The sequence below is a fragment of the Sphingobacterium sp. UBA2480 genome (assembly GCF_002341965.1).
Lineage (GTDB): Bacteria > Bacteroidota > Bacteroidia > Sphingobacteriales > Sphingobacteriaceae > Sphingobacterium > Sphingobacterium multivorum.
Genome location: NZ_DDPA01000001.1, coordinates 634,385 through 749,727, shown reverse-complemented (window position 1 = coordinate 749,727; position 115,343 = coordinate 634,385). Strand labels below are relative to the sequence as shown.

Genomic DNA, 115,343 nt, shown 5'->3' with positions numbered 1-115,343 from the left:
GCACAAAACGGCATATAATAGAGATTCGGTATCTTGATTTTAATGGCCCAGGATAGGACGCCGAGCATACCTATAATGACAATCATGATAATGACCAGCAATCTGTTGTTGAAATAGATGTCCTTACGGAAAAGAAAAAGGAAAACCATTAGAATTGAAAGGGCGAGCGAGATGATTAGAAATTGCCCTAATGTCACATAATTTTGATTACCACTGATCTTGCCTTCATCTTCGTATACCTTCCGGAGCGATTCGAGTTTCTGGTAAGTTTCATTGGAAATTATTTTTTCTTTTTCGGCGATCAGTTCGCCTTTTTGGACTACACCTCGTGTCGCTGAAATATTAGCAATGGCATTCTGTTCCAAGGCCTCCGTCTGCTGGTCGTTATAAATATAGTTAATGGTAATATAGTTTTTTAAAGTCTCCTCGAGCCAGCTCTTTTGTTTTATTTTGGTCAATTTGGGCATGATCTCATCCATGTAACCATAGGAGCTTTCGATGGTGTAACAGTCGGCCGTGTTTTTTTGACTGGCAACTTTATCCTGGATCAGTGTGAAATTATAATGCTTGGAAGCTGGAGATTTGTCATTGCTGCGGTTCTGAAACCGATTGTTCAATGAAAGGATGCCTTTACCATAGAGATGGCTTAAGATGGCATTGCCGGCATTTCTATAATCCGCAATATTCTCATGTGTTGTATCCAGCTTGCTGCTTTGCCATTTTTCGGCCAAATCGGTATTGAACTGATCAATTTGCTCTTTGCTTGTCGTCGTATTGGCATTATAAATCGGTTGAATCGTGTTCAAGATACTTTTCTTGTCCGCATTCAATTCTTCCTGCGTTTTTAATATGGCAAAATTATAAGGTGATATCAGATTCTCATGATTCCATACTTTTCCCTTTTGGAATTCATAGCGAAAACGAGGCTGTTTGGGAAGGAATATACAGATCAGAATAATAGTGATAAGTATTAATCCAATTTTTCGGACGAGGTTCTCCGTTGTATTTAATTCTCTTTTGTACTTTATTTTTAGTCTTCCCACTGTGAGCTATATTTTTAATATAATGTTAATATACAAATGTAGTTATAATTTATTTTCTGCAGCTTCTGCCAATTGTCGTTTGTAGGTATTAAATCGGGTAAATGCTGTGATGAACAAAAAATACTTGTTATCTTTGCAAAAAAAATACAACATGTCAACAAAATCACATCTAATTGCACCATCCGTTCTTGCTGCAGACTTTGCAAAATTATACGATGATATTATCATGGTAAACAACAGTGAGGCAGATTGGTTTCATATTGATATTATGGACGGGGTTTTCGTTCCAAATATCTCTTTTGGATTTCCAGTTATGCAGGCTATTGCAAAACATGCTGCTAAACCTTTGGATGTACATTTGATGATTGTTGACCCCGATCGTTATCTGCAAGTATGTAAAGATTCGGGTGCTGAGATCATTACAGTGCACTACGAAGCATGTACACATTTGCATCGTACAATAGCTGCTATAAAAGAATTGGGATGTAAAGCTGGTGTCGCATTGAATCCACATACACCGGTTGCTCTATTAAAAGATGTTCTTGCAGATTTAGACCTGGTGTGTATCATGTCTGTTAATCCAGGGTTCGGTGGTCAGAAATTTATTCCGAATACCTACGCCAAGGTGCAGGAACTAAGGGCGATGGCACAGGGCGTGAATGATGGACTGCTGATTGAAATCGATGGGGGAGTAACGACTGCGAATGCAGCACAGTTATTGAAAGCGGGAGCAGATGTGCTGGTGGCAGGTTCATTTGTCTTCAACGCGACAGATCCTTTGGAAACTGTGAAAGCATTAAAAGACATTGATATAACTGTAGAAAGTATATAAAAGGAAAAGGTGATTTGATAATATAAATCACCTTTTTTTTTGAAAGAAATAAATGCAAACTAGTGGATTGCAAAGAAAGATGGCGGGATTGCATAAGTTCTGTTTAGAACAATTCCAAATTGATTTAAATAAATGGAATGCATGCGTTTAAAGTTGGATTTTCACTATTTTTGTAATTAGTCATACAAGTTGATTTACGACAAATGAATCAACTTCAAAACATGAAGTGGAAGGGTTAATTTGTGATTTGTTAGGGGGACCCGATAGATGGCGTATTAGCTTAATTATATAACAGACATGGTGGCGTAGAAAGATAATGTGTTTTTATGCTGCCCATAAAATAGAAAGATAGATATCTATGAGTATTTACAACGATTACGTACAAGAGGTTGTAGAACGAGAAGGCCAAGGATTACATCCTAAGCCTATTGATGGAGCAGAATTACTAAGTGAGGTAATTGCTCAGATTAAAGATTTAAACAATGAAAATAGAGCTGAATCTTTAAGATTGTTTATTTACAACACGTTGCCGGGTACTACGCCTGCAGCGGGTGTTAAAGCACAATTTCTGAAGGAAATTATTTTGGGTCAATCAGTTGTTGCTGAAATTACACCTGATTTTGCTTTTGAATTGTTGTCACATATGAAGGGTGGTCCTTCGATCAGGGTCTTATTGGACCTGGCTTTGGGCACAGACCTAGCTATTGCAAAACAGGCGGCTGAGGTTCTTAAAACACAAGTTTTCTTATACGACGCAGATACTGCTCGTTTGAAAGAAGCTTTTGAGCAAGGCAATGAAGTTGCGAAAGATATTTTAGAAAGCTATGCAAAAGCAGAGTTTTTTACGAAACTGCCTGAGGTTGCTGAGGAAATTCAAGTGGTTACTTTTATCGCTGGTGAAGGTGATATCTCGACAGATTTATTGTCGCCAGGTAACCAGGCACACTCGCGTTCAGATCGTGAATTACATGGAAAATGTATGATCACACCTGAAGCACAGCAACAGATCGTTGAATTACAGGCACAACACCCTGGTAAAAGCGTTATGTTAATTGCTGAGAAAGGAACAATGGGAGTGGGGTCATCTCGTATGTCGGGTGTAAACAACGTTGCACTATGGACCGGTAAACAAGCGAGCCCTTACGTTCCTTTTGTCAACATTGCACCAATTGTTGGTGGTACGAATGGTATCTCACCAATTTTCTTGACAACAGTGGACGTAACCGGAGGTATCGGTATAGACCTTAAAAACTGGGTGAAGAAAGTGGATGAAAATGGTAACGTAATCCGTAATGAGAAAAACGAGCCAATTCTTGAAGAAGCTTATTCTGTTGCTACAGGTACTGTCTTAACAATTAATACCAAGACTAAAAAATTATATAACGGCGAGCAGGAGCTAATCGATATTTCGAAAGCTTTGACTCCTCAAAAAATGGAATTTATTAAAGCAGGTGGTTCTTATGCTATTGTCTTTGGTAAAAAGATCCAAACTTTTGCAGCGGAAACTTTAGGTATTCAAGCGCCAGCAGTATTTGCCCCTTCAAAAGAAATTACAATTGAAGGCCAGGGTCTAACGGCAGTGGAGAAAATCTTCAATAAAAATGCGGTAGGTGTAACGCCAGGTAAGGTATTACATGCTGGTTCTGACGTGCGTGTGAAGGTGAATATCGTTGGCTCGCAAGATACGACAGGTTTGATGACTGCGCAGGAATTAGAAGCGATGGCTGCTACAGTAATTTCGCCTACGGTAGATGGGGCTTATCAATCAGGTTGTCATACTGCATCGGTATGGGATAAAAAAGCACAAGCTAATATTCCTAAATTGATGAAATTTATGAATGATTTTGGATTGATCACTGCACGCGACCCTCAAGGGGTGTACCATTCGATGACGGACGTTATTCATAAGGTATTAAATGATATTACCATCGATGAGTGGGCAATCATTATCGGAGGTGATTCACATACCCGTATGTCTAAAGGTGTTGCTTTTGGTGCTGACTCCGGTACGGTGGCGCTAGCTTTAGCGACAGGTGAAGCTTCTATGCCAATCCCTGAATCGGTCAAAGTTACGTTTAAAGGCAGTATGAAAGAACACATGGATTTCCGTGATGTGGTTCATGCGACACAAGCGCAGATGTTGCAACAGTTTGCCGGTGAAAATGTGTTCCAAGGTCGAATTATTGAGGTTCATATCGGTACGCTTTTAGCGGATCAGGCATTTACTTTTACAGACTGGACTGCAGAAATGAAAGCGAAAGCTTCTATTTGTATTTCACAGGATAATACGCTGATCGAATCATTGGAAATCGCTAAAAACCGTATCCAGATTATGATCGATAAAGGCATGGAAAACAAAAACAATGTTTTGCAGGGCTTAATTGACAAAGCGAACAAACGTATTGAGGAAATTAAATCTGGTACTAAGCCTGCTTTAACTCCAGACACCAATGCGAAGTATTACGCTGAAGTTGTTATTGATCTGGATATTATCGAAGAACCGATGATCGCCGACCCGGATGTGAATAATGCAGATGTTTCGAAACGTTATACACACGATACAATTCGCGATCTTTCTTACTACGGTGGAAACAAAAAGGTGGACTTAGGTTTCGTCGGTTCTTGTATGGTTCACAAAGACGATTTGAAGATCGTATCGAAGATGTTGAAAAATATTGAACAGCAAAAAGGTGTTGTTACGTTTGAAGCGCCTTTGGTCGTTGCAGCGCCAACATACAATATCATTGATGAGCTAAAAGCGGAAGGCGATTGGGAATTCTTACAAAAGTACTCTGGATTTGAATTTAGCGATGCTTTACCAAAAAGTACTGCGCGTACTGAATACGAGAATATTATGTATTTGGAGCGTCCTGGTTGTAACCTTTGTATGGGTAACCAGGAGAAAGCAGCTAAAGGTGACACGGTAATGGCTACGTCAACCCGTTTATTCCAAGGACGTGTCGTTGAAGACAGAGATGGTAAAAAAGGGGAGTCTTTATTAGCATCAACTCCGGTTGTTGTTCTTTCAGCGATTTTGGGCCGGATTCCGAATATTGAAGAATATAAAGCTGCTGTGGAAGGCATTAACTTAACGAAGTTTGCGCCTATTCCAACAAAATAATTAGTGATAGGGTTTAGTAACTTAATTAAACAACATAAATTAGAGAGATATGGCTTTTGATATAGATATGATTAAAAAGGTTTATAGCCAATATGATGAGCGCATTTCTGCTGCTCGTCAGGTGGTTAACAAACCTTTGACTTTATCTGAGAAAATTTTGTATGCCCACCTTTGGGATGGCAATGCTACTGAGGATTACAAACGTGGCGTTTCTTACGTTGACTTTGCTCCAGATCGCGTTGCTATGCAGGATGCAACTGCACAGATGGCATTATTGCAATTTATGCAAGCTGGGCGTCCAAAGGTAGCGGTTCCTTCTACTGTACACTGTGATCACCTGATTCAGGCGAAAGAGGGTGCGGATAAAGATTTGGCTCGTGCTAAAAGCGAAAGTTCTGAAGTATTCAACTTTTTGAGTTCTGTATCCAATAAATATGGTATCGGTTTTTGGAAACCCGGAGCTGGTATTATTCACCAAGTCGTTTTGGAAAACTATGCGTTTCCAGGCGGTATGATGATCGGTACAGACTCGCATACGGTGAATGCCGGTGGTTTAGGTATGGTTGCGATCGGTGTGGGTGGTGCTGATGCGTGTGATGTGATGGCAGGTTTACCTTGGGAACTTAAATTCCCGAAACTGATCGGTGTAAAATTAACGGGTAAGTTGAGTGGATGGGCGGCAGCAAAAGATGTGATCCTCAAAGTCGCGGGTATTTTGACTGTAAAGGGTGGAACTGGTGCCATTGTCGAGTATTTTGGCGAAGGTGCGGAGTCGCTATCGTGTACAGGTAAGGGAACCATCTGTAACATGGGTGCTGAAATTGGTGCAACAACCTCAACTTTCGGTTATGACGAATCGATGGAACGTTATCTGCGCGCTACGGGTCGTGCCGAAGTAGCTGATGCGGCCAATGCTATAAAACAGCATTTGACTGCGGATGCTGAGGTCTATGCTGACCCAGAACAATATTTTGATCAGTTAATTGAAATCAATCTGTCTGAATTAGAGCCTTCTCTAAACGGTCCTTTTACGCCAGATTTGTATACTCCGGTTTCACGCATGCGTGAAGAAGCAACGAAAAATGGCTGGCCTCTGCAAGTTGAATGGGGATTGATCGGTTCATGTACAAACTCTTCCTATGAAGACTTGTCACGTGCGGCTTCTATTGCAAGACAGGCTGTTGATAAAGGGCTTATCACAAAAGCTGAATTCGGTATTAATCCAGGGTCAGAGCAAGTGCGTTTTACGGCTGATCGCGATGGTTTGCTGAAAACTTTTGAAGATCTCAATGCGACAATTTTTACAAATGCATGTGGTCCATGTATCGGTATGTGGGATCGTGTAGGGGCCGATAAACAAGAGAAAAATACAATCGTTCACTCTTTCAATCGTAACTTTGCAAAACGTGCAGATGGTAATCCAAATACCTATGCCTTTGTTGCATCGCCAGAATTGGTAGCTGCGATTGCGATTTCTGGTGATTTGGGTTTCAATCCCGTAACTGACACCTTGACAAACAACAAGGGTGAACAAGTGAAGCTGGATCCACCTGTGGGGGATGAGTTGCCAACAAAGGGATTTGCGGTAGATGACCCAGGGTACCAAGCGCCAGCTGCTGATGGTAGTTCGGTGGTGGTTGATGTAGCGCCTACTTCTGATCGTCTTCAATTGTTGGAGCCTTTTGCTCCATGGGAAGGTACAGATTTGAAAGGGTTGAAACTATTGATTAAGGCGAAAGGTAAATGTACTACTGACCATATTTCTATGGCTGGTCCTTGGTTGAAATACCGTGGTCACTTGGATAATATCTCAAATAACATGTTGATTGGCGCCTTGAATTTCTTCAATGAGAAGACTGATAGCGTTAAAAATCAACTTACAGGCGAATATGGTCCTGTTCCTGCAACACAGCGGGACTATAAAGCACACGGTATTGGTTCAATTGTAGTCGGTGATGAAAACTACGGTGAAGGTTCTTCCCGCGAGCATGCTGCGATGGAACCTCGTCATTTAGGTGTTCGTGCTGTTTTAGTTAAGTCTTTTGCCCGTATTCACGAAACAAACCTGAAAAAACAAGGGATGTTGGGATTAACGTTTGCAAACAAAGACGATTATAACAAGATTCAGGAGAATGATACCATTGATATTATCGGTCTGACAGAATTTGCTCCAGGTAAACCATTAACGCTTGTGTTACATCATGCTGATGGTACTTCGGAAGAGATTTTGGCGAATCATACCTACAATGCGCAACAAATCGAGTGGTTTAAAGCCGGTGGAGCTTTGAATATCATCCGCAAAAATCAAGGATAATAATTCTTTAGAAATAAAATGAAAAGCTGCTTTCCCGGAAAGCAGCTTTTTTTTGAAAGTGTCTGATGTTACTCGACAGAAAGAACTTGCTAGTTTGCTTTAACTGCTCTCGGTGCTTGAGAAGTCAAGAAGGTTTGTTTTTTAAATCGAATGACATTTCTGTGATCTTCGTCATATTTTACCAATTTCCACTGTTTTTATTTGCTTATAAAATAGAATGCCGGTACTTTTGCCCAACGTTTTTAGCACCGATATGAGAAAAATATTTTTAACGATTGGAGCACTTGCACTAAGTGTTTCTGCCTTATTTGCCCAAGAAAATCCTGAGATAGGAAAAAGCATTTTCAAACCGAAAAATTTGAGAACAGAGAGTAACAAGGGCAAATTCTTCTTCTTTTGGGGGTACAACTTCTCTTCTTACGCGAAATCAGATATTCATTTTACGGGTCCTAATTATGATTTTATTCTGCATGATGTAAAAGCGGGTGACAGGCCAACTAAATTTGGTTCAACGTATTTTGATCCTAGCAGACTGACTATTCCGCAATTTAATCTGCACTTTGGTTATTATATCAAGGATAATTATTCCATTTCATTGGGATGGGACCATATGAAATATGTGGTCGATATTCCGCAACAGGTGAAAATTTCGGGTTTTATCGGTGAAGAGATTTCTAGCCCTGGTATTCCGACAGGAAATCGCGCTGGTCAATATAACGGTGAATTGATTACTGTAGACTCCGCCATGCTGACATTTGAACACACCGATGGCTATAACTTTGCCTCAGTAGGGCTAGAGCGTTATGACGACATCATCAATAACCGCAAGGGTCAACAGGTATTGACGATGGAATCGGGTGTGGATGTAGGCTTATTGATTCCTCGTTCCGACGTACATCTTTTTGGTGAAGGAGCTAACCATTTTTGGAACATTGCAGGGTATGGCGCTTCGGCAAAAGTTGGTTTGCACTACCGTTTTTATAAAGGACTCTACCTTCAGGGGAATTTCAAAACGGGCTGGACTGATTTAACAAACATTCGTACAACTGGAAGAAGAGGCGTAGATAAAGCCTCTCAACAAATATGGTTTTTTGAAAATTACTGGGCTTTGGGCTTTAGGTTTTAAAATATATTCGATACAAAAAAGGCTACTTTAAAGTAGCCTTTTTTGTATATTCTTTTTATATCCTATTTCATCTTCTATAAACGTCTCAGCTAAATGTCGCTCAGTTTGAAAATATCCTTTACCCGAATACCTTTTTCAGTACGCTGAAGTGTACAGCATTCATGTATCGGATCGTGTTCGAAAAATAAGATGTATTCATTATCGACGATCTCATTCCAATAGCTGTTGCGTTCCTCCATGGTCACGAGAGGTCTAACATCATAGCTCATAACATAAGGAATGGGGATATGTCCCACCGATGGCAATAGATCCGCCATATAGAGGATCGTTTTGCCTTTATACAGTATCTGAGGCAGCATCATCGCTTCTGTATGACCGTGTGCATAACGGATAGCAATATTGCTTCCGAAAGGATTTTGGTGATCTTCGACAAATTTTAATTGCCCACTCTCTTGTATTGGTAAAATGTTCTCTTTTAAGAAAGAAGCTTTTTCGCGTGGATTAGGATCGGTAGCCCAAGACCAATGATCGCTATTGCTCCAAAAATGAGCATTTTTAAAAGCCGGAACGAGTTGTTCACCTTGGCGGGCGATAGCGCCACCACAATGATCGAAATGCAGGTGTGTAAGGATGACATCGGTGATATCACTTCTGTCAAACCCACTATTTTTTAATGATTTATCCAGCGTTGCATCGCCATGAAGATAATAATAGCTGAAGAATTTTTCATTTTGTTTGTCTCCCAATCCTGTATCGACCAGCATTAAACGATTACTGTCCTCGATGAGGAGCAGGCGGTTTCCCCAGGTACACATATTGTTTGAGTCGGCCGGGTTTGTTTTGTTCCAGATACTCTTGGGGACAACGCCAAACATTGCACCGCCATCAAGTTTGAAAAATCCCGTTTCTATGGCATGTAATTTCATTCGCAGATGATATGTCTTTTAATGATCTGTTTTTACCTTATTAATATTTGTAAAGCTTGGAACAATTTACGAAAAATATGTGATATTTTTTGATGGTGATAAATTGATGTGCTAAAAAAATATGCTAAAAAGTTTAATTTTTTTTACCTCTATAAGTTGCTGTTAATGAGTGTTTTGTTTTTGTGTTTTTTGTACAATAAGCTTGATTTTTAGGTAATTAAGTTTTGTTTTTAGCGAAAAATGCCTTTAAATTTGGGCACATTTTAAAACAAACAAAAAATATGAAAAAGGGTAACATTGGAAACGCGCCTGATTTGAAATATTTAAAAATTGATAGTACAAAAAATGTATTTTATCAATTGCCTGTTTCTGAATTGGTCGAACATGCCTTAGCAAATCACGAAGGTCGACTTTCTGATACGGGAGCGCTAGCTGCTGATACAGGGAAATTTACTGGAAGATCGCCAAAAGATCGGTTTCTGGTCGAAGATTCTTTAACTAAAGATAGCGTTTGGTGGGGAGAGATCAATCAACGAATGTCTCCGGCTAATTTCGAAGCACTACTCTCGAAAGTAGCGGCTCACTTAAGTGATCAAATCATCTATGTAAGAGATTGTGCTGCAGGGGCTGATCCAGCTTATCAAATAGATTTACGTGTTATTACGGAAACAGCTTATCAAAGTATATTTGCCAATAACCTGTTTCTACGGCCGGAGCCAAATCCAGATGCCCAGCCAGCCTGGTCGATTTTAGCCGCCCCGACGCTGCTTATCGATGAGCCGCATCAATATGGCATTATCAACGAAAATTTTGTCGCGATTGACTTTACAAAAAAGATAGTACTGATTGCAGGGACCGGTTACACGGGGGAGATTAAAAAGAGCATTTTTTCAATATTGAACTTTATTTTGCCATTCCAGCATAATGTGCTTTCTATGCACTGCTCGGCGAACACTTCGAAGGAAGGGGAGACAGCGTTATTTTTCGGACTTTCAGGTACAGGGAAAACGACCCTGTCGGCTGATAGAAACAGAAAGTTGATTGGTGATGATGAGCATGGATGGAGCGAAAGGGGAATATTCAATTTCGAAGGCGGCTGCTACGCCAAATGTGTAGGGTTGTCAGAAGACAAAGAACCTGAGATCTTTCACGCAATTCGTTTTGGGGCTCTCCTTGAAAATGTTGTGTTGGATGAATTTGATCGACCTGACTATAACGATATTAGCAAGACAGAGAATACGAGGGTATCCTATCCCATCGATTTTATGGAAAATGCCGAAATAAATGGAATTGGCAATGAACCAGAAAATATTTTTTTCCTTACAGCAGATGCTTTTGGAGTACTTCCTCCCATTTCATTGTTGACCACCGATCAGGCGGTATATCATTTTGTCAGTGGTTATACAGCAAAGGTTGCCGGTACAGAGGTCGGGATAAAGGAGCCTACAGCAGCATTTTCAACCTGTTTTGGACAGGCATTTTTACCGCTCCATCCTTCAAAATATGCGGCCTTGCTGCGTTCGAAACTAGAGCAAAATTGTAACATCAAAGTTTGGCTAGTGAATACAGGCTGGATTGCTGGTCCTTACGGAATAGGTAGACGTATTAAGCTGAATTATACACGATCGCTAATTCGCGCGGCCATGGACGGTTCACTACTGGAATCTCAGTTTAATAAGCATGATATTTTTGGATTGGAATATCCAACGAGCTGTGGAGAGCATGTTCCTGCACAAATTTTAGATGCACGCGGTTTATGGAACAATGATGAGGCTTATGACATGCAAGCAAAACGCTTGGCGAAGCTGTTCATTTCGAATTTTGAAAAATTCAATAATGAAATGCCGGACTCCGTGCTGGCCGCAGGACCTAAAATAGAAACTACGATACTTGTATCTTAATTCGTTTTAATATTATAAAAAAACAGGAGGTAATACTTTTCCTCCTGTTTTTTTATAATGATATCTTACCAGACCGACAGTCATTTAGTCGTGTTTTGTAACGAAAGAATCTATTTTTTCCTGCTCACTTCCAACAAGCGCATTGATAATCAGTTTGAAGGACGCTAAGCGGGCCTTTTTCTTGTTATCTTTGGTAATTTCTAACCAAGGCGATTTTTTGGTGCTTGTCTTTTTAAATAAATCTTCAATATAACCCGTATAAACATCCCATTTCTCCTGCGCCTGCTCGTCCAGCACACCGATTTTCCATTGTTTTAGGATATCTTCTTTTCGCTCTTTTAATCTTTCGGCCTGCTCTTCTTTGCTGATATTCAGGAATAATTTGATAAGGATGATGTCATCGTCGATTAACTGCTTCTCAAATTCAGGAACTTGGTTCATAAACAGCTCGTGCTGTTCCTTGGTGCAAAATCCAAATACTGGTTCAACAACAGCTCTGTTATACCAGCTGCGGTCGAAAATCACAATTTCCCCAGCATTGGGGAGCTGTTTGATATATCGTTGAAAATACCATTGTCCAGCTTCCTCCTCGGTTGGTTTAGGCAATGCAACAACGCGCACCTTTTTGGGATTCAGGTATTGGGTTACACGGCCAATTGTACCGCCTTTACCCGCAGCGTCCCTGCCTTCAAAAATAATCAGTACCCGTTTTCCTTTTTCAATGATTTCATATTGAAGTTTTAAGAGCTTGACTTGGAGCTCGTAAAGCTCCTTTTCATAATCGTAAACATCATTGAATTTTTTTATCTCCAGAATGCCATGCTGTTCCAGATAGTTTAAAACATCTTTGTTTTCGTAGATCTTCTGAAGTTCATTTAAATCGTATTCTGCCATATGCTATTGATTTATACGTTCGTTTTCCTAAAGTTACTTATTGAATTGTTAAAAAACGTCAAATTTCATATAATTCCGAATGGGATGTGTAATAATAAGCTCTTCACTTACGTTTAGAATTCTAAACAGCAAAAAAGGCTGTTTGCATAAATAAGACTTTTCATAAATTTAGGTTAATAATTGGTTAGGTTAGCTCGGAGTTCCCCACTTCGAGCTTTTTTGTCGAATGGGGGATCGCTTCAAGAGTACGAAAAAATACGATTCTGTTCCCGCTTAATTGAGCTGATCCTCCGTTTATTCTAAATGTTAAAAAATGTTAAATGGCATCTATTCTTATAATGAATTCAAAAATGCGACGTTTTCATTACAAATACTTTTCATAAAATAGGTTAATATATGGCTAACGAAAGCTCAGAGTTCCCCACTCTGGGCTTTTTATTTTTCAGGTCCCATTTTCGACTTAAAGCCTTTTTTTGACTTGAGTCAATGTTTAGCTTTTTGATCCGTAGCATATTTGTACTCGAAATATAGTTGTGTAGGGGGGGCAGTCATAAAAAAGTTGCATTACAGATGCGTGGTACAGCACTTGGAGCTTGTGTTGCATTGGTGGATTTGCCTCTACGAATGGCAGGGGCATTGGCGGGATTAGTAGCGGGCCCGTTGGTTATCAGTCGGTTTATTTATTGGGGGAATCAGCTGTCTGCTCGCTATCCTTATATTGATCTGCGACATGAAATAAGCTCAGAGCAATTCACTGTTTGTTGCAGTAAAGAGTCTCATTAAAGTCGGGCGGAACTTAAATCGATATATATATAAAATAAGACGGACCAGATGTACATCCGGTCCGCCTTATTTATTGTGTATTTTGCTGCGCTCTAGGCAACTTCTCTTAGATCTACTGCTACTACACGGGATACACCTTGTTCCACCATGGTTACTCCATAGATGATGTCTGTACTTGCAATCGTTTTCTTATTGTGTGAGACTACGATAAATTGTGAATTTTTCGAAAAATCCCGGATAATATTGTTGAACTTATCAATATTCGTATCATCTAAAGGAGCGTCCACCTCATCGAAGATACAAAATGGTGCCGGTTTAGAAAGATAGAGTGAGAATAAGAGAGCTGTTGAAGTCAAGGTCTTTTCACCACCCGAAAGCTGATTGATAGACAGCGGCCTTTTCCCTTTGGGTCTTGCAATAATGTCGATATCTGAATCCAACGGATTGCTCGGGTCTGTGAGTACCAGGTCACAGCTGTCTTCTTCGTTAAATAGCGAACGGAATACTTTAACGAAGTTATTCCTCACGGCATCAAATGTAAACATAAACTGAACCTGAGCGGTATCGTCAATTTCTTTTATTGTTGCCATCAAGGATCCTTTTGCTTCAATTAAATCAGCTTTCTCTTTGTTAATGAAATCATAGCGTTCGTTCATCTCGTCGAAAGCCTCTTTTGCCATCAGATTGATCGTTCCAAATTCATCAAGCTGTTTCTTGAGTTTGCTACATTTGGTTGCCAATGTCGCTTGATCTTCTGTGATCTCAGGCGCATCTTCACGGTCAATTAGATCTTTCAATTCAATGTTGAATTCAACGGAAAGGCGTTCTTTTAAGGCATTGAGGTCGATCTGCAGACCTGTTTTTTTATCTTTGATCTCTGAAATAAGAAAGTCACTCTGCTCTTTTGAACGACGCTGCTGTGTCAGGGCGTCTTCGAGATTATTGATTTTCTGCTTATCTGCATAGTAGTTGTCTTCCAATTCTTTAAGACCATCTTCTAAAGCAATCTTCTGCTCATACATGGCAATAAGATCCTGATCTTCTTCATCTTCAAATGGAATGGTTGTTCTTAACGCTTCTTGCACTTCAACTAATTCTGCACTGTTTCGCTCCAGACGGAGTTCGTGGTCATCCTTCTGCGTCTCTCTAAATTCGAGATCTTTCGTGATATTGGAAACTTTGTTTAACTGTTGATGATAAGCGATATTCTCTTGATTGTATGCGGTCGATTTTTCGTTAAGTATTTCAGCTATTTCATGGAACTGGTCCTGTAAAGTCGATAATTCGGCGATACTTTGTTCTTTTTCCTGGCGCAGCTCCTGAAGCTGTGGCTCGGCAATCCTTAAATCTGATTCTATACTTTCAATTTTCTCCTGAATATCTTTTTTACGGGCCTGGGAGTTATTGATGAAGGCTTGATATTGCTCTTGCTTTGTTTTGACAGTAATTAATTCATTATTCAGTCTATTGAGCTGAAAACGAAGCTCATCGATTAACTCTTTCTGCGAATTGCCGCGTAGTACATCCAAGCGAGCTGTTTCGGCGGTTATTTTATCTTCAAGTTTTGCTATTTCCTGATTTAAGGTTTTGATTTCTTGGGATAGCACTTCGAGGTTTTTCGCTCTTCCGATACGTTTGCCCTCAAATAATCCCACGGAACCACCAGAAAGACCCAAATGATGTTTCGAATAACGTCCATTTTTTTGCAGAATCACCTGTCCCAGAGCAGGTAGCTTTTCATCCAGTTCTTTTTCATTGTCATGTTTAAGAATAAAGACCTGCTGGAGCAGCATCGTACATAAAGCCTTGTACTTTTCGTCTACTGTAATCACATCCAACGCAGACATCAAATTGTCATTTGGTGCAGGGGCAGCGTTTGGCGAGTGTGTTATGGCATCTAAAACAAAGAAATTAGCTCTTCCTTTTGCGGCATCGCTCAATAGCTGAATTGCTTGAACAGCATCTTGTTGTGTTTCGACAACATAGTGATTCATTATAGGCTCTAGATAGTTCTCAATAGCCACGCGATAATCTTCCTGACAGAAAAGGACATCTGATAGGAGCGGAGGTTGCTTTTTCCATCCTGCATTTTTCTTGAGGAACCGAATGGAATCGGGGAAACCTTCTAAATTATCAACAAGAGATTTCGTGAGGTTGTATTCGTTTTGTTTGGCATCTACCAGACGGAGGTCTTTGGCAAGCTGGGCCTTAAGTTCTTCTAGGTTTGCCTGGCACTGACTGATCTGTCCTTGGAGCTCTTCTTCCAGCTGGTTTGCTGAGTCATACTGTAACTGCTGTGCTTCCACACGGCCTTCCAGTTCAGTAACAGCAGAATTAAACTGCTGCAATTCGGCTTCTTTTGCTTCTGTATCTACACTATTGCGAACAGATTCTTGGAGGAGGGCTTCTTTCTGAATGGTAAATACGGCAAGATCTTTTTCTAATTTGTAGATTTTTGCCTGTAATTCAGCATTACTCTTATTAAAAAGATCAAGCTTTCCCTTTGCCGATTGTTGCTGTCCCCTCAGTTCGTCGACTTCGGATTTATCCGATTCAAGATTCGTTTTTAACGAATCGAGTTTATTTTGTTCATCAAACAATTCTTCATTCAGTCGTTTGATGGTGTAGAGTACATGATTAAGCTGTTGTTTATCGCTGTTGATATCGAGGTTCAACCGGTTCTCTTTATCTTGAAGATTTTTGACCTTTTCGTTTTTGATCTTCTTTTCCGATTCATAACCTCGGATTTTATTGACAAATTCCTGCGTTGTTTTTTGCTGTACCGAAAGGTTTTTTTCCTGTTCCAAATTTGTCTGGCGGAGTGATTGGAGTTCCGTTTCCGCATTCAGGATATTTTGATGTGCATTGGCAGCATCTTTCTGAACCTTGGATTCTTGTGTTTGAAGTCTTTCCAATTCAGTCGAGAAATCTGCTATTTTATAATAAGCCAAATCTATACTGCTTTGGCGGTATTCTGCTTTAAGTGAGGTATATTTTTCAGCTTTTTTAGCTTGATTTTCTAATGATTTGAGGTTCTTTGTGATTTCGTAAAGCAAGTCATCTACACGGCTAAGATCGGCCTCAGTATCTCTCAGCTTTGCCAAAGTCTGTTTTTTACGAACTTTATACTTAGAGATTCCAGATGCTTCTTCGAAGAGGTTGCGACGTGAATTATCTTTATTATTGATAATTTCATCAATCATTTTCAATTCGATGATCGAATAGCTGTCCGCACCAACTCCGGTATCCAGGAACAGATCTGTGATATCTTTTAAACGACATTTGACATCATTCAATCGATATTCACTATCGCCGTTGCGAAACAGCTTCCGCGTGACGGTTACTGTCGAGAATTCCGTTGGCAAAATATTATTGTTGTTGTTGAAGGTCAGCGAGACCTCTGCAAGGTTTGCCGGTTTTCTATTTTTCGTTCCATTGAAGATAATATTTTCCATCTTATCGGAGCGAAGCATCTTTGTGCTCTGCTCTCCCAGCACCCAGCGTATGGCGTCGACCACATTGGACTTCCCACATCCATTGGGGCCAACAATCGCTGTGACACCATCATTGAAGTTGATCGTGATCTTGTCTCCGAAACTTTTAAATCCTTTAATTTCTAGTTTGGTTAACTGCATTTATACCAAATTTGTTTGTCGTTATAAGCTTGCGAAAATAGTAAAATTAAACAATAATTTTTCCTTTCTTTATTCACATTTTCCTGTTTCAGGATCACATGAAGGGCCTTCTTTGCCTCTGCGTTCAAGCGGTGTTGGCTGACTGCCTAAGCATTCATTTATGGTGTTGTGAAAGACTTCCATGGGCTGCGCTCCGGGGATAGCATATTTTCTGTCAAATACAAAGAAAGGGACACCTCGGAGTCCTAAGCTGACACCTTCTTGAATATCCTGTGCAACATCATAAGCATATTCATCTGATTCCAATAAGTTTTTTACCTCCTGAGCGGAAAGATGCTCTTGCGTAGCAATCGTGCTGAGCACCTCGTTGTTATTTACATCAAGACCATCCGTAAAATGAGCTTTAAATAAGGCTTTCTTGATCTGAGTGCCTTTTTGTTGCGCTTGGGCAAAATGGATCAGACGATGTGCTTTTTTTGTATTTACAACGATTGCTTTTTCAAAGTTCAGATCAATACCCAGCTCTTTTCCTTGTGCACTGAGCTGTGAGGTCATCGCAACGACATCGTCCATACTCATGCCTTTCGTTTGAACGAGGTAATCGTAGGTTGGCATTGCTGGAGCATCTTGGGGATAATCAGGGTTAAGCTGATATGATTTCCAGATGATTTTAGCGGATGGCTTACTTGTGGACTCCTGAAGAGCTAGTTCAAGCTTTGTCAGACCAATATAACAAAAAGGACAAATGATGTCCGACCAAATTTCTATTTTCATATTTCTTTTTTTACTGCGTATATTGTAATCAAAAATACATATAATAACGATGATTATCTGTTTACATTGTTGCATGGATGTAAACAAGTGTTTCAAGTATTTGTATAACTATGGTGGAGAAAGCTTTTTTAAATCGTAAAGTTACCCTTGTTCTGGGCGGGGGTGGTGCAAGAGGCCTGGTGCATATTGGTATTATTCGACGTCTTGAAGAGCTGGGCTACGAAATCGATGAGGTGGTAGGTTGTTCAATAGGAGCGCTTGTCGGTGGTATCTATGCACAGGGGAAGATGGATGTTCTGGAAGAATGGATGCAGCGCCTGACGAAGAAATCGGTCTTTAATATGATGGATTTTAGCTGGAAGGGACTGGGGATGATGAAGGGGATCAAGGTGTTTAACGCCTTGAAATCTGTGATTCCGGATGCTAATATTGAGACTTTCCCTATTTTGTTTAAAGCCGTTGCGACAGATCTAAACTACGAAAAGGAGGTTGTGCTGGACTTTGGAAGTATGTATGATGCCATTCGGGCGTCGATTGCCATTCCCGCGGTGTTTACAGCTGTAGAAGACGACAATCATGTCTATGTTGATGGCGGGGTACTCAATCCATTGCCTATAAATCATGTCACCAAGAAAGAGAACCTAATCATAGCGGTTAATCTGGAATCTAAACCGGATAAACAATATTCTGTTATCAAAAAACTGGATACAAGGACTTCGAATTCGTTGGATATACTCCAAGCGTCATACTATGTGATGCGCAGGAAAATGAGCCGTATGATTGTTGATTTATACCGGCCCGATGTGGTGGTGGACATTCCCTATAATATCTGTAACCTTTGGGATTATCACCGCTCTGAATTTTTGGTCCAGAAGGGGCGGGAATATATTGACAAAGCATTAAAAAACAAAGCCAAAGCAAAGTAGTTTAGGACGATCAAGGGACTACTTTGCTTTGGCTGTACATGGTTTCTCTGGCATTGAGACACACTGAAACTGATATTTTTATTCTAAGCGAACCATGCGAAGTATTTGTTAAAACAAATTGGGGTAATCGCTAATAATGCCATCAACTTTCACGGCTTTTAGTTGCTCGATTTCTTCTTTCGTATTGACTGTCCAAGGAATGACCTTGATACCAGCTTTGTGACACTGCTTGACATAATCGCTTGTTACTATTTTATGATGCGGACTTATAATAAAAGGCGTGAAACCCAAAGCTGCAATTGTTTGCTCAATACTTTTTGTATGGTTTGCATCAATAAGATAAGAAACTTTGATTTGAGGATATGCTTTGTGCAGATAGTTAATGGCTCTGCTATCAAACGATTGAATAACGGTTCGCGCAGCAATTTTTTTATCGGTGATTACCTGTACCATAAGATCCACAAATTCTTCAACCCTTGGATGGAAAATACCATCTTTATCTTCCTTACTTTTCACTTCGATATTGTAAAACATCGGCGCTTTCCTTTTTAGATTTGCGTAGGCTTCAGTACTATCAATAAGGTCTGCTAGTTTTGCTATACGTGTAACCTGTTTTTTTTGTTCAGGAAACTCTTTGTAAAATTTCGATCCGATATCGTACTTAACCAGATCTTTATAAAGCATATCGTAAATTCTCAACGGTTTGTCCTTGTCAGAAATTTCGGTGCCATTGGGTTTCAATACAAACTTCGGGTTAAGGTAATCGTCGTGAAAGACAACAACCTTACGGTCTTTGGTAATATGACAATCCATTTCCAGTGTTGTCACCTTTGCAAAATCTATTGCATTTTTCATGGCAGCGATAGATTCTTCAGGGTATAGGCCGCGGCCACCACGATGCGCTTCCAAGCTAAGTTTAGGGAAATTGTCTGAAGTTGATTTTGCTGAATCTTTCATAACTGAACAAGATGCAAATGGTAATAACGTGCCCCAAAAGGCAATTCTGAGAAGACTTCTTTTCATTATTAAAATATTTAAACAAAATAGCGGAGTTGTTATATATTGCCCTTTTGAATAAGCGAATATACATATATATTTTGCTTTTACGTATTTTAACTGTTTCGAATACTTGATTTTGCAACTTTATGAAGGTGAATTCGAAACCGAATAAAGTTAAATGAATTTGTTTTGGTTTGAAATTGAGGGGCACAAAGTAGTTCGATGGGCAAATTACCTTGATCTGACAGCGTTTCTATGCCAACCATGAGCCCGTTACCTGCTTCTTGATTGTAGGATAAATTTCTTAATTGTTGACATGAAATCTATTTTTTTTGTCTTTTTTGTAAGAAATTATTGTCATTCCTTTCAGAATTCCCTTTATTTGCACAAATCTCAAATTAGATGGCGAAAAATTTATTGATAGTTGAGTCTCCGGCGAAAGCGAAAACGATAGAAGGGTATTTAGGAAAGGATTTTTTGGTCAAGTCAAGTTATGGACATATTCGCGACTTGGTGAAAACCGATGATGCAATTGATACCGAAAAGAATTTTGAACAAAAGTATGAAGTTCCATCCGACAAAAAGGCGGTTGTAAGTGAACTGAAGAAATTGGCTAAAGCTGCAGAAACCGTTTGGTTAGCGTCCGATGAGGACCGCGAAGGAGAGGCTATTTCATGGCATTTATTTGAGACTTTGGGATTAAAAGATGAAAGCACAAAAAGAATTGTGTTTCATGAGATTACAAAGCCAGCTATTTTGAAGGCTATTGACAACCCGCGTAAAATAGATTATAACCTCGTAAATGCACAACAAGCGCGAAGGGTGTTAGATCGATTAGTCGGATTTGAATTGTCTCCGGTTCTATGGAAAAAGGTGAAACCTTCTTTATCTGCCGGACGCGTGCAGTCAGTTGCGGTTCGTCTGATTGTAGATCGTGAGCGTGAAATCAATAAATTTGAACCCGAAGCGGCTTTTAAGATCGTTGCTTTTTTTCATACGGGAAAAGTTAAGGATAGTTTTAAAGCCGAGCTTCCGCAGCGTTTTGCGACAGAGGCAGAGGCGACCAAATTTTTGGAGGATTGTAAAGCAGCGCTTTTTTCTGTAAAAAATCTCGAAACAAAACCTGCGAAGCGTTCACCGGCAGCGCCATTTACAACATCAACATTACAGCAGGAAGCAAGCCGGAAACTTGGATTTTCGGTTGCCCGCACCATGCAGGTGGCTCAAAGGCTGTATGAATCAGGACGAATTACCTATATGCGTACCGATTCTGTTAATTTGAGTGATACGGCGATTGAGGCTGCTGAAAAGGAAATCAAATCGGCTTATGGTAACCAGTACCATAAAGTCAGAAAATATAAAACAAAGACATCGGGTGCACAAGAGGCGCACGAAGCTATTCGTCCTACTTATTTCTCTGAGCACACCATCGATGGCGATGCATCCGAAAAAAGATTATACGAGCTTATTTGGAAAAGAGCAATTGCTTCTCAAATGAGTGAAGCGGAGTTTGAACGTACATTGGCAAAAATCGACATATCAACTCGTACTGAAGATTTGAATGCTTCAGGAGAGGTGATGAAATTTGATGGATTCTTGAAAGTTTACATGGAATCCTTGGATGACGATCAAGACAACGCGATGGACGAAGATAGTGACAATGCTATTCTTCCACCATTAGCTGTTGGTATGCCATTAACGTTGAAAAACATGTCGGCGACGGAGCGTTTTACACGACCTCCAGCACGTTATACGGAAGCTGCTTTGGTGAAAAAATTAGAGGAATTGGGAATTGGTCGTCCTTCAACCTACGCCCCTACGATTTCAACGATTCAAAACCGCGGGTATGTCATAAAGGAAGAGCGTGAAGGTAAATCGCGCGATTACCGTGTACTGACATTAAAGGATGCCGAATTAACAGCGGTAACAAAAACCGAAATCACTGGTGCCGAAAAAGGAAAAATGTTTCCAACAGATATCGGTGTTGTCGTGAATGACTTTTTGGTTGAACACTTCAACGGTATTGTGGATTTTCATTTTACGGCCAACGTAGAAAAAGAATTTGATGATATTGCGCATGGACTGACCGAATGGACAAAAATGCTGCATGATTTCTATGGGCCTTTTCATTCTGAGGTAGAAGATACTTTAGTCAATGCAGATCGTGCGAATAATGAGCGTGAGCTCGGTGTCGATCCGGTTTCCGGTAAGCCTGTTTCGGTTCGCATTGGTAAGTTCGGCCCATTGGTACAGATTGGTTCTCCTGACGATGAAGAGAAACCTCGTTTTGCTTCCTTGAGAAAGGGACAGATGATCGAAACCATTACTTTTGAGGATGCCATGGAATTGTTCAAATTACCGAAAAAAGTTGGTTTATTTGAAGATAAGGAAATGACGGTTGCTGTTGGGCGATTTGGACCTTATATCCGTCACAATTCGGCGTTTTACTCACTACCAAAAGGTGTTGACCCATTGGACGTAACAGAAGAAGAGGCGATACAGATTATCAAAGACAAACGTCAGAAAGATATCGAAAAAGTGATTCGGGTTTTTGATGAAAATCCGGATGCTCAGATTGAACAGGGACGCTGGGGGCCATTTATTCGTTTTGGCAAGCAGAATCTGAAGATTCCTAAGGGAACGGAAATTGAAAAAATTACCTATGAAGATGTGTTAAAATGGGCTGAGGCGGATGCGCCAAAAGGAAAAGCAACTAAAACAAAAACAACAGAAAAGAAAACTGTAGCAAAAAAGACTACCGCTAAGAAGGCTCCAGCTAAAAAAACTACAAAGTCTAAATAAGGATGAAAGCAGATTTGCCTGAAAATATAGTCAAAGACATTATGATCGCCGTCGTTTTGGAAGGTGAGACGGTGGAGACAAAAAATTGGACTGTCTATGTTATCAACGACAAGAATATTGCTATTCAGAACGTGCTGATTAGCTCAAAAGGTTATGGCGAAAAGGATGGCCGACAAGTAACAACAACGACTTTGCGTCATTTTATTGGTAATATAGAAGCTAAATCTTTCGATCGTGTTGAAGCGATTGATGAACAGGTATTCGGGCTTACAAATGAATATTGGTTGAGTTTTTATATTGATAACATTATTTACGATAAAAAATATATCTTTTTACCTGAAAGCATTGTGGATGGTAACCTGACTAAGGTTCCTTTGGTCAATCGCCCAGGTGTAATCATAGGAGGAAACGAATAATGAGTGGACGTCACAATTTTATTATTGCCATAGATGGTTTTTCCTCCTGCGGTAAGAGTACACTGGCAAAAGCTTTGGCAAAAAAACTGAAGTTTGCCTTTATTGATAGCGGAGCCATGTATAGGGCTGTCACACTCTATTTTATCCGGCATAAAATAGCGCTGGATGATCAAGAAGCGATCGAAAGCGCACTAAAAGATATCCATATTGATTTTATCCCAAATGCAATAAAGACGGAGATCCATCTAAATGATGAGGATATTTCGGAAGAGATCCGTCAGATGTATATTTCTGATAAAGTTAGTGATGTGAGTGCAATTAAAGCTGTCCGGGTTGCCATGGTTGCCCAGCAGCAAAAATTGGGTAGCAGACGAAATATTATTATGGATGGCCGTGATATCGGTACTACTGTTTTTCCAGATGCTGATCTGAAGATTTTTATGACGGCCGATCCTAAAGTACGTGCTGCGCGACGTTATTTGGAGTTGACGGAAAAAGGGGAGGATGTGACGTTGGAAGAAGTCGTGGAAAATCTTGCAACACGTGACCGTATCGACAGTACCCGTGCGGAAAGTCCATTACGACAAGCGGAAGACGCGATTGTTTTGGATAATTCTAATCTGACACCAGAACAACAGCTCCATTTTGTTGAAGAAGAGTATTTGAAAGCTAAGGCTGCAAAAGTCCAATTATAAAACACAAAGAAGACCGATTATTTAATCGACCTTCTTTGTGTTTGGAATATCATTATTTTATACTGTTAATTTGTTGTTGTTCCAATAATTTTCCAACATTGTTCTTTTCTCCAAACTCTGCTGTCTCATCTTGAAAAGATTCCAGAAGAGCTTTAATAGCATCTGAATTATCTGCTGTACGTTGATAGATATCGGGAATTGTTTTTTCGATATTTTTATCGCCGAGTTCAATGTTATCAACTTCGATTTTACCTATTTTTTCCAAAACAGCTTGCTGGCTATTTCTGACATCTTCTAATTCTCTTGCTATCTTTTCCATCAATTGGAATTTCTTCAATTTATCCATATGAAATCGCTTTTGTTACTATTAGAAGAACAAGATGCTTCAAAACTTTGTTTTGTTTTTTTTAAAAAAGAAATAGAATTGGGGTTTATGGGAAGGAACCATGAAAAAAGAAAAAGGCGGAACATGCATGTCCCGCCTTTCTTAAGTGCTATTGACTTATTGTTAATTTGTGCGTCCCGGATACACTTGGAGTGCTTTCTCTAAGCAAACTAAAGCGCTTTTAAGATCATCCTGATTCAGTACATAGGCCAGGCGGACTTCATTTACTCCAGCACCCTCCGTACTATAAAAGCCCGTAGCTGGAGCCATCATAACTGTTTCGTTATTGTAAGAGAACTCTTCCAACATCCATTGACAGAATTTATCTGCATTGTCAATTGGTAATTTGGCTACGACGTAAAATGCGCCACCCGGGTTAGGAGAGTAAACTCCTTCAATGGCATTGAGCCCTTTTACGAGGGTATCTCTTCTTGCTGTATATTCTTTGGATACCGCCTCGAAGTAACTGTCTGGTGTATCAACAGCAGCTTCACCCGCTATTTGTCCTTCTAAGGATGGGCTTAAGCGCGCTTGTGCAAATTTCAGTGCTGTCTGATATAGTTCTTTATTTTTGGTAATGATACATCCAATACGCGCACCACAAGCGGAGTAACGTTTTGATACTGTATCAAAAATAACGACATTATTTTCGAGACCTTCTAAATGCATTGGTGAGATAAACGCTCTGCCATCGTAACAAAATTCACGATAAGCCTCATCTGAAAAAAGGTAAAGATCATATTTTAGACAAAGTTCACGAAGAGCTTCGAGTTCTTCTCTGGAATAAAGGTAACCTGTAGGGTTATTTGGATTACAGATGCAGATTGCTTTGGTTTTAGCGGTAATTACTTTTTCAAATTCGGCGATGGAAGGTAATGCAAATCCACTTTCAATATAGGACATGATTGGTTTGATTACCACATCGGAGGAACAAGCAAAACCATTGTAATTTGCATAAAATGGCTCTGGAATGATGATCTCTTCGCCTTCATTTAAACAGGCTTGCATAGCGATCATAATCGCTTCCGAACCACCATTTGTTACTAATATATCTGTCGGCTCGATATTATAATTTAGCTTATTATAATATTCTGCTAACTTGTTTCGGTAAGAGGCTGTACCTTCAGAAGGTGTGTAGGCCCACACTTTGAACTGTATATTTTTCAAAGCATTAAGCATCACTTCAGGTGTTTGGATATCAGGTTGTCCGATATTGAGGTGATATATCTTTTTACCTTCTTTTTTTGCTTGATCAGCATATGGCGTCAACTTTCTAATAGGCGACGCAGGCATATTCAGCCCTTTTTCTGATATTACTGGCATTATAGTTTTTTTAAAATTAGTAGTGCAAAGCTAACCAAAATAAAACGAAAAAAGCCACATCATCATGTGGCTTTTTTCGTTTTATCTATGGGAATTGTTATTCTACAATACCCTTAATGTATAGCGTTTTTACAGGAGTCTTGGTATTCGACTGCACCGTGAAGCTCTTTGTGAATGGCGCTTTTGCTGCAGCATTGTAAGTCACTTTAATCGTGCCACTTTCTCCTGGTTTGATTGGCGTTTTTGTAAATTCTGCTACAGAACATCCACAGGTAGGCACCACATTGGAAATGATAATTGGCTCGCTACCGGTGTTAGAAAATTTGAAATTATACGAAACGGGCGTGCCGGCCGGAATTTTACCAAAATCATGTGTTTCTTTTTCGAATTTAAATTCTCCTTGTCCTGTTTGCATCGAAGAAAAACCAATAAAGGAAATGATCACTGCTAAGATTGTTATATACTTTTTCATGCTTCTAAAATATTACTTTACGATTAAAATAGTACAACTGATATGCCAAATTTAATATTTATTGCCAATTTATTATACATCTAACAACTTTATTACAGTTATATTATCCCTTCTTTCAATAGATCCTGTATGTGGATAACACCAGCGTAATTTCCTTTGTCGGAAACCAATAGTTGTGTGATATTGTTTTCACGCATAATATGGAGCGCATTGGCGGCCAATTCATCTTTATCGATAATTTTAGGTGATTTTCCCATGATATCGGCGGCAGTAATTGTCGCTAAATCCGTGTGTTTCTCCAGCATACGACGGATATCACCATCTGTGATGATGCCAAGTATGTTTTCATCATCCAACACGGCGACAGCTCCCAGTCTAAACTGTGTTATGGTGATGATGATATCACTTACTGTAGCTTGTTGTGGGACGCTAGGTTTGCCGTTCTGATCGGATAGATCGCCGACTCTCAAGTACAGCTTTTTGCCTAATGCTCCTCCTGGATGGTATTTTGCAAAATCTTTATCCGTGAAATCACGGCACTCTTGTAATACCACGGCAAGCGCATCACCCATTGCCAACTGAGCAGTTGTACTTGAAGTTGGTGCAAGGTTGTTGGGACAAGCTTCTTTCTCAACGGTGGTATTTAAAATATAGTCGGCATTTTTAGCGAGGTAGGAATCTGTATTTCCGACCAAAGCAACCAATACATTCTTTGTCTGTTTTAAAAAGGGAACAAGTACTTTAATCTCAGGTGTATTACCACTTTTAGAGATGGCAATAATCAAATCATTTTGTTGGATGATACCAAGATCTCCATGGATAGCATCAGCAGCATGCATAAAAATCGATGGTGTACCTGTCGAATTGAGCGTTGCAACTATCTTTTGAGCAATAATAGCGCTTTTACCAATTCCAGTTACAATAACTCGGCCGTGCAAATTAAGAATACGATCGACAACGGTAACAAAATCATCATCAATATATTGAGCTAAAGCAGCTACTGCCTTGGCTTCTTCTTGAATAGCTTGAATAGCTATATTTTTTATTTCGTAGTTGTTTTTCACAAAAAATACTCTTACTTTTATGTATTAGAATAGATTGCAAAAATAGATTATTTTTCAAGATTATTTCTTCATTTATCTATCTTATTTTTGCCCAAGGCGCAATGGAAATAGAAAAATCACTTTTCGACAATTTACAAGATTTTTTTGGTTTTGATACTTTTAAGGGGGATCAGGAGGCAATTATAACCAGTATTCTTCAACGGAGAGACACGTTTGTAATTATGCCAACCGGAGGAGGGAAATCAATTTGCTATCAACTTCCAGCACTCATGAGTGAGGGGACTGCAATTGTTATTTCTCCGTTGATTGCTTTAATGAAAAACCAAGTAGATCAGCTTCGTGCATTCGGTGGCGAAGATAGTATCGCTCATTTTTTGAATTCTTCATTGAATAAAAGTGAGATTACAAAGGTTAAGGATGATGTAATCGCTGGGAAGACCAAATTGCTGTATGTCGCTCCGGAATCTCTTGCTAAGCAAGATAATTTGGACTTCTTACACCAAATCACCGTGTCATTTGTAGCGGTTGACGAAGCGCATTGTATTTCCGAATGGGGACACGATTTTAGACCAGAATATCGTAAAATACGCCAAGTCATTAATGAAATAGGGGCCAATATTCCTATTATTGCGCTTACAGCGACAGCAACACCTAAAGTACAGTCTGATATTCGTAAAAATTTGCAGATGACTGATGCTGTTTTATTTAAGTCATCATTTAATCGTAGCAACTTATATTACGAGGTAAGACCTAAAAAAGATGTCGTAAAAGAAATTGTACGTTTTATCAAAACCAAATCGGGTAAGACGGGCATTGTCTATTGTTTGAGCCGTAAAAAGGTAGAAGAAATCAGTGAGGTTTTGAACCTAAATGGCATCAAAGCTTTACCTTACCACGCGGGTTTAGACGCCAAAACAAGAGCAGATACACAGGATAAATTTTTGATGGAGGATGTCGAAGTGATTGTGGCTACCATTGCTTTTGGTATGGGAATAGATAAACCTGATGTTCGTTATGTGATTCACCACGATATTCCTAAATCCATGGAGGGATATTATCAGGAAACTGGACGTGCTGGACGTGATGGGGGTGATGGTTATTGCTTGGCTTTTTATTCGGAAAAAGATGTTGAAAAACTGACCAAGTTTATGAAAGATAAACCTGTGGCTGAACGTGAGATTGGCACACAGATCTTAAAAGAGGTTATTGATTATTCGGAGTCTGCAGTATGTCGCCGTAAACAGATTCTTCATTATTTTGGAGAAAATTTTGACGAGCAGGGCTGTAATAATATGTGTGATAATTGTCGTTCGGAAAAAGAATATTTTGAGGCCGAAGACGCTTTAAAAGATGTATTGGGCTTTATTCAAGAACAGGGTGAAAAATTTGATGATCATCACGTGATTAACGTCATGATCGGCCAAAACAACCAACCCGTATCCGCTTATAAACATGATGAACATCGTCTTTTCGGAAAGGGCAAAGATAAAGGTGTTATTTATTGGAAATCCTTACTTAGGCAGGCAGTGCTTGATAACTTTATCGAAAAAGATATTGATCATTATGGCCTTTTAAAATTGACAGCTATTGGTCGTCATTATCTGGATAATCCTTATCAACTAAAATTTGTTTTGAATCGTCCAATTGAAGGGGGGGATAATACAAGTTCGGAAGATACAGGACAGGGTACAGGAGCCTTAGATACCGTCTTGTTGGGTATGCTTAAAGATTTACGTAAGAAAATTGCAAAGGGCAAGTCCCTGCCGCCGTTTGTTATCTTTCAAGATCCTTCGCTGGAAGAGATGTGTACACATTATCCAATTGCTATCGATGAGTTGAAACAGATTCAGGGAGTAGGGAATGGTAAAGCGATTAAATTTGGTGCTCCATTTATTGCCTTGATCAAAGACTATGTTGAGGAGAATGAAATTGATAGACCTGTGGATCTTGTCATTAAGAGTACAGCTAATAAATCGGCATTAAAGGTATCTATTATTCAAAATATCGATCGTAAAATTGCATTAGATGATATTGCCTCAGCTAAGGGGATAACTTATGAAGAAATATTGAAAGAAATTGAGACGATCGTAAACGCAGGAACGAAAATCAATATCAATTACTTTATTGATGAGGTCATAGATGAGGATCGTCAAGATGAGGTATATGACTATTTTAAGACAGCAGAGACTGATTCAATTAATGATGCGCTTAAAGAATTAGGTGGAGACGATTATAGCTATGAGGATCTCCAATTGATGCGAATCAAATTTTTATCAGAACTCGGCAATTAATTTTTTATAATTATATGATTAACAAATACATTCCCGAAATCAAGAATGGGACATCGCAGAATTTCTTTTTAATGGCGGGGCCATGTGCAATTGAAGGAGAAGAAATCGCTTTGCGTATTGCTGAAAAGATTGTTACAATTACAGATAAACTAAATATTCCGTACATTTTCAAGGGATCTTACCGTAAGGCCAATAGATCGCGGCTAGATTCATTTATGGGGATAGGTGATGAGAAAGCGTTGAAGATTTTAGAGAAAGTTGGGAAAACTTTTGGTGTACCGACGGTGACGGATATCCATGAGAGCCATGAGGCGGAAATGGCAGCCGCATACGTTGACGTTCTTCAAATTCCAGCATTTTTGTGCAGACAGACTGACTTATTAGTTGCAGCAGCAAAAACGAACAAGGTCGTCAATGTAAAGAAAGGTCAGTTTTTGAGTGCTGGATCTATGAAATTTGCAGTGGATAAGATCGTGGAATCTGGAAATGAGAAGGTTTTTTTAACTGATCGCGGTAATACGTTCGGCTATCAGGATCTCATTGTAGATTATCGCGGGATTCCCGAAATGCGTTCTTTTAACGTGCCCACAATAATGGACTGTACACATTCCTTACAACAACCGAATCAAACTTCTGGCGTAACAGGAGGGAAACCAGCATTAATTGAAACAATAGCCAAAGCTGCAATAGCGGTGGGAGCCGACGGCCTGTTTATAGAAACACATCCTGACCCGGCAAATGCGAAGTCTGATGGCGCCAATATGTTACATTTGGATTTACTTGAAGGCTTGATGGAAAAACTGGTCCGAGTTAGACAAGCTATTTTATAGTATAATAAATAAATCGCAATAGAAAGGAGCCAATAGGCTCCTTTTTTATAATCAATTACACCAAACTTAAAGCTAAATTATTGTATGTTCTCAAAAGTTGCATTGACAGCGTTTTTGTTGTTGTCTTTTTCTGCCATCAAAGCGCAGGAGAGTTATAGTTGGTTTTCTCCACTAGAAGATAAGCATGTGGAAGGTAGGCTGGAGAATCAGAAGCTTTCGGCCTTCAATAGACTTCCGGATGAACTGGAAAGCCAGGTACGTAAACCCGTATGGGAACTGGGGAAGAATAGTGCGGGATTCTATATTGACTTTCAAACTACTTCACCTGAGATTACGGTTCAATACCAAGTGGCTGGCGGTTTAAATATGCCCCATATGCCAACAACAGGTGTCAGTGGGCTTGATCTTTATGCTTATGATACTGTAAACAAGGAATGGAAATGGGCTTATGGCAATTATGATTTTTCGGATACCATTTCTTATACATGGAAGAATATAGGGCGCAATGGAAAATTTAATTACCGCTTATATCTTCCGCTATACAATACGGTTAAGTGGTTAAAGATTGGTGTGCCAAATACCGCTAAATTAACGTATACCCATACCACAGCAGCCAAACCTATTGTTGTGTATGGGACCTCGATTGGACAGGGGGCCTGTACCAGTCGCCCAGGCTTAGCTTGGACCAACCAAGTGGGACGTGCGTTTGACCATGAAATGATCAACTTATGCTTTTCTGGTAACGGTCGATTGGAACAACCGATTTTGAATGTGATGAATAGTGTAGATGCTGCCTGTTATGTGTTGGATTGTATTCCTAATCTTGCTATTTCAAAGTCGCTAACAGAAGAGCAATTGGATTCACTGTTGGTCAATGCGGTGACATTTTTAAGAAAAGAACATCCGACGACACCCATTATTTTGACACAGCATAGTTCGGGGAGCATAGCCGAAGTCTTTAATGAAGATAAAAATGCGGAATACCAGCAAAGTAGCCGTGTGCTGAAGGCGACTTTTGAAAAATTACAATCAAAAGGAATCCGTCAGCTTTTCTTATTGTCGAGTCAAGACCTTAATCTGGATCTGAATTCGACCGTTGACTACGCTCATCCAAATGATCAAGGTATGGAAAGAATCGCAAATGCGTATATTAAATTGTTGAAGAAAATTCTCAAGTAAACTACAGTCAACGAGGACTTCACCATAGCAGTATTTCGAATTTACCTCATCGAAGGGAAATTGTGTATGAAAGGGATTTGTTGATAAAATGATAACAGTATGCTGTTATTTAAAAAAGGGAAGTTTAAAACTTCCCTTTTTTATTTCTTTTTCATTTTCATGGTCATTTTTGCCTTTTCGCCACCGCCATAATTAAAAGTCTTGGCATTGCTTTCTTTCTTTTGGTGGAATGCGCCACCTCGGGAAAGATCTTCTTTATCTTCCTCCTTGCTCGACTTTTTCTTTTTGTCGGTGATGGGATTATAGATTACAAGATCCTCAGGCAGTTCCAAAACATCCATTCTTTTACCGACAGCCTGTTCTATTTTTTTAACCATGGGTAATTCCAGATCTGTTGTGAAAGTCAACACGACTGATTCTTCATTTTCGTCATTTTTAACAAGATGATTTAAGAATTCCTCCTTTTCATTTGGTAACTCAAATTGAAAAATGAATGGAACAGCGGAAAGGTCTACATCGTTCGTATTTTCCCGTGCAATTATTAGGACACGAGATTGACTATTTTCCTTGAAATCTTCCATCGTCTCATAGCCAAAATCATCATAGAACAATGGATTGAGGATAGCAATTTCTTCTTTATTGCTACTGAACAAACTGCTGGCCAACTTTTGGGCAGTAAGCTTCGAATTTACAAAGACGACTACTTTTTGAAATACTTCTTTATCCTGCAACAGAAGATTTAATAAATTGATCTTTGTTGTGAAATTAGGAACATGATATAATAATAGATCTAGGGTGTCGACAGTGTCATTCTCAAGTTCATCTATTTCGACCGAGGCACAATTTTCATTCATGAAATTGTCGATCATGTCATAAAGTTTTTGGTGTTCAACAGTACTGAAAACTAAATGTTGTACTTTTCCGCAGCTTTCGGCTAATTCCCTTACCGTATTTTGCATTCCTTGTTTGATAATCTCTTCAGCATCATCGATAATCAGTGTCTGAATACGGTTGAGATTCAAAGCCAATTTAAGATAGATAGCTCTTGCACGATTTGGGGTAGCTACAACAATGTCTTTTCCATCAACCAGTTCTTCGATTTCTTCTTCCATGCTGCCTGAAGCCCGCAATCCAATGATGCGAAGATCTTTATTTTTGCTTAATTGATAGAATCTCTCAACAATTTCGTCGATACGTTCTTCATTAGGCGCCAAGATCAAAAACTTCGGAGCTTCATCTGTTGTGAATTTCAACTTCATCAAGGTAGATAAGACATAAGTTGTGGTTTTGCCTGCACCTTCTGGAGCGATGGCAATCACATCCTGTCCACCAAGAATTCTGGAAATGCATCTACTTTGAATTTCCTTTGGAGCAAGATAACCGAGTTCGGTCATCGTAGCATTCAATCTTTTGCTAAGTTTTAGTTTCTCTAACGACACGTATCCTTTTATTTATGTAAGTTACAAAAATACAAATTTTGATCTTAGATCAACTAATGTGCGCCCATTTTTGAAAACAGATTGATAATAATGACGCCAACAACAATCAAGACCATACCGATAATGGCTGCTGTATCGGGAATCTGTTTAAATAAGAACATACCAATCAGGGTAATGGCTACAATACCAACGCCAGACCAAATTGCGTAGGATATTCCGACGGGCAGGTATTTAAGTGTGATACTTAAAAAATAGAAGGCAATAATATAGCCTACAATACAGAGAATGGTAGGCTTTATAAGGGTAAAACCCGCAGACTTCTTGAGGAAAGTGGTTGCAAATATCTCTGCGGCTATAGCAAGAAAAAGATAGATGTACTTCATTGTTACAAAGGTACAATTTTTTGCTCAGCAAGGTTCGGTTAATTAGGTCAATAACAGGGGGAAGTTAATTTATTTTCGAGACAACGAATTGCGTATAAGAGCAATTTTATCTATGTTTGGCCAATTCACATAGCTAGACGCTAGATTTGATTTTATGGGGCATGTTCGAACTTTTTGGAAATCTGTACTAATATTCTTTGTTTTATTGTGCTTTTGCGATGCTATTGTTGCGCAAGAACAGCTGCAAGATTTGCAGAAGTCGTATTACAGTCTTCCTTTAGGAAGTAAAGAACGGTTTGTGTTAACGGGTAAATATGCACAAGCCCTATATTTTAGTAATGAAAAAGCGCTGGCCAGTCAATTGCTTAATGATAATATTCAGTTGGCCAGAAATTATCCTGACAAGCAATATTATGCCTATTTGAATTGTATTGCTGCCATGAACAGTTTTAATGATCATGCATTTGAAAAATCACGCTATTATTTAGAACATGCTAAATCTGTACTCCCCATAGTTAACGATAATGGAATAAAGGGGTATGTGCATTATTGTGATGGATGGGTTATGACACGACAGAATAAAGAGGATGAGGCTGTTTCCCAATTCCATAAAGCAATTTCATTTTTAGAGAAGGCGCCACCGACTGAGGCAAATATCGCCCGAAAATTGGCAGTTTATAAGGAGCTTACAGCGATCTATGCAAACCAACGCAATTATGATTTTCAAGAAAAGTATACCACGCTTCTGCTGGAAACGGCGAAGGAAGGAAAGAATGTCAATAGCCTATTTGACGCTTACATGCAGGCTGGTTACCTATTTGAAGAGGAGTATAGATCCAATAATGCAGACCAAAATCTATTAAAGAAAGCTGAACAACACTATCTTGAGGCTTATAATTTGGTAGAAAAGAACGAGAAACATCTTGTTAATCCAACAGATTTAGCTTACGTTTCTGTTAATTTAGCGAATCTGTACCATGAGTTTTATCCAGAAAATGGTGGTAAAAAAGCAATATCATATGCGAAACAGGCCTTAGATATTGCTGCTGAAACGGGACAATATGCCATTACAATACCTGCTTACGGTATCCTCGCTGATGAATCTTTCAAAGTCGGCCATCGAGAGGAAGGAAAAAAATATCTGCAGCAGGCACTGCACAATCTTCAAAGAGAGCCCCATTATGATTACCAAGTCGGGTTAAGCCTATTTAGCAGACTAGCTGAAGTAAGTGTTGAAGAAGGTAAATATGAGGAAGCTTTCAATTATCAAAAAAGCTACATAGATGTATTTGAAAAAGCATTTAATTCGGATAAACTGGATAAGACGAAGCAACTTGAGCTAAAGTATGAGCGTGAATTGCAAAACCAAAAGTTAATGCGGCTTCGATTGGAAGGCGAGAAAAAGGAACAGCAGATCAAGCTGATGAAAGTCTTGAACGATAGACAACGTCAACTGGTGGAGAATTTGAAATTAAATGAACTCAATCGAACACAACAGCTCAAGGTACTCCAACTTGAACGGGATAAAAAGGAACAGGATTTGCAATTAAGCCAACTGGAAAATGAACAGCGCTTGCAAGAACTTGACGTGTCAAAAAAGCAAATTGCCTTTAAATCACGAATGAATTCAATTTATATTTGGTTGTTCGTCAGTTGTTTGGTTGTGATTGTTTTGCTGTTTTATGCGTATTGGCAACGTTCAAAGGCCTTGAAGCAGAAGGTTCATTTGCATGAACTGGAGATGGAAAAGAATAATCAACAACATGCTATTAAAAACCTGACTGCAATGTTGGCCGGGGAAGAGAAAGAGCGTACCCGTCTTGCTCGCGACCTGCATGATGGATTAGGAGGTTTGCTGTCAAGTACCAAATTGGGATTATCAGCCATAAATAAAAATGTATTGGAGCAGGAATCCATGAAAGAAGGAATCGATCGAAGTATTGATTTGCTGGACGGGGCTGTAGATGAACTTCGCCGGCTTGCACATAATCTTATGCCAGATTTAATTGTAAAATATGGTTTGAAAGAAACTTTAAGAGACTATGCAAACCGAATGAGTCAATCGACATGTCAAGTAGAATGTGAATTTTTACAATTTGAATCAACCTTAAGCACGGAACAGGAAATTTCTTTGTACAGAATTATTCAAGAATTGGTGAATAACGCGTTGAAACATGCTAATGCGGCCAACATTTTAATACAGCTTTCTTCACATAATAAACGTTTACATATTACTATTGAAGATGATGGCAAGGGTTTTGATATGGAAAGTGTCGATTTGCAGCACTCTGCGGGAATGCATAATGTGCGATCAAGACTTTCGTTTCTACACGGGGAAATGAAGGTTATGTCGGAGAATGGAGCGGGTACAACCATAGAATTGGAATTACCTATGATTTAACTTTTTGGAAAAATGATAAAAATAGCGATTACAGACGATCACCCTTTGCTACTTGAGGGATTGAAAAACATTATAAATGCGCATGAAGATTTTGAAGTTGTGGGCATGTATTCCAGCGCGACTGAACTGTTCCATCGTATTCCTGCTGATATGCCATTGGTATTGCTGCTCGATATCAATCTGCCGGATGCTAACGGTATTGATTTGGTTAAAGGTCTAAAGGAAAGCAATAAGGATTTGAAAATTATTGCGTTTAGTGTACATAATGAATTTGCAGTGATTAACAGCATTTTAAATGAGGGTGCCAATGCCTATCTACAGAAAAATGCAAATGGTGATGAAATAATTGCTGCCATTTCCGCTGTTCTTGTCGGCAAAAGGTATCTCTGTGAGAAAACGCAGGCGATCCTGAACAAGAAGGTGGAAATGGGGCTTAAGCAGGTGCCAAAATTGACACGTCGCGAGAAAGAGGTGCTTACTTTCGTGGCGCAAGGAATGACAACAAATCAAATTGCCGATTCATTGTTCATCAGTTCACATACGGTAGAGAGCCATCGCAAAAATCTAATGGAAAAATTTCAAACCAAAAGTGTTACTGCGGCAGTAAAATCGGCTATAGAATACGGATTAATTCGGGAAGCCTAATTAGACTCCCCAATTCCCTGATTTCAGGGATGAAAAGATCCCCAGGCATTTGATACTTTTGCTATTATTGATTTTAAAATAGAAGGTATCAAGTGCATTGCTGAAACCTAGTTTTTACGCTCTTTTCAGAGAAGGTATTGTTTCAGCCTTTGATTCATTGATCTATTTTAAATCGAATAGGTTTCAGAACAAAATTTCAAATCTAGGATTTTCTTAAGGAGCTCAATACTGCGGAATCTAATTTCTTAGTTGAGGGGTCTGTCAGATAGTTCTTTACGAGATAAACTACCAAAAATTACTGATTCAATTGTTATGATTAAAAAAATAATGCTTTGGACGATAGCTGTCCTCGTACTGTTGGCGATTGTCGCCTGGGGCGGATATATACTACGACAGCAAGAATCCTATAAATCATTGGTCCATAAAAAAAGTAAGGCTTTGTTGACCATATCATTGGATGATATCCTGCTGAATCAGTTTTTTAATAAATGGCAGTCAGCGCCGAAAGAGGGACAGGATTTTGGCAAAAAACTAAGTAAACTCAAAGATAATGGTATTGATATAAAAGCGAATGTATTTCTTTTTGCTTTGGAACCGCATCCAAAAAACTTTTATGCTTTTTTTCAGCTAAAAAATAAACAACAATTTTTGACCTTTCTAAAGGATGTATTACAGGTTGGTGCGGTGGAAAGTAATCTCGCCCCTGATGTGAGCTATGCCTATCATCAACCGAGTAAAATCGCCTTTATGTGGAAAGGGGATGATCTGCTGCTAGGTCTAGGCTTTGATCTTGATACAAAGAAGGAAGAAATGCTTCAGCTAATTCAATCAAAAGAGGACCGGGTTACCATAGAACAATTTATCAACCGTCCAAGCACGTTGACCGGAAAATCACTGCGTTATAGCAATATTTCAACAGATAATTTTATCGAACTTGATTTGAAAGGAGACCATGTCGAAGTATCCGGCGAATTTTTCGCAACAGATTGGAATTTTCCAAAGGAATATCTTGTGAGAGAACTCGCTTCCGCAAAATACATTGGTAAAGCTTGGATCAATATACCCAATAGTCAATTTAAAAATCAGCTAAAACAACTACTTAGTGAACTCCCTTTAGCCGCCGATTCTATTATAACACATTTGGATGGAAATTACGTCGATATTGAAATTTTGAAAAATAAGGTCATTCAAACAGATACCATTATAAATTATGCGGTTGATGAAAATTTTGAAACGATCGAAGAGAAAACACCGTACGAAACGAAAGTTCCGGATGTAAGAATAGCCATGCGTGGAGATAGCGACATGAGTAGATTCCTCCCCAATAAATTATTTTATCACTGGTTTCAAAAACAAGATAAGGGATTTAGTTTGCTGTCCACATCAAAGGATATTGATAAACTTAACGTAGCTTACAATAAGACGGTTGAACTATCCCATGTGGCAGTTCATTTGGCGGATTGGCCAAATGAGGCTAAAATATCACCGATTCTATTATTGAAAACGATCGCGTCAGACATTACGCTGAGCCTTAAAGTTGCAGACCACAATCGCTTGGTTCTCCAGGGAACCATAGGAGACTACTCGCATTAAAACGCGTTAACGACAAACATTCTTAGCTTCTCAATGGTTTGTTTTGGAGTACAAAGTACAAGAACATGGATAAACGAACTAAAAGTAGAAGTAAGGTGAAAACCTATTGGCGAATTTTAAAGAGTACGGTGGCTGGATTTTTGAATGAGGATTCGATGAAATATAGTGCTTCATTATCTTATTATACTGTTTTCTCTATTGGTCCTATATTGGTTTTAATGATTGCCTTAGCTGGAATTTTTTATGGTGAGGATGCGATTGAAGGGAAAGTATTCCTGGAACTCCGCGGTTTGGTGGGAAGCAATGCTGCAAAACAGATTCAAGAAGTTATTCAGAATTTGCAGCTTTCGGGAAAATCAAACCTGGCGTTGCTTATCAGTAGCATTACATTGGTTTTAGGAGCAACGACGGTTTTTGGGGATATACAGAATTCGATTAACAAAATTTGGCACGTAAGGGCAAAGCCGAAAAAAGGCTGGTTAAAATTGATTCAGGATAGATTGTTATCTTCGTCTTTGGTGATTGGATTGGGCTTTTTATTAGTCGTTACACTCATCGTAAATGGTGTAATATTGGCGTTGACAGATCAGTTACAGCATTATTTCCCGGACGTGACCGTAATGTTAATGGATGGGATTAACTTTGCATTGTCTTTTGGAATTATATTCTTGTTATTTAGTGTCATATTTAAAGCACTTCCGGATGTAAATATTCACTGGCGGACCGTACGGGCGGGTGCCTTATTTACGTCAATTTTATTTGTATTGGGACGTTATTTAATTGGAGTCTATCTGGAGCATTCTGCAACCCAAGATACCTATGGTGCGGCAGGTTCATTTGTGTTGATCTTACTTTGGGTCTACTACACAGCAGCTATTTTATATTTTGGTGCGATCTATACAAGGGAGTACGCCACTGTCATGGGCATCCCTATTGAACCCTCGCAATATGCCGTGCATGTTGAAACGCAGGAAATTGAGCGTAATGTAACCGAAATACCTCCGGCCCCGTTAACACAAGAGGAGCAGACGATTACCGAAGAGGATACTACGATCCCCAAGAAAGCATAAACATTAGATTTACAGAATTCTTACCACCAAATTCTGTAAATTTGATGGTAAGATCGATCTATTGTTTATGAACAAATTACAATCATTACGTGAGAAACTCAATTTAACACAAGAGGAACTAGCGCAAAAATCAAATATTTCAGTAAGAACAATTCAGCGGATTGAAGCGGGGCAGTCGCCAAAGGGTTACACCCTTCGCGCACTTGCACAGGCATTGAATGTGGAGGAATCGGAGTTTTCTGCGTATGATATACCTCTTGAGTCAGAAAACTTGAGATGGATCAAGATTATCAACCTGTCTTCCTTACCCTTTTCTATATTGCCACCATTAAATATTTTGGTACCTGTCGCAATTATGCTCTTCAAAAAACAGCATTCATATAAAGTTCGCCAGTTAATCTCAATTCAAATCGTATCGACTTTAATTGCTGTTTTACTGATGCTTATTATTTTTATACTGAACGATTGGGTAGGTATTAAAAGCAATGTGAAATTGCTTATTCCGTTATGTTGGATACTTATGAATATAATCATTATACTGCGAAATGCGATTGGATTAAATAAAGCTGGGCATGCACGTATTTTGCCCGATATAAGTATATTATAGGTGCTTTTATACAATTGTCGGCTAGCTGTCGGGACATTGTCGGGCTGTAAAAGGGTATTCTTCGTCTGGTATTTTTTTTCTTTGATCTTCAAAAAAATGCAAAATTATGAAAACAGACAATCAAAAGAAGAAACGTCATATTGCCTTGGCTACCTTTGCTATTATTCTTTCTTTTTTTACGATGACGAACGTCTTTCCGCAAGCTAAGATTCCTTTGATCAAAGCTTCATCTGAGAAAGCCGGTATTACAGATGGCGCCTATTGCCATGTTGACTGGAAATTAGATCCCAAGGCAGATCCCGACGTCTATTTCGTAAATATTCCAACAAAAGAAAGTACAGTTGTTTTTAAAACAGATCAGGAGGAATTGACTGTGATGACTAAACCCGGGTCGATGTATGATTTCATAGTACTATTGAATGGAACGGATTCTTGTCACGTTCGTATAAGCGCTCAATTACCGCCGGATCTACCCACAATGGATAATAGTAATTTATTTCCGATGCGGATACCGTTTCGTCTTATTGGCTCACGGATTTTCCTGAACGGTACAATTAACAAAAAAGACGTTACGATACAGTTTGATTTAGGAGCTGGAACTGGCGTTGTTAATAGAAATAACGCAAAGCAGCTGGATTTATCATTTTCATCGTTTACGACAGTTGCGAATACCGACGGGCTTAATAACGAGCGGACAAGCCTGGGCAATGAATTGCATATTGGGCCGATTGTTTGGAAAAACGTGTCAGTGACTGAGGTCGGTAATATGAAGCCTTTTGAAGATCTTATTATTGGCAACAGTTTCTTTCGAAATCACATTATTGAAATCGATTATGATAAAATGGAATTGGTAATTCATCGCGATCTCCCCACTAAAGCAAAGAAGTATACAAAGCTTCCAGTATACTATGAGCAAAACCGACCCAAGTTTAAAGCTGCTTTTAGACATAACCAACAAGACTACGATTTTTGGTTCCTTTTTGATACAGGTCGTGATGGTACGATGCTGTTAGGGGAAGATTTTACCGGTATAGATCATAATTGGACCGATCTAACGCCGCTTACCATGATCAGTAACCGTAAGATTATCCGTTTGGATGCTTCAATAGCTGGTGTGGAGTTTAAAGATATTGTGACGAATGCCGCTGATCCGGCCAAGCCCAATGGCAGACCAAGCCTGTTCGGAAATCAGATTCTGAACCATTTTAATGTCATTTTGGATAATCAGGAAGGATTTCTTTATCTGAAACCAAACAGCAGGATCAAGGAACCTTATTCAAACTATGAGGGCTATTTGAAACAGATGTCTCAGTCAATGCAGAAAAATTAAAGTGAGCAGCCAATGCCGTTTGTTCAGGGAGCAAATGACATTGGCTACTTATGGTAAGTATGTATCTAACGAATAAAATCGGTCCATTTCTGTTCGGATTTTCCCGAGGCAATTACAGTTTCTAGAAACTTCATGCCACGCAGACCATCAGCTACAGTTGGAAAATCAGTATCTTCTTCTCGCGGCTCTATACCTTGCATTGATGCCAATAGTGTGGCTGCAAAATTTCTATAAATATTGGCAAATGCTTCGATATATCCTTCGGGGTGACCGGCCGGTAGACGAATGTTATGTTTGGCGATTGGTGAAAGGTACTGCTGACCTGCACGAAATAGCTGGATTGGCGCATCGAGCTGTTTAAAGATGAGTGTATTTGCATCCTGCTGGTTCCATTCCAATCCCCCAAGTTCACCATATACTCTAATTTTTAACGCATTTTCTTCTCCTGCAGCAACTTGGGATGCCGATAGTACGCCGGTGGCTCCATTCTCAAATCCAAGTAATATGTTGCCGTCATCTTCAAGTTTTCTTCCGGTCACAAATGTTTGAAGATCGGCACACATTTTAGTGATTTTTAAACCGGAGATATATTCCGCTAGGTGGGCAGCATGTGTCCCAATATCGCCCATACAACCACTTTTTCCGCTCTTTTCGGGATCTGTCCGCCAGAAGGCCAGAGAAGGACTATTTTCGATCATCTTACTTAGCCATCCCTGCGGATACTCGACCATAATTTTTCTAATCGAACCTAATTGGCCCTCTTTGACAAGATGACGGGCTTGTTTCACCATCGGATAGGCAGAGTAGGTGTATGTGACACAGAGTATTAGTCCAGTTTCCGCTACTTTTTGTTGGAGCAATTCGGCCTGTTCTGTTGTCAGAGTCATCGGCTTTTCAAGCACGACATGGAAGCCATGTTCCAGCGCCATCATTGCTGGTTCGAAATGAGCAAAATTGGGCGTGACGATACTCACAAAGTTCATGCGATCATCCGCCGGACGTTTACTTTCCTCGACAATCATTTCCCGATAACTTCCATAGCTCCTTTCCTCTGGAAGCCCTAAAAGCGCAGCGGATTCTTTTGCGACAAGTGGATCAGCACTCAGTGCTCCGCAACATAATTCAATCTGACCGTCAATTCCAGCAGCCATGCGATGTACAGCCCCTATAAATGCATTTTTTCCACCGCCGATCATGCCCATTTTTAGTTTTGTATTGCGCATAAAGTTGATTTTTTAATGAGGATATCTTTCGTATTTACAAACCCAATAGTTTGCGGTTAAGGCTATCATTGGTTTCGACGGCAGCAAAATTATCGAACGCCTTATCAGTAACACGGATAATATAGTCTTTAATATGTAGCGCGCCTTCCCGTGCACCATCTTCAGCATTTTTGAATGCACATTCCCATTCCAGTACTGCCCAGCCTTGATAATCATATTGTGTGAGTTTGGTAAATATGGATTTGAAATCCACTTGTCCATCACCAATTGATCTAAAACGACCTGCTCTTGACTGCCAGCTTTGGAAGCCACCATAGACGCCCTGACGACCAGAAGGATTGAATTCAGCATCTTTAACATGGAACATTTTAATTCGTTTATGGTAAATGTCGATGAATTGAAGATAGTCAAGACATTGAAGGACAAAATGGGAGGGATCATAGAGAATGTTTGCCCGCTTGTGATAATTTACATTTTCGAGAAATAAGTCAAAAGTAGCACCGTCATGGAGATCTTCTCCAGGGTGTAATTCATAGCATAGGTCGACATCATACAGGTCACATTCATCAAGAATGGGTAACCATAATTTTGCAAGCTCAGCAAAACCTGTTTCGATCAACTTCGCGGGTCTTTGTGGCCAAGGGTATATAAATGGCCATAGAAAGGCTCCACTAAAGGTCGCCAGCGCTTTAAGCCCGAGATTGTGGGAAGCTCGTACGGCATATTTTAATTGCTGGATCGCCCACTGTTGTCGTACTTGAGGATTACCATGTAAATGCTGTGGTGCAAATGCATCAAATAGATCATCGAAACTTGGATTTACAGCCACTAATTGCCCTTGGAGATGGGTTGAGAGTTCGGTAATTTCCAATCCGAAAGACTGTACTTTCGCTTTTAGATCAATTGCATAGCTTTTATCGAGCGCTGCTTTTTCTAGATCGATAAAACGGGCATCCAAGGTGGGCAGTTGTATACCCTTATAGCCAAGTGCTGCAGCCCACTGGCAGATAGAGTCCAAGGAGTTAAATGGCGCTTCATCACCGATAAACTGCGCGAGGAAGATGGCAGGGCCTTTAATTGTTGTCATATGTATTGCGTTTAGAAAAAGACTACGTTATGTACAAAACAGATCCATATTCCAATACGTTTAAAGAAATGGCTGCGTCTGTCGTTTATACTATTATAATTTGGTTATCCAAGCTACCTGCTTGTTTAATACAATATTACAAAAATTTGCAACCGGTTGCAATAAAATCAAAAAAAAACCTTAAACTTGTCTAGACGATCCATTCTTGCGCTTTCCAAATGATATAAGAATGTCTCGTCTAAACAAGTAAAGCTGTCAGGCACCAGTGTGGCGCTTGATTGTGGAGAAGACTTGATTTGAGCGGGAAATTTCCCCTCGAGTAATAACCCAATAAACCAATTATAAATAAATGGCAAATAATGTTTATGATGCAATTGTCATCGGGTCTGGGATCACAGGTGGCTGGGCAGCCAAGGAGCTAACAGAGCGTGGACTTAAAACCATAATGTTAGAAAGAGGACGCAATATTGAGCATATCAAAGATTACCCATCACCCAATAAAGATCCATGGGATTTTCCGCATCGGGGCCGGGTGCCATTGGATCGCGCCCAGCACTACCTACCTTTTGGAATTAAAAATCAATGGATGAATGAAGGGAACATCGACTTTTGGACTAATGAGACAGAGAGTCCGTATAAGGAGATAAAACCCTTTAATTGGTTCCGGGGCTATCACGTTGGCGGGCGTTCGCTTATGTGGGGACGGCAGAGTTATCGTTGGTCGGATGTTGATTTTGAAGCAAATAGCAGAGACGGACATGGCATTGACTGGCCCGTACGTTATAAAGATATAGCACCTTGGTATAGTCACGTTGAAAAATTTGCTGGTATTTCGGGTAATAGAGACGGTATAGCGGTGTTGCCTGATGGCGAATTTATGCCACCCATGGACATGAATATCGTGGAGAAAGACCTTGCTGCACGCTTAAAATCACATTATCAGGGAAAACGACATTTTATAATTGGCCGGGTAGCCAACATAACAGTGCCCCACCATGGCCGTGTTAATTGCCAATACCAAAATAAATGTTGGTTGGGTTGCAATTTCGGCGCTTACTTTAGCACACAATCTGCAACATTGCCCGCAGCAGTGAAGACAGGGAACCTTACCTTACGGCCATTTTCAATTGTAAAGAGTATTATTTACGATCGTGATACCCAGAAAGCTAAAGGAGTAGAAATTGTTGATGCGGAGACGAATCAAACCTATGAGTATTTTGCTAAAATCGTCTTTGTATGTGCTTCAACGTTAAATTCCACCTGGGTATTAATGAATTCCGCTACCAATGTATGGGAGGGTGGGCTTGGAAGCAGTAGTGGTGAACTGGGACATAACCTAATGGATCACATGTTAAATAGTGGGGCTGGGGGAAGAGTAGAGGGATTTGAGGATAAATATATTTTTGGACGACGGGCCAATGGATTATATGTGCCCCGATTTGCCAATATTGCCGGCGATACCAAGAGGAGAGATTACGTCCGTGGTTTTGGCTATCAGGGTGGGGCTTCGAGGGGACAATGGTCGGGTAAGGTCGATAATAAGAGCGTGGGCGGCGCTTGGAAAGATGCTATCGCCGAGCCGGGCAGCTGGGGAATGGGTTTCAGCGCGTTTGGTGAAATACTCCCATATCACGAAAATAAAGTCCTATTGGATTCATCGGTAAAAGATAAATGGGGACTTCCCGTATTGGCAATAGACGCAGAGATTAAGGATAACGAGCGGAAAATAAGGGTTGATGCAAGCAATGAAATGAAGGAAATGTTAGAATCTATCGGTGTCAAAGACGTAACAACCTACGATAACGGGTTTAGTATGGGACAGGGAATTCATGAAATGGGAACAGCACGAATGGGAAATGATCCGAAAACCTCGGTATTAAACAAATTTAACCAAGTATGGGATGCTAAAAATGTTTTTGTGACAGATGGGGCCTTTATGACTTCTTCTTCCTGTGTGAATCCATCGCTTACCTATATGGCATTTACAGCTAGGGCAGTAGATTTTGCTGTAAATGAATTAAAAAAAGGGAATCTTTAATTATTTTATGATGTAATAGTTATGAATAGACGAGAAGCAATACAACGTGTAGCCATGCTCATGGGCGGAACAGTTATTGGTGCTTCATTATTTTTGGAAGGATGCCAAAGGTCTGCTTCGAAAGATATAGAAATGCTCTTTGATTCAAAATCAATCGATTTTTTGGGTGATCTCGCTGAGGCCATTCTTCCTAAAACCACTACACCGGGGGCGAAGGAAGCTGGTGTAGGTTCTGAGATTCCCGTTCTGGTGCGAGACTGCTATAAACCTGAAGAACAGCAGGTCTTTCTGGCTGGAACAGCCGGAATTAACGAACGTGCCAAGAAAGAATTTGGACGCAATTTTCAGCAACTCGAAAAGAAAGACCAAACGGCCTTTGTCGATATTTTGGACAAGGAAGCGCAGGATTATGACGAAAAGAAATCCGCTAACGATCTACCTCATTTTTTCACACTGTTTAAACAGCTTACTCTCCTTACATTTTTTAGCTCAAAATTGGGAGCCACGGAAGTATTCCGTTATGTGAAAATCCCAGGGAAATATGATGGCGATTTCCCTTATCAAAAGGGTGACCATGCCTGGGCAACCTAGCTAAAAATCGTATAAATTTAATATTGACCCCTTGTCCTTAATTGGCAGCGGGGTCAATTAAAGAGGTTGTCAAGCCTATGAACTTTAACAAATTTTTGCTATCGAAAAGTAGGGTGGTAAAATGTGTCCCTGTTTTCATCGTCAGTCTGGTACCGCCCGGAAACGAGCTTCCCGCATCAAGTTTTTGCTTTTTGACATGGTGTTGGCTGAATTTTGAAAGAGCCTCTTTGACTGTTGTTTTATTGATCGCCAGATCAAAAGGTAATCCTTCGACAATCAAAAACTTGTCTTCTGGTATATCAAAAAATAGTTCATTGACGGATTTATCAGCCCCATAATTGCTATAAAGTTCTAAACCGGATTTTGTGATCCATTTTGCATACTTTTCTTCGTTGGCATCTTCATAGAATTCTGTTTTCACATTCAATGTAGCAGCAATTTTATCCACTGTCTGTGGAAATACAAATTCACTGTTTTTATTTAACAATGATTTTAAGTCGGCTTTATTCTGCGCGAAAGTCGTTGCCGCAAAAAGGAAAAGACCTATATTTAATGTTAGTACTTTTATCTTCATCGTATCTTTGTTATATCTTTGGCAATTGTTTTTATCTGTAAGATTAAAATTAATCAAATACATAAAAAAATACAATAGTACTTTATACTTGTTTTATTAATCAGTACTGGAATGATGGTAATGTTGTTGTAGTTGTTGGACCTATCTATCGCGCTGAAATTAGTTGATCAAATATCGTTATGCCGAAAACAATTTGAAGTATTGGACAGTTACAATTTAAATTGTACTTTCATAGCGTTTTTAATAAAGGAAGATATTTACTTTTTATGATCACAACCAAGTATTTCAACTATCGACAAATATTTAATTTAGCGGGCGCACATTTAATATGGCTGACGCTTTGGTGTTCTTTGGTGGCGGTCATTTATTATTTTTTCAATTGGCAGTGGATGATAATTCCGTGGGTGCCATTGGCATTAATCGGAACGGCCGAATCTTTTTACGTTGGTTTTAAAAATAATCAAGCCTATGACAGGCTTTGGGAAGCCCGAAAAATCTGGGGTGGAATTGTCAATTCAAGTCGTTCGTTCACGGCTATGTTATATGCTTTTGATACCCAAGACGGTGATCATACCGATTTGGAGGAACGGAGGAAAAGAATCGCTTATCGTCACATTGCCTGGCTCTATACTTTTCGTGAGCAGTTGTTGGTCCCGACAGAGTGGGAGCATATCAGCATGAAAAAACATTTTGGTTCAATGAATGTGAAACGGAACAGGTTGATAAAGGCTGGCTTTCCAGATTATAGTAGAACTTCGATTTTTTTGCGTAAATATCTTTCTGCGGAGGAGTTTAAGTTGCAGAGCGAATATAAAAATTTTGCGACTTATTTGATTTCTAAACAAGCAAAAGAAGTGAATGCGTTGAAAAATGATCAGATTATTTCGGATTTTAACCAAACGCAACTGCAGAATTGCCTGAATCAATTTTACGATTATCAAGGACAGGCAGAAAGGATCAAAAAATTTCCATCACCTAGGCAGTTTGCCAGTACAGCCTTTGTCTTCAATGTTATTTTAATCATTCTACTTCCTTTGGGCCTCGTGAATGAATTTGCGAAATTAGGGGACTGGGGTATCTGGACCAGTATTCCTTTTTGTGTGGTCATAGGATGGATTTATATTGTGATGGAATTGGTCGGCGATTATACCGAAAATCCTTTTGGAGGTCTGATGTTTGATGTACCGATGCTTTCCATTTGTAGGACCATTGAAATTGATTTATTGCAGATGGTGGGAGATGAGGATCTTCCGGAAGCTATTGCATCGAAAAACGGTGTGTTGGTTTAGAACTTCTTACAGATCTATTACCAATGTATTTTTTACCTCAGCGATCATAAAGGAACTGTGGGTGCTTGCAATGTGCTGTAAGCTAGTTAGTTTTGTTAACATGAAGCTGCGATAGTCTGCCATGTCCTTGACACAAATCTTGAGGATATAGTCGTAGTCGCCACTCACGTGAAAACACTCGGTTACCTCTTGAAGGTTCATGACCTCTTTTTCAAACTGTAAAATATACTCCTTTTTGTGCTGTGTTAATTTTACGTGGCATAATACGAGGAAATCTTTTGCTATCTTCTTTTTATCAAGTATGGCGACATAGCCTGCGATAATTCCCGTATTTTCGAGCTTACGGACTCTCTCATAGACTGCTGTTACGGACAAGTTCAGCTTGTAGGACAGTTCTTTGGTCGTTTGTTTCGCATCTTCTTGGAGAAAACGCAATAACTTAAGGTCAATTTCGTCAAAGTGCATAGATTATTTTTTTGTGTTTGGTATCAGTTTTTAAAGTGTTCAGATGTTTTAACTAATTATTGTTGATATAATAGATTTATATTCTAATATAGATAAAAATACTTGTGATATAATCTAAAATATCTCAATTTTAAAGATAAAAATATGGATAATTTTAATGCAGCAAATGAAATTCAAGATTTGCAATACTTTGGAGAGTTTGGAGGTGTGAATCCGTCAATTTCAGACAGCTCTACCTATACCTTTCTTTCCGCTAAAAAAATGTTCGACACATTTGAAGGGAATGCAGAAGGCTGTTATCTCTATTCAAGACATTCCTCGCCAATGAATTTGTATTTGGCGCAAGCTTTAGCAAAAATGGAGAATACCGCTGCGGCCAATGTAACATCTTCGGGTATGGGAGCGATCACAACAGTTCTTTTACAGTTATGTAAAAGCGGCGACCATATTATTTCCAGTAGGACGATCTACGGTGGAACTTATGCCTTTCTCAAAAATTTTCTCCCACCTTTCCAGATTGAGACAACATTTTTGGATATTAATGATGCCCACGAAATCGAAAGATCGATAAGACCTAATACAAAGGTGCTGTATTGCGAAAGCGTGAGCAACCCTTTATTGCATGTGGCTGACTTAAGAAAACTTTCAGCCATCTGTAAAAAACACAAGCTAAAACTGATTGTCGACAATACGTTTTCTCCGTTGTCTATATCGCCAATACTTTTGGGAGCAGACATTGTCATCCATAGTCTAACGAAATTTATCAATGGCAGTAGTGATACAGTAGGTGGGGTTTATTGTGGAAGTCAGGAGTTTATTAATGAAACGAAAAATGTGAACACAGGGACCTGTATGTTATTGGGACCGACGATGGACAGCTTACGTTCGGCGAGTATATTGAAGAATTTAAGAACACTTCATATACGGATGAGACAACATAGCTATAACGCGATGTATCTTGCCGAACGGTTTGAGAAAGATGGACTAAAGGTATCTTATCCGGGCTTACATTCGCATCGAGATCATGAATTAATGAAAAGTATGATGCATGAGACCTATGGTTTTGGAGGCTTAATGACAGTTGATGTGGAAACCACTGAAAAAGCCAATGAATTAATGGAACTGATGCAGGCTGAAAATTTAGGGTATTTAGCCGTCAGCCTAGGATTCTATAAGACGCTATTCTCCTGTTCAGGTAGTTCTACGTCATCAGAAATTCCTGAAGAAGAGCGCTTAAAGATGGGTATTTCCGATGGATTGATCAGGTTTTCCATTGGCCTAGATCAAGACATTGAGCGCACTTATCAAAAAATGAGAGCATGCATGCAAAAGATTGGGATTCTACAATAATGCGGATAATCGCCATTAGTTGAATAAAAAGTTCACGACGACAGAGAGGATCCGTAAACTGTTTCGACATTTTCTACAAAAATAGTTTACGGATGTTCTTGTGCAATGCTGGTTCGCTGATCCTGAGAAATTCATGAATTAGGTCCTCACTTGTGGGCGGTCGATGTGGAAAGGCATAGTGCTGTAAAAAAGTCCTCAAAGCAGTATTTATTTTTTGTTCACCTATCAATTCATGTAATTGATACATGGCTAAAAGGCCTTTATAATAGGCAACGTTTGTATTTCCAGGGGATACTCTCATTAAAGCTTCGTCTACACTGTTTGCTTTTCCAATGTCATAAAGATCTTGATACATTTTGACCATTTTCTTTACTCCTTCGGGACCATGTTTGTGTTTATAACACATTAATTCGGTATACATAGCGAGCGTTTCTGTTAGCATTGTAGCGCCTTCTCTCCGGTCATCGGGGTCAATTTGACTGTTACCCCACCATTGGTGCGATAACTCATGGCCGGCAAGTTCATTAATGACGTCTCTTGTTTTTTCGCGACGTAGATCTGAATGAAAGGTCATGTTCTCATTCATAAAAATCATACCGGGATAAGCCGTCGCGTTAAATCCACTAACAAATCCAGATATTTCGACGAAACGTATGCTTTTAAATGGATATTTTCCAAAGTTGTTTTGACAATAGGCTAAAGTTTGCTTTGAGTCGTTTATAAGTTGTTTAACATTCTCCGCGTGTTTGCTGTCATAATATACCTCGATGGATATATTGTCGTAAGAGGATTTTTCAACCATATATACAGCTGATGATATTCCGAAACGGAAGGGAATTGGTCCTGTTGATTTATAGTGAAAAAAGTTTCGATTTCCTTTTTGCCATTTTCTGATAAATTCTCCAGTCGCGATACAGGTTTGGTCACTGTCACTCGAAATAATTGTTTCAAGGTCGACATATCCATAGTCGTAGGGAAGAGCATCAGGCTGTTCTAACTTTTTTAAAGCGCTTGCTTTTCCCAGCGCTCGCTTTTTACGCTCAAGTGGGTCTTCTATTTCATTTTGGTGCTGATAACCAAATATGGGGTAATAGCGACTGATACGCATAAAAGAACCATTAGCTAAGATAGCATTCATGGGATCGTGACGATTGAACGGTGTCCATTTGTATTTTATTGTAAATTCCATTGTAATAGAATCTCCAGGCATGAAGGGGCTTGTTAGTTTAAATCGGTGGTGACCATAGGTGCTGTCGGTAGCTTTTTGTACGGCGCGGTCTATGTTGACATGTGCTAATTCCATAGCAGGATCCGTGTAAAGTAATAGACTATCCAGCGGAGCGGCTGATTTATTGACGAGCTTATATAGGCCACTAATGATATATTCATTTGACGTCGGATAAAGATCTATTTCGGTTTTGACCGAAACGATCGTTGGCTGGGGAATATGCTGATAGTGCCTGTATTTCTGTTCATAATGTTGCATCCAATCGATTTCCGCTGCTGAATTGCCGACTTGAGTTCGCTGATAGATGAAATGGCCTGAAATCAACAAGACAGCAACCATTAACACAGCGAAGACCTTTAACTTTGAATGCGATTTTAAGTTTACTGAAAAAGATCTTGCCTTTTGCCGGGTGAGCGTTGTGCCAATAGCGATAAGGGCCGAAAAGGAAGTCCAGTAGATCATTTTAAAGCCAAATGCATGCAGATAGGCGCCAAACCCATTCATGTCGCCGCTATAGTTTAAGGGTGATTTTGCAAAACGGAAAAGTGGATGCTCTATGCCAAGCATGGTACCAATAAAGGAATTGGTCAATGCAAAAAACAAGACTGTCAAAAGTAATGCTGGATATTTTAGTCCCACAATAGTCTGTATACTGATAATAACTGAAGCATACAGTAGAGATGGGACGCCAAGGATATAAAAAAGACTTAGATATAGATTCCATTCAATTTTTGGATATTGGAATATAAGTTGAAGAACCATGCATTGCAGAATGCTTATTGTAATAAGTAATAATGCAATACAGCACAACGAGATCCACTTGGCCAGCATGACAACTGTTACTTGTACTGGAGTGCTGTCTTCGAGTACATATATCCGCGTACTTCGAGATCTCCAGACTGTTTCCATGCCATAAAAAGATAGGACGGAAAGTAAAAAAAGAGGAAAGCTATTGATGATGTTCCGAACCATTAATCCCGTGCTGGCATAGCGTTGTGGTAGGCGCATTCCTGCATCGATGTTACTGTATATTTCCATACCTAGAAAAAACAACCATAGCGCAATGACAACGACAAAGGGTAAACCTTTTAGTAGGGCTCGAAGGTCAATCTTTAGAAAGCTATAAAGCGTATGCCAATCATAAAGCCAACCTTTTTCGGATATGCTTATTTGTCCCCTAGGAAGGATTGGCTGGTTTCCAGCCTTTTGCAGCGGCGGTTTTATATTCTTTTTTGTCGTGCAATGAAAACGTGCTCGACGGATCGCAAGTAACGTCAATGCAGATGAAAATACAAGTAGACCAATCCGGTTTATCAAAAAATTTCCTTTGAGCTGGAGCAATGTCGAGTTTTTCAAAGCTGGGCTCCATGACTGACATTGTTCAAAGAAAGCAGCCAGACCAAAAGGGTCGATTATGGCCATCCGGCTTATGGTCTCGGAGGAAACGGGGGATGCGTTGGCAAATAATGGCGAATTCGAAAATAAAGAGACAGCGAAGTATAGGATATAAATGAAAACTCCCGAAAGAAAAACAAGCATTTTACTACGGCTGGTCCAAGCAATTGCACTAACAGTTGCGGTGCAGAAAAAAATATTTGGAAGGACGAGTAGTATATAGGGCTGTAGGTAGTTGAGCATACGGAATGGCATAAATTTCTCATGTTCATTTCCTTGTGAAGCATGACCGAGCATCAGCCCAAGGATAAAGAATAGAAATGTTAGGGCCGTGATCAGAAACACCAGCACAAAACGACTCAGTTGAAAAATATTTTTATTGACCGGGGTTGTATACAGGAGTGATGAAAATCGTGCATCTATTTCACGTAAAAATATTTGTGATGAAAAAATAACGATAGTAAAGATATTCAATAGCGATACTAATCCTATGGTGTAAGTTAACACAAAGGGAGAATTGGCGTAAACACCGGCAAATGAAAAAGAAGCTATGACACTAACCCAATAACCAAATGCAAAAAAACAGCATAATAGTGCCAGAAACCATTTTTTTGGAAAGTAAAAGCTGACTTCCAGTAGAAAGTAGTCGATAAACATGGCTATACAATTTGAGATAAATGTGTGAAATAGACATCTTCAAGATCAGGTTTAATTTGCTCAAAACCATTCCCTGGGCTTTTTGTGGCATAAATATGGACGTCTAGACGCCCCCCGTGTAATTGGGCTGATAAGGTGTGAAAATTTTCGTTAAAATAACGTAATTCATTTTTGTCAATCGTTTTTGCCCAAATACGGCCTTCCAACGATTTTAAAAAGTCGTTGGGTGCGCCATTGACCATCAAACTTCCGTTATTGATAATGGCCATTTGAGCACAGAGGCTTCGCACATCTTCCACTAGATGTGTTGAAAGGATCACTATCATCTGTTCCCCGATTTCACTAAGTAGATTGTTGAAACGATTGCGCTCTTGCGGATCGAGGCCCGCTGTGGGTTCGTCTACAATGATAATTTGAGGCGAACCCAACATCGCCTGCGCAATACCAAAACGTTGCCGCATTCCTCCCGAAAAATTGTGAACTTCTTTGTCACGGAATTCGTAAAGATTTACACGTGCGAGCAAATCTAATATATGTTCTTTTCGTCCCTCTTTTTTAATTCCTTTAAGTACGGCAAGATGATGCATGAGTTGATAAGCCGACAGATGCGGATATACTCCAAAATCTTGCGGTAGGTAACCGAGCTGTTTTTTTATAAAAGAGGGCTCATTTAAAATATTGACATCATTCAATACGATGGAACCGGTATCTGCCTGTTCTAAGCCGGCAATGATCTTCATTAATGTCGATTTTCCAGCTCCATTTGGACCTAGCAGTCCAAACATGCCCTGACCGATATGTAATGAAAGTCCCGTAATTGCTTTCACCCCGTTAGGATACGTTTTCGAAAGATTCTGGATTTTTAACTGGTTCATAACAGACTTGTCTTTATACCCACATCGCAATCTGGGCCCTATTAATATTTAATGTCATGGTTTTATGCGCTAATCTGGCACGAATTCCAATATATCACCTGGTTGACACTCCAATACAGTGCATATCGCTTGTAGCGTTTCGAAACGTATACCTTTTGCCTTTCCCGTTTTTAATACCGAAAGATTACCTTGTGTAATGCCGATTTGTTCTGCAAGTTCTTTGCTTTGCATTTTTCGTTTGGCCAGCATTACATCTATATTTACAACAATAGCCATGTACTAGATATATAAATCTTGTTCATCCTGTAAATGGAGGCCTTGCCGGAAGATTTCCGCGAGGAAAAAAACAAAAATGCCTAAAATGAAATGTACAGCAATGAGTATGGCAATACCCCCTTCGACTGTAACAAATACTGCAGCAATAGCCGTGCAGACGATTGGTAGCAATATATTTAACCTGTAATATCGTTTGAGTATAAGCAGGTGGAATTTGGTAAATAGCTTCCTTCGGGTAAACAATTTAAATATTTGCGCAGACAAGAGAAAAAAGATGGTATAGAATGACAGGGGTAGTAAGAATGAAAATACTTTGTACGATACGTTATTATCCACATTCATCAAGGGCGTTATGGTAAATGGATAGTTGATATGAAGAAACATTCCATTGCCATAGGATGCTGTGTTCCAGCCTGTCAGCAGGCATATCAAGGCATACAGGGTTATGATTAAATATAAGCTCCCTAAAAGTGAAGTTATATAGAATAAGATTCTGCCGATTATTTTTGTCCGGTTCATTATGTAATAATTTGGTTTGATACTGTAAATATATAAATAATTACCGTTATACGGTAATTATTTATTAAAATAGAATATTTATAGAGAAATGATAGGATGCTCAAACACTTACATTGACTTTGGCGCCTGCGAGAATGTGGAGCTAGTGCGACATATTGACAGGAATTTAGATCGATCGTACAACCCTTATATCGATCCCTGCCAACAGCGATGCGATTGTCACATAGACATCACTATTTAAGAGGATAAGGGCTGTAAAAGTTAAAAAATATCTTTTGGCATATCATTAGTGATTTAAAATCAATACTTTAATCACAATGGCAAAGAGACTCTTACTGATAATATTCCTATTCGTTTTGGGGGATATCTATTTTTTTCAGGCGTTTAGTACGGTTATTCATGGTTCAATTTGGCACAACATGTATTGGGGGATTGATATTCTGCTGTTTTTGGGTGTTTTTATTTTAATTTTTTTACGGAGAACGGGTTATGATGTCCAGCAGACCGCCACAAGTCTGATCACAGCATTTTTAATTGTTTTCATCCCAAAATTGCTTGCAGTGCCCTTTTTATTTGTTGAAGATCTTATGCGTATTTTTAGTTCCTTTCCTCCACGAAGTCTATTTTTGAGTGAAATTGTATTGTTTTTGGCGGGAGCCATGCTGTTGGTTATTTTTTTCGGTTTAACGAAAGGTCGTTATTTTTATAAAGTGCGTGAGGAAGTCTTGACTTTTCCTGATCTACCTGCGGCGTTCGACGGTTTTAAAATTACACAGCTGTCGGATATTCATTCAGGGAGTTTATCTGATATCAAAAGAGTACGTAAAGGTATCGAATTGGCCAATGCACAAAACAGTGATCTGTTATTGTTTACGGGCGATCTAGTCAATAATAAGGCTTCCGAAATGGAACCCTGGGTTTCAGACTTCAATCGATTAGAAGCTCCTTCGGGAAAGTTTTCTGTCCTTGGAAATCACGACTATGGGGATTATGTGCAATGGGAAAGCATGGAATCAAAAGCCTTAAATTTGAATAGGCTCAAGGAAATTCATCATGAAATGGGGTTTAAATTGTTGCTAAACGAATCGATAGCTATAGAAAAGCAAGGTGAGCGTATCTCGTTAATTGGTGTTGAAAATTGGGGAAAAGGAGGGTTTCATCAATATGGCGATTTGGCTAAGGCAACTCTTGGATTAGAAAAAGATACGTTTAAAATTTTAATGTCTCATGATCCTTCACATTGGGATCATGTTACTTTGGACTATGATCAACATGTCCATTTAACGCTGGCTGGTCATACACATGGTATGCAGTTTGGGATAGAACTATTTGGGTTAAAATGGAGTCCAATTCAGTATTTTTATAAACAGTGGGCTGGACTTTATCAAAAACAGGGAAAATATCTTTATGTCAACCGTGGTTTTGGTTTTCATGGCCTAAAGGGGCGGATAGGTGTTTGGCCGGAAATTACAGTTATTACATTACGGAAAAGCGTTGCCTGATATTTCGTTATGAGATACAACACTCATCTATTAATCGATAAGGTTCATTTCAAATCGATAAGGTTCATTTCCTTCAATTGGTGAAACATACACTGATCTGCAGCATGGTGAGATCCTTACTGAAATTTTATTTAAATTTGACCATTTAATGGAAGATGAACCTTGATATTTATAATGTTAGTATCTTAACAATTTCATTGAAGCCTCTTTGTTGTGCGTGTTGCAACGGGCTTATGCCATTGAAGTCCGGAATATCTAATTTTGCTCCGGCATCTTTTAGAATCTGAACGATTTCCTGATATTTTTTGCTTCCGTCACCGAGTATAATTCCTTCCATCAAAGCGGTCCATCCTAAGCGATTGACATGATCTAACGGAAAATTTTTAGTATTGGCCAATAATCTTACCGTTTCTACATGTCCACGTTCACATGCCGGTATTAAAGCTGTGCCATTATATCGATTAAATAAATCAAAGCGAGCACCGTGATCTAAGAAAAGCTTGACGAGTTCAACTTGCCCACTTGCTCCCGCGTATAAAAATGGGCTATCCATATTATCAGCCTGAATGTTGACATCGGCGCCATATTCTACCAATAATTTGGCCATTTCAAGAGCTCCATTGTTTGTAGCGATAAGTAGAAGAGTACGTTTGTTCGCATCTTTGCTGTTTACGTTGGCTTTACTTTCTAGTGCTCTTCTTACTCCCTGCAGGTCATTTTTGATGACCAATTGAATAATCTCTTCCTGGGACGAATTTTCAGTATAGGAGTTTTCTGTTAATGCCGATCGGCACGAACTTGTTATGCTCATCATGATCAGGAGTATTAAAGTTGTTTTCATCATTCTATTATGCTGTAATTTTCAATAAACTGTCGAATAAGTTTGACGTCTAGTACAAAAATAGGAGATAGGGCTGTTTTTACAATGTGGTTTTCATTCCATCTGTTGGACAATTTATTACAAGCGTGGATCTTAAATGTCGCTATTATTGGTCAAACACAGGCTGAAAGTGTACTCGTGTAGCTCCTGCTCACATACAATGTTAAGTCAAAGTTTGCGTTGTGATAAATTGTTCAAGCTTCGAGATGTATTCTGCAAAACATCCAGAAAAATCATCGCGACCTTTGTTTTGGTCATACTAAGTCATAAATGCGGAAAAAATAATACCGTTTCCATTGTCTAGTAAATTTTAGAAAAAAGAATATGATCAAAAGAAATATGAAAGCTAAAACATATATTTTAAAAAACGTACGGCTTGAGACGGGATTCGAGTTTGATGGAGAGGAAGTAATAAGTACAAATACCGCTTTATGCTGTGTAGAAGTTGAAGCGGGTAAGATCAAAGGAATCAAACCAAATACCCCAAATGCCAATGGAATCGATGCAAAAGGACATTTGATGTTGCCGGCCTTTAAGGATATGCATGCCCATTTGGATAAAATGTTGTTTGGTTTGCCATGGGAAGCAGTATCTCCCACGCGGCATACCGTAAAAGATATGATCGCGTATGAGCAAAAGATGATTCCTGAATGGTTAAGCACCTCGGTCGAAAGAACGGGCAAAATGCTGAATTTTCTGCAGGCATACGGAACTGATTTTATTCGTTCGCATTTCAATGTTGATCCAACATCTGGACTAAGATCGCTAACAAATTTAGAAAAGGCGCTTGCATCAAAAAAAGACACGGTAGACGCGGAGCTGGTTGCTTTTCCACAGCATGGTCTCTATTATACGGATACCTTACCCATTTTGAAGGATGTTGCGAAACTGGATGCTGTTAGTTTCATCGGTGGAGTAGATCCGTACTCTTTGGACGGAAGTATTGAAAAAAGTATGGAGCAGATTACCCGGTTGGCGCTTGATAACGATAAGGGAGTTGACATACATCTCCATGAAATGGGAGAAAGTGGTCTAAAGACAATCGACTTTTTGATCGACCGAACATTGGAAAACCCCCAATTAAAAGGAAAAGCTTTTGTTAGCCACGCTTTTGCACTTAGCCGCCTCGCAAATGTCGAAGTCGAAAAAATTGCGGCGCGTCTTGCCGAGGCGGGCGTGGGAATCGTCTCCTCAGTGCCTTTTGGCAATATGATTATGCCTATTCCGACACTTCGAAAATATGGTGTGGAAGTTTTGATTGGAAATGACAATATTCAGGATCACTGGAATACCTTTGGTTCGGGAAACATGCTCCAGAAAGCGAATCTAATTGCTGAGCTGTATGGCTATGGAACAGAATTCGGCTTATCCAGAACACTCGCTTTCGCCACACGTTACAAATTGCCTTTGGATAATAATGGAAATCAACAATGGCCGAAAGTGGGCGATGAAGCCAGCATGGTGTTTGTTGAGGCAAGTTGTTCTGCTGAAGCAGTTTCTCGGATTTCACCGGTGACTTCATTGATCCACAAAGGCAATATTGTGTTCTAAAGTACGCCACTATCGGATAATAATTGCGTTCCGAACGCTAACTGCCTTCGGGATTCCAGCAATGTGTCGTTTCCTAAATGCCCAACCAATTGTACGTTATTGCGTGGAGAAATATTGAATTTAAGAGAACAATTTTGTTGAAGAGCCGGTTATCCTCATAACTGGCTTTTCACGTCTAAGGCCTTGCTGTAGAACAGATGTTTTTAGGAGTGGTCATTTGTAATTGAGGCGAGAATAATGTATGTTGGATAAAAAATAATTTATACGATGGAATTTTCACCATTTAATGAAGTTGTCAAACTTTGTCTAAAAGGAATACAACTGGAAGAAAGCGGTAGAGCGGAAGAATCACTGTCATTTTTTATGCAAGGTTATCGGGAGGCAAGTGATGACCATGAAAAGTTTTTTGCGGCTTATTTTGTATCGCGGCAACAGAAATCGCTGTCTGATGGTCTGAAATGGCTACACATAGCCTTAGAGCATGCATTGGTAATCAACGATGATCGGGCGACTAGTGCATTACCCGGATTGTATTTGAAGATTTGCGCCTGTTACACAGGGTTAGGAGAAGAAGCAATGGCAAGTGAGTATGCTCGGCTGGCCTCTTCTTATAAAAATATCCCCTTTGATAAGGGACCTTTTTATCATGGGACAAAAGCAGATGCGCAAATCGGCGATTTATTGGTTCCAGGCTTCAATTCCAACTATCAAGCTGACTTAAAAATGAACCACATTTATTTTACAGGCTTGATGAATGGGGCTGGACTTGCAGCGGCACTCGCAAAAGGCGAGCGTAGCGAGCGCGTATTTATTGTTGAACCTACCGGTGATTATGAGCATGATCCCAACCTGACGGATCAGAAATTCCCCGGCAATCCGACACGTTCCTATCGATCTGAATTTCCATTAAAAATTATTGGTGAAGTTGCTGATTGGGCAAAACCCGGCACTCAGGAACTTGAAAAATTTCGTGATAAACTAGACGAGAGTGGCGGCGACATTATCAATTAAGAAATCACGAGTGCCTGCTCCGGCAATCGGAGCTATGTCTTACTGATAACAATCTTGCTGATAACTTCGAAGTCTGAAATTCGATAATCGTCATCAAAAAATAAACCATTGATATAACGTTGGATCGGATAGAACAGATCGGCTGGCGTATCGCCGAAAAAAGTTTTGAAATCGTTCGGAATAGAATACAGGTCATTGTATTGCCCTTTGCCCAAACTGATTCCGCCGATCTTTTTTAAATAACCGGTTATCTTATGTTTGTATCTATTGGAAAATGCTTCTTCCGTTTCTATGAAATAATCTTCAATATAAAAATTACGGATATCCTGAAGATTAAGGACGCTGTTTGGAGCAGGTTTGATACGTCTTGAATAGGATACATCAACCAAAATACAGCTGGCTTTACGGGCTTGGGTGAGATCGATAAAGTAGCCTTCATCGACCATAAGATGTTTACTGTCTTTATATACGCCGAGAAGCATTTCATTGATCTCGCGATCCGAATAATCTGCTATGTTAGAAGATCTTCCCAACTTTTCAAATGCGAGGCCACTGTCACTCCAATTTTTTCTAATTCTATTAAGCTCGTGCTGTTGAAAAGTTTTTATTTTCTCCATATATAATTTGTCTAACCTTACTTTTGGGAGTTTAAAGATAATTTTAAAACTTTACTTTCGTCAATCTTATCGGTTACTAAGTGCAATTTGAATCAAATCTAATTTAACGGAGTCTTTGTTTGCTGCTGTAGAAATGCGCGGACGCGCTATGTTGAGGAGGGATAAATACCTGCACCTAAGGTTCTCTATATAGGCATGCGTACATTAAACCAACTAGATGTATTGATAATAGGCCGTGTTGGGATCACGTCATAATCAATCGGGATGACCGGCAATAGTTGCGAAAAGCAAAACGATGACCTAAGTCAACAGTCCCTGCAGGGGAGTTTCCTATTCAAACCATTTTGATTAGATCATATCGATTCTCGGTACAATGCAATGAAGGAAGAGCCATCTGTATTAACAAATGGCTCTAGTAGTTTTTATTTTACAGCCTTAAGTAGGATATCTAAGGTGAATTCATCATCGATAGCGCGATTGCCTAAGTCGGAGAAAAAGCTTGCTGAACGATACTGTATATCAAAGTCCAGTCGATTTACTTTGACTCCGATAGCTTCAGCGGAAAGCCCATCTGCAGTTGTGGTGACTTTTGCTGGAAAGGAGATCGATTTTGTTTTATTCTTGATCGTCAGATTGCCTGTTATAATTGGATTGCCTTTGCTATTATCAACCTTACTGATGACAAATTTACTGTTGGGATAGGTAGGCACATTGAAGAAATCTTCATTTTTTAGGTGCCCGGTCAATTTAGGTGCATCAGTACAAGCCATGGAATTCATATCTATGGTAAAACCACCGCCGGTAATTTTCCCTTTTTCTGTCTGTACCGTTCCTTCTTGTATATTGATTGTTCCCACATGTCCTCCGACAACTTTTTTAGCATTCCATTTTATTGTCGAATTTTGCGTGTTCACTTTGTAGCTTATCTTTTGGGCGAAGGCCATTGATGTTAAGCAAATAATTGCTAGCGTTAGACTGGTTCTTTTCATTGAAATGATTTATATGAACTCAAATATACATGGTCTTGTGCGGATATTTCTATGTTTAAACTTGTTTTTTTGTTTGCGGAGTGTCAATATTGTATTTGCCTTGCTCTATTCGTCATCAATACCCGCTAACTTAGTACAATATAAAAAGGGGATCGGAGATATCTTCGCATCCAAATTGTGGTCTATAAAAAAAGATAATATGATTAAGTCGAAAGGTTATGCGGCGAAAGACAGCAGTTCTCCACTTGAATACTGGGAGTTTGAAAGGAGGGAGCTTGGTGCAAACGATGTTTTAATAGATATCTTATACAGCGGGATCTGTCACTCCGATATTCATCAAGTACATGACGAGTGGGGTGGTACACAGTACCCAATTGTTCCCGGGCACGAAATTGTCGGTCGGATAAGTGCCGTTGGTAGTGGAGTGACTAAGTTTAAAAAAGGCGATCTGGCAGGTGTGGGTTGTATGGTGGCTTCCTGTGGTGAATGCGATAACTGTAAGTCAGACCAACAACAGTTCTGTTCAGAAAAGAAGACCGTCTGGACTTACAACAGCAAGGATGTGATGCATGATCACAGCTATACTTTTGGTGGTTATAGCAATAATATTGTTGCGGATGCGGACTTTGTGCTGCATGTGCCGGAATCGTTGGATATTAAAAAGGTGGCACCGCTACTCTGTGCTGGAATCACCACCTATTCGCCATTAAAAAGATGGAATATTAGCAAAGGACATAAAGTTGGTGTGTTGGGCTTAGGTGGATTGGGACATATGGCTGTTAAAATTGCAGTAGCAATGGGAGCAGAAGTCACAATGATAAGCCATTCTCCACGTAAGAAGGAGGATGCGGCTCTACTTGGCGCACACAAGTTCTTAAATACGCATGAGGCAGATGAAATAAAAGAATTCTCATCGTATTTTGATTTTATTATTGATACCGTATCGGCACCGCATGATTATAACCTCTATCTTGCATTATTGAAAACAAAGGGAGTTTATATTTGTGTGGGGATTCCAGCTGCGCCCATGGAAATCAATGGACGCTCAATTATGGGGGGAAATAAGATTCTAACGGCTTCCAGCATTGGGGGAATACAGGAAACTCAAGATATGCTTGATTTTTGTGCTGAACATAATATTCTACCCGAAACAGAAATGATTGATATCGACTATGTAAATGAGGCTTATCAAAGGGTATTGGATAGTGATGTAAAATATCGTTTCGTAATCGACATGTCGTCTATTGAAAAGTAATCCAAGAACAGGTCGGTTAAAGAGCCGACCTATTTTTTTAATCGCAATAAAATCTTTACGCGTTTTGACAATTGGATTTGAAGAATGCTGACATGATTCAAGATGGATACCGTAACTTTAGCTTGAGCTTTTCAGCTGGAAAGGCATAGCTATTTTTTTTATTTAAAGGAACAATAAAATAGATAATTTCAATGAAGAAGATAGAAATAAAGCACACAGATTTGCAGATAGCTCCAATTAATTTTGGTGGGAATGTTTTTGGCTGGACATTAAATGAGCAGCAATCGTTTGAAATGCTAGATAAATTTGTAGGAGCAGGGTTTAATTTTATTGATACGGCAGACACCTATTCGTGGTGGGTAAATGGAACCGGAGGGCAGTCCGAAGAAATTATTGGAAAATGGTTAAAAAGCCGTGGTAACCGTCAAAATATAGTAATTGCAACAAAAGTCGGATCGGAGACCAAGGAACACGGATATGATATCTCAAGGAAACATATCTTGAAATCGGCTGATGAATCATTACGACGGTTGGGAGTAGATCATATAGATCTATACTATACCCACTTTGACGATAACATAACCCCCGTGGAAGAGACGTTGTCGGCTTATGCGGACTTAATAGAGGCAGGCAAGGTACGTTATATCGCCGCTTCTAATGTGTCGCCAGCGCGTTTAACGGAAAGCTTTGATGTAGCAGAGAAAAACGGTCTTCCCAAATATGTTGCGTTGCAACCGCATTACAATTTGGTAGAGCGTGCAGGTTTTGAAACAGATTATGCGGGATTGGTCGAGAAGTATGGGTTGAGTGTATTTCCATATTGGTCGCTTGCAGCAGGTTTCTTGACCGGTAAATACCGTACTGAAGCTGACTTTGATAAAACGGCAAGGGGCGGTGGAATCAAAAAATATTTTGATGCTAAGGGTAAAGCGGTCCTGAAAGCGCTCGATGCTATCTCCGAGAAGCATGGCACAACACAGGCTACTGTAGCGTTGGCATGGTTGTTGGCTAAACCGCTGATTACCGCTCCCATTGTGAGTGCCACGAGTGAGCGTCAATTGGATACGCTATGTGCGGCGCCGGCTCTTAAATTAGATACAGAAGATATCGAATTATTAAACGAGGTCAGCAATTAAAATACCGGTAAAAGAGCAATCACAAAATCCCTACATTTCTGAGGGATTTTGTTTTTATTGAGAAGTCGTTCTTGATAGACGGTGGAGATAGCTTATGTATTTTAACAAGTTTATCGTAAATTGGACGCTAAATTGATCTTATGAAACGGTTCCTGATATTATTTTCTTTTATGCTTTTGGGCAGAAGTTATGCGCAAATGCCTACACCTTATGAACGGGGCAATGGTAATCAATCCACAACATTTGAAGAAATGCGGGCCTACTATCAGGAATTGGCGGAGAAATATACATCAATTCATTATGAAACAAAGGGAGAAGACGATAACAATAAACCAATAGATGTGGTCGTATTTAATCCGTTTGGAAAGACACTGGAAGTCGCTAGGAAAGGGAAGTGTATTTTATTGGTCAACAACGGTATTCATCCCGGAGAACCCGATGGTATTGATGCCACTATGATGCTCATGCGGGATTTGGCGACAGGAAAGGTAAAGGCACCTCAAAATGTTATCGTTGTTGCGCTCGCGAGTTACAATGTCAGTGGGATGTTAAATCGTGGGAGCTTTTCCCGAGCTAACCAAAATGGCCCTGAAGAGTATGGCTTTCGTGGAAATGCAAGGCATTATGACTTAAATAGGGATTTTATTAAGACAGACACTAAAAACTCGCGCAGTTTTCAGCAGATTTTCCACTGGGTCAAGCCGGATGTTTTTATCGATAATCATGTGAGCAATGGGGCCGATTATCAGTACACTTTTACTTATATCTCAACAAACAAAGAACGTCTGGGAAACCTTTTAGGTAATTATTTTAATAACAACATGCAAAAAACCTTACTGAAAGATCTCCAGGAGAAAGGGTTTATGTCTGTTCCCTATGTTAACATCCACAACGATGTACCTGATGGTGGTTTTCCAACTTTTATGGATTCGCCAAGATATGCAACAGGTTACACCAGTCTATTTAATGTCATCGGAACCGTGGTGGAAACACATATGTTGAAACCTTATCAAGAACGTGTCAAAGCGACTTATGATTATATGCGTTGTAATCTGGATTTTATGGAACAGCATTATAAGGAGATTAAACAAAAAAGAACTGAAAACCTCAAGCAATATCAAATAGGGGATAAATATGCCATAGCATGGAAGCTTGATTCATCGAAATATGAACCACTGGACTTTAAGGGCTTCGAGGCAAAATATAAGCCGAGCGATGTCTCCTCGAAAGATAGATTGTGGTATGATAGAAACGCTAAGTTTTCAAAGCAAGTTAAGTTATATAATACCTATGTTCCGACAAAAGAAGTAACTATTCCATCGTATTATGTCATTCCGCAGTCTGAATGGGAGATTGTTAACTTGCTAACACTCAATCAAATCAAAATGATTCCGCTAAAACAAGATACGGTAATAGCGGTGGAACAGTATCGAATTAAGGATTTCAAGACAACTTCAAGTCCTTATGAAGGGCATTATTTACATTTTGATACCAGCCTCCTCCGGGAATCCAATAATGTAAACTTTCGTGCTGGTGATTATTTAGTCCCCTTGAATCAGGACGGTGTAAAGTTCTTGCTGGAAACTTTAGAACCTGAAGCAATAGACTCTTATTTTAATTGGAATTTCTTTGATGCGATCTTAGGACAGAAAGAATATTATTCAGCGTATGTTTTTGAAGATACAGCAGCCAAGCTTCTAAAAGAGAATAAAGATTTAAGAGCTGCCTTTGAACGCGAGAAGATGAACAACCCTAAACTTGCTGCGAGTAGTAGTGCGCAGTTGGATTGGATATACAAACATTCACCTTACTATGAAGAGTCACATCTTCTTTATCCTATTTATCGCATCAATTGATCACGGTGATTTTTGATACACAAGGCTGTGTTCGTTACAATATGGCTATCTTATAAGTATATCCAGGGTAATACCAATGAACATTATGACGATCAAATAGGAGATAAAGCCTATTATTAAAGCGGCAAATGCTTTGAAATAGCTGATCTTTTTAGTCTTATCAAAAAACTGTCCCATGGCCCAGGAGTAATATGCAAAGGTCACCAATGTTGCGTATAAGATAAAACGCTGGTGGGTTATACCATCAATTATTGCAAAAAAAGCATAAATTAACATCGCCATCCCCATAATAAAGCATAATAAGATGATGATTTCAAAAAGATTATAGCCGTATATTTTGAAGAATAATTTAGTCCAAAGGGCGATAAAGAATCCCATGATAATGTTAGCATAACCATAATGATCTTGTAGCCATCGGAAGATGTGGGTCGTGATGATGAGTTTACTTTCAATACCATGGCTGTCGATAGACTGCATATACTGTTCTTCAGTATGGAAAAAGTGGGCAATAATCGAGTACACTAAAGAGGTTACAATAACAAAAATAATAGGTTTGACCAGCCGGCTACGATTCTCAGAAATGTAGTTTTGCACATTCTTCCCCGGCGCTGTTACCAATCCGCTAATGGTATAGAGAATACCGCGTTCAAAGTGAAGCACATGTTCTATTTCATGGGTGATATAATGCGCATCTATTCTTTTCAGCGTTGCAGGTTGGCCACAATCAGGACAAAATTTTGACGTAATGTCTGTACCGCAGTTTTTGCAAGTTGTCATGTTGAAGTTTTTCTTTAGGTAATTAAGGTTAGGTACTCTATATCATTTTTAAAGCCTATAAAGGCAAACTTTCTTTACGGACCATTTTATTGGAGGTATTCAGCAACTTCCACAAGCTTGTATTTGGGGCTCCGTTGCAAAAACTCACCAAGAAAAGCTGCGTGAGTAGCACCGGTGATCAGCAAAATACGATCTTGCGCCGTGACAGGGATCTGATTTAAATTGGAGAGTATCCGTAGATTTCTTCCGTAAAATTTAGTGGCTTCGTCTGCTCCTTCAAAATTACCTTTTGTACTACTGTAGGTTAAGATATCAGCGTTTACATTGATAAATTTTTGCAGGGTCTCTTTGTGATTAAATACCTTTAATTTATCTAAAATGGAGAGTTGGTCAATATGGGTGAATTCCTTCATGATTTTTCCCATGTAGTTTTTATACGTTACAGTATCCACCTGGTTCTCCAGTTCATTGGCAATGTTGTAATTATATGCTGCAGTTTGTTGTTCATCAATTCCATAAATTGTTTTTACCCCTGCAAGTTTGCCAACTTCATAAGCGATTAACGCTATTTCACCACCAAACTTAGCTTTATGGCCTTTGTCGTCGATAAAAGATCTGTAGTCACTGTTCAATTCTTTGTTTTTTTCAGGAATGACTTCTACGCAAATGATGGTTGGTTTAAAATCAGCCAACAGTTTGGCTACATGATAAGTTTCTCTTCTGTTTTTTTGATCTTTTTCATCAAATTCTACTTTATGGGCATCAGGGGTATAGCTCATGTGAAATGTCCCAAAATTTAAAACTTCGATTTTCTGCTGTGCGTAGCTGTTCCCAAAAAATAAGACCCCAAGGGCGATTCCAATATTTCGAATCTGTATAGTTTTAATAAGCATCTGTGTAAGAAATGGTTTTATGTTTTTTCCGGCTTTTCGTTCAGTTAGCTGTATTTTTCTAGCTGTTTTGTCCAAAAGTATTACAGTTTGTCCAAATAAAAGCTACACTTGAGTGTAGTTTTATTTAACTTCGAAACTTAGAATTTCGTTATGGATTTTAACGCGCTATTTTCACAAAAAAATACTGTTGATCGTCTTTCAGAAAAGGACATCCTGCAGACGCATGGCTATATTGAGCTTGTCAAAGCTTTCTCACGAATTACTTACCAGAGTATCTATCTAATCGATTATCAGGCCAAAAGCTTTGAGTTTGTTTCAGACAACCCGCTGTTTCTCGCTGGTTTAACAGCCACAGAGGTGATGGAAATGGGCTATGGCTTTTATCAAAAATATGTTCCGTCCGATGATTTCCGGATGCTCATTACGATTAATGAAGCGGGGTTCAGTTTTTACGAAAAAATACCCATCGAGGAACGGAAGCTTTACGTTATATCGTATGATTTTCAGATACAAAATGCGCATAACAAATTTATTTTGATTAATCATAAACTGACGCCGGTTTTTTTGACAGAAGAGGGGAAAATATGGAAGGCAATTTGTATCGTATCTTTATCCACCAATGTGTCTTCGGGCAACGTGACGATCGAAAAGTTGCACTCCAACTTAGTTTGGGAGTTGGATCTGTTGACTGGGAAATGGAACTCCCAAAAAAAGATTAACCTTACCGAACGTGAAATAGAAATTTTACGCTTTTATCATCGCGGTCTGACCATTCATGAAACTTCCGAAAAAATTTTCGTTTCCATTGACACGGTGAAATTTCATCGGCGAAAATTATTTGAAAAACTGGGGGTAAGTAACATGAATGAAGCATTGGTTTATGCATTGAATAATAGGTTATTGTAACGATGGCTTGACGGATGTTGAAATGTTCAGGGCAAGCGCCTCAACCGAGGCGCTGCAGATTATTTTTTTACCAATAAGGGTAAGTACTTCTCGTAGCCCTGTGCTTTCATCTTGTCTTTTGGAATAAATCGAAGTGAAGCACTGTTTATACAATAGCGTAGACCACCTTTATCTGCCGGTCCATCGTTAAAAACATGGCCGAGGTGTGCATCACCAGTTTTGCTACGTACTTCCGTTCTGCGCATCCCGTACGAATTGTCGGAGTGTTCTTGAATCAAGCTATCGCTAATTGGTTTGGAAAAACTTGGCCATCCACAGCCCGATTCAAATTTATCTGTTGAGACAAATAAGGGTTCTCCAGTTGTGATATCGACATAAATGCCTTCCCTAAATTCGTCATTATAGGCGTTGTCAAATGCGCGCTCTGTTGCACTGTTTTGCGTAACATCGTATTGCAATGGAGTTAACTCCTTCTTCAAGGTCTCCTTGTCAGCTTTTTTATACCTGTTCTCAATGTTCACTTTCGCTTTTTCGGGGTTGGCATTTCGTGCAAGTTCAAATAAATCAGGACTTATATGGCAATAACCACCGGGGTTTTTGTCCAGGTATTTTTGATGATAAGCTTCAGCATTATAGTAATTCTGTAAAGGTTCTATTTCCACCACTATTTTGCTCTTGTATTGACTTGCTAAAGCAGCTATTTGCTCTTTGATAACAGCAGCATCGTCGGCATTGGTATAATAGATGCCTGTACGGTATTGCGTACCGATATCGTTGCCTTGTTTATTCAGTGAAGTTGGGTCAATTGTTTTGAAGAAAAGGTCTACGAGCAGCTTTAGATCGACAAGCGCTGGGTCGAAGTTTACCTTTACGGTTTCGGCAAACCCGGACGTTCCTGTCGAAACTTGTGCATAAGAAGGGTGCTGAAGGTTTCCATTGGCATAGCCAACTTCCGTTGCGGTGACCCCGCGCACTTGTTTAAAGAAGTGCTCAGTTCCCCAGAAGCATCCTCCTGCAAAATAGACAACATGATCTTTTTGATTTGTAGTATTCATAGTATTTTGTGTTGACGGTTTTAAGTCTTTCCCTTTTTGTGAAAAGCAAACCTTGCTGATCAGAAATAAGCCGGTCGCTATAGCAAGGAGGACGAATAAGTGTTTCATGGTATGGATTGCTACATGAAAGAAACAACATTGTTTCTTTCATGTAGGCTACAAACACCGTACCTTTCTGGATGTTTAACTTAGAAGATATAAACAGTTTTGACTCTAATAGATTCTTTTTACAATTGGAAGACGAAATAAGTCTATGAAAGGTATGTTCTGACAAAAAGACCTTTTAGCTAAACTTCGCCAGCTGTATCTCTGTGTAGCTGTCTCACTGTGGCTATAATAGCCTGTTTGTCGTAGTAATAAAGTTGGTGAAGCTGTTGCTGTGTGCCCTGTACTGCGAACGAGTCGGGCAAACCAAGACGTTTTAACGTAGCCGAGTAACCATGTTCCACCATAAATTCAAGCACTGCGGTGCCCACTCCACCTGCGATACATCCATCTTCGATGGTGATGATAGACGAATATGATTGGAATACCTCATGTAATAACGCTTCGTCGAGCGGTTTAAAAAACCGGAGATCATAGTGCCCGACGTGGATGTCCTCCTGGAGCAGCTCGCAGCAGGCGTCCTGTGCATATTGACCAACGGGTCCAAGAGAGAGTAGGGCAATGTCTTTACCTGAACAAAGTCTTCTTCCTTTTCCCATTTCAAGTCTTTTATATTTGTCGGATTGCTTCTCTTGGTTACCTCGACCTTTTGGGTAGCGGATTGCAAACGGTCCGTCGAGAGCGATGTCCTGAGCCGTGAACAACAAATTTTTAAAGTCTGTAAGCGTCATGGGGGAAGCGCCCGTAATGTTGGGTATGCATCGGAGAAAAGCAATGTCGAATGCCCCCTGATGAGTGGGGCCGTCGGGACCGACAACACCGGCCCTGTCGATACAGAATACGACTGGCAATTTCTGCAAAGCGACGTCGTGGATAAGCTGATCATAGGCGCGTTGTAAGAATGTCGAATAGATAAAGCAGAAAGGAAGTAGTCCATCGGCAGCAAGGCCAGCAGAAAAAGTAACGGCATGCTGTTCGCAGATACCAACATCAAAAACACGGTTGGGCATCTGCTGTTTCATTGCGGTTAGCCTGCTGCCGGAAAGCATGGCTGGGCTAATAGCCATAATACGACTATTCCTTCGGGCCAGCTGTGTCAGCGTTTCGCCCAGCACCTGCTGAAAAGTCTCGTTGTGGAGTTGCGGTAGCTGGTGTTCTAACCGTTCACCTGTCAGTTTGTCGAATTTCCCCGTGGCATGCCATTCTGCCTTATTTAACATGGCCGGCGCAAAACCTTTTCCTTTCTGCGTCACACAATGTACTATTTTGGGCCCGGGTATATGCTTCAACTGCTCGAATATTTTGATAAGCTTATGGAGATTATGCCCATCCACTGGTCCAAAATAACGTATACCTAAGGCCTCAAAAATATTGCTTGAAGCAAGTAGTCCCGTTTTTATCAGTTTCTCTATTTTTCTAATCGCAGCAATTGACCATTGTGCCCGATCCTTATTACGCGACAGCAGCTTTTTGATCTGTGATTTGAACTGATTATAGGCTTGCCCCGAGGTCAGGTCGGTCAGATAATTTTGTAGCGCTCCCGTACCGGCATCAATAGACATATTGTTGTCATTTAATATAATCAGTAGGTCGGGCTGTTCGAAACCAATATTATTTAAAGCTTCGAATGCTAGACCGGCAGTCATGGCGCCGTCACCGATAACAGCGATGTGTTGACGGTTATGATCACCCTTATACCTGGCCGCGCAGGCCATACCCAGAATTGCTGATAAGGATGTGGATGAATGACCAGTACCAAAGGCGTCAAAGTTATTTTCTTCCATAACAGGAAATCCGCTGATGCCATGTAGAAGCCTGTTCGAATGGAAGCGAGCCGCTCTACCCGTGATTAATTTATGGACATAAGCTTGATGACCAACGTCCCATATCAATTTATCCTCAGGGGTGTTAAACACATAATGTATTGCTATGGTAAGTTCTACAACACCAAAGCTTGAACTAAAATGACCGCCATGTGTAGCAATATGGTCAATGAGGAGGTTCCTTAATTCCTGACTTATCCCGGGTAATACCTCCTGTGGGAGAGCTCGTAATTCACTGGGGCTGTTGATTTGATAATTACCTGTCATTTCTTTTTTAGACAAATTTAGATTGATTAGATTTGCGATACAGGTACAGTATAGGTAAAAGTGATCAATACAGATGAAGAACTATAAATTTGAAATCTTTACACAGGCAATCGAGAAAAATATAAAATCAGGGGTCTATAAACCCGGACAAAAGCTACCTTCAGTACGTGATTTTAAAGATTATTATGGTTTAAGTATGAGTACTGTTCAAGCTGGATACGAATATCTTATGATTCGTGGTCTAGTGGAAAGCGTTCCGAAATCTGGCTACTATGTCAGTGCGAAAAATGAAATGCTGGCAGAACCAGGAGGGCATGGTCGTCCACCAATAGTAAGGGATGCTGTCTTTGAACAAAGGCTGGGCCTGACAACAGCGTCACCTTTGGGGCGGGGTTTTTCGGAATTTAATGTTGCGGCTCCAGGGGATCTCCTTGTTCCGCAAAAACTTTTACTTCGGACGATGCAACAGGTCATTCGGGAACTAGGGGCAGGGTTGCTACGCTATTATCCGTCTAATGGCTCTGTACAATTGAAGGACAACATTGTCTGCCGTGCGGCCTCTCATCAGACCTTGCTGCATACAGATGAACTGCTGATCACAGATGGCGCTTTACAGGCCTTGTATATCGCCTTGGCAGCCGTATGCGAAGCCGGAGATATTGTTGCTGTGGAAAGTCCATGTGTATTTTCTGTATTGGAGGTCATTCGGGTGCTCAAACTGCGTGTCATTGAAGTTCCTGTTCTGACTAAAGAAGGCTTCGATATTGATTTTTTTAGAAGAGCATGTCAAAGAAGTGCTGTAAAAGCCGTCGTGCTAACACCGAATTTTCATAATCCAACAGGTATTTTGCTTGCAGATGAACAGAAAATTGCTTTATTGGCGATTGCTCATCAATATCATGTTGCTGTTATCGAGAACGATATATATGGCGACCTAAACTTTCACGGGAGTAGACCATCTACTTTAAAACAATTTGATGAAAGCGGATTGGTGATGACTTATTCATCTTATTCAAAAACCCTGGCACCTGGAATTCGACTGGGCTGGTTAAGCACAGGGCTATTTCTGAAAGATGCCGAACAGATCAAGTTTGCGTTGGGCAGTACAGTTTCCCCTTTGAATCAGGAGACTGTAAGCCGTTTAATCGGCAGCAGTAGTTACGATCGGCATATTCGTTCACTGAAGATGCAACTGGCAAAAAATGCCTATCTAGCCACCAACCTAATCGCTTCCAGTTTTCCCGAACAAACCAAAGTGATTGCCCCGGCAGGTGGATATAATCTTTGGGTTAAAATGCCCGAAAGTACAGATATGTCGGATTTTTATGCGCAGTGTGAAAAAATTGGTGCGAGATTCACACCGGGTTATACGTTCTCTTTTGCGAATACTTTTGGACATTATTTTAGGTTGGTCATCGCGGATAAATTTTCTGATAAACGAATTGAAGCGATCCAGCATATAGGTCGGTATTTATGTGGGAACCTGTAGCTGTACTGATGCTAAATGAATAATGTGTATCGAATAATAGCAAGTGATAGCATGTACATTTGTTTGTTTAATAGGAGATGCATATATGAATATAGTTACAAAATTTACGGTGGCAACAGAGCAGGGAATTGAAGCGTTGTCGATGATCACCAAAACACTGGCGCTAGAAAAATTCGCCAGCTTAGTGGAGCCAGCTGAACTGGAACATTACATCGCTGACAATTTTAATTCCAGAACACTTGTCAACGAAATAAACAGCATGTCAAACCAATGGCTGGTGGTGTATGCCGACGATCAACCAATGGGTTATGCAAGAATAACCTCGAAAGGGCAGAAGCCGGATGCCCTGGCAGGTACACGTGCGATTCGAATCGCGGACTTTGGTGTCTGCCAACATGCAGCTCGGCAGCAAATGGAGACATCTTTAATGGACAAATGTCTTGCCGTCTGCAATCCCTATGACGTGATATGGGTCAATGAACCCATAAAAAGTTCGTCGATAGGATTTTTTGAGCAGAATGGATTTATAAAACAGCCAGGGATTATCAGATTCGAGGGATTGGCCTTGGAATCAGCAATATATCTTAAGGCGACCTCATAGTTCAAAGGAACTTTATCGTGAAGTTTAAACAAAGCATAATAATGTTTAGCAAAAAAAGTGCACAGATTAGTGCGCTTTTTTTTGTTTAATGATAGATATTTTAGTTTTATAATGTGTATTTTTAGTTTTTAAAAAGAAGGTGTTTGTCAAACTTTAACAATATCTTTAAACTAAAAAATATCGTTTATCATCCCTTTTCATAATTGTTTAATGAAGAAAATAGTTATAACGCTTCTATAAGAACAACGAATGCATTTGAAGGATGCTTTGATTTTTCGGAAGTATCGAAAAAATCAGCATTAAATACTGGTAAATATAGGAATATCGCCCAAATTTCATAAAAAGCTTACCCTATGCTATTCAATTTTTAGCTATCGATCGGGAGATAGCTTCGAGTTATTTTTTAAATATAATCCAGCGCATTTAATGCCCTAAATTTTCGGGGACTCAGACCGGTATGCTTTTTTATAAACCGTGTTAATGATGCTGAAGAACTAAAACCATAATACGAAGTCAACTCTTTAATCGGAATTTCAGTGGTAGCAAGTTTTTTGGCAATCTCACTTGCGACAATTTCCTTGACGATCGTGCTGGGTGAAGTTTCACTGCTTGAAAGTGTCAATCGATGTAAGGCCATTCTTGAAACGTTGAGCTTTTTCAAGTAGAATTGGAGGTCCCAGTGATTCTGAGGATATTGGTGAATGAGTTTTTTAAATTCTACTATAATGGGGTGTTCCGCTAGCGGTGCTGAATTTTGATCCAATTGATTTAATGTTTCTTTTTGTTCCTTTATGTTATTTTTCATGTTTTAAGATAATCGCTTGTTATTGATTCACTATAGTGTTCTGAGGCTATAGTTTAGGTTAAATGTTTCATCAAACTTTTTTGAATACAAGCAAAATTAGGGTATTAATTTCATAGTGTACTTTTCGAAATTAACGATTCGCTTTTTAAAATTATAATTTTTTATAATTGATTCTGGTAAACTGAAGCGAAGCAGATTATCCTTTGAAAAATAGACGGATAAATTAAAACTTGGCTCCGAGAAGAGAGAAATCGTTTTTTTTGTTCTATTTTCTGATTTCATTTTTCTCTTGTTTTATTTTGTATTATTCTTTGTAATATAGGTTTTTACGTATGTTATCTTTATTAAAAATAAAACTATGAAATACGTTGATTATAACCTTTGGTTATACTGCTTTTTTTTAGGTTTTTTAGGATTCACGTCTAATTAATCCACTTCAAGTCATCTTCATCTATAATTTAATCATGGTTATTGAGATGATCATGCGCAGCTCCGCTAGTGCTGGATGATGGAGTGTTCGAGCGAATAGCGTTAGATCTGAGCGATTAGTTTGAATAACATCTAGCTTCTATCGCGGTACAGAATAAGGTTATTACTCGATTCTTGTCATTTTTTATAAAATATACTTTCTTTTGGGTTATTTGATGTTTGTCTAAGCGAAAAGGTTTTCGTTGATTGTGCAAACGTTTGATCTGAAGCAGTTGATTATTTTTCTGTACAATATATTATATCTTGCTTTAAGGTTATGAACTAATACTTTACCGAAGGTGAAGAGAATTCTTTGTATGGATCATCTTGTTTCAAGTTTTGTGAAATCCTAAATCGATCAAAAAAATAAAAAACTTCGAAACAGCCGCTGAGGCTTTGTAGGATGATCGGAAGAAGTGCGGACAATTAATACAATTTATAAACTTTATTTAAAAATTATGAGAAAGACCGTGTTTTCCTTAATCACGATTTTAGTGATCGCTATGAGCATTTCCTGCCGGAAAGATGGCAGCTTAATGTACACCTTACCGAACGATACCGGCGCAGAATCCTTAGCAATAGCGGATTCGGTCCAATTATTCAACGTAAGTCCTTCGGCCGCAATGGAGGCTGATAGACTTCAATTTCGAGCGAATCACAATGAAATGCAAATGACCGGATTTTATGTGGCGCCAAACAGTACCATAACCATAAACGTAAAAGTCAACTCGGGTACTACAGCAGCACGCTTAGCGATCGGGACGCCTTTTAGAGATAATATTCGACCAGTCCGGCAGTATTTCAATCTCCAGGCAGGTACGCAAACTTTCACAGTGGATCAATACGGGGGATTGGTTTATGTGATTTATACAGCTGATAATTATACAACAACTGGAGAAATCGAGCTTTCTTTTGGCAATGGATTTATTCCGGTCCCTTACTTTCAAAAGGGGATAACCTCCCATGAGCAATGGGTAGCTACATTGGATTCGTTGAAAAGTACCGTACCGGATGTCGTCTTCTCGTCGGATCACACCATTATGGTAGCCAAAATTGCCGATGCCCTGTTGTACAGGGACGAAGATCAACAGCTGATTGTTAATAGACTGGATTCAATTATTGACTTTTCCAATCGGATCAGTGGCTTGAATGGTACCAGTGGAGTCCATGCGGTACCTTACAATAAGCATCTGATTACCGTGAGGGATTCGAGTGCTGGAGGCTATATGGCAGCCGGTATTTCTATTTATTTTACCGATGCTTTATCTTATCGTATGTTGCAGCCAAAATATCTGTCCAATACAAATGGATGGGGAATATGGCATGAGGTCGGCCACACCTATCAACAAAAAGCTTGGACCTGGGGCAATCTGACAGAAACAACCGTGAATGTCTATTCCCTAGCCAGCGAAAGGGGATTTGGATTGCCGGTAAGTCGAGTGACAGCCAATAATTCCTGGCCTAAATTGACGACTTACTTTCAAAAAAATATCGCTGATCGTAACTTTAATTTGGGGGATAATGATTTGAAAATGATTATGTTTCATCAACTCTGGTTGGGATTTGGCGACGATTTTTACATCAAACTTAGCAAAACTACGCGCGAGAACAGGCCCGCAGTTTCGACAGATGCAGAGAAAATGCGCTATTTTATGCTGTCTGCATGTCAGATTGCTCAAAAAGATCTCTCGGATTTTTTTAGAAAATGGGGGTTTAAAGTTGATGAATCTGTCTATACAGCAATAGCTGATTTGAATTTGCCAGCGCCAATGCAGGATCTAACTACTTTAAGAGATTAAACATTCTTAAATACCCTGTTGGACAGGATAGACGGATAGAAACAAGTACGTTATCGCGGAAAAAAATTAATCGTTGTTTTACAATAAAAACATGGAAAAGTATTATATTGTAGTATGGATTTCATTCCAATAACCACGTATTTATTTAATTAATTGAGAAAATGGGTAAATTTGAAGTAAAAACTCGGAAAAATGGCGAATTTCAGTTTAATCTAAAAGCTGGAAACGGACAGGTGATTTTAAGCAGTGAAGGTTATACAACTAAAGCAAACTGTTTAAATGGCGTTGAATCTGTTAAGAAGAATGCTCAGGACGATAACAAATTTGATCGTAAAACTGCTACCAATGGTAAGTACTATTTCAATCTCAAGGCGACCAATGGTCAAATTATTGGAAGCAGCGAGATGTATGAAAGCGCAAGTGGTATGGAAAACGGCATTGAATCTGTCAAGAAGAATGCGCCTGACGCGACGGTTGAGGAGATAGCCTAAGTCTATATTGAAATGCCGATCGGCTGCACATAAGCAGTCTGTAAATAGAAGCGCATAGGAGTTTATAACAAAGAGCCGGTTTTTTACCGGCTCTTTTGCGATTATCTTTCCGCTGGTGGGCGTGGAATGGAAAACCAGAAACTGCTGCCCAAGCCTACCGTACTGTCAACTCCTATTAGACCCGCGTGTTTTTTGATAATTTCAGCGGAGATATAGAGTCCGAGCCCGAGCCCCGAGTACGATTTGCCTTCATGGTTTGCTCTATAATATCGATCAAAAATAAAAGGCTGTACTGCCGGATCAATACCTTCACCTTGATCCTTGACGGTTATCTTGATACAATCTTGCAGCTGTTCCACAGTGATATTGATTTCTCTCGATTCTGGTGCATATTTAACGGCATTGTTGACAAAATTAACAAGCACTTGTTCAAGGCGTTGCTCGTCAGCAAATATAGTTGCATCGAGATCGCCCGTAATATTAACTTGATGGTTGCCTTGGGATATGATATTGTGACAACTGGAGGCAAGAATCTTTGACGCTTTGAAGGTTGTTTTTTCGAGATGAAGCTGTCCTTCACTGATTCTATGCATATTGAGCAGGTCATCAACAAGTGTAACGATTTTTTTGATATTGACAGCAGACTGATCAATAAGCCTTGAAATGATCTCACTTCCAGTTTTGTCCTTAAATCGTTCCAGCAATTGAATCGTTCCCTTTAAGCCCGTGACGGGTGTCTTTAGTTCATGGCTGGCAATGCCCAGGAAGTCATCTTTTTGTGATTCGTAATTCTTTCGTTTTGTAATATCTGCCACTACGCCGATGAGGTGAGTTGCATGACCTTCTGGATCGTATTTGGGAAGACCTGACGCATTGATCCAGTGTAACGATCCATCAGGCCAACGGATGAGATATTCCGCGTGATAAGTGGTCTTGTTCTGTATAGCGTCCTGCACCTTTTGATACACCATTTCGCGGTGTTCAGGGACGATGCTTCGCATGAGGTCTTCATAGTCAAAGCGGTCGTTTTTGGTAAGACCAAAATTGATTTTACAGGTTTCGGAGCAGTCCATTTTTCCTGTTCTGATATCGCGATTGTAGGAGCCGAGTTCACCAGCTTTTAGTGCAATTTCCAACTGATAGTTGAGAGCTTCAAGATGTTCGTTTCTTTTGATGCGCTCGGTAACTTCATTGGCTATGACAATAATAGACTCCGTTTCACCTTCATCATTCTTTAACGGCTCATAAGTAAAATCAAAATAATGATCGCCCAATACCCCCATAGACTCAAGTCTTGCGTAGGCAGTATCTCCAATGTAGTTTTGGCCGGTGGTAAAGACATCGTCCAATATCCCTAAATAGGGCTGTCCCTGAAGTTCTGGAAGCGCTTGTGCAAGTGGTTTGCCGAGGACAATTTCGGTTTTGCGCCAGAGCTTGAGCATCCTATCGTTGGCAACTTCAATAACTAACTCACGGCCTGTTAAAATCGCAAAGCCTATTGGGGCCTTATCTATAAAGGATCTGAATCGACGTTCACTTTTTTTGAGATTTTTATTGAGTAGCACTGTCAAATCATAGGATTTGTTGAGCTGACTATTCGTGCGATAAAGTTCGTCATTGGCAAGCTCCATTTCGTCATTAAGTTCGAGCAGTCGTTGTTGCATGGTTGCCATGGTAATATTGACGCCCTCAAGCTCATCAATTTTATCGATGGAAGAACTTCGAAGCTCGATTTGATCCATCGCTGTGCGTGCAAGACCTGCTAATATCTGTCGATCAGCTGCGCTGAAAGCCCGCGGATGCTTGTCGATAACGCACAGTGAACCGATCATAAAACCATCATGTGTAATAAGGGGTGCACCTGCGTAAAACCGTAGCCCAAAGTCTCCAATTACAGTTGGATTGGTCAGTAGGATATCTTCTTCCAATGTATCTTCAAAGACTGTTACTTTCTTGTCCAAAATAGCCAGACTACACAAACTTTGCCCTCGATTCGTTTCCTTTGTGGTGCCCATGCCGATATTTGCTTTGAAATAGACCGATTCTGCATCCACCAATGAGAGCAATGCAATAGGGGCATTAAAGATCTGGCTGGCTAATTTTGCAATTCCATCAAAGCTGGCTTCAGCGGGGGTTCCCATTATTTTATAGCGTCTGAGGGCATTCAGTCGGTCATGTTCATTTTCAGGCATTATATCCATTCCAAACGTATTCTCTATCATAGTGACCCTGTAATTCTTTTTATAAAGATATAGTTTTAATTACAAAAGGGAGATTCAATTTTTCTCTCTTCATCGGCAATTCAATGATTCCATAAAACCACCAAAAAATTTCTAAACCTATAGTTGAATTAACCGCATGTGGGTACTTCGAACTCGGTTTGTGGTTTATGGCTGGGGCAGGATGGCAATCCGACCGTAAAAACGGATCCCTTATTAGGTGTGCTTTGGATGTTCACTACACCTTTGTTCCGCTCAATAAGATCCTTACATAAAACAAGGCCTACGCCCGATCCGGGTTCGTCTTCCGTTCCGAAAGACTTTTGCTGGATCTCATTAAAAAGTACGGCGGACTTCGAAGGGTTAATTCCTATTCCTTCATCTTGAATATGAATATGTGTATAGGTTTCATCCATGCTGGTGTAGATGTTGATATTCCCGCTCACATAGCTGAATTTAATCGCATTGCTGATCAAGTTGCGTAAAATAATGATGGTATGATCCCGATTGGCAATTATCTGTGTGTTGTTTGGTATATCAATATTGATTTTTAGCTGTTTAGATTGTGCATTCTCATTAAAAACTTCAACAATTTGTTGTATTATAGGTTTGATCAACTGGGGTGATGCTTTGGTATTGATCCCCTGCATACTGCTGCTGCCCCATTGCAATAAATCATCCAACGCCTGATTCTGCTGCGTAATTTGTTGAAAGATCTGCTGGATGTATTCCTGGGAGTTTGTACTGTCGAGCATTTGATTACGAAACATAAAGACCAGTGCTTCCAGATTGGCAAAAGGACTTTTGATGTCGTGCGCGATAATTGAAAAGATTTTTTCTTTGTCCCGATTCATGGATTCTAAGTTGCGGCGTTGCTGCTCAATTTTTTTTATATTCTTATAGATGATGTCAAGAAAGAAGTTGACTGCGACGACCATAAAAGCTAGTGCATTGATAATATTGAAAACAGACCTAGATCGAGGCACTTGCTGGCTTAACGGGAGTATATCGGGAAGTAGATATAAGAGTGAAATCAAAAAAGCTACCGTAATACAAAGGGCTATATGGATCTTTCGATTATCATACATCAACATGGAGACAATCAATGTGCATAATAAAAAATATTCGCCACCATTTTTATAAAGTAGCGCTCCAGCGAAGAAAAACACAGCATTACTTGTCAACAGTGTTGCCTTAGCGATAGTACGCTTCTCATAATATTGAAGTAGAAGGACCGTAAGCGCACATAGTGAATTGCAGAAGTTAATCGCTGCTAAAATATAACGGTGGTCGATAAGATTGAGGATTGAAAAGAAAATTGTCGGAAATAAACATAACAATGCAATCAGATTGATCATGTATACGCGTTTGAAATCGATGTATGACATGTCCGGATGTGCACCAATATGGGAAAGTAGTTTCCAATATTTACGAAAATGATTCATAAAGACTTGTCTGATTTGCTTGCAATTTCTAAACATTCAAAATTAGCTATAAATCAGGAGTTCAACAATGATTTTTCTTGAATAGCAGGATAAGATTGGCAAAATCTGTCCTGAAAGGAAGATAAAAGGCTACGTCACGTTATTAATTTGGAAAAAACAAACGAATTTCGGTCCCTTGGTTTTCCTGACTGAAAATGGTCATCTGCGCTTTGAGCCTTTCAAGAATTTCCTGAACGATAAACAATCCGATGCCTTTTCCCTGGTACTCCGTTGAATTTGAGCCACGCAGTCTTTCCATACGGATATTTTCGAGTTCATGCTGCGGAATACCGATACCATTATCTTTAATAATATATAACACACCGTTCGTTACTTTTTCACTATAAATATGCAGCGCTGCTTTCGTATTGGCCGAAGAGTATTTAATGGCATTGTTGATCAAGTTTGTAAAGATTTGGTAAACTCCATTTTGATCACTGTTTACTGGAAAAAGGTCCCCAAAGATAAGTTCAGTATGCGGGCTACGGAATAATAATTTAGCTTCCCGGCACCAATTGGGCAATGTAAGATCTAAACGGACAGGTTGTTTCCGTAGCCTATACATTGGGGCAAGGCTCAGCTCTACCGTTTTGTCGATAATGTCAGCGATGTTTTCAAGTGATTGATCGATGACCTCATACAGTTCGAGCCGCCTATTGGTTTGCATATCCAAATGTTCTTTAAGTACACCTATACCCAATTTAGCGAGTGCCAAGGGATTTTTCGCATCATGTGATAGTGTATAGGATATCATGCGCAGGTTGGTTGCGGGATTGATAGTTATATTTTCTCGATCTAAAGGTTTCTCATCGTGTATCTTATGCGTGACATCGGTAGCTGTGTGGAGGATGGAATTTGTTCGTCCGCGCTTATCAAAGAGTGGCTTATACTCAAAATCAAAATAGCGTTTGATTTTGAAATCACCGTCAACAATCGTTGCGGGAGTTTCAACTGCCTTGTAGGTAACACCGCTTTCCCAGACGTTACGGAGTATATCGGTAAATCCTTCCTGGGTAAAAACCGGAAAAACCTCTCCAAAGGAATGTCCAACGATTTCATTCTCTGTACGCCACATTTTTAACATACGAGAATTGGCAAATGCGATATTGAGGTTCGAATTATCATAAATGGCCGTGGCAATCGGCATTTGATTTAATGCTTCAAAAAAAATCGGTAAATCCTTTTGAGGTTTTTGCATATTGGGTGTTTAATAATCATCTGCTTGCCACAGTGCGAGCGTAAAATTAATCAAAAATCAAGCCAATAGCCATAGTTTTTTATGTTTTTTAATAAAAATGCGATCAGCGGGTATGCTTGGGAATAGTGCAATAAAAACCCACTAAATTATTCCTATATTTAAGAAACTTCACAGGAGATGTAAGTTTAAAATAGACAGGGATTTGTAATCATACCAATTATGGATAAGTATTTGGAAATTAGGAAATATGATGTTCAGGATAGCAATAAACTGATTGATATTCTTCATATGAATATACCGAAGTACTTTGCACAGAGCGAGGTTGCCGATTTCAGGGAATATCTGGATCAGGAAATGGAGACGTATTTTGTTGCACTGGTTAACGGACAAATTATTGGTGGCGGCGGTGTAGGTTTTTCCGATGATCAGCGCACAGGATATTTGAGTTGGAGTTTTTTAAATCCAAAATATCATGGATTTGGTTTTGGAAAAACCTTATTGCATCATCGCATTGACTTTCTTTACGCCCATCATCAGGTTGAAAAGATCGAAGTCGGCACCTCTCAATTTACGTTTGGATTTTATAAGAAAAATGGTTTTGTACTACGGGAAATCCATAAAGATTATTGGGCTGAAGGCTTTGATTTATATGATATGGTCCATACAAGGGAATAGACAAATACGATGAAGGAATAGACACAAACCATGAATGCTAGTCAGGCAACATGTTGAAAATAGGGTGCGACTTAGTGATTTAATGACGCCAAGTTTTCCTTAATTTGATTCAGGTGGTGTAGGGGATGATAGCTCATCAGGTAAAACATTTCACGTATACTGAGTTTTCCGAGCAAAGGATGGGGTAAGACTAGGCTATCGAGCTCCTCTTCATTGTACAGTGCAAATAACTGATTAATTTTAGTTATTACTTCTTCTAATTGCGTTATAAGGCCCTTTTTCTGTGCGGGCAGGATATCTTCAGGCAAAAATTGACTTGGTGCCTGTAGGCTTGTTTTGAGATAATTGTTAAGTACCGTATCGTAATCCCAAGTTGTACGTTGTAGGGTGCCGAATTTATGGACGATGAACTCTTTTGATTGCAATATCTTTGGAAAGGGTAGAAGCGTTAAGAGAATATGTTTTAGCTGCTGACCAGCTGTCCATTTTTCATGATTACGGTATAAAAAAAGGGAATCAGGCAACGCCTGGATATAGGCAATAACCGTATGGTGGTTGTCTGAAAAAGTTTTGATCAGTTCTTGTCGATTCATCCTATTTTTTTTGTTAAGTGTTTACTTCGATCGTTTATTCTAGCTTATTGATGCGTCAAAGTCAGTATGATGTACTAAAAATAAGAAATTATTCGCTAACCGCATTGATGAATCTCATTAATTCGATGATGACCAAATTTAAGAAGGCCGGTATTGTTTGTTATACCGGCCGCCTATTCTATTGGTTTAAAAACTAATATGCACCAAAGTCTGCAAGATGAGAATAGAAGAAATCACCCCAAGAACTTGTCGATTCTATTTTAAGGTATTGGGTGTTAACGGAGGCATTCAGATCGACATTGATCCAGGAACCAGCAACTTTGCTTAGCTGCGTCGTTTTGATCAATGTCCAGCTTACACCATTTGTACTTGAGTAAATATTGACATCTTTCATCGCTCCATTTAAATTGTCGCGGTTACGGAAAGCAACTCCTTTCACGGTGCGTACTGCCCCCATATTGATAGAGAAGAAGTGAGGCTGTGGAGTTTGAGTGGACGACCAGGGCGTATGCCACACTGTACTTCTATTCATATCCAATACATTGCTCGCCGGTGATCCAGGCTCGTTACTATCGCTAGCGACGATTGACCAACCTGTTGTCGGTAAAAGCTTATAGGTAACAACCTTGGATAAATCGGGTACATTGTTAACGAAGTTATAAGCATACCCTAAGGTTGTACGGCTTCCATTGGCATGGAGAAACCCTATTCTCATTTCGTAATTCCCTGTCAGATCATAAAAATCCGCTAATGGACACTCGAATCGAAAGCTATCCTGGCCAATTATTTTTGTGGCCCATTGTACGGCATCATAATCGTTGTTTACACCAAAAGGCTCTCTATCGTGCCAGACAACAATGTCATTGACCGGTTTTGTTGTCGTAAATTTCCCGGAAATGATAATCTTATTGTTCACAAAGCTTGATGACAAGGATGTAATTTCTGCAGAAGCGGATGCATACCAGTCACTTCTCGCCACAGTGCTAAATACTTGGCTATTGTTAAATGTTGCTGCTGTGGTACTGGTCAATGAAGTTGTAGAGATTCCATAGGTTGAATTGCCTGAACCCATTAATGCCGTACCTAAAGTTGGTGCTAATGTTTTGTTCATCCTATTGTGGCTGGCATTTAATCCGTGGCCCAGTTCGTGAATCATTCCACCGATCCATACGGTTGCTTTCCATCCAATATCGCCGCCTATTCCTAAGTTTTTAGCGTCCAGATTTACATAATCTAAGGCGTAACAGCTGGTGCCTGTACCATAGAATGGAGGACCTCCGGGATTAGCCGGATCTGTATTATAAGTTGGAATAATGATTAGATTGTGTTCGCTTTTTTTTCCTGACGGATTTTGATTAAAATAGCTGTCCACTTCCGCCTTCACTGCTCCGCTACCCCCCGAATATGGATAAGTAGCTTTGCCATATTTTCCAGCGATGTAATGGATGTTTATCAAGCTGTCACTGACTAGATCTAATCCGAAGGATTTTCTTCCGAAGCCTTCACGATCCATATTGCTTGCAAACATATTTTGGGCGTCCAAAAGGATCTTGCTAAGACGCTTTCTGAAATTGGGAATGGAATCAACATCATTTGGAACAAAATAAATGACGTTCAGCTTATAGGGGTTACTGCTCCATTCATTTGTTACGGTGGTACTTGATGTTTTTGCTTTGAGACTGCCGACACTTTCTTCGGTGTTTACCAAGGTCTTGTTACAGGATGCAGCCCCTAAAGCGAGGGTTGCAAGCATTAGATTTAAAAGTTTTCTCATAATGGTTTATATTGTGTATCAATAAATATAATTAAGCTATCTTTTATTGCTATGTAAAAAAATAAACTTTTATCACAATTAGTATAGTCAATCGATTGATTAAACAACTTTGAAAAATGTTTTGTAACATTTTATTTTATTTGCGCATGTAATGAGTATGAATTAATAGTAACAGGACAAAATTTAACCGACCACTTACTTGGTGTTCATTCAGGTCTTATTACATTTGGTTGTATGAATAATCACATTGTATGGAAAAAATTAAAAACCTGATATTATTGTTGGGCGCACCCAATGATGAGCAGGGACAACTTAGCGTTATGGCATTAAATAGAAACGAATGCGCCTATAATTTCTATTGTCATAATGAGGGGACGGTAATTTTATGTACCGGCGGAATGGGTGAACATTTCAATCGGACAGAAAAGCCGCATGGCGCTTATGCTCAAGCTTATCTTATGGAAAGAGGTGTCTATGAGAGGGATTTACTTCCATGTGTACTATCCACAAATACTTACGAAGATTTTATGCTATCAAAGGAGATCATCGAAAATGTCTCTCCCGATCTCTTCATCGTGATTACCTCTGATTTTCATATGGAGCGAGCTAAATTGTTGCAATACAAACTCATCGACTACCCAAATGTACTGTTCATTGCCGCGAAGTCGACTGTTAGTCCCGAAGAATTGAATTTGTTGTCAATGCATGAACAACAGGCCATTCAAAAAATATTGAAAAGTTATTAACCCAATTTCTTTCTGAGCCATTTACGGACAGGTTCGTCATACCATTTCAAGCTGGCATAGGCCAGTGCAATACTCGCCAGCAAAATCAATAGGGCATAAGGCAAGGCTGTCACTAGTGTCACATCCTTGTTATTGCTGATCCAGGCAACATAAAAATAAACGAAAGGATAGTGTACGAGGTATAGTGGGTAGGAGATGTCACCCAAAAACTTACAGAGCTTATTTTCTATTCTGCTGCTTGATACGTTACTTGTGCCCAAGTAAACAATCAAGGGGAATACAATGATAATGCATACCGACTCATATACACCGTTCATCCAAAGCTGATCTGCTCCACCTATACGAGGCATATACAACACAATGACGATTAAAATGCTGCAGTATAAAAATGCATATCGGATACGGCTGGGACTTGTTATTCTGGATAGCAGGAGGCCAGCAAAAAAAGGGTACATGGTGCGGGTGATTCCTATCCGCACTTGCTCAACACTTAATGTCCAGCCACCACTAACATCACCATTAGGACTTGTGACCGCCAAATGGGCGAGCGCCACAGCTGCAATAAGAACCAAACTGCCTAATGCTGTTTTGGATAATTTACGAATACCGATAGCATATAGAATATTGGCAATATATTCAAAGAACAATGACCAGCCAACACTATTAAGTGGGTGCATTTCCTGCCAACCACGAATATCCAAAGAAAGAGGGACGGGGAGAATCGTATATCCGATGAGCATGACGAGAAGCATTTTCCAGATCGGGACCGTATGAATAAGTGGCCAGATGGTGGAATCTGTAAAATAAAAGCCTATTGCGCCAAGAGTCATGCCAAGTATAACCATCGGCTGGAGGCGTTCAATACGGCGTTTAAAAAAAGTGCCAATCGACATGTTATGCCAGCGATCATCATAGGCATAACCGATCACAAAGCCAGATAAAAGAAAGAAAAAGTCAACTGCCAGATAGCCATGGTTGACCAATATATCGAGGTGTCCAGTTCCCAATGGTTCTGTGAGATGAAAGGTGACAACGATAATCGCGGCGACTCCTCGTAGTCCATCTAAAATGGGATAGTGTGGCTTTGTAGAAAGGGTTTTATTGTTCATGGCTTCTGATTGTATTTCGAAGATGTCTATGGACTTACTGGTTTTTTATAAATGTTATGGAATGAATGGGTGAAAATAGCGAAATAACACATTTGATTTTGATCATATTGTATCAAAATCCCGATGGTTAGTCTCATTTTTTGTATTTGTGCAGAACCGTTTATACGAATTCAAAATACTTGTTAGTGGTATATGCAGCTGTACGATTCACAAAGGCTTTTTTCGACCGTTAGTTTATGGAAAATCGAGAAGCTCTTTTTGCCCATTGAAAATCCTGCTGAGCATTTATAAATATAAATAATAGAAGAGGTGATTGTTGTTGAAAGTTTTTTCATCAAGTTGTCCAGCGAGAACCAATCCTGCTTTTTCGGGGAAATCTGATTTCGGTTGTTTGTCATCGACCGTATAAAAGTCTAACCTGTTAAGATTTAAGTTTAGCAAGTAGCTGGTTACATCGACTCGATAATGTATCGTGTATCTCAATGGCTTGTATACCGAATCGTCAATCCAATTGTACTTGTTCTTATCGTCCTTTAGAAAAATAAGGATCTAAATGTTTAAAAGCCCGGATATCAGCAGTTATGGTAATTTACGAGCCCGCTGATCCTTTTTTGATGGTTGTCACAATTGGTTGATAATAGATAGTTAAGATAAGCATTAAAACCAATACATCCTAATATCAATTTAGAGGTAATAACAATTTTGAATCAGTTTTTAAACAATGTTTAGTCAGTGCTTATTCAGTTGCCACTGAGTAAGCACTGAACAAGCACTGAACGAACACTGAACAAGCACTGTAGAAATGTCGAATTTGATCACTGCTTGATATTTCATTTGCGGCAGCTAAAAATTAAAAGAGAAAGAAGGAAAGAATATACGCTTATGTAACGACCTGCGCAGAAACTGTATATTGGGGCCAGCAGGTATATCCACTATCTAGATGAGTATCGAATCTCAAACATGCCGTATCAATTAAGTTGAGAAATTTTAAGTCGGCTGAATCGGTGAACTAGGGCGCCAGTGGACAGAACAACTTCATTTGACATTTTTTACGGGATTTACCTTAAATATTTTAAAAAATATTTAAGGATAGTTGAATGGTCCTGATACCTCCCTGATCTGTCCTTTTATCGTGTTTTTATCATCTATAATTTTGTACGGTCGTAAAATCGACCACCAATATTTGTAAATGAATAGTATTCGATATACACACTAAAATTAGAAATGAGATGAAAGACAAAACTAAAAACAAAGAAATTTACATTCCACCAAGGATTGAGATGTTTCAGATTGAGTTTGAAAACTCAGTTGCTGCAGGTTCGGCAAATTTTAAAACAGGTTCAGAAAGTTCAAGTCAGACTCCTACAGAGCGACAATATGAATCTGGTTGGTCCAACAGTAGAGATATTGATTTATAAGATGATGAAAAAGTTTATCCGTATTTATAGTCTGGCCTTTGCAATAGGAGCAAGCTCACTATTTGCTATTTCATGTTCCGACAAAGAGAATCAGGAAGATATTCAAAAAAACAAGGGAAATATTGCTATTCGTTCAGTCCGTTTTGTAAATGATGACAACGTAATCAATGTTAATGGATCTATCCAAAAAAGTGCTTCAAATAAAGTTGGAACTTCTCCCGGTCAAGTAGGGAGGGATATTTTAAAAGCTGGCACGTCCTTGGAATCAAAGATCGGGTCTCCACTGTCTATTCAAAAAGGGACGGACTTTGATTTTGTTTCAGATTTGGAATCTAATGCTTTGGCAAAAAGTGACAGCAGCCTGAAGGCGAAGGTGGCTAACGGCGGCTTAAAAGCAGCAGATGTCCCTCTGAATGCAAATAAGAAATTTAGGCTCATCATCATTAAAGATGGGGCAACAACACCGGTATACAACGGTTTGCTGAATTCTGGACAGGACCCAGATCTTAAAGTTGACGCCAATACAAAATATAGCTGGTATGCAATTTCTGTTAATGATGCTAATACTGCTCCTGACATTGACGGATCAGGCGTAATTGCAGCTGCAGATCTGGCGAACAAAGATTTTATGTTTGCTTCTGGTGTTATTACAACCAAAGTTGATAATAATTATCTCGATATTTTGTTTCTTCGACAGATGGCAGCCATTGAGGTCACGGTGAATACCCGTGGAATGTTTGGCAACATCGATGATAACTCTACGTTTTCGCTCGGTACTGGTACAGGTACAACATTTACCAATATTATCCAGACGGGTAATTTTAGTATATTAAACGGTACTTTCTCAAATTTTCAGGATGTTGCTCCGATCAACGGATCGCAAATGAGCATTGTGGACAACCGTTGGTCAAATGCCGAGAAGGTTGCTCATTTTTATACGGCAAATACAAACACGGTCCCAGCTAATAACCTTCGGGTGCAGCTAAACTCCTTAAGTTTGAACTTGGATGATAATAGTACCCGGACTTTTGCTTCAAATTCCATTGTGCCGATTAATCATAGCACATCATTGAGCTTGACCAAAGGGACGCTGTCCAAAACAAATGTACGTCTTATTGAATCCGGAGTTACGGTAAGCGGGCTGGTTTGGGCGCGGACAAACCTAATATTTGAGGGAAGTAAACTTTATGGTGGAAGCTATACTGTAGGAAGTTCTGATGCCTATCGTTTTCGTACGAATAATAATTACTCTTTCCCAAGTTTAGATAATGAATACTGGAACTTTGGTACTGCAACACCTAGGGGAACAGACTATGCAACAATAGATCCGTGTAAAAGAGTCTATCCGGAATTGACTTGGAGATCACCAATTGAGAGTAATCCACTTGAGTTCACGGCACTTAGACAAAATACAAATCGAAGTACTTCAATCACAACCATGCCCGATGGTTACAGACATAGTATTACATGGAAAGGAACTCAGGCAGTTAATTCAGCTTATCCGGATAATGATCTGATCCTAACCTATTTTGGGTACCGTGATGCGAATGGTATCCGTCAGCAGATTCCTTCTGGCAGTGCCAACGGTGCAGGCTCATTACGCTATAAAAGCGCTTCATTCAATACGAGTAATAATGGTAACCAGATACTTTATGCCGAAGTTAATAATGGTGTATTTGCAAATCTAAGTAACCAGGAGGTGGCCTTTAATCAGGGGAATACAATTCGTTGTGTGAGGAATGTCATCAATAATTAAGACTTTCAGAAATTTGCGTTTCTTGGGGTTGGTCAACAGTGTTGGCCGGCCCTTTTTAATAAATAGAGGATCTAATCTGTTTGGGTGTTAATCCTGTTTTTGATTTTAAATAATGCGTAAAGCTGGCCATACTTTTGAAATTTAGTTTGAATGTAATTTCTTTAATGGACAGATTCGTGTGAAATAAAAGAGATCTGGCTTCCTTTATAATACGCTGGTCTATGACTTCTTTGGTAGTCATTCCTAAATATTTCCGACAGAGTACCGTTAAATGACTAGGGGATATCGCGAGTTCTTTACTGTAGTAAGTGGTATTTCTGTGTATGATATAGTTCTGGTCCACTAATCTGTTCAAGTCAAGGATAATCCTGGGCAACTCATTGTTTCCTTTGGTAGGCCCATCCGATATCAGGTCATATACCATTCTCAGAATTAATCTCGTCCGCAATTCGATTGTTTTTCGACTTATACCACCCAAATTCAGTTCATTTCGGAGGAGAGAAAAGTCTGATAATAACATTTTGTATAGTTCAATCTGGTGTGGAAGGATTGTATAATGTGCAAATGCATCGTTGAACGAATTGCTATTCAGCATAAATATTTCAACAAATGCCTTATTAATAGTTAATTGATGTGCAGTTTCATCTGGCTTGAGTTTTACTGTCTGAATCTGGCCGGGACAATTGATATATATACGTGCATGTCGTTCCTTAATATCCTGTGGGATAAACCTCGCTTTGTTCTTTTCTGAAAGTAGGAAAACAAAAGCTTCATCGCTTCCGATTTTGATATTCACATTTGTCTTGTACACAAAGTTATAGGCAATGGGATTATAGTTTGACGTGTTGTCATTATTTATTAAAAGGTTCTGATTAGGATGATTTCCTTTCATGACTTATGTTTTGTTCCAAATTATTATGGTTATCTATTAAATTCTGATAAAAATTAGGATGTTGTATTATCCTTAAAAGAGCTTAAGTTTTTCTTTAAACATTACCACATTTGATAAGATGTAAATTTACGGACTCTAATAGCCTTAAAATAGGACGGATTAGGGAAATGTAAGGATGATACAACTATATTTTAAAATTGCTCCGTCAAACCAAGATCGCTGGCATAAGAATTTGATTTGAAAATGTTCGATACATCTTTAGGTATCACAGTTTTTTGAAATCAAGGTTAAGTTTCATGAATAAATATAGTGTAAGCTACTATAGATTTTGAGGTGAAATTTTGGTTGTCTGGATTTAAAAAATTGGCAATCGTGAAAATGGTCAATTATATCCACTAAATATTCAATTTTCCGCTATTTCGTCCTATTTACAAAATCTCAACAAGTTTTTAGCTTTAGTACTGTATTGAATTACATAATAAATATTATTACTAACGTAAGGTAAATTTTATGGAAATAGAGGAAAAGAAAGTGTATGTGTCTCCAAAAATTAAGGGACTAATGATACAGATGGAGTCATGTCTTGCATCAGGATCAGTTGAGCCGACCAGTCAAACTAAGGAAGTCACTCAAGAGTGGCAGTCGGATCCCGACAAGGAAGGGAGTATGTCCTGGTAATCGAAATGAGTTTTTAAATAGTTCAACTCGATTATTGTATGTATGTTAAATTAATGATGTTATGAAAACAAGAATCAATTCTAGGCTACCCAATGTATTCTTATTTGGTATTTTTTTATTTTTCGCCAATTTTTCCATCATTTCCTGTCAAAAGTCCAAACAGGGGGAAGTATCAAATGAAGGCAAGGTTACTGTCATTGTAAATATGGAAGGCAGCAATTATACTGATGCTAAGAAAATGAAGGCCAGTAATACTCGCAATGCATCTTTGGAGGTAATTTCTCAAGAGTTTGGATTTGCCCTTGGAAAAGAGCTGTTTGTTGAGGCTAATCTTTCTCCAGCATCAATGGATATCGATCCAGTCGATCCAATTGTCACGTTACACAGTGGATTAAAAGCAACTACGGAAACAAACCCATTAGGTACAGCAGTCCGCTATAAATTGTTGGTTTATGATGCAAATGGTGCTTTTGTAGATGAACGTGATTATGTCCGTGGTCAGGAATCAAATGCAGCGAAGTTAATCCTAAATGGTGGGGCTACCTATACCTTTATTGCTTATTCCATTAACAGCGAAACCGATCTACCTGCAGCTACAAAAGATGCGTTAGATGATGCTAACCTAGCAGTAGATGGAAAAAGTGACTTTATGTATTTTAAAAAAAGCATGACCGTGCACAACGGTCAGACCAATTATCTCAGCGTTGTTCTTACACATCTTTTTAGCGAGATTACGGTAACTGTAGATGCGACCCTAACGGGTTATAACATTATGGACGTTAAAGCAGGCCTCGATAGTCACTTTCCAAATGCTCAAATAAAACTGTTAGATGGTAGTATAACTCGAGCTGGCACTCCAGGAACGACGGATGTTTTTTTTCCTGCTTTAGGAAGTGAAGGAGCTGCCACAGTTATCGGGGCACCGACTATTATCAATGCTGCTACAGCGGCAGGAAAGCTTGTCCTCTCTACCATTACTATCGGTGAGATTGTTTACAATGTACCGAGTGACGCGATTACTGGATTGGCCATTATTCCCGGTGTAAAGTATAACCTTAAACTTACTATTACACCGGCTGATATCCTTCTTCAGCACAACAATATGTCGGCAGTACGTATCCGGGGAATTATTTGGTCACGCTACAATATGGGAGCCAATACAAGTATAGATCCCGATCAGGCTCCATCCGTAAAGGCACTGCATGGAAATTATTACCAATGGGGAAGGGCGGCAGTCGTTGCTAATGCTGATACTCCTCCGGCTCCAATATCTGGTTGGAATTCATCAACTGCTCCAAACGGTGCATGGAATAGTGGGACTGAAACAAATCCCGTGAAAACGGCAAATGATCCCTGTCCTTCCGGCTATCGTGTGCCCACAGGCGAAGAATGGGCATCATTGGTTCAGGCGACCAAGTATAGCCGGATTGGTACCTGGAGCGTTTCGAATACAAACTTCAGTGCAGCATTTGTATTGACAAGTAAATGGAATAAAAATGTCAAGCTGACTTTTCCTGTGCCAGGGCATCGTAGTGCAAACTCTGGTGTGTTGGAATATCGTGGTGATGCTACAAATTATTGGTCCTCAGCGATGGCAAATCAAAATGCTTGGGCTGTACATAGCTCAAATGCTGGCTTTGCATCCCAAAATCGTGCTTTTGCTTTTCCACTTCGATGTGTAGCTCAATAGCGCCTGTTTACCATAAATGGTAATAAATTTGTCTCCATATATATTAAAGGTTTTGCTTCATATATATGGAGACATTTTTGCTATTTTCATATACTAATTTTGATCTTATGGCTGATTGGAAATTAGCCACCTTTGATTTATGGCCATAATTAATATTTAATTTCCTGCCGGGTATTTCTCAATTTATTCCAATCATATTTAAATATTATGATATGGAATTACTATTTTTTGCGCGGTCAAAGATGTACTGATTTCAATATTCTTTCATTGAAAATATAAGGCAAATGTGTCGAAATAAGCGTTTTTTCAAGGAAATGCTTTATTATTTTATTCAATCAATTTGTGAATTTATTACTCTGTTCGATTTTTTATAAAAAGCTCTTTAACTTGGGCAACTAGTTTTCTGAGGATAGAAAAAAAGCAGTTTAGGTACCGAAAAGTAAATGCTAATACAGCCTTTTTGCACACCTTGAAAATATCATTTTATGGCAAAACACTTGAATTTTGATCACTATATTGATGAAGCCCAAACCGAAAATGAAGTTTCTTTTTTTCGTTTTACAGGGGAAGATATACACGTAAATGCAAGGGATGATGATTATTACACCCTTTTACTCGTGGAGTCTGGAATGGGAATTCATACCATCGATTTTAAGGACTATATTTTACAGCCAAAGCAATTCCATTTTGTACATCCGCAGCAGATAAATGACTACAAATTAAATCATAATGTAAAAGGATGTGGTCTAATGGTACAGCGCCATTTTTTTGACTTATTTTTAAACGGTTTCAGTTTTGGATTACCAATTTACCTGAAAAATCCCGTTCAGAAATTAAAGCCTGCAGACTTTAAAATTTTATACGAAGAATTTGAAGCGATAGGAAGGGAGACAAAATACAAAACAATGTATAGGGAATTGATTATTGCCCGATTTTTTGTAATTACTTTCTTGATCAGCCGTATATCAAAATATACCTTTAAGGGATTTCCCATCACTAGGGAAAATCCTAAAATGAATGAATTAACCATTCTAATTGATCAGCATTACCAAAATGAGCGTTCCGTTTCCTTTTATGCAGAAAAACTTGCCATCACCCCCAATTACCTGAATGCACTTTGTAAAAGGTTTTACAACCAAACTGCTACAAGTATGATAGATGACCGTATTATATTGGAAGCTAAGCGGTGCCTAATTTCTGGTATGTCTGTTAAGGATACTGCTAATGCGCTTAATTTTAATGACGCATCTTATTTTACAAGATTTTTCAAACTGCATACAACTAAAACCCCAAAGGAGTTTGCTATATTATATAAGCTTGATTTATTTTAGATCTTGTTTTAATAAGTGCTCCAATTAGATGTCGCCTATTTTTTAAAATTCTGTAGGTTTAACATCTATTTTTTGTTTTTCCCTTTGTACTTTTTGCCTTGAATATATCCAGAGTGATTCTAAACCGGAAAGTACCAATGCATAGGAGGTCGGTGTTGCGATCGAGGCCTGAGATCACTAGTTGTTCGCTAAAACAGTTTATGAATTCATGCTATCTGTTTTTACTTTTATAACTGCCTTATTGATTTGTTAACCAGTTTTTTAATTTAGTTGTGGTCATTGTAGCCGGATGTTGAATAATACACCGAGGCGATTAAATTGGAGCGGACCGTATATCGGCTGTTTGCAATGTATACTCGTTGTAGTCTCACAAAGGAAAAAATTATTGTTTCCTCTGGTGTTGGTTCTTTCTTACTATGAAGAAAATAGAATCTTAGTAATAATACATGAGCGTTGGGAAGGTCTTTTTAACGAATTGATGCTTCATGCAAAAATTTGTTTCCATGGTACTGGAATTGACTTTAAGACATCTTTTATGCAGGCGATCGGTGGAATATTTTATCTATTCCAACTAGAAGACGCCAGTGTGATACAGCGCGAAGGAGCTGGTAAAGACGCAAAAGATCAAATGTTCACGGCTATAATTAATGTTCATCTCATTATCAAATCTCTGTTCAGAAAAGCAACAGAAGTGAAAAAGCGGGATTTAGGTCATTATTAAGTCTACTCGTTGATTATTCCGTATGGTAACTAATTGTCTAACTATTTTTAGTTCAGCAATTCAATATAGCTACATAAGATAAAAAGTTTCATTACTGTTGTGGAAAATTATCCTGAACTACTTTTTGAAATTCCAAAAAGAGCTTAGATCAGAAAATAAAGTTCTGCTATATCCATTGTCCAAAGACATAGAAACATCGAAAATGCATAGTCACGATTTCTATATATTGCTTCTTTTTGAATGTGGTGATGGTGTGCATACTATTGATTCGAAAGATTTCGAAGTTACACCGAAATAGCTACACTCGTTCAGCCTCAACAAGTACTTAGATATCAGTTTGATTCCAGTATCTTTTTGGGTAAACAGCATGATAGTAAGTGGGGAAACACCAGCAAGTCTATTAAAATACAGATAGTATATGAATAAACAAGGACAAATCGAAAAAAGAGCATTGTTGATCGGATCCACGATCTACTTTTTAATGGGGGCATCTGGATGGTATACCCATTACATTTCAAAGTCCGAGGCCATGCTGCTTGAAGGAAACTACAACATGGTCAATGGACTGGCTAGTTTGATTGGCTATTATGTTGTCCAGATCCGGCACCGTAAAACCGAAACTTTTCCATTAGGACAATTTGTTTATGAATCTTTGTATGCATTGATCAAAGGTATTCTGATCTTAGGGATACTTACTGCGGCATTGTGGGAAAATAGCATAAAAATATATGACTACTTTGTGCATTCGGTCGTTCATGAAGTAAATTCTGGTCCAATTGTGTACATGGTTATTCTCTCTGTTATTCTTTGTTTCTTATTGGCTTATTTTTATCATTATGCTAACCGGAAAACAGGTAATAATAGTACAATGCTTGCTACCGATAAAAAGGCTGCTCTAATTGACGGTTATCTTTCATTGTTCGGTGGAGGATCTTTACTACTTATGATCTATATCGGAAAACACGTTCATAATTTGGAATTTCTTCAGTATATCGGTGATGCCCTGGTCGTGCTCATTTTTGAAATGATAATGATTAGGGAACCATTTAAAATTATTAAAGAAAACTTCGTGGAACTTGCAGGCGGTCAACTTCAGTCTGATGAGGATTGGGATTATATTGCAGATACTATAAAGCAACTTCCAAGAAGTGGTTTTGTGATTGACAACAACTATATAACAAAAGTAGGTAGCATGTATTATGTATCAATTTCCATTACTTCAACAAATAATTGTGTATCTATGGAGGATATTGCAGAATATAAAATAAGGGTAATAAAAGTTCTGGAAAACACATATGCCAACCTTACAGTTGAAATTGTTATAAATTGATAGTGAATTGAAAACTAGAGTGTGTGCATAGTGTTTCAGATTACTAATTTGGCAGTCATTTCATATGATTATTTTTCTGTTAATAGCCACCGCTATAAGTTATAAAATTATAAAAAAAGTGTTTATAGATTTATGCTTTTGCTTTTCAAAATCATCTTAAACTGTCGTTGATCTGAAGGGTTATTTTCCTATTAAACTAGACTGAATTTATATATGAATGTGCTTAGGTGGAAGTTTGTGTTCGTGTATTTAAAGGTCATGTAGTCAATATATTAAGGGTTATTTTGTTTGGTTTAATTTGATTGCATGAAGAACCGATACTAGTTTGATTTTTCCCTTTTTAACGATAGGAGTTACCTTTTATATACCCCTTTCGATAGGGGGGCATTGGTAATGAAATGCCTCCTAAAATGCCTATATTTGGGTAAGTAAAAATGTTACCTATTCGGGGCAGTTTTATGATATTTTCTATTCAAAAAGTCCCTTTAATAAAAGGGACTTTTCTCTCAAATAATTTTAAAAAGTATTTTTTTAATATCCCACATCATTTATGAAAGTAAGTTCAACTAGAATTGAATTGTTTGAAGAACTCCAAAAAAAGACAAATATATACGACGATATCATTTACATGAAAGTTGTGTCGAATGATTATGAACTTATACCAAGAGGACTGGATTTTTTTGCATTGATTCTTTTTGAAAGTGGTCATGGGGTTCATGTAATAGATTCGGTACATCATAAAATTAAACCTAATCAATTACATCTGTTATTTCCTGGTCAGTATCATTCATGGATGGTTACTAAACAATTGTCTATTCATCTGCTGTTCATTTCGAAAAGGTTGTTGAATACTTTTCAAGATAATTTTGTTTATCCACTTGAATTTTATAAAAAATTTCCAGTAGTTTATTTAAACACCGATATATTCAAAAGATTAAAGTTCGGATTTGAAGGGATCAGAGATGAGATACAGCTTGATACCCCAATGAAAGAGATCATATTTACACAATTAAGAATAATTACCCTCCATATAAGCAGAGAAGCGATTAGCGCATTTGATCGTATTAGCGGTACTTCCAATCCCATTTTGGAACGTTTTACGGCGCTGGTGCTATCAAATTTTAGGAAACATAGGAAAATATATTATTACGCGCAAGCGCTAAATATTTCTGCAAACTACTTAAATGTATTGGTGAAAAAGCATTTTGGAACCACAGCAACGTCATTCCTATATAAAGAAATTATTAATGAGGTTAAATATGAATTGCTTTATTCCAATAAACAAATAAAAGAGATTGCGCTCGGTTTTAATTTTAGTGATATGCCAACATTTACCACATTTTTTAAAAATAATACGGGAGTTTCTCCTAAGGCATTTATAGAAATGACGAAGTCAAGCGAGCCTGAAAACGGAACTTGATCTCAGCGTCCTCCTTATCTGACATAAATTCAATTGAGAATAGCCGATAGCGGCACTCAAATACCTTTTTTAAAAAATATAAAAGTATAATATCCACGATTGTTTAAGTTGCGTTAAAACGTGTTATTGTTTTGTCACCGCCCTAACAAAAAACGTAAACCAATTCTAAAAGTAAATTGTTTGTGCTTAAATTGAGGTTGTCCTTTTTAGTGCTGAAATAATTTATAAATTTGGCTGTATCTAAATTTGCAAAAGCAATCCAAGGCCAAAATGAATACACAAGCGCTTTTTTTTGAGAGATTAAGGCAAGGTGAAGAAACAGCCCTTGATTATTATGTTAATGAGCATACGGAGTCTTTATGTTTCATAGCTTTTAAACTAGTAAAAGATGAACTGGTGGCCGAGGAGATTGTAGGAGATGCATTCTTAAAACTGTGGCAGCAAAAGGGGAGAATCGAATCAAGTGAACATCTTTATCGATTTTTGGTGAAAGTTATAAAAAATGATTGCCTAAACCATTTAAAAAAAATAAGTAACCTGCCTAAATTTGAAGCAAACTATGATCAAGTTTCAGTTTTCGATGATCAAGACATTCATTTTGAAATCATTTACGCAGAGTTTATTAAAATCTTATATAGTGAACTAGATAAGTTACCCGTCCAACAGGCTACTGTTTTTAAAATGAGCTATCTTGACGGACAATCAACAGCTGAAATATGTGAAATCTTGAATACAACCCAAAGTACTGTATTTGCGGCGAAATCAAAAGCTTTACAAACATTACGAACTACATTTAAAAAACGTGATATCTTCCTATACTTCTTCTTTACATTGATCTTTCTCGGGAAAAACTGAATTGCTACAATTTTTTTTATTTTTTTGGTAAGGTTTTTTAAGAATTATTGTATCTATATAAAAGCGATAATATGATGGACGATCCTAAAGCGATTGCATATTTAATAAACCTATATATTCAGGACAAGCTGTCTGTTCAAGATGCCGTCGCCTTCAATGAGTGGTTAAGCCAGCAGGATACTAATCCGATCATTTTGGCGCGGATTATGGAGAGCCCACAATGGAAAGAAGACTTGGCATTGTATTATCACTTATGGAAGGAGGAGAATGTCAACATTAGAAAAAATAGAATAAAAAATAAACTTAAACATCAACTATCGGCTGCTGAACAACCTACTGTCGTTTATAAAGCGAAGCGACGTGCTTGGCTCTGGTATGCAGCGGCAAGTATTTTGTTCGTTGTTGGGCTAACATATTTTATATCAGTAAACAAGAATGGGACACCATCCACGGGAAAAGATTTAACTCTTGATATAGTTGATGTCAAAGCAGGGAGTAATAAAGCGGTCTTGCGTTTGGCTGATGGCCAGACACTGGCCTTAAAAGAATCTACCCAAGGTATACATATGGGAAATGGGATAAGCTATGAAAATGGCGAACCTTTACTGAGCAAAGAGCAATTACGTTTGAATAATAGGTCCATGAATTTGGTTTTAGAGGTACCACTTAAATCTTATTATCAGCTCATATTATCGGATGGTACTAAAGTATGGGTCAATGCCGGTTCCAGGTTAAGTTATCCAGTACAATTTGATGGAGATAAACGGGAGGTCGAACTTGAAGGAGAAGCGTATTTTGAAGTTGCCAAAAGTACAAAAAATGGGAAAAGAATACCATTTTTCGTAAAGTCAAAAGGGCAATCTCTTGAAGTATTGGGAACAAAATTTAATGTTTCTGCCTATAAAACAACTGTCGTAAAAACAACCTTATTGGAAGGTAGCATAGCCCTATCTTTCTTAGAAATCAAAAATAAACCTGTTCGATTGTTACCAGGGCAACAAGGAACATTAACTGACCACGGTTTTAATGTTGCCCAGGTTGATACACGGCAAGCGATTGCTTGGAAAAATGGGTACTTTCTGTTCGAAGCATCCGATGCCGGTGAAGCGTTTGACCAATTGGAGCGCTGGTATGATATCGATGTAATTTATGCAGACCAAAATCCTAAAGTAGAATTTTTTGGCAAAATTGAACGGAATAAAAATTTGTCGGAGGTTCTTGATATATTAAAAAAGAGTGGACTTCGATTTAAAGTGCAAAATAAAGGGGGGCGTATACAGCTCCTGATATTGGGGGAATAATAGATTAACCGATCTAAATTTATGAAAGGAGGGAACCAAGAAATCTAAACTTCACATTAAAAGTTACTAGGACGTTAAACTGAACGGTGCTACCAACACCGCTCAGTAGTTCGTGACTGGTCAAAAAGCGTTGTCAGCAACGTTTCGTAATTAACTAATTTATAACCAATCAAACATTACAAAGATATGTTTTTTAAACCATTTGCGAAGTGGTCTAGCCACTGCTTTGCGAACAGAAATTACCTACCAATGAAATTAACTGCCGTTTTGGTATTCGCATCAGCTTTTCAATGTGTGGCTGTAGCGATGGCACAAAAAATTAATTTGAATGCTAAACGTGAGCCGCTAAAAAATGTGTTATCCACTATTGAGAGACAAGGCGGATATACTTTCTTTTTTAGAGGCGCCCAAATAGCAAATATTCCAATATCTGTTCAGATCAATCATGCAGATTTAAAGGATGCAATGGATGCTATTGCCAAAGAGGCCAATCTGGAATGGTCGATTTCGGGTAAGACCATTGTAATTAAACGACAAGAAATTAAAAACGACGTGTCTTTACCAGTCGTCAACCAAAAGCAAAAACGTATATCGGGTAAGGTTGTAAACAAAAAAGGCGAAAACCTATCGGGTGTTAACGTGACTTTAAAGGGGACTAAAATTGGAACGAGCACCGACGAAATGGGCGAGTTTTCATTGGAAATTGTTCCAGGATTGGGAAGTATACTCCAATTTAGTTTTATCGGTTATAACACCTTAGATATTGCCCTATCGGACAAAACTCAATTTAACGTCACATTGGAAGAACAAAATAGCGAACTAAGTGAGGTGGTCGTTGTTGGATATGGTGTTCAAAAGAGAGCAAACCTCACTGGAGCTGTCAGCACAGTAAAGATGGACGATGTACTTGGGAGCAGGCCGATAAGCAGCACAACAAAGGCTTTGCAAGGAGCTATCCCTGGGCTTCAGATTACATCGGGTTCCGGTCAACCCGGTACTGGGGCTAGTATTAATATTCGTGGTACTACTTCAATTAATGGTGGAGAACCTTTAGTTCTAGTTGATAATGTGCCGATGTCTATGGATAATATTAATCCAATGGATATTGAAACAGTCACTGTTTTAAAAGATGCCGCGGCTTCATCGATTTATGGTGCCAGAGCAGCCTTTGGTGTTATCTTGATCACAACCAAGAAAGGTAAAAGGAATCAGAAGAATACTTTTAATTTTACTTCAAACCTGGCCTCCACTCAAGCCAGAGAACTTCCTGAAAAGGCAAGCCCGCTCCAAACGGTGCAGGCATTAAATGATTGGGGAACTACAACTTTCTGGACTGGACAAAAAACCGACAAATGGTTAGAATTAATTAAAGAATATAATGCAAATCCAGGTGCATTTCCAACCGGAGAGACATCAATTGATGGAACTATTTATCCCCTCAAACAGACACATAAATTTGGAGAGGATTTTTTGGAGCATGGCTTCGAGCAGATGCATAATTTATCGTATAGCGGCGGTTCGGAAAAGTCTACCTATCGGGTTTCACTAGGTTATACCGACGAAAATGGCATCATGATTACTGATAACGATCGGTATAAAAGGTATAATATTAATACTGCGCTGAGTACAGAACTTGTTAAAGGGCTAAATTCAACGGTGAATTTTTTCTACAGAAACCAAAATAGTACAACACCAGCCAACATTGGCGATATCTACTATAGAGGCGGTGGCATAGGTTCATATGCGCCACTCGGATGGGGAACTACGCCGGATGGCAAAAACCTTCCATACGCCGGACCAGGGAACATTCTTCGAACTCAAAAACCTATTCGCAATTTTGGTGATGATTTACGGATTTTTGGAAAGTTGGAGTATGAAATTTTAACTGATCTTAAGATCATTGGGGAATATACTTTTAATAAAACGACGACTAACCAAAGAAGTACTACTGAACAAAACCGTTATATCGATGCCTCGACCAGGAGTGAGATCATGTTAAACACATTGTCTAATTATAGTCGTCAAACCGGCAATACGGATTATCATGCCTTAAACTTGTATATGAACTACAATAAGAATGTAGGAGACCATACAATAAGTGGTATTTTAGGGATGAACCGTGAAAGTAGTAAAAATGAACAGTTTTTTGTAGACCGGTTAGATTTAATTAATCCTCAGGTGCCTTCTATTTCAACGAGTACCGGAACGATTGGTGGAGATGACAGTTTTAGTGAGTTTGCTGTGGAAGGGTATTTTGGTCGTATCAATTACAGTTATAAAAATCGTTATTTATTTGAGGCAAACGGTCGTTTTGATGGATCTTCAAGATTTCCTTCAGGAAGTAGATTTGGTTTTTTTCCCTCGTTCTCCGCTGGCTGGAATGTATCTGAAGAACGGTTCATGCAATCACTGAAGCCGGTGTTGTCCGGCTTGAAATTGAGAGGGTCGTATGGTGAAATTGGGAACCAAGCTATTGGCAATTATGCGCATATCCCTGGCATGGCCTCGTCGTATTCTTCATGGATTGATTTGAAAACGAATATCAGATATCTATCATTGGGCGCACCGAATTTGGTGAGTTCTACTTTTACATGGGAGACCGTTAGAACAATAAATGGTGGAATTGATCTCGGACTTTGGAACAACAAGCTCAACATGTCTTTTGATTATTTTAGACGTCAAACGCTCGATATGTTATCGCCAGGGCTAGAGCTTCCAGGTATTCTGGGCACATCAGCACCACTGCAAAATGTTGCTGATCTTGAATCGAAGGGTTGGGAGGCCGAATTGTCCTGGAAGGATAAAAGAGGTGACTTTCATTATTCATTTGGAATAAACGTTTCTGATAATAGGGCATATATTACGAAATATAATAATCCCGCCGGATTGTTGCAATTTAACGATAATGGAACCTTATCAAATTATTATGTTGGACAGCAACTGGGCGAAATTTGGGGATTTAGGACTCAAGGGTTTTATTCGATCAATGATTTCGTAGAAGGTTCGCTCAATGATGTGCTGCAGCGAGGAACTTTAAAAGAAGGGATCGCGGCTTATAAAGGAATTTCACAAAATCCCGGAGATATCCGCTACGAAGATCTGAATGGAGACGGTGTTATTTTTACTGGAAATAATACGTTGGCAGATCCAGGGGATAGGACAATTATTGGAAATACGACGCGACGTTACCAGTTTGGGGTCAATGGAGCTATGGGGTACAAGAGCTTTGATCTGTCATTTTTCCTTCAAGGGGTAGGAAAAAGAGACTTATTTGTAAGTAATGAAATGTTTTGGCCTTATACAAGTAACTTTGAAACAGTATATGTTCACCATTTAGATTATTGGACTCCTGATCGCGTCAATGCTTATTTTTCTCGAAGTTACCCCGATGCTGGCGGCAATGGCGGAAGCAATAGACGAGTACAGTCTAAATACTTATCTGATGGTTCTTATTTGACCATTAAAAATATAACCTTAGGTTATTCTGTTCCAGCTCATCTGTTAAAGAATATTTTTGTGAAGAATATCAGAATGTTTTTCTCTGGAGAAAATCTTTACACATTTCATCATATGCCCAAAGGTATGGATACTGAAGCAACGTCACAGAGTAGGGGACTCATTTACCCGTTTTTACGTAAATACAGCTTTGGTGTAAATGTTAATTTCTAAAGATCAATTAAATTTTTTTGAAATGAAAGTTATTACTATCAAAATATATGCAGTTATTGCGACCCTGTTTTTAGCATCATGCAATAGGGATTTTTTAGATATTCAACCAAAGGATCAATTGACAGTACCGTCAACGTTTACGACCTATGAGAACATTCGGACCTATGCCTGGCAGTTCTATAATGCACTTCCTGCATACGATCAAGGTGTATTAAACAGTGAGCTCAATAGCGATTTGATGCTTAACAGTACTGCCAATAGTGAGTCTAACTGGATCTGGAATAGAATGGTCGTACCGGCATCCTCTGGCGATTGGAGTGACCCTTACAAAAACATTCGTACGGTGAATATCATGCTTGACAATCTGGATAAATCGAGCCTTAGTGAGGCTGATAAGAAACATTGGCAAGCGGTGGGATATTTCTTTAGATCATTGAATTACATTAATCTATTGAATAAATATGGCGGTGTTCCCTTAGTGTTAAAAGAGCTGACCGATCAAGATACCGAAATATTGTATGGTCCTAGAAATACAAGAGACGAGGTAAGTCAGCATATTCTGACAGAATTACTTTGGGCCGAGCAAAATATAAAGCCAGAAGGTGACGGGCCAAATACAATCAATGTTCATGTTGTTCGCGCATTGTTGTCACGTTTCGGATTACGCGAAGGAACATGGCGCAAATATCACGGGATGCAGGATGGGGAGAAGTATTTGAATGCAAGTGTAAAAGCTTCAGAATCCCTGATGCTGAAGTTTCCAACAATTCATCCCATATATGACGAGGTGTTCAACAGTTTAAGCCTCGCAACGGTTCAGGGTATTATCCTCTATAAAAGTTATGAAGATAATCAGGTAATGCACACCCTATGTTATTTGCCAAGAACCTCATCGGGACGGTGGGATCTAACAAAAAAAATGGCCGATATGTATCTAATGAGGGATGGTCAAACCCGTTGGACGAGTCCGGAATTTGATGGCGACAAAAATCCGTATGATGAATTTAGGAATCGGGATCGCAGGATGTATTTTACTACACCACCCCCCTACAGAGTACAGGTCAATCATCCAAGCTTTACATGGACTCATACCGGTGATCCTAAACATCGGGAATATATAGATCTGATGAATCAGTTATCAGATGCCAACCATAAAAGATTCCCAATGACGAATTGGGAAGGACTGGTTTTAAGAGGTATGCCACATTTTCAGGATTTTCAGGAAGGTCAACCCTTCACAGTAAGTTATACTGGTTATCAGTTTTATAAATTTACCAACTGGTTTCTATTTGTTCAGGGAAGAGATATCACCGATTGCCCAATATTTCGGATTGAGGAGGTTATGTTAAATTATGCCGAAGCAAAGTTTGAATTGGGACAGTTAAATCAGGATATTGTAGATCGGACGATTAATCTGCTGCGAAAAAGAGGTGCTGTCGCTACATTGAAAATTGATGCGATTCCCAGTGATCCCACGCGAGATATGACCGTTTCCCCCTTGCTTTGGGAAGTAAGACGTGAACGCGCCGTTGAGCTCATAGGCGAAGGTTTCAGATTTGATGATCTAAGAAGATGGAAGAAAATGGACTATACCAGTGAAGTAAAATTGGGCCGTTATATTGCTAAAGGGACTGATGTTCCAGCCAATAATGCAATACGTATTCAGAATGGTGCAACAGCGGGGTATATTGATTATTTTGGAAAGCCTCCCGTTCCATTTTCTGAATATTATTACCTGTACCCAATTCCTTCGGATCAAATTGTCTTAAATCCACAGTTGGTACAAAATCCAGGATGGAGTAAATAATGAACTATTAGAGGAAAAAACTGCGCAAGGCAACAATAAATAGTTATTTGTTGTTGCCTTGTACTAACTATAATTTCCTGAGTTTTGTATCTAAATTTTAAATTGACAATGCTTCTCTTTTCTTCATCTATACGTAGAGAAAATAACTATTACATTCAGCTGGTGCTTAGGTTGTGTTTTATCGCCGTGTTTTTTGTTGGCCATTTTGATGTTCTTGCCCAAAAGTATACAATTGCGGATATCACTAAATACCAGAAAGATTATACCAAAAACATAGTCGATATTAAATCAGAGAAAGGGGAAAGCAAGATGTTCCTTTTTGATGCCAAAAGTCTTTTTCATAAAGATTTTATCATAGAATTTGATGTCATACCCTTAAATTCTGACTCTAAGTTTGGCGTAATCGCACATTATCAAAATCCCAAAGACTGGGTGTATATCGGCTGTGATTCAACATCAGATATTCTGACACATTCGCTTTGGAATTTCAGGCGTTCTGGTTTAACAAAATTTATTGGTAAGGATATTACCAAATTCTATAAGAATTTCAGGCGTACTGTCCTGATGAAGTTTGAGCAGCAGATAATAACCGTATATCTCGACGGCGAAAAAATTATCCAACAATATATACCCCAATCTGAAGGTAAACCTGGTCGACTTGGTTTTATGGCGCACAACGGCGGTGCAGTGAAGATTGAGAATATTAGCGTCCGAAAGCTAACAGCTGAAAAGAAAGATAAGATACAGGTCGGTGCTACCTTGGCTAATAATGAATTAAAAGTTTCTTTTGCAGCGGGATATCCTGCAATTCTAAACTATCAGCTGACAAAAGGAAATGTTGAGATACAGGGCAAAAAAACATTCAATAATCTATTTACGGTTAATGGTATTGATTATATCGGAAATACCAAAATTAGTCAGGTGAATCAACGGGTGGTTTATCATTCAATAATTCCAGCAATTGATGTTGCTTTTGACACGGAATTTTGGTTGGAGAAAAATAAAGTCCATTTGAAGTTGCATAATATTAGGGAAAGTAAGGGTTTTAAAGTAAAGACATTAGCTTTTCCAAACCATGATTTAGTTTCCGTAAAGCATAACATCGCTAATGCGCAACTTTCTATTGCCCACGGGCTTGAGATAGACGAATTTCTAAACCTTTCGGAACTAGAGGTCGACCCTGTCTCCAAAACAGCTGCGGTTGCAATTTTGAATACGAATCATATGGCGGTAAGTCTTATCTCTAACTCTGCTTATAATGCGGAGCAGATTCGCTATAGAACTTTCAACGATGAAAACAGTAAGTTTACCTCGCTATTTGCTGAAGAATGGATTATTCGTGGCATTGATGGATTCCGATTCCCTGATCCAGAATTAACGATAGTTTTTTCAAATGATAAGAATGGAGATCATCGGATCAATTGGCAAGATGCAGCTTATGAGTTAGCTAAAATCTTTCCCAAGCCCTATGCAAGCGAATCTGTTAGGAATGCTTATGCTACAATCACGATGAATTTTGCCAGCGGTGGACAATATCCATTCTTGCGACAATTGGACAATATCAAAAAATTCTATTTAGCAACGGATGGTTTTCCGCAGTTGTTGGAAATGAAGGGATACCAGTCTGAAGGCCACGACAGTGGACATCCAGACTACGCCGGTAATTATAATAAGCGTGCTGGTGGTTATGAGGATTTAAAGGAAATGATCGCTGTGGCCAAACGATATCATGCGGCGATCGGGGTTCATATCAATCATAGTGAGGCTTATCCTGAGGCCAAAGCCTACAGCGATAGTATCATGACGGATGTGCCAGGGTGGTCCTGGCTAGATCAGGCTTATTTGATCAATAAAAAACAAGATATATTAAATGGCTCTTTTGAAAAGCGTATACAACGGTTAAAATTCGACCTGCCCGAATTGGCTTTTGTTTACTTGGATACCTATAGAGAAGAACGGGCGATCGCCACTTATACTTCGGCATTATTCAATAAAATGGGCTGGGGGATTTGGACCGAAGAACCTAATATATTTTATAACTCGGCAATTTGGACGCATTATGTTCCAGACGCAAAAAGTACGATTGCCCGATTTATACTCCATCAATATAGGGATGGTTTTGCACAGCATCCTTTACTACTGGGGGGATACGATAGGGGAGCCAGCATTGGTTTTATGGGATGGCAGAAGGGTAGAGATTTTAATCAGGTAATCCGTAATTTTTTTACACTACAATTGCCTTACCGTTATATGATGCATTTTCCGTTGAAGCGAATCAATCAAGAAGAGGCATTATTTGAAAATGGTGTAAAAAGTACCTTGCAATATGGCCAACAGCAGTTGGAGCGCAATGGTCGTTTAATGAAGAAAGGAAATACTGTTTTTATACCATGGGATCCCATTCGGGAAGAAAAAATATATTTCTATAGCGATACATCGAATACATTAAGTTGGCAGTTGCCGGAAAGTTGGAAAAGCCAATCTGAAGTATTCCTGTATAAGCTTTCAGCGCGGGGGAAAACTTTTGTTAATCGTGTAGCTGTCGATAAAGCTGATCATAGCGTACAATTACACTCTGAGGCAGGGCAAGGCTATGTGTTATATAAACAGTTTGAGGATCATCAAGAGGATGTGCATTGGGGAGAAGGTTCAATTGTAGTCAATCCAGGATTTGACGGCGGTCTAGCAGGATGGGAAACGCATAAATCACCTGTTCAGGTCTTGACATTAGCCTACGGACAAGATGTCGTGAAACTTCGTGGAAATAGTCATATAAATCAGCGTATCAGGTTGAAAAAGGATGTTAATTATGATGTTTCAGTTTGGGTTCAGGTAAACGGCAAAGGTAAAGCTACTCTTTCACTTAATGGCCATAGCACATCAATCGATGAAAGCAAAGTCAAAAACTTTTTTGATAATACAGACCGGTTCGATACTTACTTCCAGCGCATGAAATTCTCGCTAAAAAGTCAAAGTGAAAACGCGCTATTGGATCTTTCATTTCTTAACAGTGATGATTCTTCATCCGTCTATTTCGACGATGTTAGGATCGTTGAGAGAAATGGGGCGGATCCGGAACCGGAACCTATTTTAATTTATTCCGAAGACTTCGAAAATGTAGACGAAGGTTGGGGTCCCTTTATTCCAAGTAAAAGAAGTGCTTTTAAGACCCATCTTTCCGAAAGACATGAGCCATATACGAAAGATAATATCTCGGGTCGCTATGCGCTAAAGACCTGGAATGAGGGAAATGGTGAAGTTTATCGGACTTCGCCCACAATAATACAGTTACAGGCCTGTCAGGAATATGCGTTGAGTTTTGATTATTTATCCACAGATGATGATGCCTATCAGGTAGTAATTCGCTCTACTAAAGACAATAGGGAAGTGCTAAAGGAGTATTTGAATGGCACTAAAAAGTTTAACAAAGTCTTTAAAACGGGCGATTCAGCTGATTATTACATCGCAATTGTCAAATTAAATAAAGGTACTTTTCTTTTGGATAACTTTAAATTGAAGAGTCTGTAAATCAGGCTCAAAATGTGAATAGAAATAAATAATATGAAAGTTTTAAAAATTCTAATTGGTATTTGTGCATGGATCACCATTCAATCTTCAGGATTGGCCCAGCCCATAAAAAGCAAGGCTAAACCCAATATTATATTTATACTAGCTGATGATATGGGCTATGGCGATTTGGGATCTTATGGGCAAAAGCTGATTAAAACACCTGTGTTGGATAAGTTGTCGGCCGAAGGTCGAAAGTATCTTCAGTTTTATGCAGGAAGTACGGTTTGTGCCCCATCCCGTGCAAGCTTGATGACCGGCCAACATACTGGACATACCTATATTCGAGGGAATGGGGAGGTTCCTTTAAGAGAAAAAGATACCATTCTTTCTCAAGTCCTCAAGGGCGCAGGATATACAACGGGAATGGTTGGCAAATGGGGTTTAGGATTGAAAGGAACAGACGGGGTACCTGAAAAAAAAGGATGGGACTTTTTTACAGGGTATTTGCATCATGTTGAGGGACATTATCAACAGAAAGATTTTGTATGGATGCTCAAGGAAGGTCATAGTGTTAAAGTAGGCTTGGATAAAGAAACCTATGTGAATGAGTTCTTTGCCAAAGAAGCATTACACTTTATTGAGCAGAATAAAAGCAATCCTTTCTTTCTATATGTTTCTTTTACCTTACCCCATGCCGAGTTGAAAGTTCAGGATCGGTACCTTAATTTGTATCTTAATCCAGATGGAACCAGTAAATTTTCTCCTGAAACAGCACAACCAGAAGGCTTGCATTATGGGGGGCAACCTTATCCAAAGGCTGCATATGCTGCTATGATTACTAGTATGGATGATTATACGGGATGGATTTTGGCTAAACTGAAGGAACTGAAACTTGATGATAATACGCTAGTTATCTTTACAAGCGATAATGGAACGCACAAAGAAGGTGGACGTACGATGGCCGATATTATGGAGGTTTTTCGCAGTACTGGCGGATTGCGCGGAATTAAAAGGGATTTATATGAAGGCGGAATACGCACTCCATTTGTTGCCAAATGGCCGGGCAATATTAAATCCGGCACCGAGAGTAAACTTTTAGCGACTTTCTGGGATGTTCTTCCAACCCTCGCCGAAATATCCGGTACCGAAACACCATTAAATATCGATGGTATTTCTTTCCGTAAAGATCTCTTTGGAGAAAAGCAAAAAACAACTAGACCACTCTACTGGGAATTTAATGAAGGCGGTTTCAAGCAGGCTGTACGGTTGGGTGATTGGAAGGCAATCCGGTTTTACAAAGAGGGAAAACCACTAAGAACCGAGCTCTATAATATTGCCAAAGATCCGGCTGAAAAAACAGACCTTGCACCCCAGAACCAGTCAAAAGTGCATGAACTAGAAATCTGGATGGACAAAGAGCATTTACCTGCGGAGAATAGCTATTTTAACATAAACTAATTGAAAAATTGAAAAGAGGTGAGCCTGATCTCTCACTTCTTTTCAATGAACTAATGTCGAACAATTTGAGGCTAAAATATGCTATAAATCTCTTTTGTGTACCAAGTTAAATAGGCTAATAATAGCATGTTATCAATATTGCCTAATTGACTCTTCAGATTTAATAAAGTGCGATGGTGTAACTTGTATGCAGATCGCGTATTAATTTCCATAATGTCACTTATCTCTTTAAATTCTAATCCTTTAACATATTTAAGATAAATGATCTCCTTCTGTTTTGCTGTCAATGTTTTAAATGCATCTTTTAATTTTTTCCGTATCTCGTCCGTTCTCTCTTTTTCAATAATGTCTAGTTCAACGGGGACAGCTAGTTTGAAATCATAATTATCCGCATCAATTTCCGTAGAATACAGTGGATTGTTCTTATTAAAACGAATCAGATTTAACATCTGATTTCGGAACATTTGCATAAGGTATGCTTTGGGATTTCGAACCTCAGCAAGGCTTTCTTTCTTTTCCCAAACTTTGATAAATGTATTTTGGATGACATCTTTGATAGTTTGAGGATCTTTACTGAACTGTTGGCCATATAAATAGATAGACTCAAAACAGTTGTCGTAGACCTGTTTAAAAGCAATAGAATTACCTCTAACAAAGTTCCCCCATATAAATATCAAATCGTCTGACATGGTAGATTAACATAATTTATTAAAAGCAAATCTATCAATTCCCATAAAACTTACAAATTATTCTACCTAATAAAAATTAAGTGATTGTTTATGTGTTGTTTATGAAATTTATGAAAAATAATGGGGCACTATTTTAAAAATGAGTGTCTACTGGATATAAACCAAAAAAGGGTTACTTACCAATGAATAAAATTGACGATAATCTACTTGAACAATTATATGCTGAAGCTCATTTTAATGAATTCACCTCACGACCTATTTTTATTGATCAAACGGAATGGGACAGTTGGTTTAGCAAAAATAATAAATACATTGCTGTTAAAGACCTAGCGAGATCCTTTTACACGATCAAATATTATGAAAATAATGTTTTTGATGGTAATGAAGAGCAAAATGAGGTATGGGAGATGATTGCATTAAAAATTAGTGATTCGACACAGCAGGACTCTTCTAATACGTCGAGAATATTACCCTATCTAAAGAGATTGTTTCCATACGCAGCAATTTTTATTGCCACACTGTTAGGAGCCATCTGGTGGCTTAATAAACCGATCGGAGTCCAGAAAAATAGTGTTTCCTTTTTTACCACAGAAAAAAAAGAAACGTTCCTTCTGCCTGATAGTACAAGGCTAACATTAAATAAAAATTCAAAAGCTATTTTTTCTTTTAATGATACAATTCGACTTTTGACAATTGAGGGAGAAGGCTATTTGGAAGTCGCAAAAAAGGAAAAACAAAGAAAACGAGTACCGTTTGAAGTAGAACATGAGGGATTTAAAGTCGAGGTTTTAGGTACTAAATTCAATTTTATCGGAACACGAAAATCCCAAAGTGTAGCCTTGTTTGAGGGTAAAGTAAAAGTTAGTGACCGCTCTGGTTATGCATTAATGAAGCCTGGTGAGGTTTTTAAAAGTCATCATGGTCAGCTAGTGAAATTAACGATTAATCCCAATTTCTTTGCTGCGTGGAATACTGGAGTTCTGAATTTGAATAATACCAGATTAAAAGAAATTTTGGATTGGCTCCAAATTAGCCAAGACCGCGACTTCAATATCCAGCTTTCCAAAGAACGTCTAAATAACACAATTAGTGGCAAGATCAAACTTGAGAATGAGTCTGACCTCTACCAAACCTTAGAAAATTTTTATAACCTAAATATTTCACATATCGGTAATCAGGTGTTGATTACAGAAGCCAACCAATATTAATTAATATCAATAAACCAAAACACAATCCTTAACTATGATTAATGATAAGTTTAAATTCATTGTAAGCTGTTGTCTTGCAACATCACTTACTGCTCAATCTTTTCCTTCCTATGGAAATTCTTACCTAAAGAATAGCAGATGGAGTTATCAGATTGGGCTTAAAACAACTACTTACAATTTAAAAATTGTTCAGCTTTTGGACCGGATTTCCAAAATTGAAGATGTTTATTTTGTCTATTCCGATAAGACTATTGAAGACGTTGTTTTTGAAAGTGTCGATCTGTCGAAAGCCCAATTAAAGAATCTTCCCGAAATTCTTCGTCTAAAAAACTTAAAAATGGTCAAAGTGAATAATAAACAATTTATTATTCAGTCTATCGGATCTCCTAAACCAAGGAATAACAGTTCATCATCGCTATCTGAGGTTCAACAACAACGGACAATAGTAGGTACAGTGGTCGATTCGCAGGGAAAAAATCTTTCAGGAGTTACCGTTAAAGATATAGAAGGTAATATATCGGTTTCGACAGATGGAAATGGAAAATTTGAGATCAAGAGCACCGTGGGGAATACATTGTCTTTTCATTCAATAGGCTATAAAAACCAGTTAGTTACTGTGTCTTCACTAGAAGTATTAAAGGTTATCCTGGAGGAGAAAAGTAATGATTTGCAAGAAGTGATTGTCGTAGGGTACGGTAGCCAAAAGAAGTCAGACTTAACAGGTTCTGTTGGTGTCGTTGATGTTGCTAAGTCGATGAATTCCCGACCTGTAACCAACGTTCAGGAGTTGCTGGCTGGAACTATTCCGGGTTTGAACGTGAGCAAAGGCAGCGGTGCGGTAGGGAGTGGTGCTTCGGTCAATATCCGGGGAACGTCCACCATTGGCGGTAGTTCTGGAACCTTGGTATTGATCGATGGGGTGCCAGGAAACATCAATACGTTAAACCCAAATGATATTGAGAGTATTTCTGTACTAAAAGATGCCGCATCAGCCTCTATTTACGGTTCGCGCGCCGCAAACGGCGTTATCTTGGTGACAACCAAAAGTGGACAGGCCCTAGATAAGCTTGCCGTTAATATTAGTTCCAGTGTGGGGTTTCAATCGCCTCAATTCATGATTGATTTTGTTGGAGCAGAGGATTTTATGAAATTATGGGATCAGGCCCTGATCAATGATGGAAAACCGGCATTGTACGGTCAACAGGGATTGGAAGATCTGCGGAACGGAAAATATGGTGATGTCAAGTGGTATGAAGAGATCTATAAAAAGAATTCAGCGATTACCAATAATTACCTCGCTTTTTCCGGTAATACGGAGAAAATGAAATACCGATTTTCAGCTTCACATGACTATCAGGATGGTACATTACCCAATAATAATTATAATCGGATCATCTTAAAGCCGGATATGACGTTTAAGATTACCGAAAATCTGAGTGCTAGAGCGAATATTCAATATACAGAAACCTATATCGATGCACCGCAGGGTGGTACAGAGATTTGGCAGACTCAGGCTACTCGGGTTGCACCAATCTATAAGGTTCGGAATGCTGCGGGGCAATATGGGCCTGGCTCATCTATGGTTAACAATCCGATAGCTGGAGTTTATGAGTCTGGATTCAACAAGCAAAAGTATAAGGAGCTGATGGGAATTTTTGAAGTAGCTTTTAAACCTATCAAAGGCATGGAGCTAAAAGCAAACTTTTCCCGTTACACATTTGATAACTGGAGCAAAAATAGAGTATTGAGTTATAACCTTTATAATGACGCTGGGGAAGTAGCAACTGTACAAAACCGGGTGACAAATTTAACTGATGCTGTGTCAAATAGCTACCGAAATATGTTACAATTTACAGGTGATTATGGTTTTAATTTTGATAATCATAACTTTAAAGTATTGGTCGGTTACTCGCAGGAGTATTTCAATACGTCCAATTTCTCCGCATTCAGAGATGCCTTACCTTTTGCCAATATTGATGTGTTAAATAGCGGTGGACAAGGTAATATGCAGGCTAAAGGGGATGCAAGTGACGTCGCTATTCAGTCTTACTTTTCTCGTTTAAATTACGATTTCAATGGAAAGTACCTTTTCCAGGCAAATTTAAGAGCAGACGGTTCATCTCGATTCGCCAAAGGTCATCGTTGGGGAGTATTTCCATCCTTTTCAGCTGGATGGAATGTTCATAAGGAAGACTTCTTCCATTCGGATGTGATTACCAACTTAAAAGCGAGGGCCTCCTGGGGAATTTTGGGCGATGCCGAAAAAGTTGGTTATTATGCGACATCGGCAATTCTAACCTATAATCCGGCCATGTATGGTTTAAATGGTGTCGTAGTCCCAGGAGCATGGAATAATGTTTCCATTAACCCCACTATCAGCTGGGAGGAATCCAAACAAACCAATTTTGCAATTGATTTGGGTTTGCTGAACAAGATCAATTTCACCGCAGAATATTTTATTAATAATAGAAACAACATTCTTTATGCACCACCCGTACCCTTGGAATTTGGATTAGGGGGGCCATTAACAAATCTCTTAAGCATGGAGAGTAAAGGGATGGAATTTCAGTTGGGTTATCAGGATCGTAAGAATGACTGGAACTGGTTTTTCAACGCCAATACTTCCTATGCCACAAATAAGGTTAAAGATCTGGCAGGTACAGGACCCTGGATTGGTAATTCGACTTTTACAGACGTAGGACATACCTATAATCTTCCATACGGTTACCGCGCTATTGGCCTTTTCCAATCCGAAGAGGAAATAAAAAGTAGTCCTTCACAGGGAACCAACGTATTTCCCGGTAATATAAAATTTGAAGACATCAATGGGGATGGGCAAATCAATGGCGATGATCGGGTAATTTTAAGAGATAAGCCCGTTATTAGATATGGATTCAATCTTGGTTTTGGCTGGAAAAATATCGATGTATCGATGAACGCCTATGGAGCTTTACAGAACGCCAGATATATTTCGAACTATGAGGGCTGGGCATTTTTTCTTGCGCAGAATGCAAGACCGATGCATTTGGATAACTGGACGACTGAAAACCCAAATGCAAGTTACCCGAGACTCTCCTTGCAATATACGTCCAATGATACGCAGTACTCCGATTTTTGGCTGCGAAGCGCGAATTATCTGAAAATTCAGAATGTACAGATCGGCTACAATTTTACTGGCGGGTTTCTTGAACGTCTGAAAATCTCTAATCTTCGGGCTTTCATATCCGGTCAGAATTTAGCAACAATTACCAATTATCCTGGATTTGATCCTGAAGGATCTTACTATCCATTATCCAGAACTTATTCTTTTGGCGTAAATCTTAAATTTTAAACACAATGAACTATCGAAATATAAGCAAGATTGCATTTGCGATCACCTTTATCATAAGTACAAGCGCATGCTCGGGCTTTCTTGACCGAGAACCATTATCTCAGGCATCAGAAAATACTTTTTGGCAAACAGAAAATGATGCAATGGTGGGACTTAATGCGGTATACACCGCACTTCCAGATTCAAGAGATTTCTGGCGAGACTGTCAAAGTGATAATTCTGTCATGACCAATGCCTGGGGAGAGGCTGGCTTGGGCTATATCAGTATGGGGAATCATAATGCCGCCACGGGCTACCTGAAAGAAGAATGGAAGTATGATCAAATTAGAAAAGGTCTCTATTTCTTGGAACGTCTACGTGGGATGAGTTTTGATGAAAATAAGAAAAAGAGATTTGAAGCTGAGGCAAGGGTTGTGATTGGTATGAGATACCTTCGAAT

At 39.1% G+C, this 115,343-nt stretch carries 88 protein-coding genes and 1 pseudogene (2 of these 89 running past the window's edge); 52 read left to right on the top strand and 37 right to left on the bottom strand.

Annotated elements, in window-relative coordinates:
- A protein-coding gene (locus B3600_RS03345) for an HD family phosphohydrolase (RefSeq protein WP_046672874.1) crosses the window boundary here: on the bottom strand, nt 1-1,043 show its 5' end (the start). 1,075 nt of this gene lie to the left of the window's left edge; only the first 1,043 of its 2,118 coding nucleotides appear in the window; it begins with the start codon at nt 1,041-1,043; its stop codon lies beyond the left edge, outside the window.
- Between the two features lie 151 nt (nt 1,044-1,194).
- On the opposite strand from B3600_RS03345, the gene rpe reads away from it, so the two are divergent.
- The 4 genes from rpe to B3600_RS03325 all read left to right on the top strand — a co-directional run bounded on the left by rpe (nt 1,195) and on the right by B3600_RS03325 (nt 8,436).
- A complete protein-coding gene (gene rpe / locus B3600_RS03340) occupies nt 1,195-1,875 on the top strand; it encodes a ribulose-phosphate 3-epimerase (protein ID WP_046672873.1) in 681 nt (226 codons plus the stop codon).
- Between the two features lie 358 nt (nt 1,876-2,233).
- Nucleotides 2,234-4,996: a bifunctional aconitate hydratase 2/2-methylisocitrate dehydratase gene (locus B3600_RS03335; protein WP_286752066.1), complete on the top strand. Its 2,763-nt coding sequence runs from the start codon at nt 2,234-2,236 to the stop codon at nt 4,994-4,996.
- 49 nt (nt 4,997-5,045) lie between these two features.
- On the top strand, nt 5,046-7,310 hold the full coding sequence (locus tag B3600_RS03330; protein WP_046672871.1) for an aconitate hydratase: 2,265 nt from the start codon (nt 5,046-5,048) through the stop codon (nt 7,308-7,310).
- A gap of 253 nt (nt 7,311-7,563) precedes the next feature.
- Nucleotides 7,564-8,436, top strand: coding sequence for a hypothetical protein (locus B3600_RS03325; protein WP_286752065.1), 873 nt, complete (start codon nt 7,564-7,566; stop codon nt 8,434-8,436).
- Nucleotides 8,437-8,525: 89 nt separating this feature from the next.
- Here B3600_RS03325 and B3600_RS03320 read toward each other — a convergent pair whose 3' ends face one another.
- Nucleotides 8,526-9,362 carry an MBL fold metallo-hydrolase gene (locus B3600_RS03320; RefSeq protein ID WP_112376373.1) on the bottom strand — a complete coding sequence of 279 codons (837 nt, stop codon included), beginning with the start codon at nt 9,360-9,362 and terminating at the stop codon, nt 8,526-8,528.
- Between the two features lie 281 nt (nt 9,363-9,643).
- Here B3600_RS03320 and pckA point away from each other — a divergent pair, with 281 nt between their 5' ends.
- Nucleotides 9,644-11,263: a phosphoenolpyruvate carboxykinase (ATP) gene (pckA, locus tag B3600_RS03315; protein ID WP_286752064.1), complete on the top strand. Its 1,620-nt coding sequence runs from the start codon at nt 9,644-9,646 to the stop codon at nt 11,261-11,263.
- Between the two features lie 84 nt (nt 11,264-11,347).
- On the opposite strand, the gene ppk2 is transcribed toward pckA, so the two are convergent.
- On the bottom strand, nt 11,348-12,157 hold the full coding sequence (ppk2, locus tag B3600_RS03310) for a polyphosphate kinase 2 (RefSeq protein ID WP_286752063.1): 810 nt from the start codon (nt 12,155-12,157) through the stop codon (nt 11,348-11,350).
- Between the two features lie 570 nt (nt 12,158-12,727).
- Here ppk2 and B3600_RS03305 point away from each other — a divergent pair.
- Entirely contained in the window at nt 12,728-12,940 is a 213-nt protein-coding gene (locus tag B3600_RS03305) for a hypothetical protein (RefSeq protein ID WP_286752062.1), read from the top strand.
- Between the two features lie 92 nt (nt 12,941-13,032).
- Here B3600_RS03305 and smc read toward each other — a convergent pair whose 3' ends face one another.
- Entirely contained in the window at nt 13,033-16,575 is a 3,543-nt protein-coding gene (gene smc / locus B3600_RS03300; RefSeq protein ID WP_286752061.1) for a chromosome segregation protein SMC, read from the bottom strand.
- Between the two features lie 69 nt (nt 16,576-16,644).
- Nucleotides 16,645-17,349 (bottom strand): DsbA family oxidoreductase, encoded by a 705-nt coding sequence (locus tag B3600_RS03295; protein WP_286752060.1) that lies wholly within the window; start codon nt 17,347-17,349, stop codon nt 16,645-16,647.
- A gap of 110 nt (nt 17,350-17,459) precedes the next feature.
- Between B3600_RS03295 and B3600_RS03290 the strand changes: the two genes are divergently transcribed.
- Complete coding sequence (locus B3600_RS03290) at nt 17,460-18,275, top strand: patatin-like phospholipase family protein (protein ID WP_070561100.1); 816 nt, start codon at nt 17,460-17,462, stop codon at nt 18,273-18,275.
- A 108-nt stretch (nt 18,276-18,383) separates the two neighbouring features.
- Here B3600_RS03290 and B3600_RS03285 read toward each other — a convergent pair whose 3' ends face one another.
- Nucleotides 18,384-19,298 (bottom strand): glycerophosphodiester phosphodiesterase family protein, encoded by a 915-nt coding sequence (locus B3600_RS03285; RefSeq protein ID WP_070561099.1) that lies wholly within the window; start codon nt 19,296-19,298, stop codon nt 18,384-18,386.
- A 378-nt stretch (nt 19,299-19,676) separates the two neighbouring features.
- Between B3600_RS03285 and topA the strand changes: the two genes are divergently transcribed.
- From topA to cmk, 3 genes are read left to right on the top strand one after another with little or no spacing between them, the layout of a single operon-like run.
- A complete protein-coding gene (topA, locus tag B3600_RS03280; protein WP_286752059.1) occupies nt 19,677-22,076 on the top strand; it encodes a type I DNA topoisomerase in 2,400 nt (799 codons plus the stop codon).
- A 2-nt stretch (nt 22,077-22,078) separates the two neighbouring features.
- A complete protein-coding gene (locus B3600_RS03275) occupies nt 22,079-22,492 on the top strand; it encodes a hypothetical protein (protein WP_046672862.1) in 414 nt (137 codons plus the stop codon).
- Nucleotides 22,492-23,187, top strand: coding sequence for a (d)CMP kinase (gene cmk / locus B3600_RS03270; protein ID WP_070561097.1), 696 nt, complete (start codon nt 22,492-22,494; stop codon nt 23,185-23,187). The genes B3600_RS03275 and cmk overlap by 1 nt, the downstream gene beginning before the upstream one ends.
- Before the next feature lie 52 nt (nt 23,188-23,239).
- Here cmk and B3600_RS03265 read toward each other — a convergent pair whose 3' ends face one another.
- The 4 genes from B3600_RS03265 to B3600_RS03250 form a co-directional block, all read right to left on the bottom strand.
- Nucleotides 23,240-23,533 carry a hypothetical protein gene (locus B3600_RS03265; RefSeq protein ID WP_070561096.1) on the bottom strand — a complete coding sequence of 98 codons (294 nt, stop codon included), beginning with the start codon at nt 23,531-23,533 and terminating at the stop codon, nt 23,240-23,242.
- A 162-nt stretch (nt 23,534-23,695) separates the two neighbouring features.
- Nucleotides 23,696-24,895, bottom strand: coding sequence for a pyridoxal phosphate-dependent aminotransferase (locus B3600_RS03260; protein ID WP_070561095.1), 1,200 nt, complete (start codon nt 24,893-24,895; stop codon nt 23,696-23,698).
- 97 nt (nt 24,896-24,992) lie between these two features.
- On the bottom strand, nt 24,993-25,367 hold the full coding sequence (locus tag B3600_RS03255; protein WP_075992841.1) for a DUF1573 domain-containing protein: 375 nt from the start codon (nt 25,365-25,367) through the stop codon (nt 24,993-24,995).
- 98 nt (nt 25,368-25,465) lie between these two features.
- Nucleotides 25,466-26,431 carry a KpsF/GutQ family sugar-phosphate isomerase gene (locus B3600_RS03250; RefSeq protein WP_070561093.1) on the bottom strand — a complete coding sequence of 322 codons (966 nt, stop codon included), beginning with the start codon at nt 26,429-26,431 and terminating at the stop codon, nt 25,466-25,468.
- Nucleotides 26,432-26,532: 101 nt separating this feature from the next.
- On the opposite strand from B3600_RS03250, the gene recQ reads away from it, so the two are divergent.
- The 3 genes from recQ to B3600_RS03235 all read left to right on the top strand — a co-directional run bounded on the left by recQ (nt 26,533) and on the right by B3600_RS03235 (nt 30,731).
- Nucleotides 26,533-28,722: a DNA helicase RecQ gene (recQ, locus tag B3600_RS03245; RefSeq protein WP_112376381.1), complete on the top strand. Its 2,190-nt coding sequence runs from the start codon at nt 26,533-26,535 to the stop codon at nt 28,720-28,722.
- 14 nt (nt 28,723-28,736) lie between these two features.
- Nucleotides 28,737-29,552, top strand: coding sequence for a 3-deoxy-8-phosphooctulonate synthase (gene kdsA / locus B3600_RS03240; RefSeq protein ID WP_070561091.1), 816 nt, complete (start codon nt 28,737-28,739; stop codon nt 29,550-29,552).
- Nucleotides 29,553-29,636: 84 nt separating this feature from the next.
- On the top strand, nt 29,637-30,731 hold the full coding sequence (locus tag B3600_RS03235; protein ID WP_286752058.1) for an SGNH/GDSL hydrolase family protein: 1,095 nt from the start codon (nt 29,637-29,639) through the stop codon (nt 30,729-30,731).
- 140 nt (nt 30,732-30,871) lie between these two features.
- Here the strand turns inward: B3600_RS03235 and B3600_RS03230 are convergent, their stop codons facing one another.
- Together B3600_RS03230 and B3600_RS03225 are read right to left on the bottom strand one after the other, a co-directional pair.
- Nucleotides 30,872-32,170: a DEAD/DEAH box helicase gene (locus B3600_RS03230; protein ID WP_070561089.1), complete on the bottom strand. Its 1,299-nt coding sequence runs from the start codon at nt 32,168-32,170 to the stop codon at nt 30,872-30,874.
- A 53-nt stretch (nt 32,171-32,223) separates the two neighbouring features.
- Nucleotides 32,224-32,553: a DMT family transporter gene (locus tag B3600_RS03225; protein WP_112376384.1), complete on the bottom strand. Its 330-nt coding sequence runs from the start codon at nt 32,551-32,553 to the stop codon at nt 32,224-32,226.
- Between the two features lie 154 nt (nt 32,554-32,707).
- Between B3600_RS03225 and B3600_RS03220 the strand changes: the two genes are divergently transcribed.
- The 6 genes from B3600_RS03220 to B3600_RS03195 all read left to right on the top strand — a co-directional run bounded on the left by B3600_RS03220 (nt 32,708) and on the right by B3600_RS03195 (nt 40,199).
- Nucleotides 32,708-34,954 (top strand): sensor histidine kinase, encoded by a 2,247-nt coding sequence (locus B3600_RS03220; RefSeq protein WP_286752057.1) that lies wholly within the window; start codon nt 32,708-32,710, stop codon nt 34,952-34,954.
- A gap of 12 nt (nt 34,955-34,966) precedes the next feature.
- Nucleotides 34,967-35,599 carry a response regulator gene (locus B3600_RS03215; RefSeq protein WP_070561086.1) on the top strand — a complete coding sequence of 211 codons (633 nt, stop codon included), beginning with the start codon at nt 34,967-34,969 and terminating at the stop codon, nt 35,597-35,599.
- 312 nt (nt 35,600-35,911) lie between these two features.
- Complete coding sequence (locus B3600_RS03210; RefSeq protein ID WP_286752056.1) at nt 35,912-37,192, top strand: hypothetical protein; 1,281 nt, start codon at nt 35,912-35,914, stop codon at nt 37,190-37,192.
- A 65-nt stretch (nt 37,193-37,257) separates the two neighbouring features.
- The gene (locus B3600_RS03205) at nt 37,258-38,262 is read left to right on the top strand and encodes a YihY/virulence factor BrkB family protein (protein ID WP_070561084.1); all 1,005 of its coding nucleotides are present in this window, start codon (nt 37,258-37,260) and stop codon (nt 38,260-38,262) included.
- Between the two features lie 67 nt (nt 38,263-38,329).
- On the top strand, nt 38,330-38,869 hold the full coding sequence (locus B3600_RS03200; protein WP_070561083.1) for a helix-turn-helix domain-containing protein: 540 nt from the start codon (nt 38,330-38,332) through the stop codon (nt 38,867-38,869).
- Nucleotides 38,870-38,975: 106 nt separating this feature from the next.
- A complete protein-coding gene (locus tag B3600_RS03195) occupies nt 38,976-40,199 on the top strand; it encodes a retropepsin-like aspartic protease (RefSeq protein WP_083295753.1) in 1,224 nt (407 codons plus the stop codon).
- Nucleotides 40,200-40,264: 65 nt separating this feature from the next.
- Here the strand turns inward: B3600_RS03195 and B3600_RS03190 are convergent, their stop codons facing one another.
- Complete coding sequence (locus tag B3600_RS03190; protein ID WP_112376390.1) at nt 40,265-41,422, bottom strand: Gfo/Idh/MocA family protein; 1,158 nt, start codon at nt 41,420-41,422, stop codon at nt 40,265-40,267.
- 34 nt (nt 41,423-41,456) lie between these two features.
- Nucleotides 41,457-42,509 (bottom strand): sugar phosphate isomerase/epimerase family protein, encoded by a 1,053-nt coding sequence (locus tag B3600_RS03185; RefSeq protein WP_286752055.1) that lies wholly within the window; start codon nt 42,507-42,509, stop codon nt 41,457-41,459.
- Nucleotides 42,510-42,858: 349 nt separating this feature from the next.
- On the opposite strand from B3600_RS03185, the gene B3600_RS03180 reads away from it, so the two are divergent.
- Both B3600_RS03180 and B3600_RS03175 read left to right on the top strand, forming a co-directional pair.
- The gene (locus tag B3600_RS03180) at nt 42,859-44,547 is read left to right on the top strand and encodes a GMC oxidoreductase (protein WP_286752054.1); all 1,689 of its coding nucleotides are present in this window, start codon (nt 42,859-42,861) and stop codon (nt 44,545-44,547) included.
- 21 nt (nt 44,548-44,568) lie between these two features.
- Nucleotides 44,569-45,138, top strand: coding sequence for a gluconate 2-dehydrogenase subunit 3 family protein (locus tag B3600_RS03175; RefSeq protein WP_286752053.1), 570 nt, complete (start codon nt 44,569-44,571; stop codon nt 45,136-45,138).
- 37 nt (nt 45,139-45,175) lie between these two features.
- Here B3600_RS03175 and B3600_RS03170 read toward each other — a convergent pair whose 3' ends face one another.
- Nucleotides 45,176-45,712: a hypothetical protein gene (locus tag B3600_RS03170; RefSeq protein ID WP_286752052.1), complete on the bottom strand. Its 537-nt coding sequence runs from the start codon at nt 45,710-45,712 to the stop codon at nt 45,176-45,178.
- Nucleotides 45,713-45,978: 266 nt separating this feature from the next.
- On the opposite strand from B3600_RS03170, the gene B3600_RS03165 reads away from it, so the two are divergent.
- Entirely contained in the window at nt 45,979-47,001 is a 1,023-nt protein-coding gene (locus B3600_RS03165; protein WP_046672841.1) for a bestrophin family protein, read from the top strand.
- A gap of 6 nt (nt 47,002-47,007) precedes the next feature.
- Here B3600_RS03165 and B3600_RS03160 read toward each other — a convergent pair whose 3' ends face one another.
- Nucleotides 47,008-47,466, bottom strand: a complete 459-nt coding sequence (locus tag B3600_RS03160) for an Lrp/AsnC family transcriptional regulator (protein WP_070561076.1) — start codon at nt 47,464-47,466, stop codon at nt 47,008-47,010.
- Between the two features lie 144 nt (nt 47,467-47,610).
- Between B3600_RS03160 and B3600_RS03155 the strand changes: the two genes are divergently transcribed.
- Nucleotides 47,611-48,816, top strand: coding sequence for an aminotransferase class I/II-fold pyridoxal phosphate-dependent enzyme (locus B3600_RS03155; RefSeq protein ID WP_070561075.1), 1,206 nt, complete (start codon nt 47,611-47,613; stop codon nt 48,814-48,816).
- A 73-nt stretch (nt 48,817-48,889) separates the two neighbouring features.
- On the opposite strand, the gene B3600_RS03150 is transcribed toward B3600_RS03155, so the two are convergent.
- From B3600_RS03150 to B3600_RS03135, 4 genes are all read right to left on the bottom strand, one after another.
- Nucleotides 48,890-52,096, bottom strand: coding sequence for a M1 family aminopeptidase (locus tag B3600_RS03150; protein ID WP_286752051.1), 3,207 nt, complete (start codon nt 52,094-52,096; stop codon nt 48,890-48,892).
- 2 nt (nt 52,097-52,098) lie between these two features.
- Nucleotides 52,099-52,971 (bottom strand): ABC transporter ATP-binding protein, encoded by an 873-nt coding sequence (locus B3600_RS03145; RefSeq protein WP_286752050.1) that lies wholly within the window; start codon nt 52,969-52,971, stop codon nt 52,099-52,101.
- 69 nt (nt 52,972-53,040) lie between these two features.
- A complete protein-coding gene (locus tag B3600_RS03140) occupies nt 53,041-53,247 on the bottom strand; it encodes a helix-turn-helix domain-containing protein (RefSeq protein WP_046672837.1) in 207 nt (68 codons plus the stop codon).
- 3 nt (nt 53,248-53,250) lie between these two features.
- Nucleotides 53,251-53,766: a DUF2975 domain-containing protein gene (locus B3600_RS03135; RefSeq protein WP_070561071.1), complete on the bottom strand. Its 516-nt coding sequence runs from the start codon at nt 53,764-53,766 to the stop codon at nt 53,251-53,253.
- A 317-nt stretch (nt 53,767-54,083) separates the two neighbouring features.
- On the opposite strand from B3600_RS03135, the gene B3600_RS03130 reads away from it, so the two are divergent.
- Entirely contained in the window at nt 54,084-55,268 is a 1,185-nt protein-coding gene (locus B3600_RS03130) for a metallophosphoesterase (RefSeq protein ID WP_286752049.1), read from the top strand.
- Nucleotides 55,269-55,437: 169 nt separating this feature from the next.
- Here B3600_RS03130 and B3600_RS03125 read toward each other — a convergent pair whose 3' ends face one another.
- Complete coding sequence (locus B3600_RS03125) at nt 55,438-56,082, bottom strand: ankyrin repeat domain-containing protein (protein WP_286752048.1); 645 nt, start codon at nt 56,080-56,082, stop codon at nt 55,438-55,440.
- Nucleotides 56,083-56,487: 405 nt separating this feature from the next.
- Here B3600_RS03125 and B3600_RS03120 point away from each other — a divergent pair, with 405 nt between their 5' ends.
- On the top strand, nt 56,488-57,699 hold the full coding sequence (locus tag B3600_RS03120) for an amidohydrolase (protein ID WP_046672923.1): 1,212 nt from the start codon (nt 56,488-56,490) through the stop codon (nt 57,697-57,699).
- Between the two features lie 267 nt (nt 57,700-57,966).
- Nucleotides 57,967-58,710 carry an NAD(+)--rifampin ADP-ribosyltransferase gene (arr, locus tag B3600_RS03115; protein WP_286752047.1) on the top strand — a complete coding sequence of 248 codons (744 nt, stop codon included), beginning with the start codon at nt 57,967-57,969 and terminating at the stop codon, nt 58,708-58,710.
- Nucleotides 58,711-58,742: 32 nt separating this feature from the next.
- Here the strand turns inward: arr and B3600_RS03110 are convergent, their stop codons facing one another.
- Nucleotides 58,743-59,327 (bottom strand): hypothetical protein, encoded by a 585-nt coding sequence (locus B3600_RS03110; protein WP_286752046.1) that lies wholly within the window; start codon nt 59,325-59,327, stop codon nt 58,743-58,745.
- Between the two features lie 422 nt (nt 59,328-59,749).
- Nucleotides 59,750-60,316 (bottom strand): YceI family protein, encoded by a 567-nt coding sequence (locus tag B3600_RS03105; protein ID WP_286752045.1) that lies wholly within the window; start codon nt 60,314-60,316, stop codon nt 59,750-59,752.
- A 199-nt stretch (nt 60,317-60,515) separates the two neighbouring features.
- On the opposite strand from B3600_RS03105, the gene B3600_RS03100 reads away from it, so the two are divergent.
- From B3600_RS03100 to B3600_RS03090, 3 genes are all read left to right on the top strand, one after another.
- Entirely contained in the window at nt 60,516-61,571 is a 1,056-nt protein-coding gene (locus B3600_RS03100) for an NAD(P)-dependent alcohol dehydrogenase (RefSeq protein ID WP_286752044.1), read from the top strand.
- Between the two features lie 191 nt (nt 61,572-61,762).
- Nucleotides 61,763-62,707 carry an aldo/keto reductase gene (locus B3600_RS03095; RefSeq protein WP_286752043.1) on the top strand — a complete coding sequence of 315 codons (945 nt, stop codon included), beginning with the start codon at nt 61,763-61,765 and terminating at the stop codon, nt 62,705-62,707.
- Between the two features lie 140 nt (nt 62,708-62,847).
- Nucleotides 62,848-64,563 carry a hypothetical protein gene (locus B3600_RS03090; protein WP_286752042.1) on the top strand — a complete coding sequence of 572 codons (1,716 nt, stop codon included), beginning with the start codon at nt 62,848-62,850 and terminating at the stop codon, nt 64,561-64,563.
- Between the two features lie 45 nt (nt 64,564-64,608).
- On the opposite strand, the gene B3600_RS03085 is transcribed toward B3600_RS03090, so the two are convergent.
- Together B3600_RS03085 and B3600_RS03080 are read right to left on the bottom strand one after the other, a co-directional pair.
- Nucleotides 64,609-65,340 carry a DUF3667 domain-containing protein gene (locus tag B3600_RS03085; RefSeq protein ID WP_286752041.1) on the bottom strand — a complete coding sequence of 244 codons (732 nt, stop codon included), beginning with the start codon at nt 65,338-65,340 and terminating at the stop codon, nt 64,609-64,611.
- An 86-nt stretch (nt 65,341-65,426) separates the two neighbouring features.
- Nucleotides 65,427-66,233 (bottom strand): DUF5694 domain-containing protein, encoded by an 807-nt coding sequence (locus tag B3600_RS03080; RefSeq protein ID WP_286752040.1) that lies wholly within the window; start codon nt 66,231-66,233, stop codon nt 65,427-65,429.
- A gap of 150 nt (nt 66,234-66,383) precedes the next feature.
- Between B3600_RS03080 and B3600_RS03075 the strand changes: the two genes are divergently transcribed.
- A complete protein-coding gene (locus B3600_RS03075; RefSeq protein ID WP_112376400.1) occupies nt 66,384-67,139 on the top strand; it encodes a response regulator transcription factor in 756 nt (251 codons plus the stop codon).
- Between the two features lie 59 nt (nt 67,140-67,198).
- Here the strand turns inward: B3600_RS03075 and msrB are convergent, their stop codons facing one another.
- The 3 genes and pseudogenes from msrB to dxs all read right to left on the bottom strand — a co-directional run bounded on the left by msrB (nt 67,199) and on the right by dxs (nt 70,389).
- Entirely contained in the window at nt 67,199-67,618 is a 420-nt protein-coding gene (msrB, locus tag B3600_RS25520) for a peptide-methionine (R)-S-oxide reductase MsrB (protein ID WP_349675893.1), read from the bottom strand.
- 108 nt (nt 67,619-67,726) lie between these two features.
- Nucleotides 67,727-68,194 (bottom strand): annotated as a pseudogene (gene msrA, locus B3600_RS25515) (peptide-methionine (S)-S-oxide reductase MsrA); the annotation flags it as partial.
- 287 nt (nt 68,195-68,481) lie between these two features.
- Nucleotides 68,482-70,389: a 1-deoxy-D-xylulose-5-phosphate synthase gene (gene dxs / locus B3600_RS03065; protein WP_286752039.1), complete on the bottom strand. Its 1,908-nt coding sequence runs from the start codon at nt 70,387-70,389 to the stop codon at nt 68,482-68,484.
- Nucleotides 70,390-70,462: 73 nt separating this feature from the next.
- Between dxs and B3600_RS03060 the strand changes: the two genes are divergently transcribed.
- Together B3600_RS03060 and B3600_RS03055 are read left to right on the top strand one after the other, a co-directional pair.
- Nucleotides 70,463-71,878, top strand: a complete 1,416-nt coding sequence (locus B3600_RS03060) for a PLP-dependent aminotransferase family protein (protein ID WP_286752038.1) — start codon at nt 70,463-70,465, stop codon at nt 71,876-71,878.
- An 85-nt stretch (nt 71,879-71,963) separates the two neighbouring features.
- Nucleotides 71,964-72,479: an N-acetyltransferase gene (locus B3600_RS03055; RefSeq protein WP_286752037.1), complete on the top strand. Its 516-nt coding sequence runs from the start codon at nt 71,964-71,966 to the stop codon at nt 72,477-72,479.
- 403 nt (nt 72,480-72,882) lie between these two features.
- Here B3600_RS03055 and B3600_RS03050 read toward each other — a convergent pair whose 3' ends face one another.
- Nucleotides 72,883-73,284, bottom strand: a complete 402-nt coding sequence (locus B3600_RS03050) for a helix-turn-helix domain-containing protein (protein WP_070561060.1) — start codon at nt 73,282-73,284, stop codon at nt 72,883-72,885.
- Between the two features lie 926 nt (nt 73,285-74,210).
- Here B3600_RS03050 and B3600_RS03045 point away from each other — a divergent pair.
- A complete protein-coding gene (locus B3600_RS03045; RefSeq protein ID WP_286752036.1) occupies nt 74,211-75,551 on the top strand; it encodes a M60 family metallopeptidase in 1,341 nt (446 codons plus the stop codon).
- Nucleotides 75,552-75,712: 161 nt separating this feature from the next.
- Nucleotides 75,713-76,042 carry a YegP family protein gene (locus tag B3600_RS03040; RefSeq protein WP_070569093.1) on the top strand — a complete coding sequence of 110 codons (330 nt, stop codon included), beginning with the start codon at nt 75,713-75,715 and terminating at the stop codon, nt 76,040-76,042.
- Nucleotides 76,043-76,143: 101 nt separating this feature from the next.
- On the opposite strand, the gene B3600_RS03035 is transcribed toward B3600_RS03040, so the two are convergent.
- The 3 genes from B3600_RS03035 to B3600_RS03025 form a co-directional block, all read right to left on the bottom strand.
- Entirely contained in the window at nt 76,144-78,264 is a 2,121-nt protein-coding gene (locus B3600_RS03035; RefSeq protein ID WP_286752035.1) for an ATP-binding protein, read from the bottom strand.
- Between the two features lie 128 nt (nt 78,265-78,392).
- Nucleotides 78,393-79,706 (bottom strand): sensor histidine kinase, encoded by a 1,314-nt coding sequence (locus B3600_RS03030; RefSeq protein ID WP_286752034.1) that lies wholly within the window; start codon nt 79,704-79,706, stop codon nt 78,393-78,395.
- A gap of 142 nt (nt 79,707-79,848) precedes the next feature.
- Nucleotides 79,849-80,943 (bottom strand): PAS domain-containing sensor histidine kinase, encoded by a 1,095-nt coding sequence (locus B3600_RS03025; RefSeq protein ID WP_286752033.1) that lies wholly within the window; start codon nt 80,941-80,943, stop codon nt 79,849-79,851.
- A gap of 219 nt (nt 80,944-81,162) precedes the next feature.
- On the opposite strand from B3600_RS03025, the gene B3600_RS03020 reads away from it, so the two are divergent.
- Nucleotides 81,163-81,618, top strand: coding sequence for a GNAT family N-acetyltransferase (locus B3600_RS03020; protein WP_070569080.1), 456 nt, complete (start codon nt 81,163-81,165; stop codon nt 81,616-81,618).
- 71 nt (nt 81,619-81,689) lie between these two features.
- On the opposite strand, the gene B3600_RS03015 is transcribed toward B3600_RS03020, so the two are convergent.
- Nucleotides 81,690-82,211 carry a DinB family protein gene (locus B3600_RS03015; protein WP_286752032.1) on the bottom strand — a complete coding sequence of 174 codons (522 nt, stop codon included), beginning with the start codon at nt 82,209-82,211 and terminating at the stop codon, nt 81,690-81,692.
- A gap of 193 nt (nt 82,212-82,404) precedes the next feature.
- Nucleotides 82,405-83,985 carry a discoidin domain-containing protein gene (locus tag B3600_RS03010; protein ID WP_286752031.1) on the bottom strand — a complete coding sequence of 527 codons (1,581 nt, stop codon included), beginning with the start codon at nt 83,983-83,985 and terminating at the stop codon, nt 82,405-82,407.
- 251 nt (nt 83,986-84,236) lie between these two features.
- Between B3600_RS03010 and B3600_RS03005 the strand changes: the two genes are divergently transcribed.
- Nucleotides 84,237-84,731 (top strand): YdcF family protein, encoded by a 495-nt coding sequence (locus B3600_RS03005; RefSeq protein WP_286752030.1) that lies wholly within the window; start codon nt 84,237-84,239, stop codon nt 84,729-84,731.
- Here B3600_RS03005 and B3600_RS03000 read toward each other — a convergent pair.
- Nucleotides 84,728-85,840, bottom strand: a complete 1,113-nt coding sequence (locus tag B3600_RS03000; RefSeq protein ID WP_286752029.1) for an acyltransferase family protein — start codon at nt 85,838-85,840, stop codon at nt 84,728-84,730. The two genes, B3600_RS03005 and B3600_RS03000, sit on opposite strands and share 4 nt — an antisense overlap.
- A gap of 1,229 nt (nt 85,841-87,069) precedes the next feature.
- Between B3600_RS03000 and B3600_RS02995 the strand changes: the two genes are divergently transcribed.
- Together B3600_RS02995 and B3600_RS02990 are read left to right on the top strand one after the other, a co-directional pair.
- Complete coding sequence (locus B3600_RS02995) at nt 87,070-87,258, top strand: hypothetical protein (protein WP_286752028.1); 189 nt, start codon at nt 87,070-87,072, stop codon at nt 87,256-87,258.
- 1 nt (nt 87,259) lies between these two features.
- The gene (locus B3600_RS02990) at nt 87,260-89,014 is read left to right on the top strand and encodes a hypothetical protein (protein ID WP_286752027.1); all 1,755 of its coding nucleotides are present in this window, start codon (nt 87,260-87,262) and stop codon (nt 89,012-89,014) included.
- Between the two features lie 55 nt (nt 89,015-89,069).
- Here B3600_RS02990 and B3600_RS02985 read toward each other — a convergent pair whose 3' ends face one another.
- Nucleotides 89,070-89,906 (bottom strand): helix-turn-helix domain-containing protein, encoded by an 837-nt coding sequence (locus tag B3600_RS02985; protein ID WP_286752026.1) that lies wholly within the window; start codon nt 89,904-89,906, stop codon nt 89,070-89,072.
- Between the two features lie 739 nt (nt 89,907-90,645).
- On the opposite strand from B3600_RS02985, the gene B3600_RS02980 reads away from it, so the two are divergent.
- From B3600_RS02980 to B3600_RS02930, 11 genes are all read left to right on the top strand, one after another.
- Nucleotides 90,646-92,274, top strand: a complete 1,629-nt coding sequence (locus B3600_RS02980; RefSeq protein ID WP_286752025.1) for a fimbrillin family protein — start codon at nt 90,646-90,648, stop codon at nt 92,272-92,274.
- A gap of 497 nt (nt 92,275-92,771) precedes the next feature.
- Nucleotides 92,772-93,605: an AraC family transcriptional regulator gene (locus B3600_RS02975; RefSeq protein WP_286752024.1), complete on the top strand. Its 834-nt coding sequence runs from the start codon at nt 92,772-92,774 to the stop codon at nt 93,603-93,605.
- 478 nt (nt 93,606-94,083) lie between these two features.
- Nucleotides 94,084-94,326 (top strand): hypothetical protein, encoded by a 243-nt coding sequence (locus tag B3600_RS02970; protein WP_286752023.1) that lies wholly within the window; start codon nt 94,084-94,086, stop codon nt 94,324-94,326.
- 418 nt (nt 94,327-94,744) lie between these two features.
- Nucleotides 94,745-95,656 carry a cation transporter gene (locus tag B3600_RS02965; RefSeq protein WP_286752022.1) on the top strand — a complete coding sequence of 304 codons (912 nt, stop codon included), beginning with the start codon at nt 94,745-94,747 and terminating at the stop codon, nt 95,654-95,656.
- 550 nt (nt 95,657-96,206) lie between these two features.
- Nucleotides 96,207-97,076: an AraC family transcriptional regulator gene (locus B3600_RS02960; RefSeq protein WP_286752021.1), complete on the top strand. Its 870-nt coding sequence runs from the start codon at nt 96,207-96,209 to the stop codon at nt 97,074-97,076.
- A 270-nt stretch (nt 97,077-97,346) separates the two neighbouring features.
- Entirely contained in the window at nt 97,347-97,931 is a 585-nt protein-coding gene (locus tag B3600_RS02955) for an RNA polymerase sigma factor (protein WP_286752020.1), read from the top strand.
- Between the two features lie 71 nt (nt 97,932-98,002).
- Nucleotides 98,003-99,232 carry a FecR family protein gene (locus B3600_RS02950; RefSeq protein ID WP_286752019.1) on the top strand — a complete coding sequence of 410 codons (1,230 nt, stop codon included), beginning with the start codon at nt 98,003-98,005 and terminating at the stop codon, nt 99,230-99,232.
- A gap of 249 nt (nt 99,233-99,481) precedes the next feature.
- Complete coding sequence (locus B3600_RS02945) at nt 99,482-102,901, top strand: SusC/RagA family TonB-linked outer membrane protein (protein WP_286752018.1); 3,420 nt, start codon at nt 99,482-99,484, stop codon at nt 102,899-102,901.
- Nucleotides 102,902-102,923: 22 nt separating this feature from the next.
- Nucleotides 102,924-104,708: a RagB/SusD family nutrient uptake outer membrane protein gene (locus tag B3600_RS02940; protein ID WP_286752017.1), complete on the top strand. Its 1,785-nt coding sequence runs from the start codon at nt 102,924-102,926 to the stop codon at nt 104,706-104,708.
- Between the two features lie 108 nt (nt 104,709-104,816).
- Nucleotides 104,817-108,236: an endo-alpha-N-acetylgalactosaminidase family protein gene (locus tag B3600_RS02935; protein ID WP_286752016.1), complete on the top strand. Its 3,420-nt coding sequence runs from the start codon at nt 104,817-104,819 to the stop codon at nt 108,234-108,236.
- A gap of 33 nt (nt 108,237-108,269) precedes the next feature.
- A complete protein-coding gene (locus B3600_RS02930) occupies nt 108,270-109,676 on the top strand; it encodes an arylsulfatase (RefSeq protein ID WP_286752015.1) in 1,407 nt (468 codons plus the stop codon).
- Nucleotides 109,677-109,747: 71 nt separating this feature from the next.
- Here B3600_RS02930 and B3600_RS02925 read toward each other — a convergent pair whose 3' ends face one another.
- Nucleotides 109,748-110,365 (bottom strand): RNA polymerase sigma factor, encoded by a 618-nt coding sequence (locus B3600_RS02925; RefSeq protein WP_286752014.1) that lies wholly within the window; start codon nt 110,363-110,365, stop codon nt 109,748-109,750.
- 182 nt (nt 110,366-110,547) lie between these two features.
- Between B3600_RS02925 and B3600_RS02920 the strand changes: the two genes are divergently transcribed.
- The 3 genes in view from B3600_RS02920 to B3600_RS02910 are tightly spaced (at most 34 nt apart) and all read left to right on the top strand, a layout consistent with a single transcriptional unit that may run on beyond the window.
- Complete coding sequence (locus B3600_RS02920; protein WP_286752013.1) at nt 110,548-111,573, top strand: FecR family protein; 1,026 nt, start codon at nt 110,548-110,550, stop codon at nt 111,571-111,573.
- Between the two features lie 34 nt (nt 111,574-111,607).
- Nucleotides 111,608-114,904: a SusC/RagA family TonB-linked outer membrane protein gene (locus B3600_RS02915; RefSeq protein WP_286752012.1), complete on the top strand. Its 3,297-nt coding sequence runs from the start codon at nt 111,608-111,610 to the stop codon at nt 114,902-114,904.
- Nucleotides 114,905-114,909: 5 nt separating this feature from the next.
- Nucleotides 114,910-115,343 carry the 5' portion of a RagB/SusD family nutrient uptake outer membrane protein gene (locus B3600_RS02910; RefSeq protein ID WP_286752011.1) on the top strand. Its footprint extends 1,210 nt past the window's final position, so 434 of the gene's 1,644 nt are visible here — the first part of the coding sequence; the start codon lies at nt 114,910-114,912; its stop codon lies beyond the right edge, outside the window.

Excerpts from the sequence above, each read along its gene's own strand:
- B3600_RS03105 (WP_286752045.1), bottom strand. The coding sequence starts at position 60,316 with ATGAAAAGAACCAGTCTAACGCTAGCAATTATTTGCTTAACATCAATG.
- topA (WP_286752059.1), top strand. The coding sequence starts at position 19,677 with ATGGCGAAAAATTTATTGATAGTTGAGTCTCCGGCGAAAGCGAAAACG.
- B3600_RS03195 (WP_083295753.1), top strand. The coding sequence starts at position 38,976 with ATGAAAACAGACAATCAAAAGAAGAAACGTCATATTGCCTTGGCTACC.
- B3600_RS02915 (WP_286752012.1), top strand. The coding sequence starts at position 111,608 with ATGATTAATGATAAGTTTAAATTCATTGTAAGCTGTTGTCTTGCAACA.
- B3600_RS03185 (WP_286752055.1), bottom strand. The coding sequence starts at position 42,509 with ATGACAACAATTAAAGGCCCTGCCATCTTCCTCGCGCAGTTTATCGGT.
- B3600_RS02980 (WP_286752025.1), top strand. The coding sequence starts at position 90,646 with ATGAAAACAAGAATCAATTCTAGGCTACCCAATGTATTCTTATTTGGT.
- B3600_RS03260 (WP_070561095.1), bottom strand. The coding sequence starts at position 24,895 with ATGCCAGTAATATCAGAAAAAGGGCTGAATATGCCTGCGTCGCCTATT.
- B3600_RS03305 (WP_286752062.1), top strand. The coding sequence starts at position 12,728 with ATGCGTGGTACAGCACTTGGAGCTTGTGTTGCATTGGTGGATTTGCCT.
- B3600_RS03025 (WP_286752033.1), bottom strand. The coding sequence starts at position 80,943 with ATGCAAAAACCTCAAAAGGATTTACCGATTTTTTTTGAAGCATTAAAT.
- B3600_RS03060 (WP_286752038.1), top strand. The coding sequence starts at position 70,463 with ATGAAGAACTATAAATTTGAAATCTTTACACAGGCAATCGAGAAAAAT.
- B3600_RS02950 (WP_286752019.1), top strand. The coding sequence starts at position 98,003 with ATGATGGACGATCCTAAAGCGATTGCATATTTAATAAACCTATATATT.
- B3600_RS03165 (WP_046672841.1), top strand. The coding sequence starts at position 45,979 with ATGATCACAACCAAGTATTTCAACTATCGACAAATATTTAATTTAGCG.
- B3600_RS03010 (WP_286752031.1), bottom strand. The coding sequence starts at position 83,985 with ATGAGAAAACTTTTAAATCTAATGCTTGCAACCCTCGCTTTAGGGGCT.
- B3600_RS03290 (WP_070561100.1), top strand. The coding sequence starts at position 17,460 with ATGGTGGAGAAAGCTTTTTTAAATCGTAAAGTTACCCTTGTTCTGGGC.
- B3600_RS03285 (WP_070561099.1), bottom strand. The coding sequence starts at position 19,298 with ATGAAAAGAAGTCTTCTCAGAATTGCCTTTTGGGGCACGTTATTACCA.
- B3600_RS03045 (WP_286752036.1), top strand. The coding sequence starts at position 74,211 with ATGAGAAAGACCGTGTTTTCCTTAATCACGATTTTAGTGATCGCTATG.
- B3600_RS02960 (WP_286752021.1), top strand. The coding sequence starts at position 96,207 with ATGAAAGTAAGTTCAACTAGAATTGAATTGTTTGAAGAACTCCAAAAA.
- B3600_RS02990 (WP_286752027.1), top strand. The coding sequence starts at position 87,260 with ATGATGAAAAAGTTTATCCGTATTTATAGTCTGGCCTTTGCAATAGGA.
- B3600_RS02920 (WP_286752013.1), top strand. The coding sequence starts at position 110,548 with ATGAATAAAATTGACGATAATCTACTTGAACAATTATATGCTGAAGCT.
- B3600_RS03125 (WP_286752048.1), bottom strand. The coding sequence starts at position 56,082 with ATGATGAGCATAACAAGTTCGTGCCGATCGGCATTAACAGAAAACTCC.
- B3600_RS03150 (WP_286752051.1), bottom strand. The coding sequence starts at position 52,096 with ATGTTTATCGACTACTTTCTACTGGAAGTCAGCTTTTACTTTCCAAAA.
- B3600_RS03205 (WP_070561084.1), top strand. The coding sequence starts at position 37,258 with ATGGATAAACGAACTAAAAGTAGAAGTAAGGTGAAAACCTATTGGCGA.
- B3600_RS03215 (WP_070561086.1), top strand. The coding sequence starts at position 34,967 with ATGATAAAAATAGCGATTACAGACGATCACCCTTTGCTACTTGAGGGA.
- ppk2 (WP_286752063.1), bottom strand. The coding sequence starts at position 12,157 with ATGGCAGAATACGATTTAAATGAACTTCAGAAGATCTACGAAAACAAA.
- B3600_RS03175 (WP_286752053.1), top strand. The coding sequence starts at position 44,569 with ATGAATAGACGAGAAGCAATACAACGTGTAGCCATGCTCATGGGCGGA.
- B3600_RS03140 (WP_046672837.1), bottom strand. The coding sequence starts at position 53,247 with ATGGCTATTGTTGTAAATATAGATGTAATGCTGGCCAAACGAAAAATG.
- B3600_RS03090 (WP_286752042.1), top strand. The coding sequence starts at position 62,848 with ATGAAACGGTTCCTGATATTATTTTCTTTTATGCTTTTGGGCAGAAGT.
- B3600_RS03235 (WP_286752058.1), top strand. The coding sequence starts at position 29,637 with ATGTTCTCAAAAGTTGCATTGACAGCGTTTTTGTTGTTGTCTTTTTCT.
- smc (WP_286752061.1), bottom strand. The coding sequence starts at position 16,575 with ATGCAGTTAACCAAACTAGAAATTAAAGGATTTAAAAGTTTCGGAGAC.
- B3600_RS03035 (WP_286752035.1), bottom strand. The coding sequence starts at position 78,264 with ATGATAGAGAATACGTTTGGAATGGATATAATGCCTGAAAATGAACAT.
- rpe (WP_046672873.1), top strand. The coding sequence starts at position 1,195 with ATGTCAACAAAATCACATCTAATTGCACCATCCGTTCTTGCTGCAGAC.
- B3600_RS03135 (WP_070561071.1), bottom strand. The coding sequence starts at position 53,766 with ATGAACCGGACAAAAATAATCGGCAGAATCTTATTCTATATAACTTCA.
- B3600_RS03030 (WP_286752034.1), bottom strand. The coding sequence starts at position 79,706 with ATGAATCATTTTCGTAAATATTGGAAACTACTTTCCCATATTGGTGCA.
- B3600_RS03110 (WP_286752046.1), bottom strand. The coding sequence starts at position 59,327 with ATGGAGAAAATAAAAACTTTTCAACAGCACGAGCTTAATAGAATTAGA.
- B3600_RS03295 (WP_286752060.1), bottom strand. The coding sequence starts at position 17,349 with ATGAAAATAGAAATTTGGTCGGACATCATTTGTCCTTTTTGTTATATT.
- kdsA (WP_070561091.1), top strand. The coding sequence starts at position 28,737 with ATGATTAACAAATACATTCCCGAAATCAAGAATGGGACATCGCAGAAT.
- B3600_RS02925 (WP_286752014.1), bottom strand. The coding sequence starts at position 110,365 with ATGTCAGACGATTTGATATTTATATGGGGGAACTTTGTTAGAGGTAAT.
- B3600_RS03325 (WP_286752065.1), top strand. The coding sequence starts at position 7,564 with ATGAGAAAAATATTTTTAACGATTGGAGCACTTGCACTAAGTGTTTCT.
- B3600_RS03000 (WP_286752029.1), bottom strand. The coding sequence starts at position 85,840 with ATGAACAATAAAACCCTTTCTACAAAGCCACACTATCCCATTTTAGAT.
- B3600_RS03095 (WP_286752043.1), top strand. The coding sequence starts at position 61,763 with ATGAAGAAGATAGAAATAAAGCACACAGATTTGCAGATAGCTCCAATT.
- B3600_RS03130 (WP_286752049.1), top strand. The coding sequence starts at position 54,084 with ATGGCAAAGAGACTCTTACTGATAATATTCCTATTCGTTTTGGGGGAT.
- recQ (WP_112376381.1), top strand. The coding sequence starts at position 26,533 with ATGGAAATAGAAAAATCACTTTTCGACAATTTACAAGATTTTTTTGGT.
- B3600_RS02965 (WP_286752022.1), top strand. The coding sequence starts at position 94,745 with ATGAATAAACAAGGACAAATCGAAAAAAGAGCATTGTTGATCGGATCC.
- B3600_RS03100 (WP_286752044.1), top strand. The coding sequence starts at position 60,516 with ATGATTAAGTCGAAAGGTTATGCGGCGAAAGACAGCAGTTCTCCACTT.
- B3600_RS02935 (WP_286752016.1), top strand. The coding sequence starts at position 104,817 with ATGCTTCTCTTTTCTTCATCTATACGTAGAGAAAATAACTATTACATT.
- B3600_RS03170 (WP_286752052.1), bottom strand. The coding sequence starts at position 45,712 with ATGAAGATAAAAGTACTAACATTAAATATAGGTCTTTTCCTTTTTGCG.
- B3600_RS03015 (WP_286752032.1), bottom strand. The coding sequence starts at position 82,211 with ATGAATCGACAAGAACTGATCAAAACTTTTTCAGACAACCACCATACG.
- B3600_RS03145 (WP_286752050.1), bottom strand. The coding sequence starts at position 52,971 with ATGAACCAGTTAAAAATCCAGAATCTTTCGAAAACGTATCCTAACGGG.
- dxs (WP_286752039.1), bottom strand. The coding sequence starts at position 70,389 with ATGACAGGTAATTATCAAATCAACAGCCCCAGTGAATTACGAGCTCTC.
- B3600_RS03265 (WP_070561096.1), bottom strand. The coding sequence starts at position 23,533 with ATGGATAAATTGAAGAAATTCCAATTGATGGAAAAGATAGCAAGAGAA.
- B3600_RS03255 (WP_075992841.1), bottom strand. The coding sequence starts at position 25,367 with ATGAAAAAGTATATAACAATCTTAGCAGTGATCATTTCCTTTATTGGT.
- B3600_RS03335 (WP_286752066.1), top strand. The coding sequence starts at position 2,234 with ATGAGTATTTACAACGATTACGTACAAGAGGTTGTAGAACGAGAAGGC.
- B3600_RS02940 (WP_286752017.1), top strand. The coding sequence starts at position 102,924 with ATGAAAGTTATTACTATCAAAATATATGCAGTTATTGCGACCCTGTTT.
- B3600_RS03120 (WP_046672923.1), top strand. The coding sequence starts at position 56,488 with ATGAAAGCTAAAACATATATTTTAAAAAACGTACGGCTTGAGACGGGA.
- B3600_RS02945 (WP_286752018.1), top strand. The coding sequence starts at position 99,482 with ATGAAATTAACTGCCGTTTTGGTATTCGCATCAGCTTTTCAATGTGTG.
- B3600_RS03155 (WP_070561075.1), top strand. The coding sequence starts at position 47,611 with ATGGATAATTTTAATGCAGCAAATGAAATTCAAGATTTGCAATACTTT.
- B3600_RS03040 (WP_070569093.1), top strand. The coding sequence starts at position 75,713 with ATGGGTAAATTTGAAGTAAAAACTCGGAAAAATGGCGAATTTCAGTTT.
- B3600_RS02970 (WP_286752023.1), top strand. The coding sequence starts at position 94,084 with ATGCTTCATGCAAAAATTTGTTTCCATGGTACTGGAATTGACTTTAAG.
- B3600_RS02985 (WP_286752026.1), bottom strand. The coding sequence starts at position 89,906 with ATGAAAGGAAATCATCCTAATCAGAACCTTTTAATAAATAATGACAAC.
- B3600_RS03160 (WP_070561076.1), bottom strand. The coding sequence starts at position 47,466 with ATGCACTTTGACGAAATTGACCTTAAGTTATTGCGTTTTCTCCAAGAA.
- B3600_RS03220 (WP_286752057.1), top strand. The coding sequence starts at position 32,708 with ATGGGGCATGTTCGAACTTTTTGGAAATCTGTACTAATATTCTTTGTT.
- B3600_RS03005 (WP_286752030.1), top strand. The coding sequence starts at position 84,237 with ATGGAAAAAATTAAAAACCTGATATTATTGTTGGGCGCACCCAATGAT.
- B3600_RS03050 (WP_070561060.1), bottom strand. The coding sequence starts at position 73,284 with ATGAAAAATAACATAAAGGAACAAAAAGAAACATTAAATCAATTGGAT.
- B3600_RS03085 (WP_286752041.1), bottom strand. The coding sequence starts at position 65,340 with ATGACAACTTGCAAAAACTGCGGTACAGACATTACGTCAAAATTTTGT.
- B3600_RS03330 (WP_046672871.1), top strand. The coding sequence starts at position 5,046 with ATGGCTTTTGATATAGATATGATTAAAAAGGTTTATAGCCAATATGAT.
- B3600_RS03225 (WP_112376384.1), bottom strand. The coding sequence starts at position 32,553 with ATGAAGTACATCTATCTTTTTCTTGCTATAGCCGCAGAGATATTTGCA.
- B3600_RS03210 (WP_286752056.1), top strand. The coding sequence starts at position 35,912 with ATGATTAAAAAAATAATGCTTTGGACGATAGCTGTCCTCGTACTGTTG.
- B3600_RS03075 (WP_112376400.1), top strand. The coding sequence starts at position 66,384 with ATGGATTTTAACGCGCTATTTTCACAAAAAAATACTGTTGATCGTCTT.
- cmk (WP_070561097.1), top strand. The coding sequence starts at position 22,492 with ATGAGTGGACGTCACAATTTTATTATTGCCATAGATGGTTTTTCCTCC.
- B3600_RS02955 (WP_286752020.1), top strand. The coding sequence starts at position 97,347 with ATGAATACACAAGCGCTTTTTTTTGAGAGATTAAGGCAAGGTGAAGAA.
- B3600_RS03275 (WP_046672862.1), top strand. The coding sequence starts at position 22,079 with ATGAAAGCAGATTTGCCTGAAAATATAGTCAAAGACATTATGATCGCC.
- B3600_RS03020 (WP_070569080.1), top strand. The coding sequence starts at position 81,163 with ATGGATAAGTATTTGGAAATTAGGAAATATGATGTTCAGGATAGCAAT.
- B3600_RS03180 (WP_286752054.1), top strand. The coding sequence starts at position 42,859 with ATGGCAAATAATGTTTATGATGCAATTGTCATCGGGTCTGGGATCACA.
- B3600_RS03080 (WP_286752040.1), bottom strand. The coding sequence starts at position 66,233 with ATGCTTATTAAAACTATACAGATTCGAAATATTGGAATCGCCCTTGGG.
- B3600_RS03055 (WP_286752037.1), top strand. The coding sequence starts at position 71,964 with ATGAATATAGTTACAAAATTTACGGTGGCAACAGAGCAGGGAATTGAA.
- B3600_RS02995 (WP_286752028.1), top strand. The coding sequence starts at position 87,070 with ATGAAAGACAAAACTAAAAACAAAGAAATTTACATTCCACCAAGGATT.
- B3600_RS03190 (WP_112376390.1), bottom strand. The coding sequence starts at position 41,422 with ATGCGCAATACAAAACTAAAAATGGGCATGATCGGCGGTGGAAAAAAT.
- B3600_RS03200 (WP_070561083.1), top strand. The coding sequence starts at position 38,330 with ATGAACAAATTACAATCATTACGTGAGAAACTCAATTTAACACAAGAG.
- B3600_RS02930 (WP_286752015.1), top strand. The coding sequence starts at position 108,270 with ATGAAAGTTTTAAAAATTCTAATTGGTATTTGTGCATGGATCACCATT.
- arr (WP_286752047.1), top strand. The coding sequence starts at position 57,967 with ATGGAATTTTCACCATTTAATGAAGTTGTCAAACTTTGTCTAAAAGGA.
- pckA (WP_286752064.1), top strand. The coding sequence starts at position 9,644 with ATGAAAAAGGGTAACATTGGAAACGCGCCTGATTTGAAATATTTAAAA.
- B3600_RS03320 (WP_112376373.1), bottom strand. The coding sequence starts at position 9,362 with ATGAAATTACATGCCATAGAAACGGGATTTTTCAAACTTGATGGCGGT.